99 protein-coding genes, 2 tRNA genes, 11 pseudogenes and 1 riboswitch (2 of these 113 only partly in view) are annotated in these 115,343 nt (G+C 57.1%); of the genes and pseudogenes, 65 read left to right on the top strand and 47 right to left on the bottom strand.

Annotated elements, in window-relative coordinates; translation table 11 throughout:
- The 7 genes from QPJ95_RS14940 to QPJ95_RS14910 all read left to right on the top strand — a co-directional run.
- On the top strand, positions 1–247 hold the 3' portion of the coding sequence (locus tag QPJ95_RS14940) for a LysR family transcriptional regulator (protein ID WP_270920764.1). It extends 656 nt beyond the left edge of the window; only the last 247 of its 903 coding nucleotides appear in the window; its start codon lies beyond the left edge, outside the window; its stop codon occupies positions 245–247.
- Positions 248–869: 622 nt separating this feature from the next.
- Positions 870–2,237: a CmpA/NrtA family ABC transporter substrate-binding protein gene (locus tag QPJ95_RS14935; RefSeq protein WP_270920763.1), complete on the top strand. Its 1,368-nt coding sequence runs from the start codon at positions 870–872 to the stop codon at positions 2,235–2,237.
- Between the two features lie 20 nt (positions 2,238–2,257).
- Entirely contained in the window at positions 2,258–3,331 is a 1,074-nt protein-coding gene (locus tag QPJ95_RS14930; RefSeq protein ID WP_270920762.1) for an ABC transporter permease, read from the top strand.
- 5 nt (positions 3,332–3,336) lie between these two features.
- Entirely contained in the window at positions 3,337–5,031 is a 1,695-nt protein-coding gene (locus QPJ95_RS14925; protein WP_270920761.1) for an ABC transporter ATP-binding protein, read from the top strand.
- Positions 5,032–5,035: 4 nt separating this feature from the next.
- On the top strand, positions 5,036–7,480 hold the full coding sequence (gene nirB, locus QPJ95_RS14920) for a nitrite reductase large subunit NirB (RefSeq protein ID WP_270920760.1): 2,445 nt from the start codon (positions 5,036–5,038) through the stop codon (positions 7,478–7,480).
- Complete coding sequence (nirD, locus tag QPJ95_RS14915; RefSeq protein WP_270920759.1) at positions 7,477–7,812, top strand: nitrite reductase small subunit NirD; 336 nt, start codon at positions 7,477–7,479, stop codon at positions 7,810–7,812. Before nirB ends, nirD begins: the two co-directional genes overlap by 4 nt.
- Positions 7,812–10,445, top strand: coding sequence for a nitrate reductase (locus tag QPJ95_RS14910; protein ID WP_270920769.1), 2,634 nt, complete (start codon positions 7,812–7,814; stop codon positions 10,443–10,445). The genes nirD and QPJ95_RS14910 overlap by 1 nt, the downstream gene beginning before the upstream one ends.
- A 37-nt stretch (positions 10,446–10,482) precedes the next feature.
- On the opposite strand, the pseudogene QPJ95_RS24245 reads toward QPJ95_RS14910, so the two are convergent.
- Together QPJ95_RS24245 and QPJ95_RS14905 are read right to left on the bottom strand one after the other, a co-directional pair.
- Positions 10,483–10,602: pseudogene (locus QPJ95_RS24245) on the bottom strand (IS6 family transposase); the annotation flags it as partial.
- 34 nt (positions 10,603–10,636) lie between these two features.
- Complete coding sequence (locus QPJ95_RS14905) at positions 10,637–10,777, bottom strand: transposase domain-containing protein (protein WP_270920758.1); 141 nt, start codon at positions 10,775–10,777, stop codon at positions 10,637–10,639.
- Positions 10,778–11,159: 382 nt separating this feature from the next.
- On the opposite strand from QPJ95_RS14905, the pseudogene QPJ95_RS14900 reads away from it, so the two are divergent.
- Positions 11,160–11,470 (top strand): annotated as a pseudogene (locus tag QPJ95_RS14900) (tyrosine-type recombinase/integrase); the annotation flags it as partial.
- A gap of 609 nt (positions 11,471–12,079) precedes the next feature.
- On the opposite strand, the gene QPJ95_RS14895 reads toward QPJ95_RS14900, so the two are convergent.
- Both QPJ95_RS14895 and QPJ95_RS14890 read right to left on the bottom strand, forming a co-directional pair.
- Positions 12,080–12,886, bottom strand: coding sequence for a DUF2092 domain-containing protein (locus QPJ95_RS14895; protein WP_270920757.1), 807 nt, complete (start codon positions 12,884–12,886; stop codon positions 12,080–12,082).
- Positions 12,887–13,217: 331 nt separating this feature from the next.
- A pseudogene (locus tag QPJ95_RS14890) lies at positions 13,218–13,423 on the bottom strand (hypothetical protein); the annotation flags it as partial.
- An 89-nt stretch (positions 13,424–13,512) separates the two neighbouring features.
- Here QPJ95_RS14890 and QPJ95_RS14885 point away from each other — a divergent pair.
- The 9 genes and pseudogenes from QPJ95_RS14885 (at position 13,513) to QPJ95_RS14845 (ending at position 22,623) form a co-directional block, all read left to right on the top strand.
- Positions 13,513–14,271 (top strand): FadR/GntR family transcriptional regulator, encoded by a 759-nt coding sequence (locus tag QPJ95_RS14885; protein WP_270920756.1) that lies wholly within the window; start codon positions 13,513–13,515, stop codon positions 14,269–14,271.
- Positions 14,264–15,424 carry an aminotransferase class I/II-fold pyridoxal phosphate-dependent enzyme gene (locus tag QPJ95_RS14880; protein WP_270920755.1) on the top strand — a complete coding sequence of 387 codons (1,161 nt, stop codon included), beginning with the start codon at positions 14,264–14,266 and terminating at the stop codon, positions 15,422–15,424. Before QPJ95_RS14885 ends, QPJ95_RS14880 begins: the two co-directional genes overlap by 8 nt.
- A 40-nt stretch (positions 15,425–15,464) precedes the next feature.
- A complete protein-coding gene (locus QPJ95_RS14875; protein WP_270920754.1) occupies positions 15,465–16,724 on the top strand; it encodes an ABC transporter substrate-binding protein in 1,260 nt (419 codons plus the stop codon).
- Positions 16,721–17,656, top strand: a complete 936-nt coding sequence (locus tag QPJ95_RS14870; protein ID WP_270920753.1) for a carbohydrate ABC transporter permease — start codon at positions 16,721–16,723, stop codon at positions 17,654–17,656. The genes QPJ95_RS14875 and QPJ95_RS14870 overlap by 4 nt, the downstream gene beginning before the upstream one ends.
- A gap of 7 nt (positions 17,657–17,663) precedes the next feature.
- Positions 17,664–18,506, top strand: coding sequence for a carbohydrate ABC transporter permease (locus tag QPJ95_RS14865; protein WP_270920752.1), 843 nt, complete (start codon positions 17,664–17,666; stop codon positions 18,504–18,506).
- 9 nt (positions 18,507–18,515) lie between these two features.
- On the top strand, positions 18,516–19,595 hold the full coding sequence (locus QPJ95_RS14860; protein ID WP_270920751.1) for an ABC transporter ATP-binding protein: 1,080 nt from the start codon (positions 18,516–18,518) through the stop codon (positions 19,593–19,595).
- A gap of 110 nt (positions 19,596–19,705) precedes the next feature.
- A pseudogene (locus tag QPJ95_RS14855) lies at positions 19,706–19,881 on the top strand (IS6 family transposase); the annotation flags it as partial.
- A 536-nt stretch (positions 19,882–20,417) separates the two neighbouring features.
- Entirely contained in the window at positions 20,418–20,789 is a 372-nt protein-coding gene (locus QPJ95_RS14850) for a DUF2237 family protein (protein WP_270920768.1), read from the top strand.
- Between the two features lie 622 nt (positions 20,790–21,411).
- A pseudogene (locus QPJ95_RS14845) lies at positions 21,412–22,623 on the top strand (IS110 family transposase).
- Between the two features lie 185 nt (positions 22,624–22,808).
- On the opposite strand, the pseudogene QPJ95_RS24240 reads toward QPJ95_RS14845, so the two are convergent.
- A pseudogene (locus QPJ95_RS24240) lies at positions 22,809–23,373 on the bottom strand (transposase).
- 123 nt (positions 23,374–23,496) lie between these two features.
- Entirely contained in the window at positions 23,497–24,444 is a 948-nt protein-coding gene (locus tag QPJ95_RS14830; protein WP_270920750.1) for an alpha/beta hydrolase, read from the bottom strand.
- A gap of 289 nt (positions 24,445–24,733) precedes the next feature.
- Here QPJ95_RS14830 and QPJ95_RS14825 point away from each other — a divergent pair, with 289 nt between their 5' ends.
- Entirely contained in the window at positions 24,734–26,263 is a 1,530-nt protein-coding gene (locus QPJ95_RS14825; RefSeq protein WP_270920749.1) for a flavin-containing monooxygenase, read from the top strand.
- A 70-nt stretch (positions 26,264–26,333) separates the two neighbouring features.
- On the opposite strand, the gene QPJ95_RS14820 is transcribed toward QPJ95_RS14825, so the two are convergent.
- A complete protein-coding gene (locus tag QPJ95_RS14820; protein ID WP_286018135.1) occupies positions 26,334–27,269 on the bottom strand; it encodes a pirin family protein in 936 nt (311 codons plus the stop codon).
- 194 nt (positions 27,270–27,463) lie between these two features.
- Positions 27,464–27,727 carry a hypothetical protein gene (locus QPJ95_RS14815; RefSeq protein WP_270921102.1) on the bottom strand — a complete coding sequence of 88 codons (264 nt, stop codon included), beginning with the start codon at positions 27,725–27,727 and terminating at the stop codon, positions 27,464–27,466.
- 692 nt (positions 27,728–28,419) lie between these two features.
- Between QPJ95_RS14815 and QPJ95_RS14810 the strand changes: the two genes are divergently transcribed.
- Complete coding sequence (locus tag QPJ95_RS14810; RefSeq protein WP_270921100.1) at positions 28,420–29,514, top strand: mechanosensitive ion channel family protein; 1,095 nt, start codon at positions 28,420–28,422, stop codon at positions 29,512–29,514.
- Between the two features lie 26 nt (positions 29,515–29,540).
- Here the strand turns inward: QPJ95_RS14810 and QPJ95_RS14805 are convergent, their stop codons facing one another.
- Positions 29,541–30,605 carry an alpha/beta hydrolase gene (locus QPJ95_RS14805; protein ID WP_270921099.1) on the bottom strand — a complete coding sequence of 355 codons (1,065 nt, stop codon included), beginning with the start codon at positions 30,603–30,605 and terminating at the stop codon, positions 29,541–29,543.
- A 613-nt stretch (positions 30,606–31,218) separates the two neighbouring features.
- Here QPJ95_RS14805 and QPJ95_RS14800 point away from each other — a divergent pair.
- From QPJ95_RS14800 to QPJ95_RS14775, 6 genes are all read left to right on the top strand, one after another.
- A complete protein-coding gene (locus tag QPJ95_RS14800; RefSeq protein WP_270921098.1) occupies positions 31,219–32,325 on the top strand; it encodes an HlyD family secretion protein in 1,107 nt (368 codons plus the stop codon).
- A 248-nt stretch (positions 32,326–32,573) separates the two neighbouring features.
- Positions 32,574–33,389, top strand: coding sequence for an outer membrane protein (locus tag QPJ95_RS14795; protein WP_270921097.1), 816 nt, complete (start codon positions 32,574–32,576; stop codon positions 33,387–33,389).
- 92 nt (positions 33,390–33,481) lie between these two features.
- On the top strand, positions 33,482–34,783 hold the full coding sequence (gene gntH / locus QPJ95_RS14790) for a guanitoxin biosynthesis MBL fold metallo-hydrolase GntH (protein WP_270921096.1): 1,302 nt from the start codon (positions 33,482–33,484) through the stop codon (positions 34,781–34,783).
- Between the two features lie 97 nt (positions 34,784–34,880).
- On the top strand, positions 34,881–36,674 hold the full coding sequence (locus tag QPJ95_RS14785) for a Rossmann-fold NAD(P)-binding domain-containing protein (protein WP_270921095.1): 1,794 nt from the start codon (positions 34,881–34,883) through the stop codon (positions 36,672–36,674).
- Between the two features lie 10 nt (positions 36,675–36,684).
- Complete coding sequence (locus QPJ95_RS14780; RefSeq protein WP_270921094.1) at positions 36,685–37,986, top strand: HupE/UreJ family protein; 1,302 nt, start codon at positions 36,685–36,687, stop codon at positions 37,984–37,986.
- A 264-nt stretch (positions 37,987–38,250) separates the two neighbouring features.
- Positions 38,251–39,338, top strand: a protein-coding gene (locus QPJ95_RS14775) for an IS3 family transposase (protein ID WP_286018134.1) whose coding sequence is annotated in 2 segments (ribosomal slippage) — positions 38,251–38,512 and positions 38,512–39,338 — 1,089 coding nt in all. Because the reading frame shifts where the segments join, the coding sequence is not laid out codon by codon here.
- A 33-nt stretch (positions 39,339–39,371) separates the two neighbouring features.
- Here QPJ95_RS14775 and QPJ95_RS14770 read toward each other — a convergent pair.
- Together QPJ95_RS14770 and QPJ95_RS14765 are read right to left on the bottom strand one after the other, a co-directional pair.
- The gene (locus QPJ95_RS14770; protein ID WP_286018133.1) at positions 39,372–39,842 is read right to left on the bottom strand and encodes an IS3 family transposase; all 471 of its coding nucleotides are present in this window, start codon (positions 39,840–39,842) and stop codon (positions 39,372–39,374) included.
- A 110-nt stretch (positions 39,843–39,952) separates the two neighbouring features.
- The gene (locus tag QPJ95_RS14765) at positions 39,953–40,123 is read right to left on the bottom strand and encodes a hypothetical protein (RefSeq protein WP_270921125.1); all 171 of its coding nucleotides are present in this window, start codon (positions 40,121–40,123) and stop codon (positions 39,953–39,955) included.
- Between the two features lie 491 nt (positions 40,124–40,614).
- Here QPJ95_RS14765 and QPJ95_RS14760 point away from each other — a divergent pair.
- Positions 40,615–41,690: pseudogene (locus QPJ95_RS14760) on the top strand (tyrosine-type recombinase/integrase).
- A 395-nt stretch (positions 41,691–42,085) separates the two neighbouring features.
- On the opposite strand, the gene QPJ95_RS14755 reads toward QPJ95_RS14760, so the two are convergent.
- On the bottom strand, positions 42,086–43,003 hold the full coding sequence (locus tag QPJ95_RS14755) for a transcriptional regulator GcvA (RefSeq protein ID WP_270921126.1): 918 nt from the start codon (positions 43,001–43,003) through the stop codon (positions 42,086–42,088).
- A gap of 885 nt (positions 43,004–43,888) precedes the next feature.
- Between QPJ95_RS14755 and QPJ95_RS14750 the strand changes: the two genes are divergently transcribed.
- A complete protein-coding gene (locus QPJ95_RS14750) occupies positions 43,889–45,109 on the top strand; it encodes a mandelate racemase/muconate lactonizing enzyme family protein (RefSeq protein WP_270921127.1) in 1,221 nt (406 codons plus the stop codon).
- Positions 45,106–46,134: an aldo/keto reductase gene (locus QPJ95_RS14745; protein WP_270921128.1), complete on the top strand. Its 1,029-nt coding sequence runs from the start codon at positions 45,106–45,108 to the stop codon at positions 46,132–46,134. Before QPJ95_RS14750 ends, QPJ95_RS14745 begins: the two co-directional genes overlap by 4 nt.
- A 505-nt stretch (positions 46,135–46,639) precedes the next feature.
- On the opposite strand, the gene QPJ95_RS14740 is transcribed toward QPJ95_RS14745, so the two are convergent.
- On the bottom strand, positions 46,640–47,308 hold the full coding sequence (locus tag QPJ95_RS14740) for a dienelactone hydrolase family protein (protein ID WP_286018132.1): 669 nt from the start codon (positions 47,306–47,308) through the stop codon (positions 46,640–46,642).
- On the opposite strand from QPJ95_RS14740, the gene QPJ95_RS14735 reads away from it, so the two are divergent.
- Together QPJ95_RS14735 and QPJ95_RS14730 are read left to right on the top strand one after the other, a co-directional pair.
- Positions 47,293–48,422 (top strand): IS3 family transposase gene (locus QPJ95_RS14735; protein WP_390922240.1). Its coding sequence is split into 2 segments (ribosomal slippage): positions 47,293–47,536 and positions 47,536–48,422, totalling 1,131 coding nucleotides; the frame shifts between segments, so codons are not numbered across the junction. The two genes, QPJ95_RS14740 and QPJ95_RS14735, sit on opposite strands and share 16 nt — an antisense overlap.
- 67 nt (positions 48,423–48,489) lie before the next feature.
- Positions 48,490–49,174, top strand: a pseudogene (locus tag QPJ95_RS14730) (IS30 family transposase); the annotation flags it as partial.
- A gap of 241 nt (positions 49,175–49,415) precedes the next feature.
- Here the strand turns inward: QPJ95_RS14730 and QPJ95_RS14725 are convergent.
- Together QPJ95_RS14725 and QPJ95_RS14720 are read right to left on the bottom strand one after the other, a co-directional pair.
- Entirely contained in the window at positions 49,416–49,655 is a 240-nt protein-coding gene (locus QPJ95_RS14725) for a YgaP family membrane protein (protein WP_270921149.1), read from the bottom strand.
- Between the two features lie 524 nt (positions 49,656–50,179).
- The gene (locus tag QPJ95_RS14720) at positions 50,180–51,550 is read right to left on the bottom strand and encodes a hypothetical protein (RefSeq protein ID WP_270921150.1); all 1,371 of its coding nucleotides are present in this window, start codon (positions 51,548–51,550) and stop codon (positions 50,180–50,182) included.
- Between the two features lie 1,025 nt (positions 51,551–52,575).
- Between QPJ95_RS14720 and QPJ95_RS14715 the strand changes: the two genes are divergently transcribed.
- Together QPJ95_RS14715 and QPJ95_RS24075 are read left to right on the top strand one after the other, a co-directional pair.
- Positions 52,576–53,376: a helix-turn-helix transcriptional regulator gene (locus QPJ95_RS14715; RefSeq protein WP_270921151.1), complete on the top strand. Its 801-nt coding sequence runs from the start codon at positions 52,576–52,578 to the stop codon at positions 53,374–53,376.
- Positions 53,373–54,650, top strand: a pseudogene (locus tag QPJ95_RS24075) (VapE domain-containing protein). Before QPJ95_RS14715 ends, QPJ95_RS24075 begins: the two are co-directional and overlap by 4 nt.
- A gap of 498 nt (positions 54,651–55,148) precedes the next feature.
- Here the strand turns inward: QPJ95_RS24075 and QPJ95_RS14705 are convergent.
- The 3 genes and pseudogenes from QPJ95_RS14705 to QPJ95_RS14695 form a co-directional block, all read right to left on the bottom strand.
- A protein-coding gene (locus QPJ95_RS14705) for an IS3 family transposase (protein WP_286018130.1) occupies positions 55,149–56,236 on the bottom strand; the annotation gives its coding sequence in 2 pieces (ribosomal slippage) (positions 55,149–55,975 and positions 55,975–56,236; 1,089 coding nt in all).
- A 453-nt stretch (positions 56,237–56,689) separates the two neighbouring features.
- The gene (locus tag QPJ95_RS14700; RefSeq protein WP_286018129.1) at positions 56,690–57,274 is read right to left on the bottom strand and encodes a 3'-5' exonuclease; all 585 of its coding nucleotides are present in this window, start codon (positions 57,272–57,274) and stop codon (positions 56,690–56,692) included.
- Between the two features lie 160 nt (positions 57,275–57,434).
- A pseudogene (locus QPJ95_RS14695) lies at positions 57,435–57,727 on the bottom strand (integrase core domain-containing protein); the annotation flags it as partial.
- A gap of 137 nt (positions 57,728–57,864) precedes the next feature.
- On the opposite strand from QPJ95_RS14695, the gene QPJ95_RS14690 reads away from it, so the two are divergent.
- Complete coding sequence (locus QPJ95_RS14690; RefSeq protein WP_270919849.1) at positions 57,865–58,164, top strand: hypothetical protein; 300 nt, start codon at positions 57,865–57,867, stop codon at positions 58,162–58,164.
- Between the two features lie 83 nt (positions 58,165–58,247).
- The gene (locus QPJ95_RS14685; RefSeq protein WP_270919848.1) at positions 58,248–59,183 is read left to right on the top strand and encodes a phytanoyl-CoA dioxygenase family protein; all 936 of its coding nucleotides are present in this window, start codon (positions 58,248–58,250) and stop codon (positions 59,181–59,183) included.
- 624 nt (positions 59,184–59,807) lie between these two features.
- On the opposite strand, the pseudogene QPJ95_RS14680 reads toward QPJ95_RS14685, so the two are convergent.
- The 6 genes and pseudogenes from QPJ95_RS14680 to QPJ95_RS14655 form a co-directional block, all read right to left on the bottom strand.
- Positions 59,808–59,933: pseudogene (locus tag QPJ95_RS14680) on the bottom strand (IS6 family transposase); the annotation flags it as partial.
- 58 nt (positions 59,934–59,991) lie between these two features.
- Complete coding sequence (locus QPJ95_RS14675) at positions 59,992–60,918, bottom strand: carbohydrate kinase family protein (RefSeq protein WP_270919847.1); 927 nt, start codon at positions 60,916–60,918, stop codon at positions 59,992–59,994.
- Positions 60,919–60,975: 57 nt separating this feature from the next.
- Positions 60,976–62,088, bottom strand: coding sequence for an ABC transporter ATP-binding protein (locus tag QPJ95_RS14670; RefSeq protein WP_270919846.1), 1,113 nt, complete (start codon positions 62,086–62,088; stop codon positions 60,976–60,978).
- Positions 62,089–62,092: 4 nt separating this feature from the next.
- Positions 62,093–62,971 (bottom strand): carbohydrate ABC transporter permease, encoded by an 879-nt coding sequence (locus tag QPJ95_RS14665; protein WP_270919845.1) that lies wholly within the window; start codon positions 62,969–62,971, stop codon positions 62,093–62,095.
- Positions 62,971–63,867: a carbohydrate ABC transporter permease gene (locus QPJ95_RS14660; protein WP_270919844.1), complete on the bottom strand. Its 897-nt coding sequence runs from the start codon at positions 63,865–63,867 to the stop codon at positions 62,971–62,973. The genes QPJ95_RS14665 and QPJ95_RS14660 overlap by 1 nt, the downstream gene beginning before the upstream one ends.
- A gap of 116 nt (positions 63,868–63,983) precedes the next feature.
- Complete coding sequence (locus tag QPJ95_RS14655; protein WP_270919843.1) at positions 63,984–65,222, bottom strand: ABC transporter substrate-binding protein; 1,239 nt, start codon at positions 65,220–65,222, stop codon at positions 63,984–63,986.
- Between the two features lie 209 nt (positions 65,223–65,431).
- On the opposite strand from QPJ95_RS14655, the gene QPJ95_RS14650 reads away from it, so the two are divergent.
- Both QPJ95_RS14650 and QPJ95_RS14645 read left to right on the top strand, forming a co-directional pair.
- Entirely contained in the window at positions 65,432–66,490 is a 1,059-nt protein-coding gene (locus QPJ95_RS14650; protein WP_270919842.1) for a LacI family DNA-binding transcriptional regulator, read from the top strand.
- 17 nt (positions 66,491–66,507) lie between these two features.
- Positions 66,508–67,752 (top strand): AGE family epimerase/isomerase, encoded by a 1,245-nt coding sequence (locus QPJ95_RS14645; protein WP_270919841.1) that lies wholly within the window; start codon positions 66,508–66,510, stop codon positions 67,750–67,752.
- Positions 67,753–67,845: 93 nt separating this feature from the next.
- Here QPJ95_RS14645 and QPJ95_RS14640 read toward each other — a convergent pair whose 3' ends face one another.
- Together QPJ95_RS14640 and QPJ95_RS14635 are read right to left on the bottom strand one after the other, a co-directional pair.
- A complete protein-coding gene (locus QPJ95_RS14640; protein ID WP_270919840.1) occupies positions 67,846–68,778 on the bottom strand; it encodes an IS5 family transposase in 933 nt (310 codons plus the stop codon).
- Between the two features lie 340 nt (positions 68,779–69,118).
- Positions 69,119–69,466 carry a DUF3768 domain-containing protein gene (locus tag QPJ95_RS14635; protein WP_270919839.1) on the bottom strand — a complete coding sequence of 116 codons (348 nt, stop codon included), beginning with the start codon at positions 69,464–69,466 and terminating at the stop codon, positions 69,119–69,121.
- Positions 69,467–69,762: 296 nt separating this feature from the next.
- Here QPJ95_RS14635 and QPJ95_RS14630 point away from each other — a divergent pair, with 296 nt between their 5' ends.
- A complete protein-coding gene (locus QPJ95_RS14630; RefSeq protein WP_270919838.1) occupies positions 69,763–70,695 on the top strand; it encodes a hypothetical protein in 933 nt (310 codons plus the stop codon).
- Positions 70,696–70,982: 287 nt separating this feature from the next.
- Positions 70,983–71,056 (top strand) — tRNA-Gly (locus tag QPJ95_RS14625).
- 383 nt (positions 71,057–71,439) lie between these two features.
- On the opposite strand, the gene tmpB is transcribed toward QPJ95_RS14625, so the two are convergent.
- Positions 71,440–72,039: a (R)-1-hydroxy-2-trimethylaminoethylphosphonate oxygenase gene (gene tmpB, locus QPJ95_RS14620; RefSeq protein ID WP_270919837.1), complete on the bottom strand. Its 600-nt coding sequence runs from the start codon at positions 72,037–72,039 to the stop codon at positions 71,440–71,442.
- Complete coding sequence (tmpA, locus tag QPJ95_RS14615; RefSeq protein ID WP_270919836.1) at positions 72,036–73,178, bottom strand: 2-trimethylaminoethylphosphonate dioxygenase; 1,143 nt, start codon at positions 73,176–73,178, stop codon at positions 72,036–72,038. Before tmpA ends, tmpB begins: the two co-directional genes overlap by 4 nt.
- A 100-nt stretch (positions 73,179–73,278) precedes the next feature.
- On the opposite strand from tmpA, the gene QPJ95_RS14610 reads away from it, so the two are divergent.
- The 5 genes from QPJ95_RS14610 (at position 73,279) to QPJ95_RS14590 (ending at position 79,834) form a co-directional block, all read left to right on the top strand.
- Complete coding sequence (locus QPJ95_RS14610; RefSeq protein WP_270919835.1) at positions 73,279–74,142, top strand: LysR family transcriptional regulator; 864 nt, start codon at positions 73,279–73,281, stop codon at positions 74,140–74,142.
- Between the two features lie 187 nt (positions 74,143–74,329).
- Positions 74,330–76,129 carry an ABC transporter transmembrane domain-containing protein gene (locus tag QPJ95_RS14605; RefSeq protein ID WP_270919834.1) on the top strand — a complete coding sequence of 600 codons (1,800 nt, stop codon included), beginning with the start codon at positions 74,330–74,332 and terminating at the stop codon, positions 76,127–76,129.
- Between the two features lie 168 nt (positions 76,130–76,297).
- Positions 76,298–76,759: a hypothetical protein gene (locus QPJ95_RS14600; protein ID WP_270919833.1), complete on the top strand. Its 462-nt coding sequence runs from the start codon at positions 76,298–76,300 to the stop codon at positions 76,757–76,759.
- 152 nt (positions 76,760–76,911) lie between these two features.
- The gene (locus tag QPJ95_RS14595; RefSeq protein ID WP_270919832.1) at positions 76,912–78,807 is read left to right on the top strand and encodes an acyl-CoA synthetase; all 1,896 of its coding nucleotides are present in this window, start codon (positions 76,912–76,914) and stop codon (positions 78,805–78,807) included.
- A 103-nt stretch (positions 78,808–78,910) separates the two neighbouring features.
- Positions 78,911–79,834 (top strand): alpha/beta hydrolase, encoded by a 924-nt coding sequence (locus tag QPJ95_RS14590; protein ID WP_270919831.1) that lies wholly within the window; start codon positions 78,911–78,913, stop codon positions 79,832–79,834.
- A gap of 194 nt (positions 79,835–80,028) precedes the next feature.
- On the opposite strand, the gene QPJ95_RS14585 is transcribed toward QPJ95_RS14590, so the two are convergent.
- Both QPJ95_RS14585 and QPJ95_RS14580 read right to left on the bottom strand, forming a co-directional pair.
- On the bottom strand, positions 80,029–80,865 hold the full coding sequence (locus QPJ95_RS14585) for an alkaline phosphatase family protein (protein ID WP_270919830.1): 837 nt from the start codon (positions 80,863–80,865) through the stop codon (positions 80,029–80,031).
- 237 nt (positions 80,866–81,102) lie between these two features.
- A complete protein-coding gene (locus QPJ95_RS14580) occupies positions 81,103–81,759 on the bottom strand; it encodes a GntR family transcriptional regulator (protein WP_270919829.1) in 657 nt (218 codons plus the stop codon).
- A gap of 140 nt (positions 81,760–81,899) precedes the next feature.
- Between QPJ95_RS14580 and dctP the strand changes: the two genes are divergently transcribed.
- The 15 genes from dctP (at position 81,900) to QPJ95_RS14505 (ending at position 95,349) form a co-directional block, all read left to right on the top strand.
- Complete coding sequence (gene dctP / locus QPJ95_RS14575; RefSeq protein ID WP_270919828.1) at positions 81,900–82,886, top strand: TRAP transporter substrate-binding protein DctP; 987 nt, start codon at positions 81,900–81,902, stop codon at positions 82,884–82,886.
- A 69-nt stretch (positions 82,887–82,955) separates the two neighbouring features.
- On the top strand, positions 82,956–83,504 hold the full coding sequence (locus tag QPJ95_RS14570; protein ID WP_270919827.1) for a TRAP transporter small permease: 549 nt from the start codon (positions 82,956–82,958) through the stop codon (positions 83,502–83,504).
- Positions 83,504–84,820, top strand: coding sequence for a TRAP transporter large permease (locus QPJ95_RS14565; RefSeq protein ID WP_270919826.1), 1,317 nt, complete (start codon positions 83,504–83,506; stop codon positions 84,818–84,820). Before QPJ95_RS14570 ends, QPJ95_RS14565 begins: the two co-directional genes overlap by 1 nt.
- Positions 84,817–86,064 (top strand): malonyl-CoA decarboxylase, encoded by a 1,248-nt coding sequence (locus tag QPJ95_RS14560; protein WP_270919825.1) that lies wholly within the window; start codon positions 84,817–84,819, stop codon positions 86,062–86,064. The genes QPJ95_RS14565 and QPJ95_RS14560 overlap by 4 nt, the downstream gene beginning before the upstream one ends.
- Positions 86,065–86,075: 11 nt before the next feature.
- Positions 86,076–87,593, top strand: coding sequence for a malonate--CoA ligase (locus QPJ95_RS14555; RefSeq protein ID WP_270919824.1), 1,518 nt, complete (start codon positions 86,076–86,078; stop codon positions 87,591–87,593).
- A 124-nt stretch (positions 87,594–87,717) separates the two neighbouring features.
- A riboswitch (TPP riboswitch) is annotated at positions 87,718–87,818 on the top strand.
- 61 nt (positions 87,819–87,879) lie between these two features.
- Positions 87,880–88,686, top strand: a complete 807-nt coding sequence (gene thiD, locus QPJ95_RS14550) for a bifunctional hydroxymethylpyrimidine kinase/phosphomethylpyrimidine kinase (protein WP_270919823.1) — start codon at positions 87,880–87,882, stop codon at positions 88,684–88,686.
- A gap of 2 nt (positions 88,687–88,688) precedes the next feature.
- Entirely contained in the window at positions 88,689–89,684 is a 996-nt protein-coding gene (locus QPJ95_RS14545; RefSeq protein WP_270919822.1) for an FAD-dependent oxidoreductase, read from the top strand.
- Positions 89,668–89,865, top strand: a complete 198-nt coding sequence (thiS, locus tag QPJ95_RS14540; RefSeq protein WP_270919821.1) for a sulfur carrier protein ThiS — start codon at positions 89,668–89,670, stop codon at positions 89,863–89,865. Before QPJ95_RS14545 ends, thiS begins: the two co-directional genes overlap by 17 nt.
- Before the next feature lie 3 nt (positions 89,866–89,868).
- Positions 89,869–90,642, top strand: coding sequence for a thiazole synthase (locus QPJ95_RS14535; protein ID WP_270919820.1), 774 nt, complete (start codon positions 89,869–89,871; stop codon positions 90,640–90,642).
- Positions 90,639–91,235 carry a thiamine phosphate synthase gene (locus QPJ95_RS14530; RefSeq protein ID WP_270919819.1) on the top strand — a complete coding sequence of 199 codons (597 nt, stop codon included), beginning with the start codon at positions 90,639–90,641 and terminating at the stop codon, positions 91,233–91,235. The genes QPJ95_RS14535 and QPJ95_RS14530 overlap by 4 nt, the downstream gene beginning before the upstream one ends.
- Complete coding sequence (locus QPJ95_RS14525) at positions 91,232–92,230, top strand: HesA/MoeB/ThiF family protein (protein ID WP_270919818.1); 999 nt, start codon at positions 91,232–91,234, stop codon at positions 92,228–92,230. The genes QPJ95_RS14530 and QPJ95_RS14525 overlap by 4 nt, the downstream gene beginning before the upstream one ends.
- A complete protein-coding gene (locus tag QPJ95_RS14520) occupies positions 92,227–93,177 on the top strand; it encodes an ABC transporter substrate-binding protein (RefSeq protein WP_270919817.1) in 951 nt (316 codons plus the stop codon). The genes QPJ95_RS14525 and QPJ95_RS14520 overlap by 4 nt, the downstream gene beginning before the upstream one ends.
- Entirely contained in the window at positions 93,174–93,860 is a 687-nt protein-coding gene (gene tenA, locus QPJ95_RS14515; protein WP_270919816.1) for a thiaminase II, read from the top strand. The genes QPJ95_RS14520 and tenA overlap by 4 nt, the downstream gene beginning before the upstream one ends.
- Entirely contained in the window at positions 93,857–94,585 is a 729-nt protein-coding gene (locus QPJ95_RS14510) for an ABC transporter ATP-binding protein (RefSeq protein WP_270919815.1), read from the top strand. Before tenA ends, QPJ95_RS14510 begins: the two co-directional genes overlap by 4 nt.
- Positions 94,582–95,349: an ABC transporter permease gene (locus QPJ95_RS14505; RefSeq protein ID WP_270919814.1), complete on the top strand. Its 768-nt coding sequence runs from the start codon at positions 94,582–94,584 to the stop codon at positions 95,347–95,349. Before QPJ95_RS14510 ends, QPJ95_RS14505 begins: the two co-directional genes overlap by 4 nt.
- Positions 95,350–95,496: 147 nt before the next feature.
- Here QPJ95_RS14505 and QPJ95_RS14500 read toward each other — a convergent pair.
- Both QPJ95_RS14500 and QPJ95_RS14495 read right to left on the bottom strand, forming a co-directional pair.
- Positions 95,497–95,573: transfer RNA gene (locus QPJ95_RS14500), tRNA-His, on the bottom strand.
- Positions 95,574–95,616: 43 nt separating this feature from the next.
- Complete coding sequence (locus QPJ95_RS14495; protein ID WP_270919813.1) at positions 95,617–96,099, bottom strand: GNAT family N-acetyltransferase; 483 nt, start codon at positions 96,097–96,099, stop codon at positions 95,617–95,619.
- An 88-nt stretch (positions 96,100–96,187) separates the two neighbouring features.
- Here QPJ95_RS14495 and QPJ95_RS14490 point away from each other — a divergent pair, with 88 nt between their 5' ends.
- Positions 96,188–96,376, top strand: a complete 189-nt coding sequence (locus tag QPJ95_RS14490) for a DUF6324 family protein (protein WP_270919812.1) — start codon at positions 96,188–96,190, stop codon at positions 96,374–96,376.
- 375 nt (positions 96,377–96,751) lie between these two features.
- On the opposite strand, the gene rpiB is transcribed toward QPJ95_RS14490, so the two are convergent.
- Positions 96,752–97,201, bottom strand: a complete 450-nt coding sequence (gene rpiB, locus QPJ95_RS14485) for a ribose 5-phosphate isomerase B (protein ID WP_270919811.1) — start codon at positions 97,199–97,201, stop codon at positions 96,752–96,754.
- A 279-nt stretch (positions 97,202–97,480) separates the two neighbouring features.
- Between rpiB and QPJ95_RS14480 the strand changes: the two genes are divergently transcribed.
- Both QPJ95_RS14480 and QPJ95_RS14475 read left to right on the top strand, forming a co-directional pair.
- Complete coding sequence (locus QPJ95_RS14480) at positions 97,481–97,801, top strand: ArsR/SmtB family transcription factor (protein ID WP_270919810.1); 321 nt, start codon at positions 97,481–97,483, stop codon at positions 97,799–97,801.
- Entirely contained in the window at positions 97,798–98,220 is a 423-nt protein-coding gene (locus QPJ95_RS14475; protein WP_270919809.1) for an SRPBCC family protein, read from the top strand. Before QPJ95_RS14480 ends, QPJ95_RS14475 begins: the two co-directional genes overlap by 4 nt.
- Before the next feature lie 394 nt (positions 98,221–98,614).
- Here QPJ95_RS14475 and QPJ95_RS14470 read toward each other — a convergent pair whose 3' ends face one another.
- The 4 genes from QPJ95_RS14470 to ribB all read right to left on the bottom strand — a co-directional run bounded on the left by QPJ95_RS14470 (position 98,615) and on the right by ribB (position 101,332).
- Positions 98,615–98,932, bottom strand: a complete 318-nt coding sequence (locus tag QPJ95_RS14470) for a hypothetical protein (RefSeq protein ID WP_270919808.1) — start codon at positions 98,930–98,932, stop codon at positions 98,615–98,617.
- Between the two features lie 234 nt (positions 98,933–99,166).
- On the bottom strand, positions 99,167–99,661 hold the full coding sequence (gene nusB / locus QPJ95_RS14465; protein ID WP_270919807.1) for a transcription antitermination factor NusB: 495 nt from the start codon (positions 99,659–99,661) through the stop codon (positions 99,167–99,169).
- A complete protein-coding gene (locus QPJ95_RS14460; RefSeq protein WP_270919806.1) occupies positions 99,658–100,209 on the bottom strand; it encodes a 6,7-dimethyl-8-ribityllumazine synthase in 552 nt (183 codons plus the stop codon). Before QPJ95_RS14460 ends, nusB begins: the two co-directional genes overlap by 4 nt.
- Position 100,210: 1 nt before the next feature.
- The gene (gene ribB / locus QPJ95_RS14455) at positions 100,211–101,332 is read right to left on the bottom strand and encodes a 3,4-dihydroxy-2-butanone-4-phosphate synthase (RefSeq protein ID WP_270919805.1); all 1,122 of its coding nucleotides are present in this window, start codon (positions 101,330–101,332) and stop codon (positions 100,211–100,213) included.
- A gap of 556 nt (positions 101,333–101,888) precedes the next feature.
- Between ribB and QPJ95_RS14450 the strand changes: the two genes are divergently transcribed.
- Positions 101,889–103,373: a BCCT family transporter gene (locus tag QPJ95_RS14450; protein ID WP_270919804.1), complete on the top strand. Its 1,485-nt coding sequence runs from the start codon at positions 101,889–101,891 to the stop codon at positions 103,371–103,373.
- A 201-nt stretch (positions 103,374–103,574) separates the two neighbouring features.
- Here QPJ95_RS14450 and QPJ95_RS14445 read toward each other — a convergent pair whose 3' ends face one another.
- Together QPJ95_RS14445 and QPJ95_RS14440 are read right to left on the bottom strand one after the other, a co-directional pair.
- Positions 103,575–103,793 (bottom strand): DUF6500 family protein, encoded by a 219-nt coding sequence (locus QPJ95_RS14445; protein WP_270919803.1) that lies wholly within the window; start codon positions 103,791–103,793, stop codon positions 103,575–103,577.
- The gene (locus QPJ95_RS14440; protein WP_270919802.1) at positions 103,790–104,383 is read right to left on the bottom strand and encodes a riboflavin synthase; all 594 of its coding nucleotides are present in this window, start codon (positions 104,381–104,383) and stop codon (positions 103,790–103,792) included. Before QPJ95_RS14440 ends, QPJ95_RS14445 begins: the two co-directional genes overlap by 4 nt.
- Before the next feature lie 169 nt (positions 104,384–104,552).
- On the opposite strand from QPJ95_RS14440, the gene QPJ95_RS14435 reads away from it, so the two are divergent.
- The 3 genes from QPJ95_RS14435 (at position 104,553) to QPJ95_RS14425 (ending at position 109,094) form a co-directional block, all read left to right on the top strand.
- On the top strand, positions 104,553–105,845 hold the full coding sequence (locus tag QPJ95_RS14435) for a capsule biosynthesis protein (RefSeq protein WP_270919801.1): 1,293 nt from the start codon (positions 104,553–104,555) through the stop codon (positions 105,843–105,845).
- A 97-nt stretch (positions 105,846–105,942) separates the two neighbouring features.
- Entirely contained in the window at positions 105,943–107,076 is a 1,134-nt protein-coding gene (locus QPJ95_RS14430; RefSeq protein ID WP_270919800.1) for a polysaccharide biosynthesis/export family protein, read from the top strand.
- Positions 107,077–107,081: 5 nt separating this feature from the next.
- Positions 107,082–109,094: a capsular polysaccharide biosynthesis protein gene (locus QPJ95_RS14425; RefSeq protein WP_270919799.1), complete on the top strand. Its 2,013-nt coding sequence runs from the start codon at positions 107,082–107,084 to the stop codon at positions 109,092–109,094.
- Positions 109,095–109,144: 50 nt separating this feature from the next.
- On the opposite strand, the gene ribD is transcribed toward QPJ95_RS14425, so the two are convergent.
- From ribD to dnaG, 8 genes are all read right to left on the bottom strand, one after another.
- Positions 109,145–110,221, bottom strand: a complete 1,077-nt coding sequence (gene ribD, locus QPJ95_RS14420) for a bifunctional diaminohydroxyphosphoribosylaminopyrimidine deaminase/5-amino-6-(5-phosphoribosylamino)uracil reductase RibD (protein ID WP_286018280.1) — start codon at positions 110,219–110,221, stop codon at positions 109,145–109,147.
- 20 nt (positions 110,222–110,241) lie between these two features.
- Positions 110,242–110,709 (bottom strand): transcriptional regulator NrdR, encoded by a 468-nt coding sequence (nrdR, locus tag QPJ95_RS14415; RefSeq protein WP_270919797.1) that lies wholly within the window; start codon positions 110,707–110,709, stop codon positions 110,242–110,244.
- Between the two features lie 200 nt (positions 110,710–110,909).
- Positions 110,910–111,341 carry a hypothetical protein gene (locus QPJ95_RS14410; RefSeq protein WP_270919796.1) on the bottom strand — a complete coding sequence of 144 codons (432 nt, stop codon included), beginning with the start codon at positions 111,339–111,341 and terminating at the stop codon, positions 110,910–110,912.
- Positions 111,342–111,437: 96 nt separating this feature from the next.
- On the bottom strand, positions 111,438–111,863 hold the full coding sequence (locus tag QPJ95_RS14405) for a hypothetical protein (protein WP_270919795.1): 426 nt from the start codon (positions 111,861–111,863) through the stop codon (positions 111,438–111,440).
- Between the two features lie 182 nt (positions 111,864–112,045).
- Positions 112,046–112,333 (bottom strand): hypothetical protein, encoded by a 288-nt coding sequence (locus QPJ95_RS14400; RefSeq protein WP_270919794.1) that lies wholly within the window; start codon positions 112,331–112,333, stop codon positions 112,046–112,048.
- 108 nt (positions 112,334–112,441) lie between these two features.
- Entirely contained in the window at positions 112,442–112,720 is a 279-nt protein-coding gene (locus QPJ95_RS14395; RefSeq protein ID WP_270919793.1) for an HlyU family transcriptional regulator, read from the bottom strand.
- Between the two features lie 375 nt (positions 112,721–113,095).
- On the bottom strand, positions 113,096–115,090 hold the full coding sequence (gene rpoD / locus QPJ95_RS14390) for an RNA polymerase sigma factor RpoD (RefSeq protein ID WP_270919792.1): 1,995 nt from the start codon (positions 115,088–115,090) through the stop codon (positions 113,096–113,098).
- A gap of 113 nt (positions 115,091–115,203) precedes the next feature.
- A protein-coding gene (gene dnaG / locus QPJ95_RS14385) for a DNA primase (protein ID WP_270919791.1) crosses the window boundary here: on the bottom strand, positions 115,204–115,343 show its end. 1,879 nt of this gene lie beyond the right edge of the window; only the last 140 of its 2,019 coding nucleotides appear in the window; the start codon falls outside the window, past its right edge; its stop codon occupies positions 115,204–115,206.

The following is a 115,343-nucleotide window of genomic DNA, read 5'->3' as shown; positions in this document are numbered from 1 at the left end:
CAAATCCGATTCCGGGGATGTCCTGTGTTTTTCCGCTGTCGAAGGGGTCGGCATTGCGATTCTGCCGGTGTTCTATGTTGCCGAACATTTGAAAAACCGTCGCTTACAGCAACTTCTTCCCAATTATCTTACTTGGCCTGAGCGAGACATCCATGCAGTGTTCCAACCGAACCGCTTCCAGTCAACTCGGCTGCGCCTGTTTGTTGATCACCTTGCTGCAGCATGCAAGCGCCTGCCGTGGGAATGATACGTCGGACTATGTGAACGTTGGAATTTCAGTCTCAATGAAAACAATCCGTTAGGTTTTGCATTTCCGAGACTGGAGCAGGACTTGCAATGACCTGATCCACGTCCACAATCACCGACAGAAATTTTCAGCCCCCCCAGAGCCCGCCATTCCTCAAACCAACCAAAAGACCTATTTCGAGCAGGCCACGTGAAGCGATGAGGCAAACCAATTTGCAAACACTTCGGCGTGGCTGGTCTTGTCTCGCTTACCGTCCGGTCTTCAGGCGGCAGGTACGCGCTATGCTCGATGCTCCGGACAGCCAACTGCTGTCCTGAGCCATCGGTCCAGCTCTCCTGATTCTGTCCAAATCGTTCTCCGAGCGCCACCATTCAGCCCCCAGATCGGCAACTTTGCCAAAAAATAAGGCACCTGCCTGCATCACATGCTGCGGCGCGGCAAATCTAATTGCCGTCTCCGTCAACAGCCACAATTCTGGACCCATCGCAGGCAACGGAGACTGCCTCGGTCTCTCTCCCTAAGCTTGGGGATTTGGCGCACAGCGGCTCGGCCGCGCGCCAGCAGACGAGCCATGTTAGTGGCTTTTTTTGTTGTTTCCCAAATACATGGAAGGGTTTCCCCCTTGAAGAGAACTCTTTGCACCCTTGCCATAGCCACAGCACTGGCAACTCCCGCCTTATCCGCGCCGCTTGAGTTGGAGCAGGATGTACTGACCCTTGGCTTTATCAAGCTAACGGACATGGCACCGCTGGCGGTGGCCTATGAACAGGGGTTCTTTGACGACGAAGGCCTGTTTGTGACGCTGGAATCGCAAGCCAACTGGAAGGTGCTGCTGGACCGGGTCATCGACGGTCAACTGGCTGGCGCCCACATGCTGGCGGGCCAACCGCTGGCCGCAACCATGGGCTATGGCACTCAGGCGCATATCGTCACACCGATCTCAATGGATCTGAACGGCAACGGCATCACGGTTTCGCAATCTGTCTGGGACAGCATGCGGCCGCATATCCCGTCGCAAGCGGACGGCCGTCCGCAGCATCCGATTTCAGCCCGCGCGCTGGCGCCGGTGATCGAGCAATTCAACGCCGAGGGCCGGGCTTTTAACATGGGCATGGTGTTCCCCGTCTCGACCCATAATTACGAGCTGCGCTATTGGCTGGCGGCGGGTGGCATCAACCCGGGTTATTACAGTGCGCAGGACATCACCGGCCAGATCGACGCCGATGTCTTTTTGTCGGTCACCCCGCCGCCGCAAATGCCCGCAACGCTCGAGGCTGGCACCATCAATGGCTACAGTGTTGGTGAGCCATGGAACCAGCAGGCGGTCATCAAGGGCATCGGCGTACCGGTGATTACAGATTACGAACTGTGGAAGAACAATCCGGAAAAAGTGCTGGGGTTCAGCGCCAAATTTGTTGAAGAAAATCCCAATACCACCCTCGCAGTGGTCAAAGCACTGATCCGCGCCGCCATCTGGCTGGATGAAGACAACAATGCCAACCGCGAGGCGGCCGTCGATACCCTGTCGCGCCGGGAATATGTAGGTGCCGACCGCGAGGTGATCGCCGCTTCGATGACAGGTAGTTTTGAATACGAAAGCGGTGACATCCGCCCGATTCCCGATTTCAACGTCTTCTTCCGCTACAACGCCACCTACCCGTTCTACTCGGATGCGGTCTGGACCCTGACCCAGATGCGCCGCTGGGGACAGATCGCCGATGCCAAACCCGACAGCTGGTATGATGAGCTGGCCCGGTCGGTCTACAAACCGGACATCTATCTGCAAGCCGCACAAATGCTGGTCGACGAAGGCCACGCCGAAGCGGCTGATTTCCCCTGGACCAGCGACGGCTACAAATCTCCAACGCCCGCTGCTGATGTCATCGACGGCATCCCCTTCGATGGCCGCACCCCCAACGCCTATCTCGACAGCCTGCCGATCGGCCTAAAAGGCACCCAAACCGTCAATGACGGCGCGGTGCACGGCTAAGCCAGCAAAAGGATACTCCCATGACCATCGCTGATTCCGATTTTGCCACAACTGAGGCACGCCGCGCCCGCCTGTTCACCCGCATCAATGCGGCTGACAAATGGCTCCAGATGCTGGGGCTGGCCTGGATCACGCCAGTGCTGAAAGCTGCCGTCGGTGATAATCCACGCGCCCAGTTGGTCGAAATCTGGCGTCTGCTGCTGGTCCCGTTGCTGGCGGTCATTGGCTTTGTCGCCTTGTGGGGCGTGATGGCCCCCAAGGTTCAGACCTCACTGGGAGTGATCCCTGGTCCGGGTCAGGTCTGGGCTGAAATGGTCAACCTGCACCATGATGCCAAAGCCAAGTCCGAAAAAAAGGCCGCATTCCAAATTCGGGTCGATGCCCGCAATGAAAAACTGATTGCTCAGGGCAGGCCCGAGCAGGTCAGAGACATCGCCTATACCGGAGCGCCTAGCTACTACGACCAGATCTGGACCTCGATCAAAACCGTGGGTTTTGGCTTTCTGATTGCCTCGGCTATTGCGATCCCGCTGGGCATTCTGGGCGGGCTGTCGCCAACCGCTAGCGCCGCAATGAACCCCTTGGTGCAGATTTTCAAACCGGTGTCACCGCTGGCCTGGCTGCCCATTGTCACCATGGTGGTCTCGGCGCTCTACGTCACCAATGACGGCATGTTCACCAAATCATTCATGGTCTCGGCGGTTACCGTCACCCTGTGTTCCATGTGGCCGACACTGATCAACACTTCGCTGGGCGTCGCCTCGATCGACAAAGATCTGATCAACGTGTCCAAGGTGCTGAAGATGTCGCTGTGGAGCAAGATCACCAAATTGGTGCTGCCCTCGGCGCTGCCGCTGATCTTTACCGGACTGCGGCTGAGCCTTGGGGTTGGCTGGATGGTTCTGATCGCCGCCGAGATGCTGGCGCAGAACCCCGGATTGGGCAAATTCGTCTGGGACGAGTTTCAGAACGGCTCCAGCCAATCGCTGGCCCGGATCATCCTGGCGGTGCTGACCATCGGCCTGATTGGCATGATGCTGGACCGGGTGATGTGCGCGCTGCAGTCCCTTTTCACCTTCTCAAACAACCGGTGAATGACATGGCAATACTGACATTTGACAACGTTCACAAAGGTTTTGGCCAGGGTGCCAACCGCATTGAGGTGCTCAAGGGTATCAGCCTTGAAGTTCAACAAGGCGAATTCTTGGCCATTCTGGGCTTCTCGGGCACCGGCAAATCCACGCTGATGAACCTGATGGCTGGGCTGGAAAACCCGGACAGGGGCAGTGTAAATTTCAAAAACAAACCGATCAACGGCCCCAGCCCCGAGCGCGGGTTGGTGTTTCAGAACTACTCGTTGATGCCCTGGCTGACGGTTACCGGCAACGTGCGACTGGCAATTGATGCGGTGTTTCCGCGCATGGCTGCCGCCGAGAAAGCCACCAAGGTTGAACATTACATCCAGATGGTGGGCCTTACCCCGGCCGCGCACCGGCGTCCTGCGGAACTGTCGGGTGGCATGCGGCAGCGGGTGTCCATCGCACGGGCACTGGCGATGGACCCCGGGATGCTGCTGCTGGACGAACCCCTGTCGGCGCTGGATGCAATGACCCGCGCCAATCTGGCCGATGAGATCCTGGAGATCTGCCAGAAAGGTGCCAAGACCTGTATCCTGATCACCAATGATGTGGACGAGGCGATCCAACTGGCCGACCGCATTGTGCCACTGAACCCAGGTGGTACTCTGGGCACCCCCTTCATCGTGGATATCCCCCGCCCTCGCAATCGCGACCAGATGAACCACCACGAGGGGTTCAAAGCCCTGCGCGCCGAGGTTACCCGTTTTTTGATGGATGGAGGCATTGAGGCGCGCGTTGAAGGCACCCGTCAACTGCCTGCGATCACTCCGATCCACAGCCTGCCCGCAGCCGTCAAAACGGCCAGCAAAGCGAGGGTTGAAAAGCGGTTTCTCGACTTCAGCCAGTTGCACAAGATCTATCCCACTCCCAAGGGCCCGTTGACCGTGGTCGAGGACTTTAATCTCAAGGTGAGCCGGGGTGAATTCATCTCGCTGATCGGCCACTCCGGCTGCGGCAAATCCACCGTTCTGTCCATGGCTGCCGGGCTGACCTCGATTTCCAAAGGCGCGATCAAGCTGGACGGCAAACACGTCGAAGGTGCCGGTCCGGAACGCGCCGTGGTGTTTCAATCGCCCAACCTGTTCCCTTGGTTGACCGCCAAGGAAAACGTCGCCGTTGGGGTCGAAAAGGTCTACCCACGCGCCTCGCGCCAGGAATTGCGCGATGTGGTCGAATACTACCTTGAGCGCGTTGGTCTGGCCGACAGTATGGATATGCCGACCCACAGCCTGTCCAACGGCACCCAGCAGCGTGTCGGTATCGCCCGCGCCTTTGCCCTGTCCCCCAAATTGCTGCTGTTGGATGAACCCTTTGGCATGCTCGACAGCCTGACCCGCTGGGAGCTGCAAGAGGTGCTGATGGAGGTCTGGTCCCGCACCAAAGTCACCGCGATCTGCGTCACTCATGACGTGGACGAGGCGATCCTGCTGGCTGACCGGGTGGTGATGATGACCAACGGTCCGCAAGCCACCATCGGTAAAATCACGTCGGTCAAGCTGCCACGCCCCCGCAGCCGCAAGGCCTTGCTCGAACACCCCGATTATTACGCCTACCGGCAAGAGGTTCTCGACTTCCTCGAAGACTATGCGCACGGCACTAACCCCGCCCCGAAACCGGCCCCCAAACCAGCCACAGCCCCCATTGCAGCGGAGTGAACCTATGAGCCAGAAACTAATCATTATCGGGGCGGGTATGGCCTCAGGCAGGGTGATCGAACACCTGCGCGAGACAAGCCCTGATACCTATGACATCACCCTGTTCAACGGTGAGCCGCGCGGCAACTACAACCGCATCATGCTGTCGCCTGTTCTGTCCGGCGACAAGACCTACGATGAAATCATCATCCACGACGACGCATTCTACGCCGAGCACAATGTCACCTGCCGGTTCGGTGAGAAGATTGCCTCGGTCAATACCGCCGCCAAAACCGTCACCGCTGAAAACGGTGATGTGCTGGCTTATGACAAACTGCTGTTTGGCACCGGTTCCAACCCCTTTATCATCCCCCTGCCCGGCCATGATCTGGACGGCGTAATTGCTTACCGCGATCTGGAAGACACCGAACAGATGATGGGCCTCGGCGACGGTCATAAGGCCGTGGTCATCGGTGGTGGTCTGCTGGGACTGGAAGCGGCTGCTGGAATGGCCGCACGTGGCGTTGATGTCACCGTGATCCATATCATGGGCCACTTGATGGAGCGTCAGTTGGACGAAGCGGCGGGCTACCTGCTGCGCCGCGCGCTGGTTGATAAAGGCATCACTGTTAAATGCTCGGCCAACTCCAAAGAGATCCTGGGCCAGAACGGCAAACTCCGCGCGCTGCTGCTGGATGATGGCACCGAACTGCCCTGTGACCTGCTGGTCATGGCCGTGGGTATCCGCCCTAACACTGGACTGGCCAAAGACTCAGGCATCATGGTTGGGCGCGGCATCCACGTTGACGATCAAATGCTGACCTCAAACAAAGACGTGTTGGCGGTTGGCGAATGTGTCGAACACGATGGCGCGCTATTTGGGCTGGTTGCTCCGCTGTACGAGCAAGCCAAAATTGTGGCCAAGACGCTGCTGGGTGAAGAGGCCAGTTTTGTTCAGAAAGAGGTTTCAACCAAGCTGAAAGTCACCGGTTGTGATCTGTTCAGCGCTGGCGACTTTGCCGAGGGCGAAAACCGCGAGGACATCATCTTTCGTGATCCTGCACGCGGCGTTTACAAACGTCTGGTCATTGAAAACAACTCGCTGGTCGGCGCTGTCATGTATGGCGACACCGATGATGGCAGCTGGTTCTATGGCCTGATCAAAGACGCCCGCGACATCTCAGACATGCGCGATACGCTCATTTTTGGACCGGCCTACCAGGGAGGGTCCGCCATGGACCCGTTGGCAGCCGTTGCAGCCTTGCCGGATGATGCAGAAATCTGCGGCTGCAACGGCATTTCCAAAGCACAGGTTGTTGCGGCGATCAACACCGGCGCTCATACGCTGGACGCGGTAAAGGCAAGTTCCAAGGCGGCGTCGTCCTGCGGCAGCTGCGCTGGTCTGGTGGCTGATCTGCTGGGGATCACTCTTGGTGACGATTTCAAGATGCCGGAAAAAGAAGTCATCTGTAAATGCAGCGATCTCTCGCATGACGATCTGCGCAAGCTGATCATTGCCAAAGAGCTGAAGTCGGTCCCGCAGGCGATGCAGGAGCTGGACTGGAAAACCACTTGTGGCTGCCACGTCTGCCGCCCAGCGCTGAATTACTACATGGTTTGCGCCTGGCCCGGTACGTATGAGGATGATGGCAAAAGCCGTTTCATCAACGAACGTGTTCACGCCAACATCCAGAAAGACGGCACCTATTCGGTGGTGCCGCGGATGCTGGGCGGCATCACCACCCCGAACGAGCTGCGCGCCATCGCCGATGCGGCCGACAAATACAATGTACCAACCGTCAAAGTCACCGGCGGCCAGCGGATCGACCTATTGGGCGTCAAGAAAGAAGACCTGCCAGCGATCTGGTATGATCTGGGCGAGGCCGGGATGATCTCCGGTCAGGCCTATGCCAAGGGTCTGCGCACCGTGAAGACCTGTGTTGGCACCGATCATTGCCGCTTTGGTACTCAGGACTCAACCGGTCTGGGCATCAAGATCGAACAGGCCATGTGGGGCGCCTGGTCGCCGCATAAGTTCAAGCTGGCGGTCTCGGGCTGCCCGCGCAACTGCGCCGAGGCCACCTGTAAGGATCTCGGCATCATCTGTGTAGACAGTGGCTATCAGATCCTGGTTGGCGGCGCGGCGGGTCTGGACCTGCGTCAAACTGAACTGCTGGTTCAGGTCGCAAGTGAAGAAGACGCCATCGAAGTTTCCTGCGCGTTCTACCAGCTGTACCGCGAAGGTGCGCAGTATCTGCACCGCCCCTACAAATGGATCGCCAAGGTTGGTCTGGACTGGATCAAAGAGCAGATTGTAGACGATCTGGCAAACCGCAAAGAGAAGGCGGAGAAGTTCCATTACGCGCAGCAGTTCTACCAAATCGACCCCTGGGCTGAGCGGGCAAAACAGGGCGTAGACGCCCATGAGTTCACCCCATTGGCAGACTTCACAAAGGTGGCAGCAGAATGAGCGATTTTATCGATATCGGTAGCCTTGATGACATCCCACCGCGTGGCGCACGGGTGGTGCGCACCCACCGGGGCGATATAGCGGTGTTTCGCACCGCCTCGGGCCAGATCTTTGCTCTCGACGAGTATCTTCCAGGCAAGGCCGGCCCATTGTCGAACGGCATCCAGCATGACAACAAGGTCACGGACCCAATGCGCAACTGGGTCTTTGATCTGACCACAGGCGAAGCGCAGGGCGCCGACGAAGGCGCGGTTGCGACTTATCCGATCAAGCTGGAAGACGGCCGCATCCTGATCACGGCCTCTGCAGTTACTACAGTAGCGGCTGAATGATGGACGGCAGCGGTTTCCCCGAAGTGCGTTCAACCTGCGCCTATTGCGGAGTGGGGTGCGGGGTGCTGTTGCGTACTGACGGCCAAGGTGGTCTGAAGGTGCGCGGTGACCCCGATCACCCGGCAAATCAGGGTCGTCTGTGCTCCAAAGGCAATGCATTGGGCGAAACAATTGGGCTGGACGGTCGACTACTGGCCCCGCGCGTCAATGGTACTGACACCGATTGGGACACCGCGCTGGATTTGGTGGCCTCCAAGTTCTCGCAGACTATTGCGGAACATGGGGCCGATAGCGTTGCCCTTTATGTCTCGGGGCAATTGCTGACCGAAGACTACTATGTGGCCAACAAGCTGATGAAAGGTTTCATCGGGTCGGCCAATATCGACACCAATTCCCGCCTTTGCATGGCCTCAACCGTGGCCGGACAGCGGCGTGCCTTTGGCAGTGACACTGTTCCCGGCACCTATGAGGATCTGGAACAGGCCGATCTGATTGTTCTGGTCGGCTCAAATCTGGCTTGGTGCCACCCGGTGCTGAACCAGCGCATTCAGGCCGCCCGCAAGGCCCGTCCCGAGATGAAGCTGGTGGTGGTCGACCCCCGCCGCACCGCATCCTGTGATGGCGCGGACATGCATCTGCAACTGCGCAACGGCGCTGATGTGGCGCTGTTCAATGCGCTGCTGAGTGCAATCGAAGAAAACGACGCCACCGACCGGGACTTCCTGCGCCACGTCGAAGGCGCGCAAGCCGCCTTTGACGCAGCCCGCAACAGCGATGCATCGGTCACCGGGCTGGACGCCGAACAGATCCGCGCCTTCACCGATCTGTGGATCAACAATAAACGCGTGGTCACCGTGTTCAGCCAGGGAGTCAACCAGTCCTCCAGCGGCAGCGACAAAGTCAACGCCATTATCAATTGCCACCTTGCCACCGGTCGTATCGGTTTGCCCGGCATGGGCCCGTTCAGCGTCACCGGCCAGCCCAACGCCATGGGTGGTCGCGAGGTGGGCGGTCTGGCCAATATGCTGGCCTGCCATCTGGAGTTGGAGACCCCCGAGCATCGCCAAGTGGTGCAGGGTTTCTGGCAGGCTCCGACGATCCCCACGGCACCGGGGCTAAAGGCCGTTGATATGTTCAAGGCGGTGGGCGATGGCCGGATCAAGGCGCTGTGGATCATCCACACCAACCCTGCCGTTTCAATGCCCGACGCCGATGCAGTCAGTGCCGCGATCAAATCCTGCGACTTTACCGTGGTCAGCGATATCACTGGCGCCACCGATACCGCCCGGTTGTGCGACGTGCTGCTGCCCGCCACCGGATGGGCTGAGAAATCCGGCACCGTGACCAATTCGGACCGCACCATCAGCCGCCAGCGCGCCGTGCTGGCTGCGCCCGGTGTGGCGAAACCCGACTGGGAAATCCTGGCCGAGGTGGGCCGCCGCATGGGCTGGAACGCAGCATTCAATTACGCATCGCCCGCTGAGATTTTTGACGAATACGCCAAACTATCTGGTCAGGCGGCGGCCCTGGGTCGTGACTTTGACATCTCCGGCTTGGCTGATCTGGGAGAAGCCGGATATGATGCGCTGGAGCCAACCCGCTGGCCGGTCACCAAGACCCGCCAGGGAGGCCGCTTCTTTGGTGATGGTCAGTTCTTTACCCCATCCGGCAAGGCGCAGATGCTGGCGCTGCAACACCGTGCCCCAGCCGCCAAAACCGGGCCTCGGTTCCCCTTCCGTCTGAACACCGGCCGGGTGCGCGATCAGTGGCACAGCATGACCCGCACCGGTAAATCGCCGCGTCTGTCGGCGCATCTGGCTGAGCCGTTTCTGGAAATTCACCCCCGCGACGCCGCCGAACAAGGGTTCAAACCTGCCGATCTGGTGACCCTGCGCAGTCCTTTGGGCAGCGCGATCCTGCGTGTGCTGATCACCGACTCCGTATTGCCGGGTGAGGTGTTCGCCCCGATCCACTGGACCAATGAGACCGCGCCCTCGGCCCGGATCGACAATCTGGTGCCGTCGGTTGTTGATGCTGTGTCTGGCCAGCCAGAGAGCAAGGCCGCCGTGGTGGCGCTGTCCAAGTTCAAACCGGGCTGGCATGGCTTTGCCGTCTCGATGAACCAGATGCAGCCGACAACCGACTATTGGGCCATGTCGCGCACCAACAACGGCTGGCGGGCTGAGCTGGCCAGCACCGACGCCCCCAACGACTGGGCCGCCTATGCCCGTGATCTGGTGGGTGACGCGAATGCCACCGAGCAAACCCTTTGTGATCCGGCGCGCGGCATCTATCGCTTTGCCTTTTACAAAGGTGGTCAACTGGTTGGCGCACTGTTTGCTGCACCAAACACCATCGCACTGTCGCGCGATCATTTGGCACAACTGCCCGGCACCGATGGCGATGCCGTTCTGTCCGGTCGCCCAGCCGCCGGAATGCCCGATCCCGGCCCAATTGTCTGCGCCTGCTACAATGTTGGCCGCAACACCATCCTGGCGGCGATCGAAGAACAGCGCCTGACCAGCGTCGAGGCCATTGGCGGGACTTTGTCGGCCGGAACCAATTGTGGCTCATGCCGGTCCGAACTGGCCGGCTTGCTGCCAGATCTGATCCTGCCCGTGGCGGCAGAATGAACGGACCCAAAAAGAAACAGTCGTTTCTCTGACACAACGGACGGAACAGGTTCGCGGTTTCATCATGGGCTGTCAGAAATCTCTGCGCATGACGGATTGCTTTGAAACGGCACTGTATTTGTTTTTGTCTGCGCGTTGGCCTGTGGCAAGCACCAACGCTGCGGCTATTCATGCACCGATTTTGCTTCGGCCTAAGCTTTTTGGGTCTCGATTACAGCCTGATACTCCCATGGCTTCAGCTCGTTGATACGGCTGACGGGATGGTCTTGGATGCGTTCCAGCACCCAAGCAAACCAGGCCTCTGGGTTTACGCGGTTAAGCTTGCAGGCCATCTCTGTCACCCGCCCTGTGCGATAGAGGTCGTTGTAGCCTGCATAGGCATCCGCATGGGCAAAGCCCTCATATGTTTGCAGATGTTGGCTGGGGTGCTCCGCACCCCGACTGGTGGAGAACGAATACCAAGCGGCGGGTGGCGCTGTACCGCCTCAAGGGCGTTCATCTCTGGCATTGACCCACAGGCGTCTTGTTGCGCCCTTTGCCATTGCCCTTTTGTAATAGCCCGACGGTGGTGTCGTCTGTCGCCCGGCAGGCGATTGCGCAGCAATCTGCCGAGAGGGCATGAAGATGGTTTGACCCGCCAGCACATGATCGCAGGCCAAACGCGGGCGGATGATTTGGTTCACGATGTCGTGGCCCGGCACAGTCAGCGCAAGTATCCTCCAGGTACAACATGAGATCCTGACACCGCTGCGCCCTCTCAGCCATCAATGGGTGTTTCCGTCTCCAAAATCAGTGGCAGGGCACATCACCAAGCCGGAAAGGCTCAAATTCAACCCGCACATGCATCGCAGGACATTTGCGACAGTCCGATGGAAGCTGGAGTTCTGGAAGAGATCGTTGGTCGGTTGCTGAACCATACGCCGCTGTCGATAACCGGGCAGAGATATACCCGGCCATCTTTGGATGCGCTTCGGCCTGCTATGGAAATCGCATGTAAGGAAATCTCGGATCGGATCGAAAACTAATGCCGCCATTCGAACAGACCTCCGGAGCCAGACTGCGGTTATTGCGCTTAGTTTTGGGGTCGACCCGAGCTTACTTTGCGCCGCCCTCCCCGGCCCGTGATAGACAGCGGTGTCAACGTCGAGTTGTCGATGCGGAAGGGCTCGCCTGTTGGTGAAGTGACCTCGTTGTTCACGGTGCCTGCGGCGGCTTAGCGGGCCTTCCAGACCGGCACAGGGATCAGTGAAACTGGAGCGAACGGCCCACACCTGCCGTTCATGACCATTGCGGCGAAGGGCGGGTTCGAACCCATTCTACAAAGTGCTGCACTGAGCATGAACAATGCACCGAGAGCAGCCATTACAACCCAAGTGAACGGCCCTGACCCGGCGTTCGTTCAAACCGCAGCGATTTACTGGTCCAAACCCGGCCCTTAGCCTATTTTCGCCGGTTGTTCCTTCGGGCCACGCCCGCGACACTGACCGGTGTCAGGGGCCGACCAACTGTTGCCTCAGCAGTCGAAACATAACTGTGAATACCAGAAACGGACAATCGTTCACCAAGTTCCAGACCGCCAAATGCCAACACATATGTAAGCACAATCAGTCCCAGTTTTCTCGATACACTCATTGTTATTCTCCCGTCTTAAAATGGCCTGGAAGTTCGCTCATCTTACTGCGCAGATCTGCAACGTCGATCTGAGTAGCATCTGTTGTGTTCTCAAAAGTGAATTCTTCCGTTATTACATCGCTGCCAGTTGCCCAATTGTTGATCTGGATGCTGTATTGCGGCGCACCGGCAATTTTCTTGGACGTTACCACATAGCGGCATGGGTATGGTTTATCGCCATGAGCGATCCAAATCTGCCAGTCAACTTCATCTGCGCGGAATGCAAGGAAATCGCATTCTACTCCGCCGATCACACCGCTGCCCAAGTCTTTCACATTCGTCACCCCCTGCATCAATTGATCATAAGAGTTTGACAATATCAGGTGGGCGGCCGGTGGAGATCGGTCAAGCTTGGTCTCCATCATTTCTACCAGGTCATCGACCGAACCGGGGGCATCAACCTGCACATATACGTTCGCCGTTTTCCCAAGTAACGTCAGAGTTTTGCCGTCGAAAAACGTCTCTATATCCGCAAAGCCGCCTGCACGAGCCGTATGAAAATTCTCAGGGCGATTCAATGAAACTGTTCCTGAACTGGCTAGGGCAAGGCGCTGGCCGTCTTTTGTCACGACTTCAAGATTTGCGTCAAACCCAAATGAAATCGCGTCCTGAGAGGCAACGTAGTCCGACATGGATTTCAAAATGGACCTAGCATCTGCTTCGTCCGCTAAAGTCTCGGCAGGTGCAATCAACCCGAGCACCAATATTGCCGCCGGGCCTGACAATTTTCCCGTGACAGATGTAAGTAAGTTTTTGGACATCCAAAACATTCGCAGTCACCTTTCTACTTGAATTTGGGGGCAACGTCCCGATCGACAAACTAAGCTGGCTCTACCCCCGGAGAATATTAAGAGTAATGTCGCAAAATTAGTCTGAATCCTCAGGTTGTCGAGTTATCCGGCTTCGGAAAGCCAGATGCCACAGGTTCGGAATGGTGTTCGTGATTGCCTATATCATCCAACGCGCACCCAGGGCTCAACGCCTAGCTTCGAGGTGCTGATTAATCCTGCTATCGGGACCGGCATGACTAGGATTGCGCCCTACAGGATGCCCGCACAGTAACTTTGTTGCGCGAATAGGGCAAAGCGCGCGGCTTCCCGGTTCGTTTATCGGGACAGAGAGATCGGTTCCGCGCGGTAGATATTGCCTCAGCAGCCTGTTGGTGTTTCCATTTGATCCGCGCTGCCACGCATTGCCTGACAGGCGATTGCAGAGCAATCTGCCGTGAGGGGAGACTGGGGGCCGCAAAAATAGACGTCGACATCTGTTGCCAGCGTCAGTCTTTGATGGTCAGCCAACTCTTTGCCGTGCCTCTGGTGTGGCAATGTCAGACAATGTTGACATAATGTCTGACAAAGACAATGGTACACCGACTCGCCAACCAAGGGGCCACTACGTGTCGGACAACCACCCTAGGACTAAACAGACGAAAGCGGCCGCCGCTGAGGATCTGCTGCGGCATCTTCAGCCGCTGGAATCCGGACGCGGTGTGCTGGACGCATTGGTTGAAATGATCGAGGCTGCGAACCTTCAGGTTGGCGACAGGTTGCCGCCCGAGGTTGAACTGGCCCGCCGTCTGAATGTGGGACGTTCCACCATTCGCGAGGCGCTAAAGGCCTGGCAGGGCATGGGTATCGTGGTGCGCAATAAAGGTGCGGGCACGACCCTAGCCGCCGAGATTTCAACAACGTCCATCCGAATTCCATTGACCCTAAAGGTCGAGGCCGAAAGCCTGCTGCGAACCCATGCCGTTCGTCGCCCGCTGGAGATCGAGGCGGTAAAGATTGCCACCCGGCTGGCAACCGATCAGCAACGCAAGGTGATCATCGCGAGAATGGCCGAGCTGTTGGCGGTGTACGAGGCCAACGAAGACTGGCGTCCAGCCGATGCACGGTTTCATGGCGCGATCTATGAGGCGTCCGGAAATCCACTGTTTCAACAGTTGATTTCGCAGATCCACGGCGCGTTTCACGACATCTACAAAACACCGTTTGGCACGCCACATCTGGGTCAGGCCAGCATCCCCCTGCATCGTCCATTGGCCGAGGCGATTGCCGCCGGCGATGTCGATGCCGCTGCTAAATTGTCTGCCGAAATTTGCGACATGGTAGAGCAGGAAGTTCTCAAAGTGATGAAGGGTCAGAAAAGTGACTAGCGAATTTGAAAGCCAGGAAATTTCGACACTATTGGCGGCTGCCTTTGGCGGCGCACATGGCTCTGTCACGCCACCGATCGTGCAAAGCTCGCTGTTCACTTTTGACAGTTATCAGGCGTTTGAGGACCGGATGGCGGGCCGCAGCGACACTGCCATCTACACCCGTGTGCAAAACCCGACCGTTGCCGCATTTGAGGCGCTGATGGCAACAGCCGAACGCGGCGAGGCCGCCGTTGGTTTTGCCTCGGGTATGGCTGCAATTTCTTCGACCATTTTCGCTTTGGTCAAACCCGGCGACCATATTGCCTGTGTCGAGCATACCTATCCTGATGCGTATCGTCTGTTTGAACGGCTGCTGAAACCTTTCGGCGTTGAGGTCTCGTATCATCCGATCGCTGCCTTTGAGAACGATCCCGATCTGCTAAAAGGTGTCACGCTAGCCTATCTGGAAAGCCCCAATTCGGTGGTGTTCCAGCCGATGAACCTGCCCAAGGTGGCAGAGCACGCGCGGCGCCATGGTGCGCTGACTGTGATCGACAATTCCTGGGCCACACCCATTTTTCAGAACCCGCTAACACTGGGGATTGATATCGTCGTTCACTCGGCCTCAAAATTCATATCGGGACATTCGGATACCGTGGCCGGTGTTGTTGTGTCGTCGCATGAACTGATCGACCAGATCCGTGATCTGACCTTGCCCCTGCTGGGTGCAAAATTGGCTCCGTTTGAGGCCTTCCTGCTCACGCGTGGCCTGCGTACGCTGGACGCGCGAATGCAGCAGCATCAGGCCACGGCGAATACCTTTGTTGACCGGTTGTCGAATTTGCCCTGCGTGACGCGGGTGCATTCACCCGGTGCAAATTCGGTACCGGGTCTACGCGGGCGCTCTGGCCTGATGTCATTCGAACTGGACGATAGCATAGACATTCCGCGCCTGTCCGATGCGCTAAGCCTGTTCCGGCTGGGGGTCAGTTGGGGCGGTTTTGAGAGCCTGATACTGCCCGCGCGGGTGGCACTTGCACAGGCTGGCGAAGAAAATTCGATGCAGCGGTTCGGCGTTTCGCCGTCGCTGATGCGGATCAGCCTTGGGCTGGAGAATGTTGACGACCTTTGGGCCGATTTTGAGTCGGCCCTGAGCAAGAGTGCCGCGTAACGCGACACCAAAAAAAACCACATTACCAACCGGAGGAAACATGAGACATCTCTTCAAAAGTATAGGGCTTGCCGCGACACTGATGGCGTCATCGGCATATGCGGACACAACACTGAAACTGGTCGAGGTCATCACCAGCCCGTCGCGCACGGAAACGTTGCAGGCACTGGTGAACGACTATGAAGCCGCGAATGACGGCGTCACCGTAGAAATCATTAGCCTGCCTTGGGGGCAGGCATTTGAAAAGCTGGCCACGATGGTGGCGGGGGGCGATGTTCCCGATGTTGTCGAAATGCCCGACTCTTGGCTGGCGCTTTATGCGGGTTCTGACCAGTTGGCCAGTCTTGAGGAGCACATTGCGGGCTGGGACCACGGCGACACCCTGACGCAGAAAACGCTGGATATGGCACGCCAGTCTGGTGATGCCTATATGATCCCTTACGGGTTCTATCTGCGCGCCATGTTCTACAACAAAAAATTGCTCGCTGAAGCCGGCGTCGAGGGCCCTCCCGCGACGATGGCTGAATTCATGGAGGCCTCAAAGATGGTTTCCGCGCTGCCAGGTAAATCGGGATATTGTCTGCGTGGCGGCCCCGGTGGCACCAATGGCTGGATCATGATGGCGGCCGTGATGAATGGCACCAATGAATTTTTCACCGAAGACGGCAAAAGCCGGTTGAATGAACCCGGCTCGGTCGAAGGCATCCAGTTCCTGCTTGATATGTACCAGAACGGCTATGCGCCCAGGGACAGTGTCAACTGGGGCTTCAATGAAATCGTCGCCGGTTTCTATTCGGGCACCTGCGCCTTCCTGGATCAGGACCCGGATGCACTGATCGCAATTTCCGAGCGTATGCCAGCCGAAGATTTTGCAGTTATCCCGATGCCAACGGGCCCGTCGGGCAAGGCATTTCCGACTATTGGATTTGCTGGCTGGTCCGTGTTCAAGTCGACCGAACATGAAAACGACGCCTGGAACCTGGTCGCGGCATTGTCCACTCCGGATGCAAACGCAACATGGTCAAAGCACGTTGGAGTGATCCCGATCCACGAAGGTGCAGATCAAGATCCGCATTTCCAGACCGAGCAGTTCAAGGGCTGGTTCGACGAGCTGAACGGTGCCCAGTATGAGCCAACGATCATGCCGACCTATCTGGAGCAATGGGGCTACTTTGGCAGCACGATGGTGATTGAAACTGCACAAGAGGCCCTGTTGGGTCAGCGCAGTGCACAGGATCTTGCCGATGAATGGGCAGGCTTCCTGACGAAAGAACATGCCAAGTGGAAAGCCGCGCAGTGATCACGCGCAAACATATTGTGACCGAGCCCGGTGGACACCGGGCTCGGCGCTCGCTCTACTGGCAGTATGCGGTCGAGCCGTTCTTTTATCTGTCCCCAGCGATCATCCTGATCGGGGCCGTGATGCTGATGCCGCTGGTGATCGGTATTTCGTATTCATTCCAGTCCATCGATCTACTGCGCCCGTTCAACACTGGTTGGGTCGGGTTTGAGAACTACACAAAGCTTTGGTCGGATCGCAAATTCTGGCTGGCACTGGAAAACACGTTTTGGTGGACTTTCTGGTCGATCACGCTTCAGTTTTTTCTGGGGCTCGGGTTGGCTCTGCTTTTGAATACGCAGTTTTACGGCAAAAAGCTGTTTCAGGCGCTGGTGTTCTTGCCCTGGGCGGTGCCCACTTTTCTGTCGGCGCTGACCTGGGCCTGGTTGTTCAACCCGGTGATCGGCCCAATCCCCCATTGGCTGGCGGCATTGGGAGTACTGTCAGAGCCCTACAACATTCTGGGTGACCCCGACCTGGCACTTTGGGGCCCGATTACGGCCAATGTCTGGTTTGGCGTTCCGTTCTTTGCCATCACCTTACTGGCGGCTTTGCAGTCAATCCCAGGGGACATGTATGAGGCCGCTGAAATCGACGGCGCCAGCGCATGGCAGACATTCACCAAAATCACCCTGCCGTTTCTGGCTCCGATGATCGCGATCACTGTGATGCTGCGGACGATCTGGATCGCCAACTTCGCTGATCTGATCTTTGTCATGACTGGCGGCGGCCCGGCAAGTTCAACCCAGATCGTGTCATCCTACATCTTCACAACTGCGTTTAGAAAACTGGATTTTGGCTATGCGTCGGCCATAGCGGTCGCGTTGCTGGGCATCCTGATGGTCTATGCCGTGCTTCTTCTGGTGCTTCGTAAAAAGCTGGTAAAGGTCTAATTCTCTGATGGTATTTGCACAGCTACAGCGCCCCGCGATGGTCATTGGAAAATACGCAGCCATTCTGTTCTACCTGACGTTTGCGCTGTTCCCCTTGTATTGGTTGCTGAAAATCGCAGTGACGCCAGACAGGCTGATCTATTCCGATGGAACCCGCTTGTGGCCCAGCGAATTCACGCTTTCCAATTTCACGGCAGTTCTGTTTCAAACAGACTTTCTGTCGTATTTCACCAATTCGCTGGTTGTGTCCCTGGGCACCGCTGGATTGACAACGGTTTTTGCCGCAGGTGCCGGCTACGCCTTCTCTCGGTTCAACTTTGGCGGCAAAAAGATCATTATTGCAGTGATGCTGATTACTCAGATGTTTCCGCTGCTGATGATCATCGCCCCGATCTACAAGGTTGTCGCAAGTCTGGGCCTGCTCAATTCGCTGACCAGTCTGATTATCGTCTACACTGCCTTCAACATTCCTTTTGCGACCTTCCTGATGCAGTCGTTCTTTGACGGCATCCCCAAGGATCTGGAAGAGGCGGCGATGATGGACGGCTGTTCGCGGTTTCAGGCGCTGCGCAAAGTGATCCTGCCGCTGACATTGCCGGGGCTAGGGGCCACGCTGGGCTTTGTGTTCACCGCCGCATGGTCCGAGCTTTTGTTTGCGCTGATGCTGATCAGCAAGAATGACACCATGACATTCCCAGTCGGGCTTTTGACGTTCGTGTCAAAGTTCTCGGTCGATTGGGGGCAGATGATGGCCGCTGGGGTGCTGGCACTGGTGCCTAGCTGTCTCTTCTTCATCTTCATTCAACGCTATCTTGTGCAGGGCCTGACGTCCGGCGCGGTCAAAGGGTAAAGGGCGAAAATGGCACGTATCCAGCTAAAGAACGTCGCAAAAAGCTATGGCTCTGTCGAAGTCTTGCGCAACATCAACCTCGACATTCAGGATGGAGAGTTCGTTGTCCTTGTCGGGCCATCTGGCTGCGGTAAGTCGACGTTACTGCGGATGATCGCCGGGCTAGAGCCCATCACCGCTGGTGACTTCGAGATTGACGGCAACCGCATGAACGATGTGCGGCCCCGCGACCGTGACATTGCAATGGTGTTCCAATCCTACGCGCTTTATCCGCATATGGATGTGGCGCGGAATATGGGATTTTCGATGGAAATTCGCCGTGATGCTGCTGACCTACGCAATAGCCGCGTCGCCAGGGCGGGAAAAACCCTTGGGCTGAGCAGCCTGCTAAAGCGACTGCCAAAAGAACTGTCAGGCGGTCAGCGTCAGCGGGTTGCCATGGGCCGCGCAATCATCCGCGATCCACGTGCGTTCTTGTTCGACGAGCCGCTTTCAAATTTGGACGCTGCACTACGTGTCGAAATGCGTCTGGAAATCGCGCGCCTGCACCAGAAATTGAGCGCCACTATGATCTATGTGACCCATGATCAGGTCGAGGCGTTGACGCTGGCTGACCGTATCGTCGTACTAGACAGCGGCAATATTCAGCAGGTCGGAAGCCCCTTGGATCTATACGAGCGGCCCGCCAATAAATTTGTGGCCCAATTCATCGGATCTCCCACGATGAATGTCGTGCCAGTGTCCCCGGCCAAGGGTGGGGTGACGCTGGCTGATGGATCGTTTTTGCCCATACCGCATCTGGTCGACACCAGCGACGCCTTTGAGCTGGGCATTCGCCCGGAGCATATCGATGTTGTTGCCGCCGATGAAGGACATCTGACCGCTGTGGCCGACGTGGTCGAACATCTTGGCTCTGACACAAATATTTACGTTTTGGTTGACGGTCTTGGACCGATGATGGTGCGTGTGCACGGAAATATTGCGACCAAACCCGGCGACCGGTTTGGTCTAAGGATCAGGGACCTCAACACTCATGTTTTTGGGTCTGACGGCAGAGCCCTTGCACGCGCCTTATCGCGGGCGGTCTGACACGGGAAACAAACCAGAGATCTGCCGCACGCTGGAGGTAAAGACGCTCTGGCGGCACCGTCAGAAGAAACTTGGTTGAGCCGACCAGGGTGGCGATCTCGTTTCGCGGGATGGCAGAAAGCCCCTTCCGTTACTTCAAGACGTCGCCTGAAATCATCCGCTTGGCAGTGATGCTCTACGTTCGTTTTCCGCTTTCATTTCAATTTGTCGAAGATCGTCTGCACGAACACGGTGTCGCGTGAGCCACGATACGGTTCGGTTTTGGTGGAATAGGTTCGGCCCGTTGGGGTCCAAGAACAGATGTGAACTGCGTCATGAGGTTCTGATCACTGCCATCACAATTTCTCGCTCTAAGTATGAACTCTTCGGTTTGTTCCAAGACATGATCCCTACCCTTCAGGCTTTGTGTCTGGCAAAGGTTCAAGTATGTGAGATGAGTCTCGATCGCCAACAAATAAGAATTTTTTTGCTAGAATTTTACGCACGAGGCAACTGAAGGGAGTATCCGAAGCTCTGTGTATGACCATCAGCCCATACCGCTGAAACGGGTCATCTGTTGAACTGTTCCGGGTAAAGAATAGCGGACTGATTGCGGGCAGCACCCCACTCCCTGACGCATCGTCCCGTCTTTTCGAAATTGCGGATGGCCACCTGCCACCTGCCCCATCCAGCATCCCGACGCCTACGAGGCAATACACTGGATCAATGGACGTGGCGAACCTGTTGACCGTCACTAACACCCTCTCCTGCTTCGCTGTCGAATGTGCTAATCAGAGGAATATATAATCGAGGACACGATTGATGAGCGATAAACCGTTGACGATGGATCCAAGCCTAAATGTCTTGGGCGAAGAACTTAAACCCTGCTCTACATCTCCGGTAACAGGTTTTTTTCGCGATGGCTGCTGTAATACTGGGGGTGCCGATCTGGGGAAGCACACTGTTTGCTGCATAATGACCAAAGAGTTCTTGGCCTTTTCAAAGTATATAGGAAACGACCTTTCAACGCCTCGACCAGAATTCGAATTTGCCGGATTGAAAGAGGGAGATCGATGGTGCCTGTGCGTGGATCGCTGGCTGCAAGCACATCAAGAAGATGCAGCGCCGCATATAGTTCTTGAAAGCACCCATAAGAGCGCCCTTGAGACTGTTCCACTGGGGGTCCTCAAGAGGAAAGCCGTGGATATCAACTGAGGTTGGCGGCTTACCTCTGGCCCATATTCAAAAAACTATCCACCCCGCGCAACCCGCCGTTCTTGCCGCTTGCATGAGGAACACCAATCACGCTCTGCGCGGTCATCATACATCTGCATATATCCATCACACTCAGGGTCAGAGCAGGCGTTGCGGAAGTTCACACGAAACCAGTGACGAAACCGATGCCAAAGGCTGAGAGCTGTTTTTCCATATCTACGATCCCCCTAATCCGAGACTACTCCCCTGCAATCCGAGACTACTCCCCTGCCCGGCTCTGGCAATCCCTGCAAATAGAATGATTGCAGCAGAGACAAGCCCACAGGAGATATTTCAGATACCCCTCACCATCATTTGGGAGGGTATCGAAATGACTCTGTCCCATTCTTCAAACGTTAGGGCCGTTCGCGCCAGTTGGGCCGACAACGGCGAATGGCCACGGCGGCAACTTTGGTCAACCAGATCACGAGCTCAGTAACCACCCTGAACCAGAGGACCCCGCACGGCATGCGGAAAGGGAGAGCTGACAACAGTGACGGCTACCGGCTTTGATGATGTAACCGCCCCCAACGGCATCGATGTGCCAAGGTGGGTCTGCAATGATCCACAAGGGAGAGCGGTCATGTCGGAGATTATCACAGTCGGGCTCGATCTGACGAAGAATGTGTTTCAGGTTCACGGAGCTGACGGCGCAGGCCGAGCGGTGCTGCGCAAGACATTGCGGCGGACGCAGGTTCTGGTGTTTTTTAGCCAACTTCCACGATGCATCGTTGCGATGGAAGCCTGCGGCGGCGCTCATTTCTGGGGCCGCGAGATCGCCAAGTTGGGCCACGAGGTACGTTTGATCCCGCCAGCCTACGTCAAGCCCTTCGTCAAACGCCAGAAGAACGACATGGCTGAGGCTGAAGCGATTAGTGAAGCAGCTGCGCGCCCGTCGATGCGTTTCGTGTCGGTTAAAAACGAAGATGTGCAGGGCGCGGCCATGCCTTGCCCGGCAGTGGTTTGCTTGCAAACCATGAGAGGTGTGTTCCGGGTCCGTGAGTTGCTGATCCGGCAACGCACCCAGGTGATCAATGCGCGTCGTGTTGTAAACACGCTCTTGGCATGATGCGGCCACCCACTGCCCGGCAGGCGATTGCAACGCAATCAGCCGAGAGGAGGACGGAGTTCGGAGAGGTGATTCCAAAGGGGGCAGCGAATGCCGCACGCCTGATTGCGATCGTAGAGGACGCAGCAAGTGGCTTGCCCGACGAAGCTCGCCCAACATTGCTGGTCCTGATCGAGACAGAGACCCGTCTCGATGACCAGATCGGCAAACTGGATGCCGAGATCCGTCGACGCGCCAAGGAGAATGAGGTGGCGCGTCGGCTGATGACAATTCCCCCTCTCGGGCATGGAAACATACCCTGCCAGACAATGGGCATTAGACCGTTGATCGCCACGGCTTTGGTTGCCCTCGCTCCGCCCCACACTGCCGCGACAGCATTCGACAGGTGGAAAGCAGCGTCTTGGGGCGGGGCGACGACGAAGATGCCCTATCGGTGATGCCAGCATCACCTGCCGTGGGACAGGAGAGCGATCACTGAGGCGATTGCTGATCATTGGAGCCAACAGCGTTATCATAAAGCGGCATGTCCATCCATTGGCGCGGCCGGGCACATGGATGGACGGAATGTTGTTGCGCAAGCCACCGATGCTTGTGCGCGTGGCACTTGCTAACATCCCTCTCACACATGCTGCACATGTGTTGCCGGGCGATGGATGGCGCAACGGTCGTGAGACGGGATCGGGAGAACCAGTGTGCAACAGAGTGCCTACGAGCACGCGGCTTTGATCTGGACCCGACTTTCGAACACCATACGGGCCCGCGGCATGTATGACGCCGCACGAGAGGCCGGACATATGTCAGCACCTGACGACGCGTCAAAGTCAGCTCTGAAAAGACCTCTTGCGCATGGGGCGGTTACAGATGTTGCACAAACCGGCCTGAGGTTGGCCTCCCCCTTACCCCAGACGGATTTATCCTACGATAACAGTTTCGGGTATGCCAAGCGCAGTGAAGCCGTTGAGGATCGCGGCGCGAATTTGGATCTCGGCAACCTGGCGCTCGAAGTCCCGCGCAGAGAGGCGCTGACCGAGCAGTTTCACACAGTGCATTTTTGTCTCAATGCGCCAGAGCCGCAGAACCAGAAGCTGAAATCCAACCCGGAAAAAGAGAGGTGCTGGCCTGCGGCCAGCGCGCCATGGCACGCGTCAGCTATATGAAAAGCACACGCGCCAAGGCGCCGCCAACTCCCAAACAAACTGTCCCATATCACTCCGGGAAGCTGACCCATTTTGCACTGGGATTGACAAACGTCCGCTGGCGCCGGCACAGTGTGCTGAAGTCCGGCACCGTCCAATCCAGCCCGGCCAATTCCAGCAGGCGTTCCACAAACCCGGTCGCCTGCCGCAAAGGCAAACCGAACAGCACTTTGATGGTCAAGCATGCTTGTATGGCCGCATCGCTGTAGGCCTGCTTCAGGGCACGATGGTAATCCGACCAGTTCTTGGTCTTGTAAGTCGTTGGTGTCCAGCTGCTCATCACCGCCAGTTATCACACTGGATTCACAACATGAATCCATTCGACAGATTTGTGCAACAAAGCCGCGGCTACCAAGTCAGCCTGATGTAGAGGTTCCCAAGATGCCGAAGCCGCGGGAGTCGGTTATCTCCATACAGATTCCAGGAATCGCGCCGAAATCTCGTGCGCGCGCTCGGCGTCATCAACCAATCCCAGATAGCCGAAAAACCCGTGGATCATACCCCTGAACTCGACATGCTCGACCGACACATCTGCAGCCTTCAACTGCGCTGCATAGTCGCGGCCCTCCTCGCGCAGTACATCACATTCGGCGGTCAGGATCAGCGCGGGCGGCAGGTCGGCGTGCGAAGCTGCATTGTGCGGAGTTGCACGCCAATCGCCCCGTAGTTCAGGGTCCGGAAGATATCGTTCCATGAACCAGCTCACTGTGTCGGCTTCGAGAATCCCGTATCCTTTTCCATAGCGCGCGTAGGTCGGCGTGCCGCCACGATAGTCGATAACCGGATAGATCAGGACCTGCGCGGAAATAGCAAAGGCCGCATTATCGCGCGCCATCAAAGCGACCACAGCGGCCAGATTGCCACCGGCACTGTCACCGCAGACTGCCAGCCGGGCAGGATCAATGCGCAGGGCGTCCGCGTGATCAGCAACCCAGTGCGCCGCATCATACGCATCCTCAACAGCGGCGGGAAACGGATGCTCAGGCCCCATCCTGTAATCGACCGAAACCAGAGTGCAGCCGGTAGTGCGGGCCAAAAACCGGGCTGCAGTATCGTGCGTTTCGAGGCTGCCGAAGACATGACCCCCACCATGATAGAAGACTATGACTGGTGCCCGTTCCTCGGCGGTTGTTCTGTAAATGCGAACGGGGACATGGCCGTAACCAGGCCCGGTCGAGGTATTTTCGACCTTGAGAACATCAGGGGGCGGATAGTCTTCGCGCCTGGCAGCGGCCATTTTTTCGACCAAGGTTCTGGCAGCCTGAGTCGAAATACTCTGTACTTTTGGAATGCCCAGTTCGACGGTTCGGTCGATTATGGCCTGTATCTGCGGGTGAACGTCATCAGGCATATTCTTTTCGCTCTCTGTTTTCAGTTTGGGAAATCTAATTGCACGGCGGTGCCTTAAGCAAGTTGGTTATCTGCGCCAGTCAGGACGGGCAAGCGATGGCCGGGCTGGTGGCATTGCGCAAGTACAAGCAGTATGAGCCCAGAAATCCGCGTACAGGCTCTCATCCCCAAAATCCTCTTCGGGTGGCTTTGAAACCTGCTATTGTCGACACATGCGCATTCAAAATTGCAGAGTGTCGTTCACATGAATTGGTCGGCGCGACAGGCCCACTGCATTTTGGAGTTCAAAAATGAATGCAAACCTGCCCGCTGCACAGACACACGAGACAGAGACAAAGATTGAGCATTTCGACGTTTTGATTGTCGGGGCGGGCATTTCAGGGATCGATGCAGCCTATCATCTAGGCAAAAACCGGCCCGGATCAAGTTTTGTCATTCTGGATGCAAAGCCACAAATAGGCGGAACGTGGCACACACACACATTTCCTGGCATCAGGTCGGACAGCGATCTTTTCACGTTTGGCTTTAGTTGGAAGCCGTGGACCGGCGTTCCCATCGCATCCGCCGCAGAAATCCTTAACTACCTGGAAGAAGCCATCGAAGAAAACGACATTGGTCACAAAATCAGGTTCAACCACCAAATTGAAAAGGCAGAGTGGTCCAGCGATACTCAAAGCTGGACGCTATCAGTTCGGCGGGACGCGAATGCGCCCCCGGTGACACTGACCTGTGGTTTTTTGTGGATGTGTGCCGGGTATTTCCGCCACTCAGAAGGCTACACTCCGGACTGGCCAGGTACGGATACCTTTCGGGGCCAGATCGTCCATCCGCAGAATTGGCCGCAAGACCTCGACCATACAGGAAAAAACGTGGTTGTGATCGGCTCGGGTGCCACTGCGGCGACCATCGTGCCTGCAATGGCGGCAAAGGCCGCGCATGTCACAATGGTTCAACGATCACCTACTTACTATTATCCCCGGCCCATGATGGATGAGTTTAACGTGACGCTGAGTGCGTTGGATTTGCCGGACGTGTGGTATCATGAGATAATGCGCCGCAAGTTTCTGCACGAAAGCCAGATCACAGTGCAGCGTTCCAAAACTGAACCAGAGGTCCTCGCCGCCGAACTGATTGGTGCCGCGCGTAAATATCTGGGTGAGGATTTTGACGTAGACACTCATTTCACGCCAAGCTACCGCCCATGGCGGCAACGCATTGCGATGCTTCCGGACGGAGATATGTTTGTCGCGATCCGAGCAGGCAAGGCTGAGATCGTAACCGACCACATCGACAGCTTTACTGAAGTCGGCCTGCGCCTTGCTTCCGGCAAGCTTGTTGTGGCCGATATTATCGTGACAGCGACAGGTCTGAACTTAAACATGTTCGGTGATATTGAACTGGTGGTGGATGGCGAAACAATCAATCCGGCGCGGTGTTTTACACATCGAGGGATCATGTTCACCGGCCTTCCAAATTTTGCGACGGTTTTTGGGTACTTAAGGGCTAGCTGGACGCTACGTGCCGATCTGGTCTCGAATTACATATGCAGGCTGCTCGATCACATGGATACCGACGGAGCAAGCTCCGTCACACCAATGTTGCGCGATGAGGACCGCGACATGCAGGAAAGACCCTGGATTGATCCGGAGAACTTCAATGCGGGCTACATTATGCGCAGCCTGGACATTCTGCCCAGGCAGGGGGATCGCCAGCCTTGGGTGATGACCCAGGATTACTTCCAAGACCGGAACGATCTTCCATCAGCTGATCTTGACGACGGCTCTTTGGTATTTGGGCGGTCCAAAGTGCAGTACACGTAGACCGCACACCAGAATTGCCGCGTCTGATAATGGCTCTTCCAGACGACCCCTCCATCGTTTTCGTGTTAATCTAGTCCGGCAAGGGAATGAATTCGCCCTTATCGCTGGGAGGCAGCTTGAAGCGGCCGTGTTCCCAGTCGCCGGCCGCCCAAGCGTCCTTGGCAGCCTCGATTTTTTCTTTCGATGAAGCTACAAAATTCCACCAGATATGGCGCGGGCCGTTCAGAGTTTCGCCGCCCAGCAACATCAGCCGCGCACCGGCGGGGCCTGCTTTGACTGTAATGGCGTCACCAGGGCGGAATACCATCATCTGGCCCGATTGGAAGACATCGCCCGCCACCTCGATGCTGCCGTCTGTGACGTAGATCCCGCGGTCCTCGTGGTTGTCAGGCATGGGCAGCCTCGCACCCGCTTCGAGCACGGCGTCGGCATAGAACATTTCGCTGAACGTCTTGGTGGGCGCGCGTTCACCCCAGGCATCGCCGAGGATCAGGCGCACTTGCTTGCCTTCGCCTTCGATGAATGGCAGCGCGGTTTCCTTGTGATGCTCGAAATCCGCGTCGATGTCTTCGGCATGCTCTGGCAGGGCAACCCATGTCTGGATGCCGAACAGGCTGCTGGGGCCCTTGCGGGTCTGCGCACTGGTGCGTTCGGAGTGGGTCACCCCGTGGCCCGCTATCATCCAGTTCACTTCGCCGGGATAGATCATCTGATTGGTGCCCAGCGAGTCCTGATGCTGGAATTCACCTTCATAGAGATATGTCACTGTCGCGAGGCCGATATGCGGGTGCGGGCGCACGTCGATACCCTGTTGGGTGATAAATTCCGCCGGTCCCATCTGGTCGAAGAACACAAAAGGGCCGACCATTTGCCGTCTGGGCGATGGCAGCGCACGGCGCACTTCGAAGTTTCCAATGTCGCGGGCGCGAGGGACGATCAGCGTCTCGATCGCATCCATGTTATCCACGCTCGGGCAGGTCGGTTCAATTGCGGGGTTCCAGCTCATCTCATGTCCTTTCTGGTTGCGAGCAAAGATGTCGCCAGGGCGTTTGTCGTGGCGGTCAATTGGTCGATTGTCGCGGCCAGCATCTGCGCCTGTCGAGCGTCGGTTAGCCTTCCTGTGCAGAGCGGCAAGTCGAAGCGGCCCATAGTTATTTGCGCAGCATTTCGATGTGAGGCGTCAGGACGTCCCGATATTCCTCACCCCTTTTCGACCGACGTTAGAATAATTTGCCACTCTTCTTTGATTGATCCTGAATGCCGGATCTTGCCAGCGCGCCGATACCAGTACCCAGCATTCGCGTCATCGCCTTCGATCCGGTGAACTAGGGCATGCACCCAATCGAAAAGTGGCACACCCTCGTGCTCTTGACTGATCTGATGCGCCTTCTCCATTTCAGGACCTGGCCGAAAATTGCCTGCTCTGATCAAATCGAGTGATTCACAAAGTAACTCGTGGAACATGTGCTTTGCCTTAATCGTTTGTGGGCGCCGCATTCGATGGCGACCACGAGTAGCATAGCATTCATAGGCATGACTACCACACCCCGCGGCTCTACACCCACCAGCGCTTGCTAGAAACGGCCCGAAGTCGCCGTTCAACCTCTGATCTGTCTTCGACAATTTCCATCAGATCGCGCCGCTGACTGGCATTGAGACGATCAGGCCCCCAGTCGTCCGCTGCCCGGCAGGCGATTGCAAAGCAATCACCGAGAAGGGCCATGGGCCAGTTCCAACTCATCAAAGAAACGCGGCATACGCTTGTACAGCACGGTGATGCCGTCTCGGCAGGCTGCTTGCGCCAGAGTGATCCTCGTCCCTAAAACCGGGCAGTTTCACTATTGACCCTATGCGGCCATTTTCAAAGTTGTATCTTCAGCTCTGCAACAACGCCCATCAGATCGCTGGCGTTTGTCACGGCGTCGAGTGACCCGGGATATCATAACATTTCATGTGGCAACGAGGCTCATATTTCCAGAGTTTTCCCTCAATTCGGCCCCTTCCAGAGTTTAGTCGTAGCAAACTCCGTGCCATGATCCAGTTGCCCGAGCTAATATCCCTTCAAGCAGAACGAGACGCTTCGGGTATTGCTGAGCAAATAAATTGACTAATGTAAGTCTCAATGCGGGGCACGAAATCACAGACAGGGCAAGTATATGGAAGAGCAATTACATCAGCTGATTGAATGGTGGCAGGCAATTCACTCATTAGATTTAGTTCTGGCGGTTGCACTGCCGACAGCCATTTTGTTACTGCGCAGATGGCTCTCTGATCTCCTTATCTTGGGCATCATTGGCATAGTTCGGCGTTTTGGACTGTTAATCGAGCCGACAGCGCGTTCTAGCCTTCGCCCAGCTATGACTGGCCTGCTCGGAATGCTTGCGGCATTCCTCGGGATAAGCGTTCTTGATCTGCCGGGTGCCGCCGCTCTTATTGTTCTCAGTGTCCTTCAATCATTGTTGGTATTTGGAGTATTTTGGCTGATCAATGCGCTCATTCTTGTTCTATTGGAGCAAGCCAAGGTTATTGGCGTTCACCAAGGTCGCCTTCGGGGGTCTTGGATCTCCCAGATTGTCCGTTTCCTCCTTGTTGCTATAGCAGTTGTTGTGGTTCTGAATGTGTGGGGAATTGACCTTGGCCCGGCCTTGACTGGCCTCGGTATCGCGGGAGCCGCCGTGGCATTGGCTGCACAAGACCAGATCCGAAACTTACTCGCTGGATTCAATATTGCCGCTGAGAGGCGCTTTCGTGAGGGCGATTGGATCCGCATCTCGCAGGATGTTGAAGGAATTGTCGAAAAAATAGATCTTCGCTCCACTGTCATTCGCCGTTTCGACAATGGAACGGAACACATCCCCAACTCTGAACTGGCCAACAACTCTCTGTCCAATTTCTCCCGCAGAACAGCACGTCGTCTTCGGTGGACTATTGCGCTTACATATGGGACTGAAACTGAAACGCTGAACAGCATTTGCGAAGAGATCGCTAGCTACATTAATACGAGCGACCGGTTTGTTGGTCTCACCGAGGCAAACCTCTTCGTGCGCCTCTACGCCTTAGAAGAGTCATCCATTGATATTTTGGTTGATTGCTTTGTCGCTGCAAATGAGTACTCGGCTGAACTGGATGCACGGCACGAATTGATCCTTGCGATAAAGAAGATCGTTGAAGGCGCGGGCGCAGAGTTTGCGTTTCCGTCTCGCTCTGTTTACACGGAGAACAAAGCAACCGGGCTCGCGGGCAGCATCTAACAGACTGTTTTTAAGAACTTGAAGGCTTAGTTTGAGGTGCCAATTGCCGCTCCGAGACCAAAGACGATGGTCTGACTTGTATTCGGGCGCGGATCTCCAAAACTGCCATCGTTGTTCAAGTACTCTCCCACCCGCCGGACAACGTCCGGGGCATCGCTGAACTTACTGTGGCTGTACGAGCCGGTATCTTCGACCTGGCTCAAATCAATGACTGTTATCCCGGCCTGAATGAGTTCTTCTGCGTCTGTTTGTCCTACGCGTTGTATCCCCCCGGCGATCCGCTGGCTGAGCTTGAGTGCTTTGTCGTCGCTAGAGGTCAAAATCACTATTCGGCGTCTGTGCTCGGGCACCGCAGAAACCTGTGCTCGAAAGAGATCGAGATCAATGTCCGGCGAGGCGAGAACAATGTGTTCTAGTCGCCGAAGCTGACCAGGGTCACCTTCCCGCGAAATTAGACGCATCGCCTCCATTGCAACCACTGTTCCCATTGAATGAGCCACAACATCGTATCCTTCAATTGCGGTTAGATTGAGTGAGGAAACAAGTTCAACTAATGAATCGCGCGCGATGACAGCACTGTTGATGTCATAGAGATAATTCACGGCATGACCGCTAGACGCCCAGGAGAAAAGAAGCGGGACCCCCTTATAATCTGTATCTTCAACAAATTGAGCGAGCTGAAGCACTGCGTCGGACAACGTAGTGTTGTATCCGTGGACAAAGACAAGCAGGTCCTTGTTGCCAATAGAGCGTTTGCTTAGTTCCGCCGAAACTTGGGATCTGAACTCCGACTTTCCGGCCAAACGGATTGGATTTTCAACAACAAACTCTCTTCTCGGGTCCGGCGGAAATCTTCGCGCCCGCTCAAGTTTTCCGGTTTGATGTACTGGCGGAATGGTCACATCTACTTTGGCAAAGCCGAGTTTGCTGCGACTGGAATCATAAAAAACCCCGGAAGCGTCGGAAGGGGCACGTGTTGTTGCAATGAGGATTTGGTGCCGTCTTATACCGGGAACATCCTCTGACCTAACATTAGGGTTCTCTATGCCAATCAGAGGCGGCTCGGGCGCGCAGGCGACCAACAAAAGCATTGATAAGCAAACGACCATGCAAACAGTCGTTTCACTCTTCCAATTCTTTTTCCCGTCACACCCCAATGGACATCCCCAAATTTTCGTCGCCGGGAGTGTTGAACCGACAAGCACTTGATGCTTTCTGAAGGTCGTAACAGTCCAGACTGTTCGGATTTCTTCTCTTGGACTTCTTAGGTCTTGGTCAGACAGCCTGAGGTATGTTTGCCCAATCGAATTCTCAGGGTTGTTTACTCAGCCACGGTGAGCGAGGCCATCGGAAAACTTACGGTAGCTTTTGGACTAGCAAAGTCCAGAAACGGAGGTTTTTTAGGCGTCCGCTTTGTCAAAGTGCCGGTCAACACAGACACATCTACCCCCCATCATCGATCAGCTTGATCCAATCTGAGAAGGCGCCAAAAGTAAGTTCTGCACCCTCTAATAATTCTGCGCATTCAACCACCCGTCCTCCTGTAGAAGGCACGTTAGTCGATAAATTCCGTTGAAATATCAGAATAGCTTTTAAGTCATAGAGAAGGGAAACGTAGACGAAGTGATGCAGGTTACGTCAATGCAGCCTTTGCAGAATACTCGGACTTCGGCCTTCCCGACACCTGGAGGAGGTGACTGGACTATGTTGATCGTCCTTTCGATTTACGGAGTGCTTGTCTATTTGATTTTCGGCCGCTTCAAGCTTTTGCCTTGGAGCACGTCATGGAAGTCTGCTGTGGCAACCTTGGGGCTAATTATAGCCTTGGTCGTGTTAGGTGCTCTCAATTACCTCACTCCGTCTGGAACTGTGACCATCCACGGCGCTGCTATATCCGTAACTCCCAATGTGTCCGGAACGGTTGTTGAACTAAACGTGGCCCCCAACCTGCCGGTTAAGAAGGGCGACCTGCTCTTCAAAATTGACCAGGTTCCATTTGAGGCTGAGGTCCGACGGCTAGAGGCATCACTGGTTGAGGCAAAATCTGGAGAGGCAGGGCTGCAGGCTGAGCTTGAAAGTGCACTTTCTGAAATCCAAAGGCTGGAGGCGCAACTTGAATTTGGTTTCCAGCGCAGGGACGATGTTGTCGAACTTGCCGAGCGTGGAGCGGCAACCGGGTTTCGCATGCAAGAGTCGATTTCAACTATAGAACAGACAGAGGCCAGTTTGCGATCTGCTCAAGCCGTAAAACGCGGCGTTGAAATCCGCATTGGGTCCAGGATTGGCGGGGTCAATTCCGCAGTGGCTCAAGTGGAGCAGGCTCTCGTTTCCGCTCGTTGGAAATTGGAGCAGACTATAGTTCGCGCGCCTTCCGATGGTGTCGTCACCGCTCTTACTCTGCGCGCCGGTGATCGCGCGAACCAATTTTCATCTTCCCTTTCTTTTGTCCCAGATGAAGACCTTGCCATGACCGGCGTATTTTCCCAGAGTGGGGCACACGCGTTCCAACCCGGATCTGTTGTATTGGTCGCGCTAAGGACCCTTCCCGGCACTTCTTTTACTACGAAAGTCGAGGCGGTAATTCCGGCAACATCGGAGGGTACCTTGTCACCAGGTTCGCTACCAAGCATCGGACAGCTTCTTGGAACCAAGCATTTTGCGGTCCGGCTTGTTTTGCCACAGGACCTCCCTGACTACACAAAACGTTTGGGCACATCGGGAGCGGCAACACTCATCACTGACGAAGCCGGGCCGGTCGAAGCTTTGGCGCGAATTTTGTTCTGGCTGCGAGTGCAGTTCAACTACCTGTAAGAAGCGATTTTGACTCGAAAAGTTCCAAGAGCCTCCGGCATTGGAACTTTTGACAGCGGTTAGCAGTGAGCAATAACATCTCCCTGTCGACCAAACCATCCTAAGTCGTGGACAGTCGGTTTCCCCAAATTCTCACTAGTGTGCTGACTTTTGACCGGGTTGCCCTAATTCAAGTTGATGGTTTTTCCTCCTGGGGGCCATAGCTCAGGGAGGTCAAATACAACCATGGATGGTGAAGGGTTTGAAGCATGAATGCAATTTGGACAAGAATAATTGCTCTGGGAGCTGGAACCATCTTGGGCTTTGCACCGCTTTCGTCCATCGCGGAACCCTTGCCAATGCCCGGCCAAAGCGAGAGCGAATGGCGGTATACCCTGACACCCTATGCCTTTTTACCTGCCAGAACGTCGGGCACATCGACAATTGCAGGAACATCAGTGCCGTTGGACCTGGATTTCAAGGATGCCCTCGATCTATTGGATTTTGCGCTAGCCGCTACATTCGAGATGTGGCGCGGAGATTTTGGCATCATTGTTGATGCGAATTATGTCCAATTAGAAGCGGACGGATCATTACCCTCTCCACCTGGCGCGACCTTTGCAGTGGACATCCGGCAAAAGTGGTTGGGTGTGCTGGCCGCTTACCGGGTGGTAGACAGTACTTATGGGGTTCAAAACCAGCGCTATAGCATCGATCTGCAGGGTGGAGTCCGTTACAACTCCCTTAGGCAAACAGTCGACATAACAGTAGGGGCTGGTCCGTTGCCGCAATTGGGCGGTGATGAAGGCTGGTTCGAGCCGGTCATTGGTGCACGTGCCATGTGGCGGCTGAGCGAGAAATGGGCAGCGGCCGTTGCACTCGATCTGGGTGGATTTGGGGCTGGCGGCAACGATCTTCAGGTCGGGCTGAACGCTGGGTTTGACTATCAACTGTGGAAGAAAAATTCGCTCCGGTTCGGCTACCGCTACTACAGCATGGACTACAGCACCACTCTTGCCACAGGGCCGTTTGCTTATGATGTGAGCCAGCATGGTCCCTATCTTGGGGTGACCTTCAGGTTCTAGGTGTCAGCTTACCGTTCATTTCCCGGGCAGCAGCAACGTTGTTCAGTCATGATAGGCCGACTTGTGCCAAATAAATTCTTTAGGAGACTAAAATGAAAAAGAGGCATCTCAAGATCATTTCGTTAGTCGCCGGAGCAAGTTTCGCTTTTATTGCTAGCGGACTTCCAATTAATTTACTTGGGTTTTCCCACGGGTCCGAATTCGGAGCCGCTCAGGCCGCTGGCGGCGTGGTGGATGATCCAAACGGTACAGCACCCGATCGTTATGTCTATTACCCGGGAACCGAGGCACTGGCCGAGGGTGAGGTTCGCGTTGTCGCCTGCGGGACCGGAATGCCGGATCAACGGCGCGGCCAGGCGTCGGCTTGTTTCCTGTTTGAATTTGGCAATGGCGAAAAAATCATTTTTGACATTGGCTCAGGGTCGATGCGCAACCTGAATGCGCTGATGATCCCATCCGAATACCTGACCAAGGTATTTATAAGCCATTTGCATACAGATCACTGGGGCGATCTTGACGCTCTGTGGGCGGGGGGCTGGACATCCGGCCGTCCGGTGCCGCTGGAGGTTTGGGGGCCAAGCGGGCAGACTGAAGACATGGGCACCGCATGGGCAATTGACCATTTTCTCAAAGCATTCAACTGGGATTATCAGACCCGCGCTTTCAAAATTACGCCCGTGCCGGGGAATATTACCGTGCACGAATTTGATTATCGCAAAGAGAATGCGGTAGTCTACGATGAGGGCGGAATTGTGGTCCGTTCCATCCCGGCCATCCATGCTGGTGATGGGCCGGTGAGTTTTATTATCGAATATGCGGGGATGAAATTGGTGTTCGGTGGGGACACATCCCCCAACCGCTGGTTCGTTGAATTTGCCAAGGACGCCGATTTCGTGATCCACGAGTCCTTTGCAAGCCCCACTTTCTTTGCTGAGGATTATGGGCAACCCGCGCAACTTGCCTGGCGGGCGTGCTGCTCATTTCACACCTCGGGACCGTCATTCGGCAAGATCATGAGTGAAATCGAACCAGGACATGCGGTGGCGTATCATACCATGGAGGAGGCCCATGCGGAAATGGAAGGCTTGATCCGCACCACATATGACGGGCCTTTGTCAATCGCGATGGACATGATGGTCTGGAACATCACCAAAGACGGTGTGCGTGAACGTATGGCCGTGTCACCAGATCGTGCCAGCGCGGTCCCCGGACCAACGCGGCAACCACCGCCCGACCCCAACTGGCCAGATCCGACCAGCGAATTCATTGCTGCAGGCGAATGGGGCCCGGGGTTCAATGCCCAGAACGAGATGTTGGATGCGTTCAGCGAAGAGTATGGTCTTGAGGATCAAGACTGGCGCAAACAACGACCTTGGTACGAGCCGAATGAATGAGATTGGCTCAATTGCAGACAAGTGGGTAGCCATCTATGTAGAGGCGGGTTTGAATATTGAACACGCTTTGTGAAGCAGCCCTTTGGAGCGCCCAAGAGTGAAATTCAAACTGTTCTTGCCCTGTCTGGTCTGGGCCTTCTCGCTTGCGGCGGTTCTGCCTCCCTCTTGGGCGCTGGCTGACTACGTCGCATTTAATGGGTCTGAAGTGGCTCCCAATATCGCCGAATTCCGGATCGACGAGGACGGCGTGCACGTCCAACTTGAGGTGTATGTGGGTGACCTCAAAACCTTTGACGCACTGGTTCCCAATAGCTGGTTCAAGGATGATGCACCTCTGCGGGCAACGTCCGATGACCGGATAGTCGATTTTACCGAAAACGGCCTGAGTATTCGCCGGTCTGATGGCACTGCATTGCCGATTGCCGTCCAATTGATTGAACGCCGGATGCGGGTTGACCGGGCCTCACCACTCACTGGGCAACGCGATCCAGCCACCGGAAAGGTTTTTCCCGCCCCCCCGGATGACCCACGTGTTCTTTATGCAGAGCTGTTTTATCCGTTCAATGGCACCCGCCCGGACAGGCTTGTTTTTACCCCACCGCTCGACGCGGATGGCAATGCACAGGTTTCAATAGGCATGGTCGTGTTTGACCGCGATGTTCCTGTGATAGATTTCCGTTACCTGGCAAAGAGGGTAACGCTGAACATCGAATGGCTGGACCCGTGGTATACCAGTTTTGAAAACCCAAATTTGGCGCGCCATTATCGTTTTCCTATGATGAGCTTTCTGTACGCCAGCCCGTTTGAAATTCGTCACGAAGCCCTTATTCGGGTGCACAATGCCGCCGAGTTGGTTGGTGTGGAGATTGCCGGTCGGACCATGACAAAGGCAGAGCGTAGAGAAATTGAATCGCGCCTGCCGTCGGTATTGAATGACCGCTCGCCGATGGCAATAGATGGCAAAAAAATCATACCGACATTTGATCGGCTTAGTTTTATGCGCATCGGAACGAGGGGCTTGAATTTCATCCAGGAAGAAGACGAAGTTCGGGCAGATGCAGATTATGTTGGCCTGATCTATTCCACACCTACGGCCGGTTATGCGCAAGAAGCAACGGTGGAATGGACTGTATTTCCCGATCCGGTCACCAAAGTGCCAGGCAACGCCATTGACGCCGCAGGTCCATTCCTAGCGGGCCTTACTTCAGAAAATCCAATATTGAAGTGGACCAATTATTTCAAAACCTACGAGCCGCCGGTTATCTCGCCTGTGGTCTTTGGCAAAGAGCGTACTCTTAATGTGCCGATGTTGACGATCTTGTTGATTGTGTCCACACTTTGTGGGGCGGTTTTCCTGTTTAGACGGCAGAGCATTCCCAGAATTGTCAGGATCACTGCACTGGGAACGCTACTTGTGGCGACTGCTGTCTCGACACAAATTGGGTGGATTAACATGGAGAACCCGATTGCAAGTACACCTGATCGTCCTGCAGCCGCACGTATCGCCAGCCAGTTGATTGAGAACTTTCACAATGCACTTCAGGAGAAGATCCCAGAACGGTTGAACGAGGCCCTGCGCACGAGCGTATCAGCAGATGCATTTGAGGATGTGAAGCTGGAACTGGGACGCGCTCTTATTGTCGAAATGCAAGGTGGTGGGGCTGGGAGCATCAAAAACATCAGGGATTTCGGTGTTGCAAATATCCGGCCAACACCTAGTGCAAGCGGGTTTCAGGCATCGGTGAGCTGGAGCGTGACAGCAACCGGCGAGCATTGGGGGCATCCGCATCAGAAGAACATTCGTTTCAGCGCAGTGATGGACATCGCCCCGATTGAGGGCGCGTGGAAACTGACTGGCATGACGGTCACAAGTGCGCAGCCGGAAATCTAGAGGAATTCAAATGAAGGTCGCAGGATTTGGTATTTGGCCCGGAAAATATTCGACCGCCATATTTGCCACATGTTTGAGCGCCCTGTTGCTGCTGTCCGGACCGGCCATCGCGCATTTCCTACTGAACTTGAACACGCGCATCATTCATGTCGAACATCTGAGCAATGGCTTGCGGGTCTATCTTCGCCTGCCAATGCCCTATCTCGTTGCCAATCTGGTTGGCCCAGAACAGGCAGACGGCCTGCCGGATCCCGCGCCTTACACGACCAACACCCGTGAAGATGGCAATGTTGTCTACTACCTTGATGTCGAGGCATTGCGTGCTGACTCTGGTGGACTTGGTAAACTGGTGGCAAACGGCCATCAGTTTGTCAGCAACGGCGTGGTTTTGCAGGCAACTGTGGAAACCGTCAGGGTGTACCCGGGTTCCAGGCAACCACCGTTTTCTACTCTGGGCGAGGCCCGAGCCTCGTTTCAGGATACTCTCTATCCGCAGGATTTTCCTGTGACATATGTTGGTGATACAGTTGTTGACGTGGTTTTTTTGTTCGCGGAACAGGGAGAGGCGACGTCCTACCTGCTGTCCAGCTCGCTCAATCCAGGTCTGCCGGGACAAGAAAAGACAGCAAACCTGATCCTTGATTATTATCCTGGCAGCGTCGAGGTTTTCCGGGCGCGGGGCCTGCTGCAAGATCCGATTTCCATCTCACGTTCTCCTTGGGCCGCAGCCGCCACTTTCGTCAAGGAGGGAATGCTGCACATTCTGGACGGTCTGGATCACGTCTTGTTTGTCATCTGCCTGGCTCTGGGTGCAGCAAGCTTCAAAAGTCTGTTTGCACGCACCACAGGATTTACAATTGGTCACAGTGTGACGCTAAGCCTTGGGTTCTTCGGGTTTGTGCCTTCGGGTGCATGGTTCATCCCCACAATCGAGTTGGGCATTGCCTTGTCCATCATTTTTGCGGCCCTTGTGGCCATGAAACAGAAGCAGGGGAACCAGCCTCCTGAGCGAACAATGTTTGCGGTCACCGTCGGAATTGGCATCCTACACGGGTTGGGGTTTTCGTTTGTGTTGCACAAAATTTTGCAGGTCGATTCACCCAACATTTGGCAAAGTCTTTTGTCATTCAATGTCGGCGTCGAGCTTGGCCAGTTTTTAATTATTCTTGCTTGTTGGCCGCTGTTCCGGCTGTTGTCGCGGTTGGGTGACAGTCGCTGGCTGGTTGCGCGCTGGGGCATAGCCGCGCCTTGCATCGCAGTGGCCGGTTTCTGGACTATCCAACGCGCATTGCTGGTTGTGCAAAGCGGTTGATTGGGCAAGGCCGAACACGGACCGGGCCGGATACTGCCCGAAAGAAAACTCAAATATTTGGGTGAACGGCCCCCATGAGAAATCCGCCCTTTAATCTCGTATGGCAGCGAACGTCATATTCCCACTCTTGAACTACGTCCCTGATCCCGGACAGTTTCGTTATTGACCCTATGCGGCCATTTTCAAGGTTGTATGGTAATCCCCCCCGAAACTAAGGGGATGTGGAAGTAGAATTTTCTCGGCAGAATGCATGAGGAGATTTTGATGAAGATGACGAGATATAGCGAACCCCAAATTCTTGCGATCCTACGCCAAGCCGAAGGCGGTGTGCCTGTAACGGAGCTGTGCCGCGAGCACGGGATGAGCAACGCGTCGTTCTACAAATGGCGATCAAAATACGGTGGTATGGACGCGTCGATGATCAGCCAAATGAAGGCGCTTGAAGACGAGAACCGGCGGCTGAAAAAGATGTATGCCGAGATGAGCATGCAAGCAGAATTACTGAAGGAAGCCCTGGGAAAAAAGTGATCCGGCCAGCCTTACGACGGGGTCTGGCCGAGAAAGCGGTGGCGCGCCACGGTATCAGCATTGCGCTGGCCTGCCGCACGTTTGATGTCAGTGAGACGTGCTATCGTTACAGCCCGCTCTTGAGCGATGAGAACGAAGAGATTGCCGATCTGCTGGTTGGGCTGACGGCCGCACGGAAGACTTGGGGGTTTGGGCTATGTTTCCTGCATCTACGTAACGTGCAAGGTCATTCGTGGAACCACAAAAGGGTTTACCGGATTTACTGCGAACTGGAACTGAACTTGCGGATCAAACCTCGGAAACGGTTAAAGCGGGACAAACCCGATGCGCTGGCAGTGCCGGACGCCCCGAACATGACCTGGTCGATGGACTTCATGGCGGATCGCCTCGGGGATGGTCGGGCGTTTCGGCTCTTGAACGTGCTGGATGATTTTAACCGCGAGGGTTTGGGCATCGAGGTCGATTTTTCTTTGCCAGCCGAACGGGTTATTCGCAGCCTTAATCGGATCATTGAATGGCGTGGGAAACCAGGAACCATTCGGGTCGATAATGGGCCGGAGTACATCAGTGGTAAGCTGCTGGAATGGGCTGAGAAACAAGGTATTATCATCCAGTACATTCAACCCGGAAAGCCGCAGCAGAACGCTTACGTCGAGCGCTATAATCGCACCGTCAGGCATGAATGGTTGGACCAACATATCATCGAAAACATAGAGGAGGCACAGGACTTTGCCACACAATGGCTATGGACTTACAATAATGACCGCCCGAATATGGGCCTCGGCGGCATCACACCCGCAATGAAACTGAAAATGGCCGCGTAAATTCTACGACCGCCCCCTGTTAAAAATGGGGGATTACCGAGTGTCGATATAGGTAATATCCGCCAGCCAAACGGTGTTGGGCGTCTGGCAGTTGAACTTCTGCTCCAGTAGATTTGGTGAAGGCTTCATGTCGTGTTTGCTGTCAGTGGTTTTGGGCTTTCGGCGCTTACGCAGAAGCGGAGACACCTTGTTTTCTTTCATTATTATCGCCACACGCCGCTCAGAAGCGATCTCACCATCAGCCATTAGATCCTGATGAATGCGCTTGGACCCATAGCATTTCCCGCTGGCTTTGAAAAACGCCTTTATCTTTGGCAGCAACTCCAGATCCCGCGCTTCACGGATGACAAGCCGCTGATCGCGGGTGTCCTGACTGGTCAGAAAGCCATAGAACCAACTTCGGGATATCTTGAGGTGTCGGCATAATGTGGAAACCGCATATTGCGCTTTGTGGGCCGTGACGAAGCTGTGCTTGTTCGTCCGCTGCCCGGCAGGGCATTGCAAGGCGATGTCCCGAGAGGGATGGTTTCACCGCCCTCGTTGCGAAAAAAGCGGATGCTTTCACCGGGATAACGATCCCCCGGATCGGTCCCCGGATCGGTCCCCGTTCCGGCTCAATCCAAAATCGCCACTTTCTCAGCAAGACGCTTGTTCTCTTTGCGAAGGCGGACCAGTTCAATCGCATCCGCCTTCTGACGGCGTTTGGCTTCTGTTGAACCAAACGTCTCTACCTCAAGCCGCCACGTCTTCAGCTGTGTGCCGGTGATCCCAAGCTCGCTCGACACGCTACCCTGCGTCGCACTAGGCTCATAAAGTCATTCAACTGCCGCAGCCTTATAATCGTCCGTATATTTCCGTCGCTGTCGTCCCATTTGGTGCCCCTTTCATGGACAGGGGTAAAGTACCGCAATGTCCTGGATCAGGGACGAACTCCATTCGCATTCGACAACTACCTTGAAGACAAAGGTAGCCAAATTTTGATATCCAAGCCATTTGCGCAATACCCGGCAGATGTCATGCTTTGGCAGTGGTTCAACGCTGCAACCATTTTGCGGTGAAAGGCCTCTTGACCTCCTAAAGTCTATGAAATTGATCCTGAAACTGTAGAGCGGGCGTTGTGTAATCGTAAGACCTCAGCCTTCCAAACAAAGATCCTGAGTTTCGCGGCGTATCACTGAACTACTTAGTCTTTCTTTTTGTTGACTTTTGTATCGCATCTGATTGCATGGGGTAGCACCCAGTTGCGTACCATTACCTACAAAAACCCGACAAAGATATGCCGAAGCTCACAGAGACATTTGCCAAGAAATTACCTCATGCAAAAGCCGGTACCGACAAATACTGGGATGCCGAAATCAAAGGCCTCGTGCTCTTCGTGGGGAAGCGGTCCAAGACCTGGTATTTCCAGAAAGATATTGGCGGCCAGACCAAGCGCATTTTGATCGGCCGGTTCCCGATCATCTCGGCGCAAGCTGCGCGGCAGACCGCCCTTGGTTTCGCTCTGGAGATGGGCAGAGGCGCTGGGAAAGTGGCGCAAATCGGAGCACCCACTCTTGAGGCTGCGATGGACCTGTATCTTGCGCGCCCAAAACTTCGGTCAGAGACCCACAAGAGCGGAACACGTACCCAACTGGAGCGACACCTCAAGGATTGGATGCGGTTGCCCCTGGACGAGATCAGCAAGGCGATGCTGGTGCGTCGCCACCAGGACATGGCCAAGACGCCATCTGGTGCAAATCATGTTCTGCGCAGTTTCCGGACAATCTACAACCATGCGCGCCGGACCTACGATCTGGCTGAGTGCCCTACGATGGCTATTGAGTGGTTTGAAGAAACACCGGATGGCCGGATCATTGGCGACTTGAAGGAATGGCGGCAAACAATCGACGATCTGAACAACCCAATTCATCGCGTTTTCTTTGAACTTCTACTGTTTACCGGTCTTAGAAAAACCGAGGCACTTACTCTTCAATGGAAGCAAATCCAGGAAGATCGGATCCACCTTCCCATGACGAAGAACGGCCGGAGTTTTGATCTACCTATCCTGCAGGTACACCATGAGATCCTGGCGCCGCTGCGCCCTCTCAGCCGTCAATGGGTGTTTCCGTCTCCAAAATCGGTGGCAGGGCACATCACCAAGCCGGAAAGGCTCAAATTCAACCCACACATGCATCGCAGGACATTTGCGACAGTCCGATGGAAGCTGGAGTTCTGGAAGAGATCGTTGGTCGGTTGCTGAACCATACGCCGCTGTCGATAACCGGGCAGAGATATACTCGGCCATCGTTGGATGCGCTTCGGCCCGCCATGGAAATCGCATGCAAGGAAATCTCGGATCGTATCGAAAACTAGCGCCGTCAGCTGAACAGGCTTTCGGGGCCAGACCGCGGTCATTGAGATTAGTTTGGGGTCGACCCGAGCTTACTCCGCACCGCCCTCCCCGGCCCGTGATAGACAGTTATGTCAACGTCGAGTTGTCGATGCGGATGGGCTTGCCTATAGGTGAAGTGACCTTCGTTGTTCACGGAGTCTGCGGCAGTTTAGCGGGCCTTCCAGACCGTCACAGGGTTCAGTGATACTGGTACTTCGACCCTGACCGGACTCGACCAGATTGCGTCCAACGGCATGTGTGGATGGCCCCTGCATAGCACCTACTTTGATGTAAAGCGCCGACTCCGGACCTTGTTCGATCCTTGCAATTTCGACAACTCTGATCGCTTCCATCTGGGTTTGCTCAGAATTTGTCCCTAAGCAATTCCCGTCCTGTCGCTTTCAGCTTCAGCCAGCAGCCATTCGCAGAATGCATTAACTTTCATTTGGCGCCTGCGTCCCAGGGGGCAGACTAACCAATAGCCCATATCCGTCCGCAAGGTGAGATCAAAGGGCCTGACCAACCGGCCCGCCTTCAACTCTCCAGCAATCGCAGAATGGCTAATCAGGGCAACACCATCCCCGTTTATTGCTGCTTCGATCGCCATGCTTTCGATCGTAAAACGGGGGCCGTGGTTCACTTTGACACCTTCGACACCGGCTGCCTTGGTCCACATGTGCCAATCCGGTATTTGTATCGTCATCTTGCCCCAATCTACGTGAATCAGGCGATGATGCTTCAAGTCGTCCGGGGTGCGCAAGGGTTTATTATCAGTCAGAATTTTCGGACTACAAGCCGGGCTGACTTCCTCGCCAAGAATACGCGTCACCTCCAGTCCGGGGTAATCCCCCATCCCGAGGCGAATACCAACGTCGATACCGTCACGATCAAAATCCCGGGTTTCCAGGGATGCATCCAACCGCACATCGATATCGGGATAAAGACTGGAGAAATGAGGCAATCTCGGGAGCAACCATTTGACTGCGAAGGTGGGGACACAACTGACTGTCAAAAGGCCCGACGCCTCGTTCTGAGCCAGCCGGTCAACCGCTTCTGCTAGCTTGTCAAACCCTTCTGTGACCAATGGCAAGACCGCCCTGGCCTCTTCAGTCAATTGAACCGCCCGTGTCATACGACGAAAGAGGACGACGCCGAGATAGCTCTCCAATTGCTTGATTTGCAGGCTGACCGCGGCAGGTGTTACGAACAGCTCCTCCGCTGCCTTAGAAAAACTCAACCATCTTGCAGCTACCTCGAAGGCTTGCAAAGACTTTAGGGGCGGTAGGCGACGCATATAAATCTCCGAGAATGCGACGGTTAAGAAAAACTAATCCTTAGACGTAAAAAACATCGTTTGTGGAAAATGTCCAGAAGAGGCTAACAGAAATTATCAACCACATATCATCCCCCAGCCAGGAGACAAAAAAATGAACCACCCGATCAACCAATACCCCGAGCGGTCGACTGCCCTGTCGATGATGATTTCCGAATTGTCCTATCGCGTTGTTGTCGCCGTTGCGCGCCGTCTCCAGCGACCTCAAGGCTAGCCCATATCTAACACACCAAAGATGCCTGAGGTTCCGTTTTAACGACCTTTATCAAGCGTGTAGACCGTCTTGGGACGAGTGTGCTTTTGGTTCCATTTGGGAACTCGCTGAATGCAGGATTGTCCGCTCAGCAGACGTCGGTGCAGATCGCAGCGAATATCGGCTCACCGCCCTTCTATTCGATATATGCATGGGCAGAAATTGGGGCACTTCACGCGCCCATAAATGTAGCGAACGGCCCTGACCTGCCGTTCGTGACAAACTCGTCTAACGGCGGCTCTCAGCCCTTCTACGACATTCGTACTGGGTGCAGCATGACGCGGCATATGGAGCACAAAGGGCGGATTGCCGACCTTCGCTGCGCTTGGCACCGATGTCTCAAAAGCGCATATTGCTGCCGTTGGGTCGTATAGCGGACTATGGCGTTCACGGCCCATATTTGCCCTTCCTTCATAGCCAAACCAAATTCTGCAATTGTGCTTCTCGCCCAAGAATTCCAATGTCCCTTTGTTGCGTTGAAAGGTCTACCGGCCACCGGTTTCAGAAAACATTAACCGCTTGGGACAAAAGGCAGTTATGAATCTACAGTCAATTTTGACCAATCAGACCGGCTGCTGACAGGAAACCAAACCATGAAGATCACCGAGGTAGAAACCGTTAGCCTTGAAGAGCATCCCAACCTTCTCTGGGTGCATATCAAAACTGACCAGGGCTTGATCGGATTGGGCGAAACCTTTTTTGGCGTGGATGCGGTCGAAGCGCATGTCCACGAATTCATTGCGCCCTACTTGCTGGGTAAAAATGCCCTCGACATCGAGCGCCATTCGCATCGGATGACCGGATATACCGGTCGTGGCGGCTCTGGGGCCGAGATGCGCGCGACATCCGCCGTCGATATCGCGCTGTGGGATCTTTGGGGGCATTATAGCAACCAACCGATTTACCAACTGCTCGGCGGCGCCTCGCGCGACAAAGTTCGCGTCTATAATACCTGTGCGGGCTATCAATACGTCCGCAAGGCTGCGGCCCAGGTTTCGGCCAATTTCGGGATCAATGCGGCGGCAGTTGAACGACCCTATGAAGATCTTGAAGGCTTTCTCAACCGGGCTGATGAGGTCGCGGAAAGCCTCTTGGAAATGGGCATTACCGGTATGAAGATCTGGCCGTTCGATTTCGCGGCCGAAGCCCACGGCGGCACCCATATCTCAACTCAAGACCTGAAAACAGCCCTTGTCCCGTTCGAGAAAATCCGGGCCGCTGTCGGGGACAAGATAGACATCATGTGCGAGCTTCATTCTCTCTGGAATGTGCCAACGGCGAAGAAAATCTGCCATGCCCTCAGGGATTTTGATCTGGCATGGATCGAGGACCCGGTTCGCATGGATCACCTTGGAAATGTGGGGAAAATCACAGAAGTTTCGGAAACACCGATCGCGGTTGGTGAACTTCTCGGCGGGCGGGCGCAGTATCGCGATCTGATCGAAAAGAGTGATCTCGGCCTTGTCATCATGGATATTGTCTGGGGTGGCGGATTGACCGAAGCGCGCAAGGTTGCTTCGTATTGCGACACGCACGGCCTGCCGTTTACCGGGCACGACTGTACAGGTCCGGTCGCGCTGTGTGTCTCAACCCATATGGCCCTGCATGCGCCCAATACCTATATCCAGGAAATGGTCCGGGCTTTCTACTATGATTGGTATCAAGATCTGGTGACGGCTCTGCCGCCGGTGAAGAACGGCCATATCAGCGCGCCTGACGGGCCGGGATTGGGCATGGCGCTCAATCCCGATGTGCTCAAGCGCAGCGATGCCCGCGTAAGGGTGTCCAAACTGAATGAAGGACCCAAGCAGTGAACCCTTTTGAAAAACGGCACCTCGGAACCACCTCGGTATCCCTGACCCAGTTGGGCTTTGGCGGCGCTGGGGTTGGCGAGCTTCGGGGACCTCTGCCGGAAGACCAAGCTCAGGACACAGTCAAAGAGGCTTGGGAATCCGGTATCAGATATTTTGACACGTCGCCGTGGTACGGACGTGGCCTGAGTGAACTGCGCCTCGGTCACGCGCTGCGTAGCCGCCCGCGCGACCAGTTTGTGTTGTCGAGCAAGGTCGGACGCTTGTTGTCGCTCCCCAAAGATCCGGACACTTGGGACCGGTCTCCCTGGATCGGTGGTTTGTCCTTTGAACACCGTCGCGACTATACCTATGACGGGATTATGCGGTCTTATGAGGACAGTATTCAACGCCTTGGGACCACTTATATTGATCTTCTTCTGATCCATGATCTCGACCATTGGCATCTCGAGTCCGATGCCAAGGTCAACGCCTATATGGCGCAACTCTATACATCGGGATATCGCGCCTTGCGCGACCTGAAGGATCAGAAACTCATCGGAGGTATCGGCGCAGGTATCAACCAAAAGGGCACCATGCAACAATTCATGGACTGCGTTGATTTGGATTTTTTCCTGCTGGCTCTGGTCTATACATTGCTGGACCACGATGTTCTGGATACCGAAATGGCCGCCGCAGCCGAGCGTGGCATGGGATTTGTCATCGGAGGCGTATATAACTCCGGAATCCTGGCAACTGGCGCCGTTGACGGCGCGATGTACAACTACCAACCGGCAACAGACGGGCCAATAAAGCGCGTCCGGCGTATCGAAGAGGTTTGCAAGCGCCACGAAATTCCCCTGGCGGCTGCCGCGCTGCAATTTCCGCTTGGACACCCCAACGTGGCTTCGGTTATTCCCGGCGCCATCTCTCCGGAACAGCAGGCACAAAACATCAATGCGATGGCGCATGACATCCCCCAGGATTTTTGGGCCGAGCTGAAGGCTGAGAACATTCTCGCCGAGCACGTTCCAACACCGAATCCCTGACTTTCCAGAACGCCGTGTCAGAGGAATCCTGCTGGCACCGTCACAGCCGCACTGGCGGCTCATCGTCAATGTAGACGCTGGGCTGGATAGGTCGATTGAATTGATTTGACCAAGGTCAGGAATGTGGGCTGTGTTGACATCAGTTGTCAGTGCAGCGAAGGATCGAAAACCCTCCGTCTTTGCAGAATTACTGCGTTGCTGTATTCGACACCAAGGGCTCGAACCAGCCGTTCGCCGCGTACAGCACGAAGGTCCGATTAGGGCCGTTCGCGTCATGTCGGCGCGCCCTGGGGGCTAACTTTGCAAAGGTCGCAATCTGCGCATTGCTGCCGTTGGAGTTGACCGCAGCGAAGGTCCGGAACCCGCTCTTAGTGACGAAATGTGCATGGTGCAGCAATTGGGCCCTTTCACTCGTCCATCACGGTTGTTTTCGGCCCTTTGCGGCCATTCGTGACTACTGCGGCGAAGGGCAGGTTCGAGCCCAAACCTACAAACTATCTTACTGTCAATTTCCGAGTTTCTCGTGGAAAAAGTCAGTCAGCGCATTCCATGATCGGCGGGTTGCGCGTTGACTATATGCCATACCCTCGTCGGGCTCTTGAGCATTTGGATTGGTAAACGCATGGCCTGTATGTCCGAAAGATAGCATCTGCCAATCTTGGCACTTCGATGTAAGTTCTGAAGCGAGCGATACGAAGTTATCCGGAGTTGCAAGTGGGTCCTCCCAGCCGTGGAGGATAAGTAAGGACGGAACGATAGATGATACAGAGTTGGGCGGAGCGTCATAGACCCCATGTAAAGACACGCAAGCCTCAAATTTCTCGCCAGTTCTGGCGAGATCAAGAACGGCTTTGCCACCAAGGCAATAGCCCATCGCGCCAATGCGTTCGGAATCAACGGATTTTTGGCGCTTGAGTTCATTAAGAGCTGAGATCATGCGTCGAGCCAGAAGACTTCGATCAGAATTCAACTCCCCCATCATGGCAAATGCGTTCTCCTTACTGGTTGCTCGTTTGCCATCGCCGTAATAATCGACCGCAAGCACAACATAGCCAGCCTCGGCCAGCTCCTGCGCACGCTCTTCTTCAAACGGGCTGGACCTGTCACGGTATTGTTCCGCCCCTTTGAGAGCATATTCTGCCCCAAAGGAGATACACCATGGCACCACGATCATCCGAAGAATTCAAACGCGACGCAGTGCGGATCGCACTGACCAGCGGGCTGACCCGCCGACAGGTGTCCTCCGATCTTGGGGTTGGTATGTCCACCCTGTGCAAGTGGATCAGAACCTATCGTGACGCGGACGTTGTTTCGAAAGAGGATCAGGAACTGGCCAATGAGAACGAGCGCCTTCGCCGGGAAAACCGCCTTCTACGTGAGGAGAGGGAGCTGCTAAAAAAAGCAACAATCTTCTTTGCGGACCAAAGCAAATGAGGTTTTCATTTGTTGAAAAGCACCGCAATAGCATTCCCACAGAGCGACTTTGCCGGATTGTGGATGTCACCCCACGTGGCTACCGAGCCTGGCGCAAACGCCCTGCCTGCCAGCGTCAACGTGGGGATATGGTTCTGTTGGCCCACATCCGGGAGCAGCACCGCCTGAGTTTGCAGAGCTACGGCCGACCGAGAATGGTCGAAGAACTGAAAGAGCTTGGTCTGGATATTGGTCACCGCCGTGTCGGCCGATTGATGCGCCAGAACGGCATATCTGTTGTCAGAACCCGTAAGTACAAGGCCACAACGGACAGCAATCACAAGTTCAACATCACGCCAAACCTGCTGAACCGGAACTTCTCAGCAGATCGACCCAATCAAAAATGGGTTGTTGATATCAGCTACATCTGGACCCGCGAGGGCTGGCTCTATCTGGCCGTGGTTCTGGACCTGTACTCCAGGCGCGTGGTCGGTTGGGCTGTCAGCAACCGGATGAAGCGCGATCTGGCCATACGGGCGCTGAACATGGCCATAACCCTGCGCAGGCCGCCCAAAGGATGCATCCATCATTCTGATAGGGGCAGCCAATATTGCTCGCAGGATTACCAGAAAATCCTGCGCCGGTATGGCTTCAAGGTATCCATGAGCGGCAAGGGTAATTGCTATGATAACGCCGCAATGGAAACCTTCTTCAAAACCATCAAAGCGGAATTGATCTGGCGGCACTCTTGGCAAACCCGCAGGGCTGCTGAGATCGCCATCTTCGAGTACATTAATGGGTTCTATAATCCCCGCCGGAGACACTCGGCATTAGGCTGGAAAAGTCCCTTGGCTTTTGAAAAGATCGCCGCCTAAATGAGCACAAGGGGCGGAACGAAAGCGGGACAGGTCCAGTATTGCGCAGCAATGTCCCGAGAGGAGAACGATATATCGCAGCCTCTATGTCCAAACCCGAGGGGTTTTAAAGAAGGAATTACAGGAATGTCTGCGCAGCCCACGTGCGATCCGACGCTCCAGACACACCACTCAAAAGGGCCTTGAGTTGCGCAAAATCAAAAATGCTGTTTCGATTAGCGACCGCCCGGCTGAGGTCGAAGATCGTGCCGTTCCCGGCCACTGGCCTCTCGGTGATGCAAGCATCACCTGTCAGCTAATAGGATGCCGATTTGATCGCAGGATCGAACAACAGCTACATCGCGACGCTGGTTGAACGCCATTCCCGTTTCGTGATGCTGGCCAAGGTCGCGAACAAGGACACCCAGAGCGTGACGACAGCCCTGATAAAACAAGCACGAAAGCTTCCCAAGGAGCTCTATAAATCTCTGACTTGGGATCGCGGATCAGAGATGGCGGGGCATCGAAAACTCACCATCGCCACGAATATCGATGTCTATTTTTGCGATCCTCAGTCTCCGTGGTAACGCGGGAGCAACGAAAATACCAACCGCCTTCTCAGACAGTACTTCCCCAAAGGCACTGATATATCTGGCTTCAGCCAAGCCAAACTCAGCGCTGTCGCACGCCAACTCAACGAGCGGCCTAGAAAGACCTTGCAATATCAGACACCAGCAGAGAAATTTGAGGCCTGTGTTGCGTCCGCCGGTTGAAACCGCACCGCACAGCAGGCATTGGTGCGAAGCGCAGCGAATGGCGGCTGTGCGCCCTTTGTGCCGAAATGTGCTTGGTGCAGCAATCAGGCCACTTCCCTCTCCCCTCACGGTCACTAACGGCCCTTTGCGGACCTTCGTGGCCACTGCGGCGAATGGCCGGTCAGAGCCCTTGTAAGCCATTTGTGCGTAGTGCAGCATGTAAGTGAGAACCCACCCGGTGGACAGGAAAAGCCCAAAATTACGAAGTAGAGTCTTTGTCGGGTGTAATTGGGTATATCTTGCAAAGCACATAGTGGACTGGGCAAAAACCGGTAAAGGCACTACTGAACATGACGGCTGCGGTTAATCCCGCCAACCAGAACCAGATGGGGTTGACCATCATGCCGAGAACGACGCTAAGCAATATGATGGCACCTACAATCCCGTCGTGGATCCTGATTTCGATATCGGTGCCTGGGCGAAATGATTTAGTGTTCATAATATTTCTCCTTGATTGCACAATTCAAATAGTCTTCGTCGCCAATAGACAAGACTAGCTGTGCCGAAATCAAGCTTTTGATCCCCAGAGAGGCGGCCAGAGCGACCTTAGGTTCATGCACGCCACTTGTAGGGGTGTTCTCAAGGACCATCTCAGCGCCCTTATGTGGGTCAATATATCAGTTGAGAGCCTTGCAAGCTGGCAGGCAATTAGTATCTCTGCGCACCCTACCGGCTGTGAAACCGCGCCGCACTGCAGACATTGACGCGAAACGCAGCGAACGGCAGTTCTCCGCCCTTAATGCCGAAATGTGCGTGGTGCAGCAATCGGAACACTCACCTCTTCCATCACCGTCAAGAAAGGCCATGACCGGACTTTCGCATGTCGATCTGGTGCTGCGGTGCAGTTTCCGCAGACCGGCCATTCGTGCTCAGTGCAGCATTCTCACGGCTGTCGTCGTCGGCCAGCAGACGAGGCCGATCCGTGCCCCGCCAAATCTTGAACGGGGTTCCTGAGAATGCCCCTCATTTTCGGTGGTCCTGCAGCCCGAGTTCAGCCCACATCCAGCCGAAGTCATACTCGCCGATAGCTGCATCATCATGTTTGGCGCTCCGGTTCTCGAGCAGCTTCAGCCACTGCAACACTTCCTCGCGGCCACTCTCACTGCGCACGGCTTGGCGGGGCGACTTCCCACCCAATGCAGGCACCGGCGCGTCCAAGGTCTCGCGATAGTGCTTGTCCAAATAGTCGTGAGTGATTTGCCGGGCAATCTGCGGTGGAACCTCGTCGTCGCCTTCCCGTGGCTGTTCGGGGCCTTCCTCAGCCATCATCTGTTCGACAGTGCGGATGGTGGTCATTGGTCGCTTCAGGCGTTCCCCCGCCGCTTTTGTCATCAACGCTTCGACCTTCGCTGCGCGCGCAACCGAATTTACCGTGACCAGCAGCGACTTGCCTTTCAGCTCAAGAGACCCCAGCACTGTACCGTCCGCCATCTGCGAATCCAGCATTATGCCGCTCGCCTTTTTGCGCGGCCGGGTTCGAGGTGGAACAAGCCAGGTCCAGAAGCGCGGTCCCTCGGGAAGGAAATTTCTGACTCCGTCCAGACAAGCGGCAACGTCCTTTTGTGTCACACCTGCTGCAAACGGAAATCGTAAGTCGTGAAACATTATGTCATCACCATCCGAGTTGCAGAACGTTGGCTGCGGCGGGAACATAGCGCGCGGCAGCGCGGTAAACAGCCAGGCGCTGGTGAACACCGGAGTGCAGCCCTGTAGTTGATCCGTGGTAAGCCGCATTGCATCGCGCTTTTTCAATTTCAGCGCACCACGCAATCCATCAAACAGCAGCTCCACGGCGTCTTCCGAGAACGCCAGTAATGCGCCCGAAAGGACATGGAGATCGCGTCCGGCCAGAATGCGGACCGCAATCCGGTCCCATTTTTTTAGCGAACGCGTGGCAGATTGTTCGAGAACACTCACGGGCTCTGCTCCACCGAGTAGGTCTTGCAGCACCATTGACACGCCCGGCTTCACATTACTGACTTCATAAAGGCTGACGGGCGTATCACGCAGCGCCGCAAAGTACTCTCGGTTTAGCGCCGTTTCCTTCCAGCCACGCCGTTTGAGATATAGATCGACGATGTTTTCCTCGCCATAGCGACGGCCAAGAAAATCCTCGAACCCGCATCCCCACAACACGCCAGGCCACGGCTCCCCCAGAAGTTCAGAAAGTTCATCGTCATCGAGGTCAAATTCCTCGAGTGCAGGCATCAGGTGTTCGGCAACCACGTCCTGCAGCCGATCGCGCCAGACATCTTCTCGGCCAATGAAGCCAAGTAAATCCGATATGTCGTTCCGCACGCCCATCCTCCATAGCGGTGTCGCTGCAACAACCATGTATCAGTGATGCGCCGACAGACGCCAGCGCTGTGGCCCGTCAGCTCAACGAAGAACCGCACAAGGCCTTGCAATATCAAGCCCCAACAGGGAGTTTTGCAACATGTGTTGCGACCATCGGTTGAACCCACCGCCCTTCTTGTCGAATTGCGCGTGCTGCAGCATTAGTTACTATTGGGATGTACCGGTGCTTCAATGATCCTGGCGGTAGACGGTTTCACGAAGCCCAGCAGCTCTGTGCGCCTATAGCAGCGTGCCACTCTCACATCATTTGATTGCTTTCAGTTCGTGACAGACGAGAACCTGTACCGTCGTCGCTAGCCTGTCGCATACCCAGTCCCAGCGAAGGCTTTGAAATTCCACCGGTTTTGGCGACTGGGACACTTGGGACTGGAATTTGGCATATCAATATCCCTAAATTTTAGTTTTCTCTCAATCTACAAGTCCCATAATTAGGTAACATTAAGTGTTCTTCCGAAATATTGTTTGCTTTCAATCGGATGCCTGGGACATGCTGATGTCCCGCATGTGTCCCAGTGTCCCATGCATTGAACAAGTAGTCGGCTAAGAAAAGGCTGGGCACAAGAGCCGTGTTAGCCTCTGTTCATCCTTTCTCTGCTTTCGGCCCCGTTACTATTCCATGCCTTCTGATCCGCCGTAAGAGCCGAATGTGCATACCTTTTTCTACCAGATTCAGAGCGTTTTCTGGGGGCGCTTGTTTAGCGGGGTATACCCCACTGTACAAATGTCTCTCGGGGTGATTCGAAACCACAAGGTGAGCTGTGAAGTTCATCTCAGCCCTCCAACAGTGGTATCAATATGGGAGTAATGCATGACTACAATAGAAGGCCTTCGACTGCTGCGGCGGAAAGATGTGCAAGAGCAATTTGGTGTCCCTGTTCGGTTTCTGGAGTTGGCGGTAACGAGAGGCGATGGCCCGCCGATCGTTCGGCTCGGTCGTTCTGTACGCTATAGAGTTTGCGACATTCAGCTTTGGATCGAGCAACGTGTGGAGGGTCAGAAAAATGCATAATCTGAATATTCTAGGGACACCCGCCTCCATCAGTTTTGCAGGAAACAGCCGTGATCTGGAAGACAATTCGATCCAGAGAGCTTTCAAAAACGCGAAACGTGTTGTCACAAGTAACAATGGGCCTCCGGAAACTGCTAGGGCAGCAGCGGGCCTTGTATTCGATCCAATATCTGAACAAGGCGCGAACTCCACAGGACCGGATAGCGTGCCCACGAGTCCGATCGTCCCTTTGGGACACAATGCCAATGTCTATTATTTCATTTCGCCGAGACGCCAACTTCGGAACATGAGAGCCGAGGCGCTTGAGCCAGGGCGAGGTATTCAAGCCTTGTTCCTGGGAAGGGGCAAGGACACCGTAAAATGGTGCCGGTCATTGTTTCCGGCAAGGGACAATGGAAGGTCGCCAAAAGTCGCTGGTCTTTGGATTATCGAGCAACGCAACGTGAAGGGCGTTTTCGATCCGAGTAGAGCTGACTTGAGATCGATTGGGGTTTGGCATGACGGTAAAGGTCATGCGATTGCGCATTGTGGCGATCGCCTAGTTTACCCGAGCGGTCAAGTCGAGCTTCTGGCATCCAGCCCCAAGAATTTCATCTTGATTGAGGCACCAAGGATCGACGCTCCAATTTTGCCGTTTTTCATTAACCTTTCGCAGACTACCCTCTGGCGCAGGACCCGTAGTGGAGCTTTGCATGCCCGGCTTCGTGTGGCAGGCCTCACGCGCTGGCGGCGCTCTGAGCTTCTGGCGTTTCTGGGCGAAGCCGATGCAGCGCGTGATAGGTGCGCCCAATGACTAAAGATACGATAGTGGAAGCATTCGCCGCAAAGAACCGCATCAAAGCGCCGGTGGTTCAGAAGCCGTCAACAATGCGCCATCACGACACTATCCCGGTTGTCCGGGACAGCAAGGACCGGCCCGTCTGGTGCCCAGCGACAGCCATTGCACTCTTCGAACATCACACTGATTGGCGCGGGTGCCTGCGCCATGACAGCTTCCTGCGCCGTGACATGCTTTATCGGCCAATTCCCGGGACTGATACCGGCCAACGGTTCGAGACCCGTGAGATCACCGAGACAGATATTGTTCATGCTCAAGTCTGGTGCAACCACAACGGCTTTCCGGACGCCGCCCGGGCCACCATAACGGACGCGTTTCACGCCGTGGCGGCCGACAACTCGGTCGACCCTTTGAATTATTGGTTGGGAAATCTGAAATGGGATCGTCAAGCGCGACTATCCTCCTGGTTGATGCGCTATCTCGGCGTTGAGGAAAGCGATTATGCTCTCGAGGTCGGGCGGCGCTGGATGATCTCTGCAGTAGCGCGTGCGCTTTCGCCTGGTTGCAAAGCCGATGGCTTCTTGATCCTCGAAGGGGTGCAGGGAAGTGGCAAGAGCTCGGTGTTGCGGATACTTGCCGGTTCGGAGTTCTTCGGAGATGCCTTGCCGGACCTTTCCAGCAAAGATGCAGCTCAGTTCTTGCGTGGAAAATGGCTCATCGAACTGGCGGAACTGGCCTCGCTGAGTCGGTCAAGTTTTGAGGCAACTAAAGCCTTCATTTCACGGTAGGAGGAACGCTACCGCCCGCCTTATGGGCGTACGGAGGTGTTAGAGCTGCGGCGTTGCGTCTTCGTGGGCACCACGAACCGCGACGATTACCTGCGCGATCCCACCGGAAACCGGCGGTTTTGGCCGGTCATGACTGGAGAGATCGATCTCGAAGCCATCCGTCGCGACCGTGACCAGCTCTGGGCCGAGGCGGTGCATGCCTACAATTCCAAAGAAGTCTGGTGGCTGACGGGAGAAGTGGCCGAGGTTGCAGCACAGGAACAGGCAGAGCGCGGAGAAGATGACCCTTGGGTGGCAGCAATCCAAAGCTATTGTGAAGAGCGGGAGGCCGTTGCCTGCAAATCTATCCTTGCAGAGGCGCTTGAAATTCCTGCGGAACGGATGACCCAAAGGGAATCCAGGCGGGTGTCAGGCATTCTCAGAACTTTAGGATATCAGCGCGACGGCCAGTTTACATCCGGCGAGGGAAAAGGCCTGGCCCGTTATGTTCGCACCGGTTGAAACATGACATAAGTCCGGTAGATGAGAGCTATTCATCTACCGGAAAAATTCCAGCGGTAGACGAAGTAGACGAGTTTTTCATAGAGAGCGCCGGACTCGCTACCATACTGTAATTAAATCATTTAAAAGAGTTTCACCTGATTAGAATGGCCGTCGCTATTCGGCCCCACGAAGTCAAGGAAATCTCGTCTACTTCGTCTACCGCGCTTTATGAACAGAAGTGCATGCGGCAGATGATCCTGGCGAAGGGAGGGGTGGGGTAAATCTCTAAAATCTTTTCGACCACATACCCGCTCGCCTCTCACGCGCAGGTTTTTTTTCCCGGAAGTCAGAGAAAACCAGCGATGATACTGGAAGAAACTGGGGGAGCGGTCTGTTGTTGTTGGGAATTAGTGTTTCAGCTGTCATGCTTGGAAAATATCAGCAAAAACAGTGCATTAACTTCGGTCGACCTGGGGTGGTAATCCCCCCATTTTTAACAGGGGGCGGTCGTAGAATTTACGCGGCCATTTTCAGTTTCATTGCGGGTGTGATGCCGCCGAGGCCCATATTCGGGCGGTCATTATTGTAAGTCCATAGCCATTGTGTGGCAAAGTCCTGTGCCTCCTCTATGTTTTCGATGATATGTTGGTCCAACCATTCATGCCTGACGGTGCGATTATAGCGCTCGATGTAAGCGTTCTGCTGCGGCTTTCCGGGTTGAATGTACTGGATGATAATACCTTGTTTCTCAGCCCATTCCAGCAGCTTACCACTGATGTACTCCGGCCCATTATCGACCCGAATGGTTCCTGGTTTCCCACGCCATTCAATGATCCGATTAAGGCTGCGAATAACCCGTTCGGCTGGCAAAGAAAAATCGACCTCGATGCCCAAACCCTCGCGGTTAAAATCATCCAGCACGTTCAAGAGCCGAAACGCCCGACCATCCCCGAGGCGATCCGCCATGAAGTCCATCGACCAGGTCATGTTCGGGGCGTCCGGCACTGCCAGCGCATCGGGTTTGTCCCGCTTTAACCGTTTCCGAGGTTTGATCCGCAAGTTCAGTTCCAGTTCGCAGTAAATCCGGTAAACCCTTTTGTGGTTCCACGAATGACCTTGCACGTTACGTAGATGCAGGAAACATAGCCCAAACCCCCAAGTCTTCCGTGCGGCCGTCAGCCCAACCAGCAGATCGGCAATCTCTTCGTTCTCATCGCTCAAGAGCGGGCTGTAACGATAGCACGTCTCACTGACATCAAACGTGCGGCAGGCCAGCGCAATGCTGATACCGTGGCGCGCCACCGCTTTCTCGGCCAGACCCCGTCGTAAGGCTGGCCGGATCACTTTTTTCCCAGGGCTTCCTTCAGTAATTCTGCTTGCATGCTCATCTCGGAATACATCTTTTTCAGCCGCCGGTTCTCGTCTTCAAGCGCCTTCATTTGGCTGATCATCGACGCGTCCATACCACCGTATTTTGATCGCCATTTGTAGAACGACGCGTTGCTCATCCCGTGCTCGCGGCACAGCTCCGTTACAGGCACACCGCCTTCGGCTTGGCGTAGGATCGCAAGAATTTGGGGTTCGCTATATCTCGTCATCTTCATCAAAATCTCCTCATGCATTCTGCCGAGAAAATTCTACTTCCACATCCCCTTAGTTTCGGGGGGGATTACCGCGTCATCTCATTCATGCGGGCCGTTGCCAGACACAGAACCTGAAAGGTAGGGAGATCAAATCATTTTTCCCTATTACAGGTTTTCAGCAAACCTGTGCCTTAGACTGCATGACGCTTGGATCAGATACGGGAGCAGCAGTTTGGGTCCTTCCCAGGCCCCACCGACATGCGGGTAATTCGCACCCCGTGACCGCTAAGTATTTAAGAATCGATGAGGGGTGAGGTTAGGGTTGTTGTTGTTACATCTCTGCGAGCCAGCGGGGATTGTCCGTGCAAAATCGCCCGCCTGCCCACCCTTCAAGTCGATTTGTGCATGGTGCAGCAATTGGGCCTTATCCTTCTCCGCTAACTTTTCAACGAACAGTGCAGCAAGCCCGCAAGTCTAGAACGAAAATGAGAGTTGGAACGCGGTGTTGTTTGAGGTGATCTGTTCAAACGGCTTGCTCAACTCGACTTCTGCTCGCAGCACAACTAAGGCCGCTGCACGAGCGTCTTCGCCTGCATCGTGGTGCTGAAATTCCAGGCTTAGGTGTTGTTTAAGATTGGCCAGTCCATGGCCTCCATTCCCTTTCAGCCCAGGCCAAGCAGTTCTGGCGATGGTCACACTATTGCTCCAACTCAATCGAGGTTGGTACAGACCATGTGCTTTGCATGCCGCGTTGATGGCGTGTTCGTCAAAACGGCTGTGTTGAACGATTGCGTGCCTAGTCAGCAGCACCTGAAGTTTGGGCCATATCTCCGCGAAAGTCGGCGCGTTTTCAACAGTCTTGGCGCTGATCCCATGCAGCTCGACGTTAAAAGGCGCAAAAGGCATCAAAGGGTCAACGAATGCCGACCAAGTTTGAATGCTACGATCTAATCCAACGCAAGCCAGACCGATTTGGCAAATACTGGCGCTGTCACCGCAGGACGTTTCTACATCCAAAGCTATGAAGCGGAAATCACCATGGGGAAGAGCGTCTGTCAAATTATCATGGCCTTTGCAGGTGGAGTTCGCGGTATTTTTTCGTAAGCTAATGGGGGCATTTGATCAGGAATGGTATCATGAACATCATACATTTCATCCAAGCCGGTGGAACCATCGACAAGGATTTGAGCAGCCCCACTTGGGTGGTCCAATTTGAAAGTTAGTGCATGGTTGGCCTTTGGTCCATCGGTACGATGACCTCAGGCGCCGGTGGGCGGTAGCTCAGGGCATTTTGGGTCGTTTGGTGTTGTAGTGTTTCCTCCAGCTTTCGATGATGATTTGGGCTTCGCGTAGGGAATAGAATATCTCGCCGTTGAGCAACTCGTCTCGCATTTGCCCGTTGAAACTTTCGCAGTATCCGTTCTCCCAAGGAGACCCTGGCTCGATGTAGGCGGTCTTGGCCCCGACAGCTTTGATCCAATCTCTGACCGCCTCCGCTATGAACTCAGGGCCATAGCACCTTCGGAACGGCGCTGATTTTGAGGCTCTGACCGCCTGCGCAGCCCTCAAATTGCGCAGCAGGCGATCATAGCCGGGTCTCAGGTCCCTACAGTGGTTTTGCACAAACCACATCGCAAGGGAGACCAACTATGACCGATAAGAATATTGCACAAAATGTACCTGTGGGAAGAGTTCTCCAAAGCGTGCAGCTGGCACTGTCAGAGGAAAAAATATTACTTGCCCAAACGCAAATTTGGCATTTTACCACCATTGATTTCTCTCGTTTTTTTTCGAGTCTGACCACGCGAATCCACACCGCTCCAAGTATTCATAATTTTCCTCTGACAGTGTCCCAGAATGCCGCGCGGCGCATGATTGTCAGCAAAGCGAAAGCTGCACTGCGGCAACTCACTGAACCGCCGATGGCCGCATTGGGCTGTGAAAGCTAGTTCAAAAATACCTGATGACTTGCAAACCGCTGAGACTTGCAGCCAAACTGTGTGGGACTTTCAGATCTACGGAGGATCAAGGAATGCTGCCTTCTGCAGACGAAATAAGTCATCCAGTCAGCACCAACCTGACTACGCAGTTAAAGGATGTTCAAAAGACGCTGCCACTGCGGGTTCTGTCGAAAGAGGATTGGCAGCACTGGATCACCAAAGGATACGTCGTTGTGAGACGAGCGGTTCCGCCGACGCAAACTAAAGCACTGGTAGATGTTCTTTGGGAGTTTGACGAAAAAGACCCGAAAGATCCTAGCACATGGTACGAGCCTGAACGGCGGTCCCACGTCCGCAAAGAGCTGAACAATGCAGGCATGGTTGAAATATATCACCATCAAGCCCTCTGGGATAACCGGCAGACCCCCCGCCTCTATGATGCATTCGTCGACATCTGGGACCGAGAAGACCTATGGGTGACCATTGATCGCGCGAACCTGAACCCGCCAAAGAAAGGCGCGACTTCGAAGGACGGCTTCATTCATTGGGACGTCAATACTTCAATTTACCCCCTCCCGATCGGAGTGCAAGGCGTTCTCAGCCTCGATGTGCAGGACGAAGAGACCGGCGGGTTTCAGTGCGCTCCTTATCTTTTTGAACATTTTGACGAATGGATCGCAACGCAGCCATCAGATCGAAATCCTCTTTTGCCGGATATGACAGGGATTGAACGCGAGAACATCACACTGGCCCCTGGAGATTTGATGATTTTCAACTCGCTGCTGGCCCATGGCGTACGCCCAAATATCTCGAAGGACCGTGTGCGGCTGGCACAATACATCTCGATGCATCCAGCGGAGCCGTCGAATTCAGAGGAAAAAGCTGAGCGCATCCGGCTCTGGACTGAAATCGAGCCTCCAAAGCGCCCTGATTTCCCGGGAGATCCTAGAGATTGGGAAAAGAAATTCGTCTCACCAGCGGTACTGACGGACTTAGGCCAATTACTGCTTGGACTGAAGGACTGGTGAGCTGTTATCGTTTTCTATCACTTCGAATACAGGCTTGCAGGCATGAAAGCGGCGATTGGCCGAAGCTCAATCAAAAGCGGGATTGCCCGCGCTGAAGTCATTCCTTTTTGAAAAATGCTGAATCCTCCACGAATGACTGGAATGTGAAAGCTGCACTGCGGCGATTGTTGGGTAGGCGAATGCCTGGAATGGGCCATTCACGTCGATTTGAGTGACCGTTTCAGGGAACGCGGTCAACCATTTCGCACCTGCAGCAGACCACCACCTTCCGCCCTCCTTGCCATCCAAATGGTATGCGGGTGAACGGCCGCCTCTGCGTTGCCACTGAACTCCGTTTCGAAGCCGGTGACGTTCGCCTGCCATCTGATTTGACAAACTGCAGCTCGAGAGTCTCATGAAAATCCCCGCAATATCTGTGACTTAAAGCTGTGAACCAAAACATCCTTAGTCAACAGCTTTGGAGAATACCGGGGGAGGGAGAACCATTTCAGGCCCTGCCACCGAAGTGGCAGTCAACAGCCCAGCCGCTACAACCTTTGAAAACAACAAGAAAATCCGGCGGTGGCCCAAAACGGAGAATGGGTTTTCTTTGGCAAGTGGCGGAGGGAACGAACCTGCCAGCGAACCTTCTCTGAGCAACAATTCCTCCACATTCCGGAGCGACAGGGGGAACCGGACGTACAAAATCACCGCAAGGCGAATGATGTCGGGACTGGTTTCAAAATACCGAAATGGACTGTGTTTTGTCATGCCGAGAAGCTAAATCGCCACCCTGCCCTTCACAACCGAGTATCCTCGGACAAGACCCTCACAACTCCCCCACCCATGGAGAATTGGCCCCGGCGCGTGACACAGTGATCGCTGCTGCCCTTGTGCCATAGGTAAGCGCAGCCCGGACATCGTCGATGCCAATCTGTCTCAAAGCGACTTTCGTCACCACCTCAAGATCGAATAGTTTAGCCAGGAATCCCGCATTAAATGTATCTCCGGCACCCACGGTATCGACAACTTTGACCCGCTCGCCGGTTACAGAAACCTCGTGTCCTGCCGCAGTAAATGCAGAGGCACCTTTTGCACCCTTAGTTAAGACAACAATTGAAGGACCTGCTTTGAGCAGTAACGTCATCTTGGCAGCCAGCGTATCGGGCGCCGGATAAATCCAATCAAGATCCTCGTCAGAAATCTTTAAAATATCTGCCATTGAGATCAATCGTTCCAAGCGCCATCGAAACTGTGGGATGTTCTTGATAAAGCCGGGTCGGATATTGGGGTCCAGCATCACCACTTTGTCGCAAGCGGTGCGGGCAGCCAGATCGACATAGGCGTGCGCGCATGGTTCGCAGATGAGGCTGATGCCGCCAAAAAACAGAGCGGTCACATTCTTCGAAAGCGGCTGAATATCACTCGGCGCAAGCATTCGCCCCGCTGAGTTTTCATCGAAAAAGGAATATGTGGCCTGCCCGTCATCCAGCGTGACAAAGGCCAGCGTGGTAGGCCGATCTGACCAGATCACAAGAGACGTATCCACCCGACTTGCAGTAAGCGATGCTTCAAGCTGGGCTCCGAACATGTCGGTCGAAAGCCCGGTCAGCATTCCGGTTTTCACCCCAAGCCGACCCAGCGCGATTGCGGTGTTGAAAACCGCACCACCCGAGTGGGGCACAAACCCATCTAATCCAGATTGGGTTGGAGTGGGGATCATATCGATCAACGCTTCTCCGCAACATAGGATCATAGGCTTCCTTTTTCAGGGTTTAATGTGAAATTGCCAGTGCTGACAGGCGTGAAGAGATTAAGGCGCGATACGCTTCTCAGTTTTTGGGTTAAACACCACGGCCTTTTCCATATTCACGGCAAAATTGAACATTTGACCCGTAGCAACATCAGCATCGGCCCGCATCCGCGCGATGATGTTCACACCACCAAGAGTGGTCGTGACAAAGGTATCGGCCCCTGCAGGCTCGATCACCTCCACGGTGTTTGGCAGCATCGCAATATTGCGGGACTTGCGGTCTGCGCCTTCCGGATCTGTCAGCGCTTCTGGGCGAATGCCCAAAAGAAGCTCTTTGCCCTGCCAATCAGCCATATTGGCCTGGCTGAATCTAAGACTTGTCGTTTGACCTGTGCTGTTCATGATCTCGGCGTGCGGTACGCCCTCGATCATCGACACCTTTGCAGGCAGGATATTCATTGCAGGTGATCCCATGAAAGTCGCAACAAACAGATTGGCTGGTGTGTCGTAGATTTCCTTGGGCGTGCCCAGTTGCTGGACATAACCATCATTCATCACCGCAATCCGGGTCGACAGCGTCAGGGCCTCAATCTGGTCATGGGTGACATAGACAATTGTGGTCTTCAGCTTTTCGTGCAGCTTCTTGATCTCAGTGCGCATATCGACACGCAACTTTGCGTCGAGGTTGGACAGGGGCTCGTCAAACAGGAACACATCCGGTTCGCGGACCAAAGCCCGGCCCATGGCCACGCGCTGGCGTTGCCCGCCGGACAGCTGCCCGGGTTTGCGATCCAGAAGCTGTTCAATCTGAAGGAGCTTGGCAACCTTTGCCAGCGCCATGTCACGCTTGGGCTTTTCAACACCGTGCATTTCCAGCCCAAATGTCATGTTCTGCCCGACGGTCATATTCGGGTAGAGAGCATAGCTTTGGAATACCATTGCGATGTTGCGCTGAGAGGGGTGGACGCCGTTCATGACACGGCCCTTGATGGAAATATCCCCGTTTGTGATTTCCTCCAGCCCGGCGATCATGTTCAGCAATGTGGACTTGCCGCAACCCGATGGGCCGACCAGCACCAGGAATTCGCCCTCCTCGACGGCGATGTCGACATGATGCAGGACTTCGACGTTGCCGTAAGATTTGGTGACGCTTGAGATGTCGAGAAAACCCATGAGATTAGCCTTTTACAGATCCGGCCATCAGACCGCGGACAAAGTACCGGCCCGCGACGATGTAGACGAGAAGAGTGGGGAGGGCGGCGAGGATCGCGCCCGCAAAGTGGACGTTGTATTCTTTCACACCCGTTGAGGATTGAACGAGGTTGTTCAGGGCGACCGTCATGGGCTGGGTTTGACCGCCAAATGAGGCGCCAAACAGGAAGTCGTTCCAGACGTTGGTGAATTGCCAGATCACCGATACCACGGTGATTGGTCCGGAAACCGGCAGCATGATGCGCCAGAAGATGCGAAAGAAACCAGCGCCGTCGATCATCGCGGCGCGGACTAGCTCGGTTGGAAAAGAGGCATAATAGTTGCGGTAATACAGCGTGGTAAAGCCAACGCCATAGACCACATGGACCAGCACCAATCCGGGAATTGACCCGGCGAGCCCGATTTTGCCGAGGATCGTCGCCATCGGGATCAGCACGATCTGAAACGGGATAAAACAGGAAAACAGCAGCAGGCCAAACAGGATTGTATCGCCGCGAAACCGCCATTTGGTCAGCACATAGCCATTCAGCGCGCCAAGCCCGGTGGAAATAACCACAGCAGGCACCACCATCAGGATGGAGTTCAGGAAATACGGCTTTAGCCCGGTTGCTTCGACGCCGATCTGGGCTGTGGACCAGGCTTTGAGCCAGGGCTCGATCGTCCATGTCTCAGGCAGGGCCATCATGTTGCCACCGGTGATTTCGTCCAGTGGCTTCAGCGAGTTCACCATCATGACAAAGAACGGTAACAGGTAGAACAAGGCGGAGAGCAACAGCACGAGGTAGATAAATACGCGGGTGATCTTGCCAGAGCTGACGGCGGTGTCTTGTGTTGTGGCAGGCATCACTTCTTCTCCTTCAGCTCGGCATAGAGGTAGGGCATCATGATGGCCGCAATGGTCATCAGCATGATAACGGCGCTGGCGGCCCCCGTTCCCATCTGATTTCGTGTGAATGTGTAGGAATACATGAAGGTCGCGGGCAATTCGGTGGCTCGGCCCGGGCCGCCCCCGGTCAGGGCAATGACAAGGTCATAGGATTTGACCGCGAGATGAGCAAGGATCACGAAAGCCGACAGGAACGCAGGCCGAAGCATCGGGATGACGATGCGACGATAGAGGCTCCAGTTAGAGGCACCGTCGATCTGTGCTGCCTTGAGGATTTCATTGTCTATGCCGCGCAGACCTGCCAGGAACATCGCCATGACAAAGCCGCTGGTTTGCCAGACCGCTGCAATGACAATCGTATAGATCGCCATGTTCCTGTCTTTGATCCAGCCAAACTCGAAGCTGTCCCAGCCCCACAGGTGCATGGTGTTTTCCAGCCCAATCCCCGGATCCAGAAACCACTTCCAGGCGGTGCCGGTGACGATGAAAGACAGCGCCATCGGATAGAGGTAGATCGGACGCAACATGCCTTCTCCGCGGATTTTCTGATCCAGCAGAATGGCGAGGGTCAATCCGATCACCGTGCAGATGATGATGTAGAGCGACGCAAAAATGGCCAGGTTGGTGACGGCGGTCCACCAGGTTGAAAGACCCCAAAGGCGGACATAGTTGTCGATGCCGATCAAGTCATATTTGGGTAGCATCTTCGAGCCGGTGAAGCTGAGATAGACCGTGTACAGAATGAACCCATACACAAAAACCAGCATCATCGCGATTGACGGCGACAGCACCAGCTTCGGAATCCATCCCTGCAGTTTCGTGCGGAAATCCGCGTCAGAGGCGTAATTTGCCATCTTTCCCCCATTTGTCGGTGCAGTCGCACTAGACAGTCTTCTTATTTAAGCTGGGCCGGGGATCGCCCCCCGGCCCGGAGTGTGTGACGCCAAGTTCACCGACGTCACAAGGGAGATTACATCGCTGATTCTACAGCGTTGACCAGCTCCTGCGCAGCGGTCTCGGCGTCGTATTCGCCGTTGAAGTGGGCGGTGACGACGTCATAAATGGCGTTCTTCACCGAGGCAGGCACTGAGTGACCATGCGCCATCGATCCAAACAGACGTCCGTTGTCACCGGCGTCGGCCAAATCCACCATGCCTTTTTTGCCGCAGTCGTCAAAGTCGGTGTTGGGCACATCAGTACGCGCCGGGACCGAGCCTTTGACTACGTTGAACGCGGATTGGAACACAGGATCCATCACTGCCGACGCCATTGCCAGCTGTGCATCGTTGCCTTCGTCGACTTCGAACATGACGAACTGGTCAGAGTTGAAGGTGACGGCGCCCTGGGTGCCAGGGAAGCGGATGCAGACAAAATCTTCGCCGGGTTTTTGATCCGCGCGCAGGAATTCACCCTTTGCCCAGTCACCCATCATCTGCATGCCGGCTTCGCCATTGATCACCATCGCCGAAGCAAGGTTCCAATCGCGGCCCGAGAAGTTGTCGTCGACATAACCGCGCAGCGTATCCATACGCTGGAAAGCTTCGACCATCGTCGCGCCGCCCAATGCATCTGTGTCTAGGTCAATCAGCGCCGATTTGTAGAAGTCGTCGCCCATACTAAGCACAACTGCATCAAAGATTGTGGCGTCCTGCCAAGCCTGACCACCATGCGCCAGCGGCGTGATGCCATTGGCCTTCATTGCGTCCAGAACAGCGGTCAATTCGTCCCAGCTGGTTGGAGCGCCAAGACCGGTCGCATCCAGCGCGGACTTGCTGATCCAGACCCAGTTGGTCGAGTGCACGTTCACAGGCGCAGCGATCCAGTTGCCGTCATGCTTGGAAAAGGCCTGTAGGGCCTCAGGAACAACCTTGCCCCAACCTTCGGCTGCGGCCACTTCGTTGAGGTTGCCCAAAACATCTTCGTTGGCCCAGTCGATGATGTCAAAGCCAAGCATCTGCACAGCAGTTGGGGCGTCGCCTGCGGTGACACGGGCACGCAGGGTAGTCATGGCGGCCTCACCGCCGCCGCCCGCAACCGGCATGTCAACCCATCCGATATCCTGGCCCGCCAGATTGTCCTTCAATACATTCAAGGCCGCCGCTTCGCCGCCCGAAGTCCACCAATGCAGGACTTCTACGTCTTCAGCGTAGGCAGATCCCGAAGTTAAAGCGACAAGCGCAGCGCTGGCCATCAGTTGCTTGAGTTTCATAATTTCCTCCCAGAAAAATCCATGGTTATTTATAACGTTATAATGGATGGGTCTGTCAAGGCTCATGAATCGCTCAGCCAATGCCAAAAAACTCGATGAAAATATGACTATTTTGCTAATGTTGGCGGGTCCTGATATTTTTCTTTCGCTGGCATTGCGTGTTTAATCGTATTAATTTACGATGCCAGATACCTTTAGAGCAGTGAGTTATGTCAGACCCATCAAAGATCAAACGCCCAACACAGCGCACAATCGCTGCAAAAATGGGGATTTCCGTGGGGGCCGTTTCGCGCGCTCTGGCGAATGATCCGCAGATGGCAGAAGAGACTCGTGCTCTGGTCCAAAAGATGGCGAAAGAGCTTGGCTATTCACCGGATCGCGCGGCCCAACGCCTGCGGACCGGGCGCACGCAAGTGATCAATCTGATCCTGCCACCACATGAGGAAATCCTTGGTTTTGGTACGCTTTTGATCCGGGGCATCAGCGCACGGTTGGAAAATACGGGCTATCATCTTGTTGTGCTGCCTGATTTTGGGCCGGACAAGTCGGCTGAACAGATCCGGCGTGTGGTCCGCGATAAATTGGCCGACGGAATCATATTTTCGCGCACCACGCCCGACGACAGCCGCATCAAATTTCTGCTCGAAGCGGATTTCCCTTTTATCTCGCATGGACGATCCGAGCTGGCGACGCCACATCCTTTTGTGGATTGCGACAACTACGCCTTTGCGCTTCAGGCAGCGGAAACCCTGATTGGCCGAGGCGCCAAACGGCTGGGCATTTTGCTCCCGCCCGAACGCTTCACTTTTCGTCAGCACTTGCAGCACGGGTTCATGACCGCAGTCCGGGCGGCGGGTGTCGGTTATGAAATCCTCGATGGCATCTCGCTGGATAGCAATGCGAATGCCATTTCGGCCAACATTCAGAAACGCTTTGCTGCGCCGGAGGCTCCGGACGGGCTGGTTCTTCCCGGCGATGTCTCCGGTCTAGCCGCGCTTGCTGCTATCCAAGATCTGGGGCTGGTTCCGGGTCAGGACGTTCAGCTTGTGGTCAAGCAGACTTCAGGGGTCTTTGATCTGGTGCGGCCCAAGGTGGCCAGCCTGTATGAGGATCTGTCGGAAGCGGGTGAAAAGCTGGCGGACCTTCTGCTGAAACGCATCGCGGGCGCACCGGTGGCAGAGCTGCAATACATTCAACCGGTTTTGGGCAGGCTTCCTGCAAACGATACCCTTTCAGACACACAATTGCGCGCACCTGGCGTTAGCTGACATAGACGAGGCCTCCTGTGGCAAGCACATCCAAAACACACCATCACGACGCGGAAGTTTTCCGTTTCGGCACCTCTGCCCATCGGGAATTTCTGCGCAAAGACGCCAAGCGACAGTTTGATTTTTTCCACGCCAGTCTGCGCCCCGACCAGGGGTTCTTCGTGCTTGATTACGACGGGAACCCGCTGGCTGACAGCGTCCAGGAACTTCACACTACCGCCCGCCTGACTCATTCCTATGCTCTGGGAAAGCTGGCCGGGGTTGAGGGATGCGAGGCGGTGATCGACAAAGGGATGGAGTATCTGTGGAACTACCATCGAGACCGCGACCATGGTGGATTTCTTTGGGCCCTGGAGGGTGATAAAATCCATGACGATCGGAAACTTGCCTACGGACACGTTTTTGTTCTGCTGGCGGGGGCCAGTGCAAAAATGGCCGGACATCCAGATGCCAACCGCCTGATTGACGACGTAACTGCCATTATTGAGACGCGCTATTGGGAAGAGCACGTCGGTTTGTTTGCCGATGAGTGGAACCGCAACTGGGGCCCATTTTCCAGCTATCGCGGGTTGAACGCCAACATGCACGGCGTCGAGGCGCTATTGACTGCCTTTGAAGCAACCGGTCGCGAAACCTACCTGAGCATGGCGGGCCGGATCCTTGATTTCTTTGTCTATCGAATTGCGGCCACCGAAAACTGGCGGCTGCCAGAGCACTATACTTTGGGCTGGGAAATCGACCGGAGCTATTCGGGGAACCCAATGTTCCGCCCTCGTGGCACGACTCCTGGGCATTCCTTTGAGATGGCACGGCTATTGTTGCAATACTGGGATCTTATCGGCCGCCCGGATGACAGCTCACGCGATACCGCATGGTCTCTGACCGAAAGAGCGCTAACAGATGCTTGGGACAGCGAAAAGGGTGGGTTCGTCTATACACTCGACTTCGATGGAGCCCCTTTGATTTCCGATCGATATTGGTGGCCGATCACCGAAGCGATAGGGGTACTGGCGAGTTTTCTCAAGCTTGGCGGCAGTGACACACAAAAAGCCTGGTATAGCCGGATGTGGCAATTCGCCGATGAGTATTACATAGACCACGATCATGGCGGTTGGTTCCCGGAAATCGACGCGCAGGGTGTGCCGACAGGGACCCAATTCAAAGGCAAACCGGACATATACCATTCTATCCAGGCGGCGCTCATTCCGCTGGCTCCCAAATTGTCCGGGTTAGGTAAGGCGCTTGGTCGGGTGTTTGAGTAATGAGTTTGTTTCGGGGGCGCCAAATTGATAACTCCAACCGGCTTTGTTGCACAAATCGCGTGAGGGTCGTGCTTCCCCTTACCCCAGGCGGATTTAGGCTACAGCCTTTGTTTGCGGAATGCCGAGCGCGGTGAACCCGTTGAGGATCGCAGCACGGATTTGGATCTCCGCGACCTGTCGATCAAAGTCTCGAGCCATGAGCGATTGCCCCAGCAGTTTCAAACAATGCATCTTTGTTTCGACGCGGCTTCTGCGGTGGTATCCGCTCAGATTTCTCCAGAGCGCACGACCTAAGTATTTCGAAGAACGAACGGCTTCGTTTCGAGCCCTGGCACCGGGGGTGTCAGGCTTCCATAACTTGGCGTTCTTTCGCGGTGGGATAACAGCATGGGCATTTCGAGATGCAATCGCTGCGTGGCAATTTCGCGTATCATAGGCCCCATCAGCGGTCACACTTCCGATCTCTTCTTCGAGCGGGATCTGATTGAGTAGATCTGGCAGAATAGGAGCATCTCCGATGCTGCTACTTGTCACCTCAATTGTCCGCACTTCCAGCGTTTCCTCATCAATACCGATATGTATCTTGCGCCAGAGCCGACGTTTGGGACCACCATGCTTGCGGGCGCTCCACTCGCCTTCGCCCTCAGCTTTAATACCAGTGCTATCTAAAAGCAGATGCAACGGGCCGGGTGAGCCGCGGTAGGGAATGGCTACGTGCAATGTCTTCTGACGGCGACACAAGGTACTAAAGTCTGGAACCGCCCAGTCCAGCCCGACCAGTTCCAACAGGCTTTCAACAAATCCGGTCGTTTGTCTCAAGGGCAAACCAAACAGCACCTTGATCGTCAGGCAGGCCTGAATGGCAGCGTCGCTGTAGGCCTGCTGCCGCCCCCGTTTGCCTGAAGGCTTAGCCTCCCAAAGCATATCTGCGTCAAACCAAATCGACAGTGATCCGCGTTGCTTCAAGGCACGATTGTAGATCGGCCAGTTCTTGGTCTTATAAGTCTCCGGTGCCCAACTACTCATGATAGGTTGCTATCACGCTGGATTCACGCCGTGAATCCCCTCAGACGATTTGTGCAACAAAGCCGTTGCTAGGGGGTATTTTAAAATTCGCCAACTCAGCATTCTTTCCTCTAAATGAATTTTTGCGCAGAGCGTCAAAGCAACTTCATCACGATTTCAAAGTGCTAGAGCTTTGGCTTCCCGGTATAGAATCTACCTGAGCGATACTATTGATCACATCTTGCTACGACAAGTATAAAGAACGTCCACCCTCTAAAGTGCGCACTTTTCAGTAGGTTTCATTCTCAGGCCAACTCGTTGGCCCAAACCAAAACCGGCACCTTTTAGGTGCCGGGCACTTTTAGTATTCCTCGGTGAGCATGATGGTTAACACACGACATGTTATTGAAAGAACGGTCGGATCTTCTGATCCGCCGTCGTAAGTTGTGTTGTACTGATCAATTTTCCAGAAGAGATCAGTCAATAGAAAACTGATTTTTCCAAAGTCGTGCTCTCCATGCGGATCATTGCCCTCGGTAAAGTCATCGTAGCTTCCAACCACTGACATCAAGGCTTCCATGCTGCCCCCCGCTTCTGCGAGTAGTGACTGCACGCCGCTAGTAACAACGACAGTTCCGGGAACGATCACATCCCCCATCCGAAAGCGATCGTTCAATTTCTGGATGACCTTTGTTCTACTGGCTGCCATGGTGAGCTCCTCTCAAGCTTGACGACCCCAAACAATTTCAGAGGCGTCAAAAAAGAGACGAATGCTGGCATGGACTGATCCCAGCTTCGCAAAGTGGTGGAACTTTTAGTTCAGCCGGTTTTGCTTGCGGGAGATGGGCACTGCGAAGCCATGCCAAACCATTTAGAGGGTCAATTCATCTTCCCAATCTATAGGGAACGTCCGCTCCCATGTTACCACAAACCTATGCAGGTTGCCTTTGGCCTAGCGCTCGCGCACACAATAAAACACAAGCCTTGATGTGATAGAATTTGTGTATGAATTCCATCCACTTTTCGCAGCAAGTGCCAGTCCCGACATTTGGAAGGACAACACCAGATGACGCCGCCAAGCCGCTTGTCGACGCCGAAGAATACGGCTCAACAGAGCCAGCCGTCACCGCACCGCCAAGTGCGCCTGACACCGCCAGCATCTCGCCAGAGCGCGCCTACACACCCCTGCTGCCCGATTTATCTAAATACGATCTGACGGTGGGCGAAGCCCTGGAAGTGTTCCCTGCCGAGCACCGTAAACGTCCCTCAGTTCGTTCCCTTCAACGTTACTGTCAAGAAGGTCAGTTCGATTGCTTCAAGCTGAAAACCACCCGCAATGGAAATCCTGTACATGAATGGTTTATTAACGGCACTTCCCTACGCAAGTTCATCCAGACAAAACCCGAAGAGCCCGCCGTCGCACCCGAGGCAACGCCATTCGGTATTGGCGACGCCGACTCCATAGGCGAGACTACGATATCCAGTGAGGATGTTGCTATCGCCATAGCGCCGCCAGAGGCTGTTGACGACGCCACAGATAATCCCGGCTTGCCGAGATCGCCTGATGCTCAGCCCAACGTCATGGCGACGCCGGGTATCGCTGACGACGCCCGCGAAGCGCAAACTAGCCGGGTCGAGTTGATGGTTGAAAATGCCAAGCTGACCGCGCGACTAGAATCGCAAGAAGACTTGATTGGAGATTTGCGCGAAGACAAGACATTCATGTGCGAGCAAATAATTCATCAGCGCGGCAACGATACACTGATGGCCGACATGCATCGTGAAACTCTGCAAACACTTAAAGCAGTCTCAGTAGCTGGGCGACACACAAAGATCGAAATGCCTGATGTATCGCAGGTGGGGGAGCCGAAACCGAATTTTCACGGTGCACGCGCCAGTGAACACCACCCCCATAGTGGTAGGATGGATGGTGTATAATATTTCTATATGAAACCATTCAGAGAATTGCTTCAGGAGAAGAACATCAAGCTTGTCGGAGCCGATGCGCTTTCGACGAATGGGTTCACGCAAGTGCCGAACTACATGCTGAAATCACCACGCATTTCACCTGGTGCCAAACTCACCTAGCCCAATTTTGATATCCAAGCCGTTTGCGCAAACCCGACAGATGTCATGCTTTCTCAGCTGCACGACACCGCAACCATTTTGCGGCGAAAGGCCTCTTGACCTCCTAAAGTCTATGAAATAGATCCTGAAACTGTAGAGCGGGCGTTGTGTAATGGTAAGACCTCAGCCTTCCAAGCTGATGACACGGGTTCGATTCCCGTCGCCCGCTCCAAAAAATCACTTCCGACATATTGCCTGCAAAATCCGATCACCACTTCCGGTATCCGGTTGAATTTATGGCGTAATTCAAGTTTTGGACACTAGACTTCCAAGCTGATGACGCGGGTTCGATTCCCGCCGCCCGCTCCACTGAGCTCTCCCAATATATCGTGACCAAATCAGGTCACCACAGAGGCGCGCAATATCCGTGTTTTCAACTTGTTTTCAGTGGCTAGCCAAAAACCCCAAGCACCGCTCCGGTGGTCTGTGGACGGCGGCACGCCTCAAAAAAAAAACGGTCTCCACTGGGGAAACCGTTTCTGTGTGTAGTGCAGTGGCCAAAGCCACTGGCCGGTTCAGCGCGCGGCTGGGAGCTGCGGTCAAACCGGGCTGGACCTAGGCGGTTTTGACGCCGCAATGCTGGTCCACCAGACGTTGGACCATAGGCGCAAAATGCCAATAATCCGGGGTATCCATATCGTCGCGTTTACCCGCCTCATCCAGGTATCTGACCTGAATGATTTTCTTCAAGTTCGGGTTTTTTTCGAACTCAACCACCTCCTCGGGCGACATCGCCCCGCCTTGCAGGTTAAGCGAGTGAATCGACGCCGGTGACAGGCGTTTGTAATATTCCGGCTTGGTCGCACATAGATACCGCTTGGCCGCCACATGATAGCGCACGCAATCAATGATCACCGACGGGAAGAATTCTGCCAGCACCTGGGCGCCCGCCTCTTCGTGAAACCGGTCCTCGATATCGTCCATCGAGAAGGTGCCGAATTCTGAGGTGAAATGCCCGATATCATGCAGCAAAGCGCCGACAATGATCTCTTCGTCCTGACCATTCTGCTCGGCAATGGTCGCGCCTTGCAGCATGTGCTCGCCCATGGTGACCGCTTCGCCCAGGTATTCTTCGCTACCGCAGCGCTCAAAGATATCACCGATAAAGGCGACGATGGTGCTGGGTGTCAGCTCGGAGTTCTTTTCCTGGCTCATTCTGCGGCTTCCAGTGTGCGGGCCTGCAGGCCGGCCAATTTGGAGAGCAAGCCGTCTTTGTCGGCGTAACAGCCCTGAAACCAGCGGGTGCCGGCGCCGGAATAGGCCTTGCGGGCGTGCAACACGCGGGTGTTGTCCACCACAAAGCTTTCGCCGGGATTAAGCCGGAAGGTGACTTCCATGTCCGGGTCGTCGATGATTTCGCCCAAGCGCCGATAGGCGGCGTAATAGCTGTCCATCTTGTCAAACGGCACATCGGTGACTGCCGCCAGCGACCGGTTGTTGAAGCGGATGCCCACCAGCTCTCCGTCCGGGGACAGTTCAATCATCGGGCGGCGGGAGCGCAAGATAACATCGTCTTCACCGGCATATTCAAAACGGGCGCAATACTGGCTCAGAACATCAAACCAGTCCTGGTTTTCCTCGCGCAAACGCTCGGCAGCGCGGAAGCCATCAACCACCATGTTCTCGCCACCTGCGGCAGAGCTTTCAAGGCAGTAGAGCACCTGCAGCGACGGCACTGGATCCCGGTAGGGGTTGTCGGTATGCGCCTGCAGGCCCAGCCCGGTAAAGGCCAGATTGGTTGGGTTCACCTCGGTGCGGACCTCAAAGTGGCGGCCATAATTGGTTTCGCGCACATAGCCAAACAGATCCACCACTTTCATCAGCGCCATATCGGTGACCGGGCCATTTTCCAATTTGGCAAAGCCGTAGCGGGCGACGTTCGCCAGCCAGCCAGACAAGGCATGATCATCGGTGCTGACCTTGGCGAAATCACCAACAGGAACGTCGGCCATCAGGCCACTGTCCCAGGTTTTGACAGCCGATCCGGTCCAGCCGGTGCCGGTGCTGGCTGCGGTGTCATAGGCATTGTCCATCAGCCAGGCCAATGGGTAGTCAACAGTTTTGGCTTCGGGGGCAAAGGTCAGGGTGACGATGTCGCCCTCGATCACCGCCGAGGCAATTGACGTATCCGCCGGGATATCACGCAGCGCCAGCAGGCGCTGACCGTTGCCAACCGCGCGGGTTGCCGAATCCCAGGCGTTGTCGCGCAGCCAGATTGCGTGAAACCGGGTGGACTTACCCTGCGTTTGAATGGCGATATACTTGCCGTTGTCGTGCACTGTGAGCGTAGTCATTGGTATAAACCTTAGTCCCGAGTCATGTTTAGACTATGTTTGGTCGCTTTTTTGCATTATATCAAATTAGCTAATTAGCCCCTGAGACCCGGAATTGCTAATGTCGAACCTACAACTTGATAACCTGCCCCTCGAATGGATCCGCGCCTTTGAAGCGGCCGGCCGGACCGGTAGCTTCACGGCGGCGGCGGCAGAAACCGGATTGACCCAATCTGCAATCAGTCAGCGCATCGGCAATCTAGAGCGTCAGATCGGCACCGCGCTGTTTCTGCGCCAGGCCCGCGGCGTGATCCTGACTGTGGATGGCGAGACCTGGCTGCCCTATGTCAGCTCGGCGCTGATCAGCCTGCGCCGCAGTTCCGAGGCGCTATTCGGAGTGCAACGAAAGCACCTGACGATTTCCGCAACCGCCAGCGTCATTGAGTTGTGGATCGCCGAGCGGCTGCAACAAATCCCCGCGCAAGAGCATATCCAGATCTCGTTCAAATCAATGGTGCTGGCTTCTGATGTCACCCAACAAGATGACATTATCAAGGTCAGATACGGCGGCGGCGACTGGCCGCAACACTATAAGGTGCCGCTGTATAAAGAGGAAATCAGCCCGGTGGCGGCGCCCGGTCTTTTGCAGACGCCAAAGCCCTGGCAAACGCTGCCACGGTTGAACCTGTCCGGGCCGCGACCCGGCTGGAAGGACTGGGCGGATCAGACCGGTGACCCGGTGACCCCAGTGCCGATGTTCCGCTTTGATGCGTTTTCATCTGCACTGGCAGCGGCGCGGGCGGGGCTTGGGGTGGTGCTGGCCTCATTGCCATTGTGCCAAGAGGATTTGCAGTCCGGGCGGTTGGTCCGATTGTCCCAGGACAGTCTGACAACGCGCGATACCAACTGGCTACTGGCCTCCAAGGAGAGCCTGTCCCAACGGCAGTGGTCAATGCTTTCAAAGACCCTGACCAGACCCGGTTGACGCCGGGTTCCTGTGCCGTCGCCCGCTCTCGCATCTCCCCGCCATCACGGGCAGCAGCATAACTTGGCAAACTCGCCGCCAAGCGCGGCACTTGGCCGCTTGACGCGACGCCGTTGCGGGGCCATGAACCTTGGCCATATGCAGCGCATTATACGCCTGCCGGGATAGACAGATCAAAGGATCCGAAATGGCGCGATCAAAAGCAGCACCTCACGCAAATGAAGAGCGCGAGAGCTCTAAGAAAATCAGCGTGCTTGGGGCACTCTGGCCATTCATGAAACCCTACTGGGTGCAGATGATACTGGCGCTTTTTGCCTTGGTGTTAACTGCCAGCCTGTCGCTGACACTGCCTTTGGCGGTGCGCCGGGTGGTGGATAACTTCCGGGTCAGTGACAGCGAGCTGCTCAGCCAGTATTTCCTGGCCGCACTGGGGATTGCCGCCCTGTTGGCCGTCGGCACCGGGCTGCGCTATGCGCTGGTGACCCGGCTGGGCGAACGGGTGGTGGCTGATATCCGCATGGCGGTGTTCAACCGGGTTCTCAGCATGAGCCCCGAGTTCTTCGAGAAGATCATGACCGGTGAAGTGCTCAGCCGGATCACCACCGATACCACCCTGATCCAGTCGGTGTTGGGATCGTCGGTTTCCATTGCCCTGCGCAATATCCTGCTGTTCATCGGTGGCCTGGTGCTGATGCTGCTGACTTCGGCCAAGCTGGCAGGTCTGGTGCTGTTGATCGTGCCCTCGGTGATCGTGCCTATTCTGGTGCTGGGTCGCAAACTGCGGGTGATCAGCCGCGAGAACCAGGACTGGATCGCGGCCTCCTCTGGCAATGCCAGCGAGGCCCTGTCTGCGGTGCAGACGGTGCAGGCCTTCACCCATGAGACCGCCAGCCGGGCGCAGTTCGCGGAAATGACCGAAACCTCGTATGATGTCTCGCAGCGGCGGATCAGAACCCGCGCCTATTTGACCGTCATCGTGATCTTCCTGGTGTTCTCCGGCATCGTCGGAGTGCTGTGGATGGGCGCCATCGACGTGCGCGCCGGCGTGATGACCGAAGGCACCCTGATCCAGTTCGTGATCTATTCGGTTCTGGTCGCAGGCTCGGTTGCCGCATTGTCCGAAATCTGGAGCGAGCTGCAACGTGCAGCAGGCGCCACCGATCGGCTGATCGAGCTGTTGAACGCAAAGGACAACGTCACCGATCCAGCCGCGCCCAAAACACTGGCCAGCCCGGTGCGCGGCGAGATCACCTTTGACAATGTGTCGTTCCGTTACCCGGCCCGCCCCGAAACCTCGGCGCTGCTGAATGTGACGCTGACCGTATCACCGGGCGAAACCGTGGCCTTTGTTGGTCCCTCGGGGGCCGGCAAGACCACCATTATCCAGCTGATCCAGCGCTTCTATGACCCCACTACAGGGGTGGTGAAACTGGACGGGATCGCCCTGCCCGACCTGCAGCGGGACCAGTTCCGTCAGGCGATCTCGCTGGTGCCACAGGATCCGGTGATCTTTGCCACCTCGGCCCGCGACAACATCCGCTTTGGCCGCCTTGATGCGACAGACGCCGAGGTCGAAGCCGCCGCCAAGGCCGCCGCCGCCCATGATTTCATCTCAGCCCTGCCCGACGGCTACGACAGTTTTGTCGGCGAACGCGGTGTGATGCTGTCCGGCGGCCAAAAGCAGCGCATCGCCATTGCCCGCGCCATCCTGCGCGACGCCCCGGTGTTGTTGCTGGACGAAGCAACCTCGGCCTTGGATGCCGAAAGCGAACGTCTGGTGCAGGCCGCCGTGGATGAACTCTGCGAGGGGCGCACCACGCTGATTGTGGCGCATCGTCTGGCAACAGTGAAAAAGGCGGACCGGATTGTGGTGCTTGAGGACGGCGGCATTGTTGCCACCGGCACCCACGATCAATTGGTTGCCCAAGGCGGGCTATATGCCCGTCTGGCCCGGTTGCAGTTCACCGCAGGAATGGCCGCTGAATAGACCTGCCAGCGATATCCTCCAGAACCAAAGCCCCGGATTAACCTCCGGGGCTTTTGCTTTTGAAACGAATGACAGGGATAATTCCGACCTGAGCCACCAACCCGGACTGGATTTAAACCCATTCCCCGGATAGTTACGAAGAGCATTCTACCAAATAGGATTCATTTTATGACTTTGCACCACGCGCGAATTTTTACGGTCCGCTCCCTGCTGCGGTCAACCGCACTGGCCGGATTGGCGGTTTTGGCAGGATGCGCAGGCACCCCCGGACCCTCGGTCCCCTTTCAGCAGGGGCACAGTCTTGACGCTGCCAAGGCCGCGGTCATAACCTGCTCTCCAAATGCAAAAAGAGGCGGCAACACCGCAGTGGTCAGTAGCTATGTGGGCGGGATTATATTCGCCGGCATTCTTGGACCGCTTATTGTCTATCCAGTCCAGGAGGATATTCGCGACAGCGGCGAGGCCTCGGCTGTGGACCGCTGCCTAGCTGATCTTGGCTATGAACGGCGTAAACTGACAGCCGAAGAGGTCCGGGTGCTGAACCTGACCTACGGAGAGCAACGCCGGGTGCTTCTGGACCATCTGGTTGCCGGCGGCTCGCTTGATACCTATGGCAGCGCGGGCGTCTAGGCGACCATCGCCAATCCCAGAATGGCGCAGCGTCATAACATGGTTGCCTTGGGGTGACCCTGCGCCTGCGCTTGCGTCAATCTGGTTTTCCCCGCATCTTGGGCCAAAGCACAAAACAGGCCCGCAGCAGATGGGCCCAGCGGAGGGATGACATGGCATTTGCCGGGATTGATGATCGCAATGCGATAGAAAATGAAATGCCGTATGACCAGCGGGATTTACCCGCGACACTATACGGCCTTCTGTCGCGCACCGCAGCTAAATTTCCAAATAACAATGCGGTCAGCTATCAAATCCAGTCCGGTGCCACCGACAAGGCCGAGACCCTCAGCTGGGCCCAGGTCAAGGACAAGACAACTCAGGCCGCCAACCTGTTTCGCGCGCTGGGTATCGGCGAAAAAGATGTGGTGGCCTATGTGCTGCCCAATTGCCACGAGACCATATTCGCGCTCCTGGGCGGTGCAGTTGCCGGCATCGTCAATCCGATCAATCCCTTGCTGGAACCGGAACAGATCGCCTCGATCCTGCGCGAGACCAATGCCAAGGTTGTGGTCACGCTACGCCCCTTCCCCAAGACCGACGTCGCCCAGAAAGTGGCCGAGGCGGTGCGCCATGCGCCCAATGTGAACACCGTGCTCGAGGTGGATCTCAACCGCTATCTGTCGCCACCCAAATCATGGATCGTGCCACTGATCCGGCCCAAGCTAGAGGGCAAGGAAAAAATCGCGCACGCGGATTACAAAAACTTCAACAAAGAGCTCGACAAACAGCCCACCACGCTCAACTTTGCCGACAGTGACGGCGACCGGGTGGCCTGTTATTTCCACACCGGCGGCACCACCGGCATGCCCAAGGTGGCACAACATAAATACTCGGGCATGATCTATAACGGCTGGCTGGGCAGCAGGCTGCTGTTCACCGAAGAAGACAACATCATGTGCCCGCTGCCGCTGTTCCACGTCTTTGCCTGCCACGTCATTTTAATGCCGACCATCGCCTCGGGGGCGCATGTGGTGTTTCCGACACCGCAGGGCTATCGCGGCGAAGGGGTTTTCGACAATTTCTGGAAGCTGATCGAACGCTGGAAGATCACCTTTATCATCACCGTGCCGACAGCCATTTCGGCCAAGATGCAGCGGCCGATTGATGCCGATGTCTCAACCGTGAAAACCGCCTTTTCCGGCTCGGCCCCGTTGCCCATCGAACTGTTCCGCCGCTTTGAAAAGGCCACCGGCATCTCTATCGTCGAAGGCTACGGCCTGACCGAGGCCACCTGTCTGGTCTCCTGCAACCCGCCAAGCGGCGAGAAAAAGATCGGATCAACCGGCATCCCGTTCCCCTACACAGATGTGAAGATCGTCAAGGGCACCGCAGATGGCCCGGTGGAAAGTGCCGAGGATGAGATCGGCGAGATCTGCGTCTCCAACCCCGGCGTTTATGCGGGCCATACCTATACCGAGGCGGCCAAGAATACCGACCTGTATTATTTCGACAAATACCTGCGCACTGGCGATCTGGGCCGGATAGACGGGGACGGCTATCTGTGGATCACTGGCCGTGCCAAGGATCTGATCATCCGCGGCGGTCACAACATCGACCCGGCCGAGATCGAAGAGGCGCTGCTGGGCCACGAGGCAGTGGCCTTTGCCGGTGCCATCGGGCAGCCTGATGCCCATGCGGGAGAGCTGCCCTGCGCCTTTGTCGAATTGGTCGACGGCGCCTCGGTCACACCTGAAGAGCTAATGGCGTTCTGCAAACTGCACGTCCACGAACGCGCCGCCATTCCAAAACATATGACCATTCTGGACGAGCTGCCCAAGACGGCTGTTGGCAAGGTGTTCAAACCGGATCTGCGCCGCAATGCAATTACCCGGGTCTACAACGACGCCCTGCTCAAATCGGGGCTGGCTGCGCGGGTTGAAAACGTGATCGACGACAAAAAGCGCGGTCTGGTCGCCCAGGTCGAAGCCAATGGCATTTCAGACGATAAAATCGCCAGGGTGCTAGGCGGTTTTACCCGCCCCTGGGAGCTGATGCCAAGCGCATAGAGCAACCCCATAAACGACAGGAAAGCGCCCCCGTGGCGCTTTCTTTGTTTGGGAGATTGGCCACTCCTGGTCTAGTCTCGGGTAAACTCAGCGGAGATCCGGGATGGACTATGAAAAACTGATTGACGCCGAGACCTGGGGTTTCATCCGCAAAACCGGCGAAAGCTACGGCGACACTGCCGTCGAGCTGAGCCTGGATGAACAACGCGACAACTATGATGCCATGTGCCGCGATTTCCACGTCGCCCACCCCCCCATGGTCCAGACCGAAGAGCTCTCGGCAGATGGGGTGCCGCTGCGCCACTACTGGGCCGGTGATCCATCGCGCACAGTGATGTTTTTCCACGGCGGCGGCTTTGTCGTCGGCGGGCTGGACAGCCATGATGACATCTGCGCCGAGATCTGCGCCCAGACCGGCTACCGCGTAATCTCGGTTGATTATCGGCTGGCCCCCGAGCACAAACACCCGGCCAGTTTTGACGACGCCTGGACCGCCACCCAATGGGCGGCAAAACACTATGGCAACAGCCTGATTTTGCTCGGTGACAGCGCCGGCGGCACCCTGGCAGCGGCAGTGGCGCATCACGCGCGCGGAAAACTTCAGGGGGTGCTGGGACAGGTGTTGATCTACCCCGGACTGGGCGGCGATATGACCAAAGGATCTTATATCGAGCACGCCCAGGCGCCAATGCTGACCCGCGATGAATGTCTGTATTACCAGCAATTCCGCTGCGACGGGCCGCTGCCAGTGGGAGACCCGAGCTTTGCCCCCTTGCAGGACAGCGATTTCTCAAACCTGCCGCCGACGGTTTTGATCACAGCCGACTGTGATCCGCTGCGCGACGATTCGCGCCACTACCGCGATCACGTGCAGGCGGTGGGCGGTCAGGTGCATTGGATCAACGAACCCGGATTGGTGCACGGCTATTTGCGCGCCCGCCACTCGGTCGGTCGGGCCCGCAACAGTTTCGAACGCATTTCAGTCGCCGTCGAAGCCCTGGGCCAGGAAATCTGGCCGTTCGAGTGACCCCGCACCCACACAACAGATGGTGCGTGCAAGCACACACCCTACACATCACCCGGACAGGGATCAGGTGTCATGCCGCCCTCTGCCGCCTTCTTCTTGTTAAAAATACCTCGGGGTCCGGGGCAGCGCCCCGCCTGTCTCGCCGCCTGTCCCACTCCTGACGGATATGCAGGCCCCTGCCGGGGCCTGCGATCTCACCACAAAAACGGCTCGGCCAGCATGGTGTCTGCAATCGGCGCGCCCATCCGTGACAGGATGGTGGGGGCGATTTGCAGCTGATCAATAACCATGTCGCTGCTGGGTCCCTGCGCCTCGCCGAAATAGTAAAGCGCCGTTTCCTGTTGCAACGGATCTCGGCCGCCGTGATGACCACGCGCATCCTGACCATGGTCAGCCGTAACCATCACCTCATAGCCCATCTTCCGCCAGCGGGTGATAAACGGAGCCAGCATTTCGTCCATCGCAAAACAGGCGTGATCCATTTCCTGACAGTCGTGAAAATAGCGGTGCCCCATACTGTCAAGCGTGCAGGTATGCAGCATGCCGTAATCCAGGTCCTTGCGCAGGCAGAGGTTGGTCAATGAGCCAAACAGATCAACATCTGACGGCGTCATCTGGTTGTGGTGGCCATAGCCGGTCATCGAATGAAACCGACCGTGGTTGATGGTCTGGCTGTCCGGCTCATCATATTCAACGTCCATCACAGGATCAAAAGGGTGCCGGTTGAAAAACTGCGACCAGAAACTGTGCGCCACGCCACCGGTCACGCCGCCGCCCTTGCGCACCTGGCTAAACACATCGTCATGGCTGAGCCGAAACACATTTGCATTGCCGGTGCAGCCATGCTGTTGCGGCGACACTCCGGTGTGGATCGACGCATAGCAACTGGCGGAAATGGAGGGCAGCACAGCGCGCTGTTTCCAGACCCGGGCCTCGCCACTGTCGACCCAGCCCTCCAGGTTTCCAAACAGGCGGCGAAAGTTTCGCCAGGGCACCCCGTCAAGGATGATCAAAAGCAATTTGGTGTTCATCGGGGGCTCCTCGCGCCTGAAACCGATTGTCGGTCCATTTCGCATATCAGCAATTTTTTGAGCCGCTTGCCTTGCACGTTTGAGACCAACAGGGCCTGAAAACGACACCCATCCACCTCTCCCGCAGACATGTGATGACACCGCCCCACAAATTGTTGGAAATCATGAGACACACCAGAAAGAGATGCCCTCAGAGCTCCAGTTTTTCGTGACTGGGCGGCGGTTACTGGGCGGCAGTTACTGGGCGGCGGTTTTCAAGCTCGACATCAGCATATGGAATTTCTCGCCCTGAATGGCGACATGGCCGCGCAGGGCCTCCGCGGCCCGGTCCGGATCACCCTGTTTCAGTGCCGCGACAATCGCAACATGTTCAGACATCGACTGCGCCATCCGGCCGCGAAATTTCAACTGATGCCTGCGGAACGGTTTCAGGCGTCGGTGCAGCCGCAGCGCCTCCTGCTCCAGAAACGAATTGCCGGACTGCTGATAGATGAAGTGGTGAAACACCTCGTTCTCGCGATAATAGCCATCAATATCGCTGGCCTCGATCGCCTGCTGGCACCGGGTATTGGCCTTGGCCAACACCTCGATCGCAGCATCCGACATGCGCATCGCCGCCAGACGACCGCAAACACCCTCAATCTCGGCCATGGTTTCAAACATTTCCATCAGCTCCACCGGTCCCGGCTGGCGCACAAACACCCCGCGACGGGGGATCTGTTCCGCCAGCCCCGAGGCCACCAAGCGCTGAAACGCCTCGCGCAGCGGTGTGCGCGACACCCCGAAATGGGCCGCCAGCTTGACCTCGTCCAGCCGATCTCCATCGCCATATTCCCCAGCAAAAACCAGCTCTTCCAGCTCATCTGCAATCATGTCAGCGCGTCGAATTTCCATACCAATCGATACCAGACTCGGACACTGTGCGCAATGTGGATATTCTTGTATACAAGAATCTTGACTTTGAATTCAATTCGGCAAACACTCGCCAAATTCGCTCAGCTGAAAAAACCACTGGGCACCTAAGGGAGGAATAAATGAAAACGAATTTGCTTATGGCAGTTGCAACTGCCGCCGTACTGGCACTGACCGGCGCTGCCGGTGCAACCGAACTGCGCCTGTCTCATCAGTGGTCCAACAAAGACATCCGTCATCAGGTCGCACAGATCGTCGCCGACGAGGTTGCCGCCGCGAATGTGGATCTGGACATCAAGATCTTTGGCTCCAAATCCCTGTTCAAGCCGCGCGAGCAGTATAAACCACTGAGCCGCGGCCAGCTGGACATGTCCGTTCTGCCGCTCAGCTATGCCGGCGGCCAGCAGCCCGCCTATAATCTGACCCTGATGCCGGGTCTGGTGAAAAACCACGACCACGCCGCCCGCCTGTCGAACTCACCCTTCATGGAGGCGCTTGAGGCCAAGATGGCCGAAGATGACGTGATGGTGCTGGTGCATGGTTATCTGGCTGGTGGCTTTGTCGGCAAAGACAAATGCATCACCGGCCCCGAGGATGTGAAGGGCCTGCAGACCCGTGCCGCGGGCAAGTCGTTTGAACAGATGCTGGCCGGCGCCGGCGCCTCGATTGCCTCGATGGCCTCGTCCGAGATCTACAACGCCATGCAGACCGGCGTGCTCAGCGCTGCCAATACCTCGTCCTCGTCGTTTGTGTCCTATCGCATCTACGAGCAGGTCAAATGTTACACCCCGGCCGGCGACATCGCCCTGTGGTTCATGTATCAACCACTGCTGATGAACAAATCCACCTTTGACGGTCTGACCGCCGATCAACAGGCCGCGCTGCTGGCCGGGTCCGCCAAGGCCGAGGCGTTTTATCTGGCAGAAGCCAAGAAACAGGATGCTGCATCGGTCACTGCCTACGAAGAGGCTGGTGTTGAGATCGCCGAAATGACCGCCGAGGATTTTGCCGCATGGCGCGCGATTGCGCAGGAAACCTCGTATAAGAAATTCGTCGAGGACGTTCCCGGCGGACAGGCACTGCTGGATCTGGCGCTTGCTGTCGAGTGATGAAAACCGGGCGTTGCATGTCATGCAGCGCCCACCCCAAACGACCCCCGAATATCAAAGGAAGACGTAATGGCTGGCCATAGCTCAGCCGCTGCGGCGCAGGCAGGGAACAATCCATTCCTGCGTGCCGTAGCTGCTATCTCAACACTTGCCGGATGGATCTCGGCGGCAATGATTGTCGCCGCCGTGGCGATCACCTGCCAAATGATCTTTGTGCGCTTCGTGCTGAACGGATCCACCATCTGGCAGACCGAAGCGGTGATCTATCTGGTGATCTCAGCCACCCTGATCGGGCTGCCCTATGTGCAGCGCCTGCGGGGTCACGTGAACGTCGATCTGATCCCGCTGATGCTGCCGAAACCGGCGCGCATGGTGCTGGCCATCGTCACCCTGTCAGCGTCGATTGTGATTGTCGCCATCATGCTGTGGTACGGCTATGAGTACTGGCATTTTGCCTGGGCCCGCAACTGGCACTCGGACACCATCTGGGGGGTGCGCCTGTGGATCCCCTATCTGTCGCTGCCGGTTGGCTTTGCCCTATTTCTGCTGCAACTGATTGCCGATCTGGTCGCCCTCATTGTCAAAGTTGATCAACCCTTTGGTCTGGAGGATCGCTGATGGATCCGCTGTATTTAGGCGCCATTGTCGCCATTGCCACCATTCTGGTGCTGTTTTCCGGCGTCTCGGTCGGCCTTGGCCTGCTGATCGTATCCGGCGGGTTTCTGGTGATTTTCGACGGTATGCGCTCGCTGGAGCTGATGCCGGAAATCCTGTTCGGCAAGCTGGACAACTTTGCCCTGCTGTCGATCCCGATGTTCATCATCATGGGCTCCAGCATCTCGTCAACCCGCGCCGGTGCTGATCTGTACGAGGCGCTGGAGCGCTGGCTCACCCGTATTCCCGGCGGGCTGGTGATATCCAACCTTGGTGCCTGTGCACTGTTTGCCGCCATGTCCGGCTCTAGCCCGGCCACCTGCGCCGCCATTGGCAAGATGGGCATCCCCGAGATGCGCAAGCGCGGCTACCCGGACGGCGTTGCCGCCGGGTCGATTGCCGCCGGCGGCACCCTGGGTATCCTGATCCCGCCCTCGGTCACCATGATTGTCTATGGCATTGCCACCGAGACCTCGATTGGCCGCCTGTTTCTGGCAGGCGTCATCCCCGGCTTGCTGTTGGTGGGCCTGTTCATGGCCTGGTCGCTCTATGCCACCTGGAAATCCGGCGATCCCAACCTGCTGAACGGCCGCAGCTATACGTGGCGCGAACGCTTTGAAGTGCTGCCCCGGGTGCTGCCCTTTCTGGCGATCATTCTCGGCGTGCTCTATGCCATGTATGGCGGCATCGCCACCCCGTCGGAAACCGCTGCTGTGGGCGCCCTGCTCTGCCTGATCATCGCCGTGGTGATCTACAAGCTGTGGCATCCGCGCGATCTCTGGGTGGTGCTGCGCGACAGCACCAGGGAAAGCGTGATGATCCTGTTCATCATCGCCGCTGCGGGGGTGTTTTCCTACATGCTGTCCAGCCTCTATATCACCCAGTCGATTGCCGAATGGATCGGTACGCTGGAGGTGAACCGCTGGGTGCTGATGGGCGCGGTGAACGTATTCCTGCTGATCGCCGGCTTCTTCCTGCCGCCGGTTGCGGTGATCCTGATGGCGGCGCCGATCCTGCTGCCGATCATCATCACAGCGGGCTTTGACCCGATCTGGTTTGCGGTGATTTTGACCATCAATATGGAGATCGGGTTGATCTCGCCGCCGGTCGGTCTGAACCTCTATGTGATCAGCGGCATTGCCCCTGACATCTCGCTCAAAACTATACTTTTGGGCTCACTGCCCTATGTGGCCTGTATGGTGCTGGCGATTGTGCTGCTCTGCCTGTTCCCCGGTCTTGCGACCTGGTTGCCAGACGCAGTCATGGGGGCCCGGTTATGAGCTTTCTTGCGGATCTTCTGAACACGGTGTTTGAGCGCCGCTATCGCGGTGCCTCGGAACCCGACCATCAGGGCCGCTCTATCGACGAGCTGTGCAGCGATCTGTTAAGCAGCTCGGGCGAGGTCTCCGGCATGGTCCTCGCCCGGCATATCCTCGACAGTTACGCGGCTATGGACGGGGACGGAAGGCACGCGTTCTTTACCTACCTGACGGATCATCTGGGCATTATCCCCGATGAAGTATCAAGCGCCTTAGAGGCCTATTCGGCTGAGCCCAGCAAATCCACCTACCAACATTTCATGGCGGCCTCTGAACCGCGGCGCCAGGAACTGGCGCGCCGGTTGAACCAGGTGCCAGGCGCCACCAAGCAGCTGGTCGAGATGCGCAAGGACCTGCTGAAACTGACCCGAGACCACCCGCAACTGGCGGTGGTCGATCTGGATCTGCGGCACCTGTTCGCCTCCTGGTTCAATCTCGGCTTTCTGGTGCTGCGGCCGATCAGCTGGCAAAGCCCGGCGGACATTCTCGACAAGATCATCGCCTATGAGGCGGTGCATGCCATTCACAGCTGGGACGATCTGCGCCGCCGCCTGCAACCTGCCGACCGGCGCTGTTTTGGCTTTTTTCACCCGGCAATGCCGGATGAGCCGCTGATTTTTGTCGAGGTCGCCCTGACCAAAGGCATACCCGCATCGGTGCAGGGGCTGCTGGCGGATGAGCGCGACAATATCGCGGCACAGGCCGCCGACACCGCGGTGTTCTACTCGATCTCCAACTGTCAGGCCGGACTGGCCGGGATCTCGTTCGGAAACTCGCTGATCAAACAGGTGGTTGCCGATCTGTCGCGCGAATTGCCCAACCTGAAAACCTTTGTCACCCTGTCGCCGATTCCCGGCCTGAACCGCTGGCTGGAGCAGGCCGGAGCGCCGACCGACGCGAGGGATGCCGAGCAGCAGCGCAAGATCGCCGCCCATTACCTGTTGACCGCCAAACGTCCCAACGGCGCGCCCTATGATCCGGTGGCGCGTTTCCATCTGGGCAATGGCGCCCTGATCCACGCGGTCCACGCCGGCGCCGACCTGTCGGAAAACGGTCTGGCACAATCCGGTGGCGCAATGGTGAATTATCTCTATGACCTGCCGCTGATATCGCAGAACCACGAACAATTTGCCTCGGCCCATACCGTAGTCGCATCCGCCGAAGTTACCGCCCTGAGCGCCGCCGCCCAACTGCAAGACACATGAGGACACTTTCGATGACCAACCCTCTCTATGACACTCTCTTTGGTCGCTACGCCGGCAAAACCACGCCGTTTCTGCATCTGACGGATGGCAGCTCGGTGACCCATGACGATTTCCTGTGCATGGCGGCGCGCTATGCGCATGTGTTGCGCGACGCCGGGGTCGCGCCGGGTGAGCGGCTGGCGGTTCAGGTTGAGAAATCACCGCAGGCGCTGGCGATCTATGCCGCCTGCGTGCAGGCAGGCATCGTGTTTCTGCCGCTCAACACCGCCTATACCGCAGCCGAGGTCTCGTATTTTGTGGAGAACAGCGGCGCCAAACTGCTGGTCTGCGACAGCGTCAATCGGGCGGCTCTTGCGCCCGTCGCCCAAGCCGCCGGGGCGCTGCTGGAAACGCTGGATGCCGATGGCACTGGTTCGCTCACCACCCTGGCCGCAACCAAACCTGACGGCTTTCCCACCGTTGCCAGACAGCTGGATGACCTGGCCGCCTTTCTCTATACCTCGGGCACCACGGGGCGCTCCAAGGGCGCCATGCTGAGCCAGCAAAACCTGCTGTCCAATGCCGAAACCCTGGTCGATTACTGGCAGTTCACCGATCGCGACGTGCTGCTGCACGCCTTGCCGATCTTTCACACCCACGGGCTGTTTGTCGCCACAAACGTCACCCTGCTGGCCGGTGGTTCAATGATCTTTCTGCCCCGGTTCAATTGCGATCAGGTGATCGAAAACCTAGGCCCTGCCACGGTCATGATGGGGGTGCCGACCTTTTATACCCGGTTGCTGGATGACGCCCGCTTTACCAAGCAGCTGACCCGCCACATGCGGCTGTTCATCTCGGGCAGTGCGCCGCTATTGGCCGATACCCATATCCAGTTCGAGAGCCGCACCACCCATCGCATTCTGGAACGCTATGGCATGACCGAAACCAATATGAACACCTCGAACCCCTACGATGGCGAACGCCGCGCCGGCACGGTTGGCAGACCCTTGCCGGGGGTGGAGCTGAAAATCACCGATACCGCCACCGGCGACACTCTGCCAGATGGCGAGATCGGCCAGATCGAGGTGCGCGGGCCCAACGTCTTTCAAGGCTACTGGCAGATGCCGGAAAAAACCGCCGAAGAGCTGCGCGCGAATGGGTTTTTCATCACCGGCGATCTGGGGGTGATTGATGCGCAGGGCTATGTGCAGATTGTCGGACGCAACAAAGACCTAATCATCTCAGGCGGCTACAACATTTATCCCAAAGAGGTCGAACTGGTTCTGGACGACCAACCCGGCGTATTGGAAAGCGCGGTGATCGGCGTGCCGCACCCCGACTTTGGCGAAACCGTTGTCGGTTTTCTTGTCGCCAGCGATGAAACCGGGCCGGATTTGCAGGCGATCAGCGCCACCGTGGGCGACTCACTGGCCCGCTTCAAGCACCCCAAAAAGTTGATCGTGCTGCCGGAACTGCCGCGAAACACCATGGGAAAGGTGCAAAAAAACCTCCTGCGTGAGGAATATAGCCGGTTGTTCGCCGCGCAATAACGGGTCATAAAAACAACAGTGTTTCGACCGTATTTCGAACCGAGCCCTCGGGCGGAATCGGTCGTCATCCAGAGCATGCAGGCGTGAACCGCTTGCATGCTCTCCTTGTATTCACTAAACCACAGCCAATCCGTCGGGGGGCCCTTAAGGGCTGAGAGATGCTTGCATCGACCCGTCGAACCTGATCCGGGCAATACCGGCGTAGGGAACGGATCGATGCGTTTATGTGGCGCCCTGACTCTCGTTTCCTGTGCTGCCTTGCCCTTGTTTTTACGAAGGGCGCAGAATGAAAACGACACCCATTGCATTGACAATCGCTGGCTCGGACAGCGGTGGCGGGGCCGGTATACAGGCCGATCTCAAGGCGTTTTCAGCCAATCATGTCTATGGCGCCAGCGTCATCACAGCTGTCACCGCGCAGAACACCTGCAAAGTCACCGCCGTGCACGCGATCCCCGCGGATGTGGTGCGGGCGCAAATCGACGCGGTGCTGTCGGACCTGAAACCGCAGGTGATCAAGCTCGGCATGTTGTTTTCGCCGGCGATCATCCGAACCGTCGCCAATGCGCTGTCTGGTTACGACGGTATGGTCATTCTGGACCCGGTGATGATTGCCAAATCCGGCGACGCGCTGCTGCAAGAGGACGCCGTTGAGGCCCTGAAATCCGAGCTGCTGCCACGCGCTGATCTGCTAACCCCCAACCTGCCCGAGGCCGCCTGCCTGCTGGGCCGTGATGTCGCGCAGGATCTGACCAGCCAGGAGGATCAGGCCCGCGCGCTGCTGGCGCTCGGCCCCAAAGCAGTGCTGATGAAGGGCGGTCACAGCACCGGGGTCACCTGTACCGATCTATTGCTGGCCGGACCCACAGCGCCACTGCTTCTGTCAGCGCCCCGCGTCAACACCCGCAACACCCATGGCACCGGCTGCACCTATTCCGCAGCCATAGCGGCGCAGCTGGCACAGGGCTTGCCACTACCGGCGGCAGTGACGGCGGCGCATGGCTATTTGCAACAGGCGATCATCGCTGCGGATCAGCTGACCATCGGCAGCGGCCATGGGCCGGTGCATCACTTCTACGCGGTCTGGAGCTAATCATGGTTGAGATCACCATCATCGGCGCCGGCGTTGTCGGGCTCTGTGTCGCCCGCGAATTGCGCGACCGAGGCGCCCATGTTCAGCTTTACGACCGGGGTGGCGCCCCCGGCGCGCATAGCTGCTCGTGGTGGGCCGGCGGTATGCTTGCCCCCTATTGCGAGGCCGAAAGCGCCGCGCCAGAGGTGCTGCGCCTTGGCGGCGATGCGGCCAGCTGGTGGCAGCAGAAGACCGGGTTGGTGCAGCAAAAGGGATCTCTGGTTCTGTCGCAGCACCGCGATCAGGGCCAGCTGCGCCAGTTTGCCCGCCGCACCAGCCATTTTGATCATGTGGACCGCGACCAGATAGCCGCGCTGGAACCCGATCTGGGGGATCGCTTTTCTGCCGGGCTGTTGTTTGCCAGCGAAGCCCATATCTGCCCGCGCTCTGCGCTCACCTGCCTGCATCAGTCGCTCTTGGCCGATGGGGTGGACTTCATCCAGGCCGAACGCGACCCGGCCGACAGTGCTAGGCTTGGGCTGACCATCGACTGCCGCGGCTATGGCGCGCGGGATGTGCTGAGTGATTTGCGCGGTGTCAAAGGTGAGATGCTGATGCTGTCCTGCCCGGATGTCAGCCTGTCGCGCACCCTGCGCCTGCTGCATCCGCGCATCCCGCTGTATGTGGTGCCACGCGGCAACGGCATTTTCATGGTCGGCGCCACCATGATTGAGAGCAGCGCCAGCAGCCATGTGACGGCGCGCTCGCTGCTGGAAATGCTCAGCGCCGCCTACGCCCTGTCCCCCGCCTTTGGCGAGGCTGAGGTGCTGGAAACCGGCGTCGATACCCGCCCCGCCTTTGCCGACAATCTGCCGCGCGTGCAGCGCGACGGAAATCTGATCCGGGTCAATGGATTTTACCGGCACGGCTATCTATTGGCCCCGGGTTTTGGCCGCCGGGTTGGCGACATGATCTTTGGCACAAACCAAGAAGAGAACATCCATGAACATTCAGCTTAACGGGAAACCACGCAGCACCCTGGCCACCACCCTGGCGCAACTGCTGGCCGAGGCAGGCTTTGGCAGCGCGACTGTCGCGACAGCGGTAAATGGCGCCTTTGTGCCGCTGGCCCTGCGCACGAGGCAGGACCTGAAAGACGGCGATCAGATTGAAGTGCTGGCGCCGATGCAGGGAGGTTGAGAGATGCGAGATTTCTACGGAACAAAGCTGGCCAATGGCCTGATGCTGGGCACTGCTCAGTTCCCCTCGCCCGCCATTCTGGCCGAGGCCTTTCAACGCAGTGGCGCCAGCGTCGCCACCGTGTCTCTGCGCCGGGAAAGCGGTGCGGGTCGTGCGGGGCAGGATTTCTGGGCCCTGATCCGGGATCTTGGAGTGCGGGTGCTGCCCAATACCGCCGGCTGCCACAGCGTCAAAGAGGCCGTCACCACCGCCCATATGGCGCGCGAGGTGTTTGGCACCAAATGGATCAAGCTTGAGGTCATCGGCGAGGCAGACACCCTGCAGCCGGATGTCTTTGGTCTGGTCGAGGCGGCGCGCATTCTGGTTGAGGACGGGTTTCAGGTGTTCCCCTACACCACCGAGGATCTGGTGGTCGCCGACAGGCTGCTGAATGCTGGCTGTCAGGTGCTGATGCCCTGGGGGGCGCCGATTGGCTCTGGCATGGGGTTGAACAACCTGTTTGGCCTGCGCGCCCTGCGGGCTCATTTCCCCGATACCCCACTGGTGATTGATGCCGGGCTGGGCCTGCCGTCGCAGGCAGCGCAGGCGATGGAGCTGGGCTTTGATGCGGTGCTGTTGAACACTGCGGTGGCCAGGGCCGGCGACCCGGCGCAAATGGCCGAGGGTTTTGCTGCTGCGATCCATGCCGGCCAGCTTGCCGCGCGGGCCGACCCGATGGAGCCCCGCGACATGGCGGCGCCCTCGACCCCGGTTATCGGCAAGGCGTTTCTGTCATGAGGCTGGATCGTTTCTACCCGATTTTCGACGATACCAAGTGGCTGCGACGGCTGTTGCCGCTGGGGATCAAGCTGGTGCAGCTGCGCATCAAGGATGCCGCCCCAGAGGAGCTGCGGGCCGAGATCATCGCCGCGCGGGATCTGTGCCGGGCGGCGGGCTGCACCCTGGTGATCAATGATCACTGGCAAATCGCCCTCGACGAGGGCTGCGACTTTATTCACTTGGGACAGGAGGATCTGGACTGTGCCGACATCGCCGCCATCCGCAAGGCCGGGATGCGGCTGGGGCTCAGCACCCATGACCGCGCCGAGCTGGACCGGGCTATGGCGCTGGCTCCGGATTACATCGCCCTTGGCCCGGTCTACCCCACCATCCTGAAGAAAATGAAATGGCAACCGCAGGGGCTGGCAAAGCTGACCGAGTGGAAATCGCTGATCGGCGACACCCCTCTGATCGCCATTGGCGGTATGGGTGTCGACCGCGCGCCGGGGGCTTTTGCGGCTGGCGCCGATGTGGTGGCAGCGGTCACCGACATCACCCTGAACGCAGATCCCGACGCACGGGTCAAAACCTGGATCGAGGTGACCAGATGAGCCGCTACGGACGCCAGATACTGCTGCCCGAAGTCGGCGTGAGCGGACAGAACACCCTTGGCGCCGCCCATGCGCTGGTGATTGGCGCCGGTGGGCTGGGCAGTCCGGTGCTGCCCTATCTGGCCGCGGCCGGACTGGGCCAGATCACCCTTGTGGACCCCGATGTGGTGTCGCTGAGCAATCTGCACCGACAGGTGCTGTTCCGCCAGGATGATATTGGGCAAAGCAAGGCACAGGTGGCAGCGCAGGCCCTGCGCGGGCTGAACCCGGACTGTCGGGTCACTCCGATTGCAAATCCCCTGACCCCGGCCAATGCCATGGATCTGGTGCAAGCCGCTGACATCGTGCTGGATTGTGCCGACAGTTTTGCTGTCAGCTATATCCTGTCCGATGCCTGCTTGGCGCTGGACAAGCCGCTGATCTCGGCCTCAGTGCTGGGGTTTCAGGGCTATGTGGGCGGCTTTTGCGGCCAGGCCCCGTCGCTGCGGGCGCTGTTTCCCGAGCTGCCCGACCGGGCGGCATCCTGCGACAGCGCCGGGGTGATGGGGCCTGTGGTGGGCACCATAGGCGCGATGCAGGCGCAGATGGCGCTGAACACATTGCTGGGCCTGTCGCCCTCGCCACTGGGGCAACTGGTTCGCTTTGACCTGCACAGCCTGCGCATCGCTGATTTTCGCTTTGACGGCGCAGCGGAACCCGAGGCGGCACTGAGTTTCATCGCCCCCGAGGCCCTCACCGCAAGCGATTTTGTGGTCGATCTGCGCAGCCCCGAGGAGGCCGCCACCCCGATCACCGCTTTGGCCCTTCGCCTGACAGTCGATGAGCTGAAGTTCAGCCGTCCCAGCCCGGCCACTGGCCAGCGGGCGGTGCTGGTCTGCCGGTCGGGCCTGCGTGCCTGGCAGGCGGCGCGGGCGATGCAAAGCTACTGGACCGGCGACATCACCCTCATTGCACTGGGCGACCCTGCCCCCCATCCGAAAGGCCCCCTCTCATGAAACTCCTCTCTCTGACCACCGCGCTGGCATTGGCCGCGTCACCGCTGATGGCGCAGGACAAGATGACCCTGCTGCTGGACTGGTTCGTCAACCCCGACCACGGGCCGATCATTGTGGCGCAGGAAAAGGGATATTTCGCTGAACAGGATCTGCAGGTCGAGATCATCGCCCCGGCGGATCCCTCGGACCCGCCCAAGATGGTCGCCGCCGGTCAGGCTGATCTGGCGATCTCATACCAGCCGCAGCTGCACCTGCAGATCCACCAGGGCCTGCCGCTGCAACGGGTTGGCACCCTGGTGGCGACGCCGCTGAACTGCCTGCTGGCGCTGAAAGACGGGCCCATCTCCTCACCCGCGGATCTGCAGGGCAAAAAGGTCGGGTTCTCGGTTGGCGGTGTCGAAGAGGCGGTGCTGGGGACGATCCTGACAACCTATGGCCTGACACTGGACGATGTGGAACTGGTCAATGTGAACTGGTCGCTGTCGCCGTCGCTGATGTCGGGTCAGGTTGACGCGGTGATCGGCGCCTTTCGCAATTTTGAGCTGAACCAGATGGAGATAGAAGGCATCGAAGGCCGCTGTTTCTACGTCGAAGAACACGGATTACCGGCCTATGACGAGCTGATCTATGTGGCCAACAAAGACAGCATGGACCGCGACATGATCGCCCGTTTTCTGGCCGCCACCGAAAAGGCCACCCAGTATATGGTCAACCACCCGGATGACAGCTGGGAGATCTTCGCAGCCACCTCAACCGAGCTGCAGGACGAGCTGAACAAGCGCGCATGGGCCGACACCCTGCCCCGTTTCGCGCTGCGCCCCACCGCCATGGACGCCGGCCGCTATGCCAAGTTCGAGGCGTTTTTGCACAAGGCCGGTCTGGTGCCCACGGTCAACGACGTAGCGGTGATCACCGTTGATGTGACTGTGGATATGGCCTCAAAATGAGCGGCCCGAATTATGGTCAGACCTTCGCGCATATGCGCGAGGGTTGCCCGGCACAGTGGCAAGCCTATAGTCGCCACGCCTTTGTTCAGGGGCTGGGTGACGGCACCCTGCCGCGCGCCGCGTTTCTGCATTATCTGGTGCAGGATTATCTGTTCCTGGTGCATTTCGCGCGGGCCTGGTCGCTGGCGGTGGTCAAGTCGGAAACTCTTGAGGAGATGAAAATCTGCGCCGCCACGGTAGAGGCGCTGGTCAACCACGAGATGGCACATCATGTGCAGGTCTGCGCTGCCGAGGGCATTTCCGAGCAGCAACTGTTTGACGCCCGCGAGGAGCTCGAGAACATCGCCTATACCCGCTATGTGCTGGACGCCGGCTTGCAGGGGGATTTTCTGGATCTGATGGCGGCCCTGGCCCCCTGCGTCTTTGGCTATGGTGAAATCGGACTGCGGCTGGCGCAGAACAGCGGCGCCGATGCGCCCTATGGCGGTTGGATCAACACCTACGCTGCCCCTGACTATCAGACGGTCTGTGCCACCATTGGCGCCATGCTGGAGGGCGCTGTCGCCCGGCGGTTGGGCGATGAACCGACAGGCTCCGCCCGCTGGGCCGCCCTGCAGGATCGGTTCACCACCGCAACCGAGCTGGAAGTGCGGTTCTGGGACATGGGGTTGCGCGGCGCATGACAGTTCCACCGGCGATCACCCTGCAGGGCCGCTATTCATTGGGCGATGTCGACTTGTTCGGCCCGCTTTCAATGCAGCTGCCTGCGGGCCAGTGGAGCTGCCTGCTGGGGCCCTCGGGGGTGGGGAAATCCACCATCCTGCGGCTGATCCTTGGCCTGTCCACCAGCGGCCAGTTTGAGGGCTCGGTGCAGGCGGAGGATGGCCTGCCGCTGCGCGATCGCATCAGTTACATGGCGCAGTCGGATCTGCTGCTGCCCTGGCTGACGGTGCTGGAAAACACCGTTCTTGGCGCCCGTTTGCGCGGCGAGACCCCGGATCTGCCCCGCGCCCGGCAATTGCTGACCCGGGTCGGGCTGGAGGCCTATCAGAGCCAGACTCCGGCGGCGCTGTCTGGTGGCATGCGGCAGCGGGCGGCGCTGGCGCGCGCCCTGATAGAGGACCGCCCGGTGGTGCTGCTGGACGAACCCTTCTCGGCGCTGGATGCCGGCACCCGTGCCGATATGCAGGAACTGGCCGCCGAGGTGCTGCAGGGCAAGACCGTGTTGCTGGTCACCCATGATCCGGCCGAGGCCAGCCGTCTGGGCCATCAGATCCTGCTGCTGTCACCCAAAGCCGCAACCCGCTGGACACCGCCGCCGACCCCGCCGATCCGCGCGCTGCAGGATCCTGCTACTCTGGCCTGTCAGGCTGCGCTGCTGGCGCATCTGAGAGGGCAAGCCAGATGAGAGCTCTTTACGGATTGGCCGCCTTGCTGCTGGGGCTGCTGGGCTGGCAGATGCTGGTCTGGCTGACCGGGGCGCCGCATTTCATCCTGCCATCACCGCTGCGCGTCGCAAAGGCGGGCTTTGCCAGCCGGGCCCTGATACTGGAGCATAGTCTCGTCACCGCCACCGAGGTGATCCTGGGGCTGTTGCTGGGCACCGCTCTGGGGGCTTTGACCGCCATTCATCTGGCCAGTTCGCAATGGGCGCAGCGATTGTTGCTGCCGATTCTTGTGGTCACCCAGGCGGTGCCGGTGTTTGCGCTGGCGCCAATCCTGACGCTGTGGTTCGGCTATGGCATGGCCTCAAAAATCGTTATGGCGGTGCTGATCATCTATTTCCCGGTCACCTCGGCGTTTCACGACGGGCTGACGCGGGTGGACAGCGGGCTGCTGGATCTGGCCCGCACCATGGGCGCCAGCCGCTGGCAGGTCATGCGCCGTATCCGCATCCCCCATGCGCTGCCCTCGCTGGCCACCGGGCTGCGACTGGCGGCAGTCTATGCCCCTATCGGCGCGGTTATCGGCGAATGGGTCGGCGCCTCCAGGGGGCTGGGATATCTGATGCTGCTGGCCAATGGCCGGGTCAAGATCGACCTGATGTTTGCCAGCCTGATCGCGCTGGCGCTGCTGACTGTGGCGCTGCACAAACTGGTTGCGATTCTGGCGGATCAGCTGACCTCATATGCCAGCGGTCAGGGCACGCATCAGGCGCCGCAACACCGGTGATCTACAAGCGCAGGCCCAGGCTCTGGCCTGAACCGTGGCCTGAACTCTGGCCTGAGCTGATGCCAACAGTCCTGGCCCCTCACCCGGCGTGTAAATTGTACCCGTGGTCACAGGGTCGCGCAGGGATCGGTGATTTATTGGGGAGAATGGTACCACCACCCCGTCTCGAACGGGGGACCTCCTGATCCACAATCAGGCGCTCTAACCAACTGAGCTATGGCGGCACTAAGGGCGATTTAGCTAACCCCCGGGACAATTGCAAGGGGCTTAAAGCATAACATGCCAGGTTTGTTCGATCAAATTCGCGCCGAATGAAAACACCGGCCGGGAATCGACCAATTGCCAGCCAAAAGCGCGGTATAATGACCCACTTGTGCGGTGGCTTTGATAGCTGTGCAGCGCCATCTGACGATATCCCGCCTGACGGGCGAATCCCATGCAATCGCGTATCAATCGCTTGCCCAGCCCCTGCCCCCGCGCCTGCGGCGTCAGCAGGAACAGTCGCAGGCGGGCAATCTCGTCGCTCTCGCGGATGCAAAATATGCTGCCAAGTCGCCGCGCCCGCTGCGCGGCGATCCAGCCTTTTTCGCGCAGGGGATCATGGGCGCTGCAAAAATCATGCAGCAGCGCGGTTATCATCGCCCCATAGGTGGCATCCACCCCCTCATCTCGCGCATAGAGATCCTGGTGGCGTGCTGCCAACCAGTGGAGGTCACCCGCAACGAATCGGCGCACAGTCACATCAGCCATGTGCTATCAAACCCCAAACCACGGTTGTCTTTCAATGGTGCGCGCGGTAGCACCAGAAATCAGCCACCAGTGTCCTCAGGAGTGCAAAATGGGTATCAATAGCGAACGTGACATCGAGGCAAATATGCAAATCGGTCCCACCGATGCCGGCATGGTACGCCTGTTCATCGAGGCCGGCGGGGTAGAAGTTCCGATGGATTTCGAGCCGGAAGAGGCCGAAGAGATCGCCGAAGAGATCCGCGCCGCCGCCCAGGCCGCCCGCATGGTCAAGGGCTGAGCCAGACTGTTCGACCAAATTCTGGTCAGCGGACAGGTTCCAAAAAACTCAGGTGAAGGGCTGCCCTTTGCCTGCACGCCCACCATCAGCTCAGCCAACAGAGTCGCCTGCCAACAGAGTCTCCCGCCTGCCGGGAACCTCCTGCCGGAGGCCCCCCTCTCGTTGGGCCCAGCGCCGCTGTGCGGCGCCACGCCCAAGGCCACCGTGGCGATCAACGCAGTTGATGGGCTGGGTGGCTGCGGGAGCCCGCCGCCAACCCACTCCATACTTCAACCCCTCACCGCCTCAAACGCGTCAGCCACCGCCTATCGGAGGGGCCGGGGCGGTATTTAACGGCAGCTATTTCTTTCGCCGGGGAAGAGGAAACGGCCGGCGCTAGCCCTCCGTCGTCTCAATCATCTGCACCCGGGTCGCATGGCGGCCGCCTTCGAATTGGGCGCTCAGAAAAGCATCCACGATATCAAGCGCCAGTCCTTCGCCCACCACCCGCACGCCCAATGACAGCATGTTGGCATCATTGTGCTGACGGATCATACGGGCGGAGAATGCGTCGGTGCAAACGCCGCAACGGATACCCTTTTCCTTGTTCGCCGCCATCATGATGCCCTGGCCAGTGCCGCAAAGAATGATGCCAAACCGGCAATCACCAGAGGCGACAAGCTGCGCCGCCGCTTTGCCGTGCTTGGGATAATGGGTGCTCTCGGGGGATGTCGGTCCGATATCGACCGCCTCCCAGCCAAGGTCTGCGATATGAGTGGCAATGGCCTGTCGCAGCTGAATGGCGGCGTGATCGCTGGAGAGGGCGATGCGGATATTGGCTGTCATGGAGAGGTCGTCCCGTTTTTGCGAGGCACATCGGCGGCTTGGCCGAGTTGCCTTGGTCTTCGTCGAATCGTCAGTTTTTCCGATGCTCAATAGCTAGCATAGGCCTCGTCATCGCCGAGCTCCAGTGTCATCGCCAACACCGGGACCAGACAGGCTGCAATTGGGGCGCGTTCGGGGCGCAGTCAGCGATCAAAAAAATGCAAGCGATGTGGCCCGCTTGACATGACACCAAATGGTGCCATAAGGTCATGAAACCATTTGGTGTCACAAGGAGGCCTCATGATTCCGCAACCGCAATCCGCCTTTCGCGCCCTGTCTGATCCAACCCGCCGCGATATTCTGCGCCTGCTGGCCCGGCAGGACATGACCATCGCCGAGGTCACCGATCGCTTCGACATCACCCGCCCGGCCGTCAAAAAGCACCTGACCATCCTGCAAGAGGGCAATCTGATCCGCGTTCAGGCAAAGGGCCGCGAGCGGGTCAATTCCCTCAACCCCGCAGGCATGGCGCCGGTGCTCGACTGGCTGCAAGTCTTCGACAGCTTCTGGGACGACCGACTTGGCGCCCTGAAAACAACTATTGAAAAGGACAACAGATGACCGAACTGACATTGAACAAATCGATTTACCTGAAGGCCGAACCGGCAGATGTCTGGGCCTATCTGACCGAACCCGCCAAGCTGGCGCTGTGGTTTCACGCCCCCAAAGAGCCGCTGCAACAGGGCGCGCCGCTGGCGATGTATGGCGTGGAGAGCGGCGACAAATTGATCTGGGGTGAGGTGCGGCTGGCGCAAAAGCCCAAATATCTGGAATATACCTTTACCATCAAACCAATGGGCGATGCGGTCAGTCTGGTGAAATGGACATTGACCCCGGTGGCCGGCGGTACCCGGCTGCAGCTGGAGCACAGCGGATTGCCGCAACATGTTGAGGCCTTTGACCTATTGCTGGCGCTTGACAAAGGCTGGGACGATCACATCGCCCGAATGCGCAGCTGTGCGCACGAAGTTACCGGCTGACCCCTTGCCCTACCCGCCATCAGCGCCTAAATAGGGGTGTGGCGGGTTCTGCCCCTCTCGTGCCGGACAAGCATTCCAGTGGCCTTAAGCATTTCCAAGGGAGCTGGCTCTGTTCGGATCCTGGTCCGATTACCTGGCGCCCACCTGTACATACAGGTCCTCGGGAATCAAATGTCTGACGGTTGAACTCTGGTGGTCCCGCCACGCCTTCACTTTTATAGGTACCGATTATTATTCACCGCCCACCGGCGGCCCACCCGGCTACCGGGGCGCGCTTGGGCTTGGGCTTGATCACCATATTGATCTGCCGTTCCATCCCACATGGTGCCCAAACAACAAAAAACCGCGCTCTCGAATTGAACAGCGCGGTTTCAAATCTCTGGATATCGCAGGATTAACGGCGGTGCGGTCGCTGGCCTGGCCGGTCCACCGGCACCGGGATCGCCAGAAACTCATGTGCAACCGGAGTGCCCCCACGCGGGCCACTGTCCGTATCGGAGAGCGCCATCACCGCCCAGCCAAACTGCACGCCGGCAAACACAATGCCGTTCATGAACCACAACAGAAACACTGCCAGCAGACCCGTTTCACTGGTGCTGACCAGATGCCACAGACCCATGATGTTGAACCACAGCAACATCGCCACAAAAGCCGCAGCAATCGCAAAACCAATGATCACGTTGCGGATATAGAGCTGTATCAATTTGGGCATCGACGGTGTCTCCTCTGTTACCAGCCGCAGGGTAGCACTCTGCGCGCACAGGTCCAGCGGCTTCGCTCAGGTCGGCGGAATTTGTCGCACCTGTCGCTATTGTCCTGACACCGGCAGGCGCAGCCACTGGTGCGTGCAAGCACACACCCTACAAAGGCATTTAACGGCCCTGGGCAACGGTCCTAGGGGCTGTAGGGTGCGTGCTTGCACGCACCGCTGACTGAGAGAGAGAGTTCAGAACCCTTCGGGTTTGGCCTCATGGGCCATGTGATCCAGCACCGCATTGACGAATTTTGGCTCTTTACCATCCGGAAAGAAGGCCCGGGCCACATCCACATATTCGGTGATCACCACCTTTGGCGGAGTGTCGGAATGGGTCAGCTCAGCGCCGGCCGCGCGAAACAGCCCGCGCAGGGTTGGGTCGATCCGCGAGATCGGCCATTTGGCCACCAGTGCCCGATCGGTCATCTGATCGATCTCCGCCTGATGGTTGACCGCATCCTCTAACAGCTTGCGAAACAGCGAGGCATTGCCCTCGGCCATTTCATCGCCGTCATAGATGGCGCCAAACCGGTGGTCGAGAAACTCGACGATCACCGCGTCAAAGGTCTGTCCGCTGTGCTCCATCTGGAACAGCGCCTGCACCGCGTATAGCCGCGCTGCAGATTTCTTCTGGCGTTTCTGAAGGCCCTTGTCGGGGGCGCCACCTTTGCTGTCCGTCGTGCTCATGCGTTTTTAGATCCGATGCTGGATTCGGCCAGTATAATGGCCTCCGAGCGGGCCTTGAAGCCGACGCCCTTGGTTTGGGCGCTCCACTTACGCCCGAGAGCGACAAGATGCAAGGCCGCCGCCGCAGCACCGCCGCCCTTATTCATCTCAGCCGGATCAGCGCGCACCTGAGCCTGGCCGTAGTTTTCGACCGTCAAGATACCATTGCCAATGCACAGCCCCTGCAGCCCCATCAGCTGCAGCGCCCGGCTGCTGTCGTTGCACACGGTGTCATAATGGGTGGTCTCACCCCGGATGACACAGCCCAGCGCCACGTAACCGTCGAAATTTGAGGTGTTTTCAGCGATTGCAATGGCGGTTGGCACTTCCAGTGCGCCCGGCACCTCGACCAGATCATAGCTGCCACCTGCGGCTTCGATCTCGGCCACCGCACCGGCAATCTGATGGTCGGCGATGTCCTTGTAGTACGGCGCCACCACGATCAGCAGCTTTACCGGTTTGGAAAACTCAGCCCGTGGCAAGGAGTAATGTGTTTCAGTCGCAGCCATATCAAACCTCGGACAAAATTGGGCGGGTGCCGGTTATGGTCAGCCCATAGGCATCCAACCCCACATAACGTGTTTCGGGAGAATCGGTCAGCAGCACCAGCTCATTCACCCCCAGCTTGGACAGGATCTGCGCCCCCAGGCCGGTTTGCTTGATGGTGCGCGGGCCTTCATCTTCGGCCGCATAGAGCGAATTGCGCGGCTGGCGGAACAGGCAGACCACTCCGCGACCCTCAGCTGCGATCAACTGCATCGCGCGCGGCAGCTCGCTGGGGGGCTTTGGCCCCAGCCCCAGAATATCCGAGGCCTCGTGTACCGCATGGGTGCGGCACAGCACCGGCTCAGGCGTGGTGATATCGCCCTTGATCAGCACCACATGTTCAATCCCGTGGGTCTGATCGGTGAACAGGCGCATGTCCCATTCGCCACCAAATTCCGAATTGACGGTCTCTTGCGAGGTTTGCGCCACCAGATTGTCATTGCGCGAGCGATAGGTGATCAGATCCGAAATGGTGCCGATCTTGAGCCCGTGTTTCTTGGCATAGATCAGCAGCTCGGGCAGATGCGCCATAGTGCCGTCGTCGTTCATGATCTCGCAGATCACCGAAGAGGGATAGCAGCCCGCCAGCCGGGCAATGTCACAGCCGGCCTCGGTATGGCCGGCCCGCACCAGCACGCCGCCATTGCGGGCGCGCAGCGGGAACAGGTGACCCGGAGTGGCAATATCGGCGGCGCCCAGATCAGGGTTGATGGCGGTGGCCACGGTCAGGGCGCGATCGGCGGCGGAAATACCGGTGGTGACGCCTTCGCGGGCCTCGATCGACACGGTAAACGCGGTCTCGTGGCGCGAGGAATTATGCATCGCCATCATCGGCAGCCCCAGCGCGTCAATCCGCTCGGACGGCAGGGTCAGGCAGATCAGGCCACGGCCGTGACTGGCCATAAAGTTGATCGCCTTGGCGTCGGCAAATTCCGCCGGAATGATCAGATCCCCTTCATTCTCGCGATCCTCGTGATCGACCAGAATGAACATGCGGCCCTGGCGGGCCTCTTCGATGATCTCTTCGATCGGGCTGATCGCGTCACGCAGGTCGGTTTCCACCGGTCCGGGGGTTTCATAGCTCATTTGGGGCGGCCTTTCGATGCGCAGGAGTCTTGGACACTCGGCTACAAGCCAAATAGACCACATGGCGCCTGATGGCCAGTGCTGCAAGCGGCAGGCCGTCGCTACAATGCGCCGCTGCTGACCCTGAGCCCAGCGCGCACAAATACCCAGCCAGGAGCCCTGCCCTGCCTGTTTATCCTGCACCCGATGCTATGGGTTCCGACGTTATGGATGGCGACGTCGCCACTGCGGAATCGGACAGGGGATTTACCCCCCGTGCGTGACCCGGTTCAGATGCGCCCCGGCGTAACCCAGAGCCCTGTTTCCTGTGCCGGGGGTGATAGTCCCGGCGGTAATCGCGATTGGTGGGGATTGTTGCGCAGTGGGGTTAAACTTGCCTCACTTAGGCGGTCGCTGAACGCGCAACACCTGACGGGGACGCATTGGCGGACTATTGGCGAGGTTTGGTTGAGTTTGAACACAAAACGTGTATTTCTGGATCTGTGGTTATGCACAAACGATTTCGGCAGAGGTCTCAGCGAAGATCAAACCAACAATAGCCCGGGATGTATTCAATATGAAACTCAATGCTCTATTGATTGTTGCACTTACCATCAGCGCAGCCATTGCAGTGTGGGGGATCATTGACCCGCAAGGGTTGGGGGCTTTATCATCTCGGATCGTTGACGCACAGTTCAGCAGCCGTGGCTGGTTTATCATGCTGGAGGCCAGTGGCCTTCTTCTGGTTGCCATCTATTTGGCGTTGTCGCCATTTGGGTCAATCCGGCTTGGACCTGACGGTTCCAGACCTGAGTTTTCAACACCGGCTTGGATTGCGATGCTGTTTGCGGCCGGTATGGGTGTAGGCCTGCTGTTTTATGGGGCCGCTGAACCTCTCACGCATTTTTCAGTTCTTCGGCAATTTTCAAACGACCCAAAAGCCGCCAGTCTGGCGTTGTTTGTGACCTATCTGAATTGGGGGTTCCATGCTTGGGCCATTTACGGAATTGTCGGGCTGGTCATTGGCTATTTCGCGTTTCGACGCAGCAGGTCACTGCTCCTGAGTGCGCCGCTTATTGACGTATACGGCAAACATCGTTGGACCCGGTCGCTGGGATGGTTCTTTGATTTGATGTCTATCGTTGCAATCGCAGTTGGGCTGGCAGGATCCTTGGCGATGGGTGTGTTCCAAATCCAGACCGGTGTGGCAGGCTTGATCGGCGTGGAAAATTCAAATGGCCTGACCGCATTTGTATTTGTCGCAATGTGTGCCGCATTCTTTGTGCCGCTGCGCCGAGATCTTGGTGATGGTATGGCCAAATTGTCCAATCTGGCGATGATCATTGCCCTTGGTCTTATGGTCTTTCTGCTGGTGTTCGGGCCGACCTCGTACATTATGAATTCGATCGTATCCGGCTTTGGCCGATACGTATTCAATGTCCTGCCTGCGGGTTTCTCAACCGCCGAGTTCTTTGATGGGCAGGTCGTTGATTGGTTTCAGGGATGGACGCTCAACTACATGATCTGGTGGTTGGCGTGGTCACCATTTGTGGGCATCTTCATTGCCCGAATTTCGCGTGGCCGGACAATCCGTGAGTTTCTTGTCGGAGTAATTGTCGCCCCTACCCTGTTTTCGGTGTTCTGGTTTGGGGTGTTTGGGACAATTGGTTTTTCTGATGCTTTGCGCGGCGACGCGACATTGTTGGCGGTTAATGCCGAAAGCCTTGACGCCACCACGTTCGCGCTGTTGCAACACTTTCCATTCAACGCAGTGACGCAGGGAGCGACCATTCTGGCGGCCTTCCTCTTTGTCGTCACCAGCGTAGTCAGCGCTGGCTTTACCCTTGCTATGATTGGCACCGGCGGAGACGAAAACCCATCGCCGCGCATTCGCACCGTTTGGGGCGCAGTTCTGGCGGCCTTGGGGCTGGCGATGATTTTTGTTGGTGACATCGGATTGATCCGATCAGTGATCGCCCTTTCTGCGATCGCCTTTGTGTTCATAGTCCCCATTCTTGTCGTTTGCTTGTTGCGATCGCTACACAAGGAGGCCGCGAAATGATCGTGCCAATAGTCGACACAGTCCTAAACGTGACCTTATTTGCCTACCTCGGCTTTCTGGTCTGGCTTGCTTTGCGCAAAACCTGACCTGCGATACGGCACCGTTGAGGTCTCCTGCACGGTTTCTGCACAGCGCCATGACCTCACCTCCATCGATATCGAGAAGTTGCAGGCAACGCCGACAAATACCAAATACAGCCGCCTACTGCCCGCCCGCAATCATCGCCCGAACCTTCACCGCCTTCTCAAAATGGTCCAGCGCATGGGTTTGGATCCACCATGTCGCGGCCTCCATCAGCAGTTCGGGGTCGTCGTTTTTGTTGGCAAAGAAGGCATAGAACGACAGGCCAACGCCGTCGCCCTTTTGGCTGATTTTCTTGTCGCAAACGGCAATGGCCTTGGCCCTCAGGCTTTCCCTCACTGAAAATCGCCCAGCCGCGCCACGTAGCGGGCCAGCGTGTCGATCTCGAGGTTGATCTGGGCGCCCAGTGTGACGTCGCCCCAGGTGGTCACCTCTTTGGTGTGGGGGATGAAGTTGATATCAAAATCGCAGCCGCGCACATCGTTCACCGTCAGCGAGGTGCCGTTCAGTGCCACCGAGCCCTTTTGCGCGATGAACCTGGCCAGTGCGATGGGCGCGCGCAGGGTGACGCGGGTGCTGTCGCCGGTCTCGACCATCTCCACCACTTCGGCGACCCCGTCCACATGGCCCGACACAATATGGCCGCCCAGTTCGTCGCCGACCTTTAGGGCGCGTTCCAGATTGACCCGTTTGCCATTGTGCCAGCCATTGCCACCGATATTGGTTTTCGACACGGTTTCCGCCGAGATTTGCACGTCGTACCAATCCTCCCCCAGCGCGATCACCGTCAGGCAGACTCCGTCGCTGGCGATCGAGGCGCCGATGTCGATGCCTGCGGTGTCATAGGAGGTCTGGATCCGGGCGCGCAGGTCGCCGTCCTGCTGCAGCTCGGTCACGGTGCCGACGTCGGTGATGATACCTGTGAACATAACGCGCCCCTTGCTGGCCTGAAACTGTTGCAAAACTGGTAGCCAGTGCGCCCAATATGCACAAGCCCAGAACGCCTGCACCTTGCCATTCGCCACCCGGTGGACTTAGTTTCGCCCCAGTACTGCATTAACCAAGACGATATCTTAATGGGCTAATATGAGCGCCGAAATGACCACCGTATCCGAGACAAAACGCGTATTTCTGTTCCTGCAGGGACCACATGGGCCGTTCTTCAACGCCCTTGGCAAAATGCTGCGCGCCGCCGGATGTGAGGTCTGGCGGGTTGGGTTTAATGCGGGCGACCGGGCGTTCTGGCATAACCCAGCCAGCTATATCCCCTATCAGGGCCGCCCCGAAGACTGGGCCAAAACCGTTGACGCCCTGTTCGACAGCCATCAGGTCACTGATATTGCGCTCTATGGCGACACCCGGCCGATCCATGCCCATGCTGTGGAGGAGGCCAAGGCGCGGGGCATAAGGGTGCATGTCTTTGAGGAAGGATATATGCGGCCCTATTGGGTGACCTATGAGCGCGGCGGCTCCAATGGCAACTCCAAGCTGATGGAGATGAGCCTGACAGATATGCAGGCAGCACTTGAGAGATCCGATATGGAAGCGCCGCTGCCGCCGTCCCATTGGGGCGACATGCGCCAGCATATCTTTTACGGCGCGCTGTATCATTGGTTTGTGATGTTTCGGAACGGCAAATACCGGGGCTTCAAACCGCACCGCTCTATTTCGGTCACCAAGGAATTCCAGCTCTATCTGAAACGATTGCTGCTGATGCCTGGCCTGGCGGTGCAGCGTCGTATCGCCACCCTGCGCATCCGCAACGGTGGCTTCCCCTATCATCTGGCGCTGCTGCAACTGGAACACGACAGCTCGTTCCAGCAACATTCGCCGTTTTCCACCATGAGCGACTTTCTGTCCGAGATCGTTGAGGGTTTTGCCAATGGCGCGCCGCAGCACCATCATCTGGTGGTCAAGGCCCACCCACTGGAGGACGGCCGGGTGCCGATCCGCCGTGAGGTCAGGCGGCTGGCCGCTGAACACGGCATAGCAGACCGGGTGCATTACGTGCGGGGCGGCAAGCTGGCGCAGCTGCTGAACGAGGCCCGCACCGCAGTGACCGTCAACTCCACGGCTGGCCAGCAGGTGCTGTGGCGGGGCATTCCGCTCAGGGTGTTTGGCCGCGCGGTTTATGCCAAACCCGAATTTGTCTCAACCCAACCACTGACCGAGTTCTTTTCGGCAGCCGCGCGACCGGACAACCGCGCCTACAAAGACTACCGGCGCTATCTGCTGGAGACCTCGCAACTGCCCGGCGGATATTATTCACGCAAGGGGCGTCGGCAATTGTTGCGCCAGGTGGTTGATATGATGCTGGCGGCGGATGACCCCTATGAGGCGCTGAAATCCGGTACAGCGGCGCCACGGCAACAGTTGCGCCTGGTGAATTGATCCTGCTTTGTCGCAGCACTGGATTTTAGTTCAACTTTCCGATAGCTTGGCAAAAAAAGACCGAGGCAGAACAATAATAGGTCGAGGAGACCGAGCAGTGAATTCCGTTCCCTTTCGGTGGGCACGCCCCATCGCTATGCTGGCTGCGCTGACGCTTGCGGCCTCCTGTGGCTTGCCCAAAGTTGGCCCAAACAAACGTCAGATCTTTGCTGGTTCCGTCCAAAAAGAGGGTGACGCCTTTATCGTATCGGTGAACGACCGGGTCACCCGGGCCACTGCCGTGGTGCCTGCCCTTGGCTTTTCCAACGCCTTTCAATCCGCAGGTCAGTTGACATCAGACACCATTCGCCCCGGCGATGTGCTGGGCCTGACCATCTGGGAAAACGTCGATGACGGGCTGCTGGCAGGCGAGGCCTCCAACTCGACCGTGCTGGAAGAGGTTCAGGTCGACAGCGCCGGGTTTATCTTTGTGCCCTATGCAGGCCGGGTGCGGGCCTCGGGCAATACCCCGGATCAACTGCGCGAGACCATCACCACAAAACTGGATGACCAGACCCCCGATCCGCAGGTGCAGGTGCGCCGACTGGCCGGTGACGGCTCCACTGTCAGCTTGATTGGCATGGTGAGCGCCCAGGGAGTCTACCCCATCCAGCGGCCAACCCGCACCCTGGCCACCATGCTGGCGCAGGCCGGTGGGGTTTCGATCTCGCCGGAGATTGCCCAGGTCACCGTGATCCGCGGCAATGACAAGGGCACCATCTGGTTCCAGGATCTGTATGATCACCCGGAACTGGACATCGCCCTGCGCGGCGGTGATCGTATTCTGGTGGAAGAAGACAGCCGCTCATACACCGCATTGGGTGCCACCAACGCGCAAGCGCGGGTGCGGTTTGAAAGCCAGGACCTGTCGGCGCTTGAGGCGATTGCCCAGGTCGGCGGCCTGATCTCCACCGCCTCGGACCCCACCGGCGTCTTTGTGTTCCGCAACGAACCGGCTGAGATTGCCGGTCAGGTGCTGGGCCGCGATGATCTGGTGGGGGCGCAGCGCATGGTCTATGTGCTGAACCTGACCCAACCCAACGGTCTGTTCATCGCCCGTGATTTTGTCATCCGCGATGATGATACGCTTTACGTCACCGAGGCCCCTTATGCCCAGTGGACCAAGACCATTTCGCTGCTGGCAAGCCCGCTGACACCGCTGGCGAATGTCAGCACTCTGGCTGGTGGCTGACACAGATGAACCGCTTTGATGACAGGCATCAGGCCGGGAGCAATCGCTCCCGGCTGTTTGTTTACAACGGTGGCTTTGTCACCCAGAAACGCCTGCGTCGCATTTTGCAGCTGGCCGGCTATGATATCCGGCTTGGCCTGCCCGGCCCCAAGGATCTGGTGGGCATCTGGGGCAACTCGCCCACCGCCCATCGTGGCCGCCGGGTGGCCGACAGGCAGCAGGTTGGCCTGCTGCGGGTCGAAGACGCCTTTTTGCGCTCGATCCACCCCGGCCGCGCCGGCGAGCCGCCGATTGGCTTGCAGCTGGACCGCGCAGGGGTGCATTTTGACCCGGCCCGCCCATCGGATCTGGAACAGATACTGGCGACAGAGCCGCTGGATGACAGCGCCCTGATGCGCCGAGCCCGCGATGCGGTGTCGCGGATCACCGAGGTTCAGTTGAGCAAATACAACGGCTTTGATCCCGCCACCCCGGTCCCTGAACCCGGCTATGTGCTGGTGGTGGATCAGGCGCGCGGCGATGCCTCGGTGGTGGCCAGCGGTGCCGATCGGGCGCGGTTCCTGGAGATGCTGGTGTTTGCGCAAGAGGAAAATCCCGGCGCCCGCATTGTCATCAAGGCCCACCCGGAAACATCGCAGGGCTTTCGCCCCGGCCATTACCGCGCCGAGGATGCCAATGACCGCATCACCCTGCTGACTGAGGCGGTATCCCCGTGGGAGCTGCTGGACGGCGCCGTCGGGGTCTATACGGTATCGTCGCAGATGGGCTTTGAGGCTATTCTGGCAGGTCACAAGCCGCGCATTTTTGGCCAGCCCTTCTATGCCGGCTGGGGGCTGACGCTGGATGAGTTCCCGCTGGCCAGACGCCAGCGCCAGTTGACGCGGCAGCAGCTCTGTGCGGCGGCGATGTTCCTGTATCCGGTCTGGTACGACCCGTTTCGCGATCAGCTCTGTGAGCTGGAAACCGTGTTGGATAATCTTGAGGTACAGGTGCAGGCCTGGCGCCAGGACCGCCACGGCTGGGCTGCCTCGGGGATGCGCCTGTGGAAACGCCAGCCGCTGCAAAGGATGTTTGGCAGCGAAAAGAAGCTGCTGTTCACCGAGGACGTTAACAAAGCTCAGGCCAGTGGCCGCAACTGGATGGTCTGGGCGGGCAAGGCCGGGACTGACCATCAGGGCGCCACCCGGGTTGAAGATGGCTTTTTGCGCTCGCGCGGGTTGGGGGCCGAACTGGTGCCGCCGCTGTCGCTGGTCACCGACCGGCAGGGCATTTATTACGATCCGACACAGCCCAGCGACCTTGAGGATCTGATCGCGCAACGGGTGCGCCTGACCGAGGCGCAGGAGCGGCGGGCCGAAAATCTGCTGCGCAGCCTCGTCCAGTCCAGCCTGTCGAAATACAATCTGGGCGGCGACAGCCCGGACCTGCCCGCAGGCCGTCGCATTCTGGTGCCGGGACAGGTCGAAGACGATGCCTCGATCCTGACCGGGGCCGGCAAGGTCAAGACCAACCTGGATCTGCTGCGCGCCACCCGCGCCGCCAACCCGAATGCGGTGATCATCTACAAGCCGCACCCGGATGTTGAAGCCGGGTTGCGCCGTGGCGCAATTGAGGCCGAGGGTCTGGCCGATGTGGTGGCGCTCAACAGCGATCCCATTGCCCTGTTTGACGAGATCGGAGAGCTGTGGACGATGACCTCGCTGATGGGGTTTGAGGCGCTGCTGCGCGGCGTCAAAGTCACCACCTTGGGGGCGCCATTCTATTCCGGCTGGGGGCTGACGCAGGACCTGTCGAGACAACCCAAGCGGCGCCAGGCGCGCCCCAGCCTGCTGGGGTTGGTGCATGCCGCACTGATCGACTATCCGCGCTACTGTGATCCGGTGACCGGCTTGCCCTGCCCGGTTGAAGTCGCGGTGCAGCGTCTGCAGAGCGGCGAGATCCCACATCCCGGCAGGGCCAACCGGGCGCTGTCCAAGCTGCAGGGGCTACTGGCCACCTATGCGCATCTGTGGCGCTAAGCGGCCGTCAGTTAGGCGGCGGTCACAGCTGGCCGGCCGCCATGTTCATGTCATTGCAGCGACCGGGTCCAACGATGCTCGACATCCGGTCCGACCTGACGGGTTTCAATCAGCTGGAATCGCGGCGCTTGTTCCAACCGGGTCAGGCCCAGGGCGCCAATCATCGGCAGCCCCTCGGCACCAATGCCCAGCCCGGCGGTAAAGCCGATCAGCTCGTCCACCAGATCGAGGGCCAGCAGTGACGCCGCCAGCGCGCCGCCGCCTTCGCAGAACACCCGGGTCAGCCCCGCCTTGCCCAATTGTTGCAGGATATCCCCAGCGTCCAGCTGCATGCCGCGAACAGCACAGGGTAGCAGCCTGGCGCCCAGACCCTCCCAGGCCTTTAGCCGCTCAACGTCAGCGCCGGCGCCGTGACACAGCCAGAGCGGCACATCTTTGGCGCTGCGGGCCAGCTGGCTGAGCAGCGGCAGATCCAGATGGCGCGAAATCACCACCCGCACCGGCTGCTGCGCGACCCCGAGATCACGCACGGTCAGCGACGGATCATCTGCGCGGGCGGTGCCTGCCCCGACCATCACCGCGTCATGACGGGCCCGCATCGCATGCACCGCCCGGCGCGCCTCGGGGCCGGTAATCCACTGGCTGTGGCCACTGCTGGTGGCAATGCGGCCATCAAAGCTGGCGGCCAGTTTCAGCGTCACCAGCGGGCGGCCCTGTTCTGTCTTCAGAAAAAATCCGGCATGGTCGCGGGCGGCCTGATCAGCAAGCACCCCTGCCTTGACCTCGACCTCAGCCCGACGCAGACGTTCAAACCCCTGCCCCGAGACCCTGGGATCGCTGTCTTCGATTGCCGCCACAACCCGGGCGATGCCCGCGTCGATCAAAGCCTGAGCGCAGGGCGGCGTCTGGCCCTGATGCGCACAGGGCTCCAGCGTCACATAGGCGGTGGCGCCGCTGGCCTGCGCCCCGGCCTGGGCCAGCGCCATGGTTTCGGCATGTGGCCGCCCCCCCGGTTGGGTCCAGCCACGCCCGACGATCCGATCCCCCTGCACCAGCACACAGCCCACCGCCGGGTTGGGCCAGCACAGCCCCTGGCCCCGCCGCCCCAGACTAAGCGCCAGCGCCATGAACCGGGTATCAGTGTCGCTCACTCTTCCGGCGGCGTCAGCGGCCGCAATTCATGGACAAAATCCTCAAAATCATCCGCCGCCTGGAAATTCTTGTAGACGCTGGCAAAGCGCACATAGGCCACGGTGTCGATCCGAGCCAGCGACTCCATCACAATCTCGCCAATCCGGCTGGACTGAATATCGGTGTCGCCCATGCTTTCCAGCCGCCGCACGATACCCGAGATCATCTGGTCGATCCGCTCCGGATCAACCGGGCGTTTCTGCATTGAAATCCGGATTGACCGCTCCAGTTTGTCACGGTCGAAATCTTCGCGTTTGCCCTTTGACTTGATCACCACCAGATCACGCAGCTGCACCCGCTCATAGGTGGTAAAGCGTCCACCGCAGGCCGGGCAAAACCGCCGTCGCCGGATCGCAACGTGATCCTCGGCGGGCCGGGAATCCTTTACCTGGGTATCAACATTCCCGCAAAACGGACAGCGCATTTACAGTTCCCCTCAATCAACTCGACCACAACTTGTGCGGAGTTCAATATAGTTATCCACAGTTATAGGGCAGACGCTAGGATTTGGGTAGGGGGATATTCACACCCCTAAATAGAGGCCATGATAGGCGCGGGCAGGCCATCCGGCGCCTATGTTTCGGTGTTTCGATGTTTCGATGTGAAACCGGGTCTGTGGCGCGGTTAATAATCCCACAGCATATTCATGAAAAACGGCCGCCTGTAGCACTGGTCAAACGCTGCGGTAACCGAGCGCGAATAGCCCACCGTCAGCACATTGAGAATCAAACTGGACTGATAGGGCTCGATGCCGATCGCATCGGGGGTCAAGGTAAATGTCACCGCATCCCTTGCCCCTGTCGTCACGCCCCGGCCAACGTCACTGACCACATAAATCCGGGTCTTCCAGGGCGCCCGCACGACACGGCGCACATAATCTCCGATGCCACACCAATAGTCTTCTTTTTGCACTCCGGGGCGGCCAATGACCTCAATCACGTTCTGGTCGACCCGGTTGACATAGAGCGAGTTGGTCGCCCGGAATTCCTGCGCGGTCAGCGGCAGCGCCAGCACCGAGGCGGCGACAATGGCAAGGGGTTTAAATATCGATTTCACCATCTACCTCCAGTCTGCCGCCGCCCGGTGATGCCGCTGCATTCGCGCATTTGCATCACTGTGCTGAGGCCAGACTCATATGTTAAAATACTGCATTCACAACAAGTCGAGCAGATACGGATCGCAGTGCGAATCTCCGCCTTGAACGGTTTTATAACTGCCCACATTAAACCCATCTGCGCGCAGTATGGCACTGGGCTGCACATGAGAGCCAACCGGGTCAAGTGTAAAGAGCACGGTGTCTTTGCGGCCTGATACCTCGCCTAGGCCAAGCCCCCGCACAACATAGATCGGCGTCTGCCAGCCGGCCCCCAGATAGCGGCGCGCATATTCCGAGCCGGCGCACCAATAGGCCGAGCGGGTGGCGCCAAATTGTGGGGCCACCTCAAAAACCACGCCCGCATGGGGATAGGCCCGGGCGCCATATTTTAAACTTTTGAAATTACTGGCTTCGACCGTGCAAGCGGTGATCGCGGTGATCGCAGCGCCGCAGAGAAGCAATGTAGAGAGAGATTTTTTCATTTTCAAACCAACACTTAAAACGCCGACATGGCCTAGCCATCTGCCCCCATCATAGCCAGCTTGCGCCGGTATGCCAGCCCAATCCCGGGGTGCCCCGGTCAGGCGGGCAAAACCCTGCGACAAATGGGGGGCTGATTATTGGCTGCCGACGGATTGCCGGGGCTTGGATCGCAGCGTCAGATTTATGCGGGCCGAGCCGGAAACGGGATGATTTTAGCCGATTGGCGCGGCGCAAGCAGCTGTTCCAGCACTGTCAGGATGTCACGGCTGGCGGCGTCATCGGCGAACTTGGCCCTGGCCGATTGGCGCAGAAAGGCCCGCGCGCCATCGGCGTCCAGCGCCTTGAGCGTCAGCGGGTGATCGCGCAGCGCGTCAATCATGAACTGATTGGCCCGCGTCATGGCGTTCAGCGACTGGAGCTTTTCATCCAACAGGCCGAGCGCCTCGTTCAGGTTTGAATTTGCAGACATCGTAATCCCCAGGCGAATGCGTCCCACCAATGGGCTCAGTCTAGAGAGGTGGCTGCCGTGGGGCAATGCAGAAGGTTACCAAATGGTTAACGGCATTGATGGGCAATGTTAGCGGAAAAGTTGATCGCCCATCTGGTCGATTGCGACCTTTGATTTCTGGATCGCCGCCTCGGCAGCGGCGTCGCTTGAGTTGAGCGTGTCGGCGCGGATGAGCCGGTGGATTTTCAATTCGCCCGCGATTTCCTTCTCGATCCGGGCAGCAAGACGGTAGTGTTTCCCTTCGGCAATGGGATCGGGGAAAATGGCGAACCCTTTATAGAGCACCGGCTCGGGGGCCGTGGGGGTAGCCGCGCCGGACCCACCGAAGAGTTTTTTCAAAAGCGACATGTCGGGCTCCTACTGGTTTTCGTGGAGGGTGACATATCGCGTGGGGGATTGCACGGGGGGAAGGTGCTTGACGATATTCACAAAGGGGCGCGCTTGACCTTGGAGAGGTGCAAAGCGCCTTCGTCGTGCTGAAAGCACGCCTTTGGCGTGACGGGAAGGTCAGGCGCGGCCCGGCGGTGCCGGGCTAATTCCCATACTTGGTCCAAGCTTTGTCATATAAACAATTATCGCCTACCCCGAGATCGATGAGTTTAAGATGCCCCACCCATCTCTTTTCTGGTTTTTCCAGGCTACAACGGCATTCCATTCCAAACTGATTTTAATCAAAAGAACCTCCAAAACGAAAAACGCCCCCTTGCGGGGGCGTCTTCTAAATCACTGATCCAAGAAACTCCGCAGTTTCCTGCTTCGGCTTGGATGCTTCAGTTTCCGCAGCGCCTTGGCCTCGATCTGACGAATCCGTTCGCGGGTTACCGAGAACTGCTGGCCGACTTCTTCCAGCGTGTGGTCGGTGTTCATGCCGATGCCAAAGCGCATCCGCAGCACACGTTCCTCACGCGGGGTGAGCGAGGCCAGCACGCGAGTAGTGGTTTCCTTGAGGTTTTCCTGAATGGCGCTGTCGAGCGGCAGCACGGCATTCTTGTCCTCGATGAAATCACCCAGCTGGCTGTCTTCTTCGTCACCAATCGGGGTTTCCAGTGAAATCGGCTCTTTGGCGATCTTCATCACCTTGCGAACCTTCTCCAGCGGCATTTGCAGCTTGGCGGCCAGTTCTTCCGGCGTCGGTTCGCGACCGATTTCGTGCAGCATCTGGCGACCGGTGCGGACCAGCTTGTTGATGGTCTCGATCATATGCACCGGAATACGGATGGTGCGGGCCTGATCGGCGATCGAGCGGGTGATCGCCTGGCGGATCCACCAGGTCGCATAGGTCGAGAACTTGTAGCCACGGCGGTATTCAAACTTGTCCACCGCCTTCATCAGGCCGATGTTACCTTCCTGGATCAGATCCAGGAACTGCAAGCCGCGGTTGGTGTATTTCTTGGCGATTGAGATCACCAGACGCAGGTTGGCCTCGACCATTTCCTTCTTGGCGGCCCGCGCTTCTTTTTCGCCTTTTTGCACCTGTTGCACAATGCGGCGGAATTCCGAGATATCCAGACCGACATACTGGCCGACCTGGGCGATTTCGGCGCGCAGCTCTTCGACTTTCTCGGTGGAGCGGTCGATGAACATCTTCCAGCCACGGCCCGGCTTTTGGCCCATTTCCGCCAGCCAGTTGGGGTCCAGCTCGCGGCCCCGATAAGCGTCAACAAATTCGCGACGGTTGATGCGGGCCTGGTCGGCCAGTTTCACCATCGAGCCGTCAATCTGCATGACCCGGCGGTTGATGCCGTACAGCTGGTCGATCAGCGCGTCGATCCGGTTGTTATGCAGGTGAAGCTCGTTCACCAGCTCAACGATTTCCGAGCGCAGCGCCTGATAGACCTCTTCGTCTTTGGCGCTAAAGGAGCCGTCTTCGTTCAGGGTTGCCGAAATCCGGCTGTCCTGCATTTCCGACAGTTGCGAATAATCCGAAGAGATCCGCTCCAACATGGTCAGAACCTGATCCTTGAGCGCGGCTTCCATCGCAGCCAGCGACAGGTTGGCCTGATCGTCCTCGTCATCGTCGTCGTCATCGTCCTGGCTGATCGGATTGCCGTCGGCATCCAGCACGGTGCCAGCCTCAGCCTCGGGCTTTTCGGTCTTGGCGGCATCCGTGGGGGCGGTCACCGAATCCTGAGGTGTTCCGTCCTCATTCATCGTGTTGCCAAAAGTGGTTTCCAGATCAATGACGTCGCGCAGCAGAATGTCTTCGGTCAGCAGTTCATCATGCCAGATGGTGATCGCCTGAAAGGTCAGCGGGCTTTCGCACAGCCCGGCGATCATCGTATTGCGGCCGGCCTCGATGCGCTTGGCGATGGCGATCTCGCCCTCGCGGCTGAGCAGCTCAACCGAGCCCATCTCGCGCAGGTACATGCGCACCGGATCATCGGTGCGGTCCAGCTTCTCAGACGCGGCGGTGGCGATGGTAACTTCACGGGCGCCGTCAGCGGTGACCAGATCGGTCGAGCCCTTTTGCTCTTCCTCTTCGGCTTCCTCGTCCTCGATGATATTGATGCCCATTTCCGAGAGCATCGACATCACGTCTTCGATCTGTTCCGAGCCCACCTGATCGGGTGGCAAAACCTTATTCAGCTGGTCATAGGTGATATAGCCCTTCTCGCGGGCCTCAGAGATCATCTTTTTGACGGCAGCCTGACTCATGTCCAGCGAGGTTTCAGGTTCCTGGTCGTCACGTTTGCGGTCGTCGGTGTCTTTGGCGGCCATTCAATGCTCCTACAGGGGCTAAGGGCGATTCGGTCTAGGCGAATCACTCATGCAGCAAGTGATTCGTCACCCCGTTTACCCGGTTTCTCTAGGTACTTCCTTATGAAAGCGACTCAGCGGCGTTTTCGTGAGAAGTTGATTCCATCTGTTAGCGCGCTCAACAGGTTGCGTTCATCCCGGTTCAGGCGCGCCCCGTTGTCGGCAATATCATACTGCGCGCGGTCTTCGTTTTCACTGCGCACCGCCTTATTGC

The organism is Parasedimentitalea psychrophila (assembly GCF_030285785.1).
GTDB lineage: Bacteria > Pseudomonadota > Alphaproteobacteria > Rhodobacterales > Rhodobacteraceae > Parasedimentitalea > Parasedimentitalea psychrophila.
This window is presented reverse-complemented; position numbering and strand designations above follow the sequence as displayed.

Bases quoted from the DNA above. Each gene is read 5' to 3' on its own strand.
- QPJ95_RS14930 (WP_270920762.1), top strand. From the start codon at position 2,258: ATGACCATCGCTGATTCCGATTTTGCCACAACTGAGGCACGCCGCGCC.
- QPJ95_RS14925 (WP_270920761.1), top strand. From the start codon at position 3,337: ATGGCAATACTGACATTTGACAACGTTCACAAAGGTTTTGGCCAGGGT.
- nirB (WP_270920760.1), top strand. From the start codon at position 5,036: ATGAGCCAGAAACTAATCATTATCGGGGCGGGTATGGCCTCAGGCAGG.
- nirD (WP_270920759.1), top strand. From the start codon at position 7,477: ATGAGCGATTTTATCGATATCGGTAGCCTTGATGACATCCCACCGCGT.
- QPJ95_RS14910 (WP_270920769.1), top strand. From the start codon at position 7,812: ATGGACGGCAGCGGTTTCCCCGAAGTGCGTTCAACCTGCGCCTATTGC.
- QPJ95_RS14905 (WP_270920758.1), bottom strand. From the start codon at position 10,777: ATGGCCTGCAAGCTTAACCGCGTAAACCCAGAGGCCTGGTTTGCTTGG.
- QPJ95_RS14895 (WP_270920757.1), bottom strand. From the start codon at position 12,886: ATGTTTTGGATGTCCAAAAACTTACTTACATCTGTCACGGGAAAATTG.
- QPJ95_RS14875 (WP_270920754.1), top strand. From the start codon at position 15,465: ATGAGACATCTCTTCAAAAGTATAGGGCTTGCCGCGACACTGATGGCG.
- QPJ95_RS14865 (WP_270920752.1), top strand. From the start codon at position 17,664: ATGGTATTTGCACAGCTACAGCGCCCCGCGATGGTCATTGGAAAATAC.
- QPJ95_RS14860 (WP_270920751.1), top strand. From the start codon at position 18,516: ATGGCACGTATCCAGCTAAAGAACGTCGCAAAAAGCTATGGCTCTGTC.
- QPJ95_RS14850 (WP_270920768.1), top strand. From the start codon at position 20,418: ATGGATCCAAGCCTAAATGTCTTGGGCGAAGAACTTAAACCCTGCTCT.
- QPJ95_RS14830 (WP_270920750.1), bottom strand. From the start codon at position 24,444: ATGCCTGATGACGTTCACCCGCAGATACAGGCCATAATCGACCGAACC.
- QPJ95_RS14825 (WP_270920749.1), top strand. From the start codon at position 24,734: ATGAATGCAAACCTGCCCGCTGCACAGACACACGAGACAGAGACAAAG.
- QPJ95_RS14820 (WP_286018135.1), bottom strand. From the start codon at position 27,269: ATGAGCTGGAACCCCGCAATTGAACCGACCTGCCCGAGCGTGGATAAC.
- QPJ95_RS14815 (WP_270921102.1), bottom strand. From the start codon at position 27,727: ATGTTCCACGAGTTACTTTGTGAATCACTCGATTTGATCAGAGCAGGC.
- QPJ95_RS14810 (WP_270921100.1), top strand. From the start codon at position 28,420: ATGGAAGAGCAATTACATCAGCTGATTGAATGGTGGCAGGCAATTCAC.
- QPJ95_RS14805 (WP_270921099.1), bottom strand. From the start codon at position 30,605: ATGCTTTTGTTGGTCGCCTGCGCGCCCGAGCCGCCTCTGATTGGCATA.
- QPJ95_RS14800 (WP_270921098.1), top strand. From the start codon at position 31,219: ATGTTGATCGTCCTTTCGATTTACGGAGTGCTTGTCTATTTGATTTTC.
- QPJ95_RS14795 (WP_270921097.1), top strand. From the start codon at position 32,574: ATGAATGCAATTTGGACAAGAATAATTGCTCTGGGAGCTGGAACCATC.
- gntH (WP_270921096.1), top strand. From the start codon at position 33,482: ATGAAAAAGAGGCATCTCAAGATCATTTCGTTAGTCGCCGGAGCAAGT.
- QPJ95_RS14780 (WP_270921094.1), top strand. From the start codon at position 36,685: ATGAAGGTCGCAGGATTTGGTATTTGGCCCGGAAAATATTCGACCGCC.
- QPJ95_RS14755 (WP_270921126.1), bottom strand. From the start codon at position 43,003: ATGCGTCGCCTACCGCCCCTAAAGTCTTTGCAAGCCTTCGAGGTAGCT.
- QPJ95_RS14750 (WP_270921127.1), top strand. From the start codon at position 43,889: ATGAAGATCACCGAGGTAGAAACCGTTAGCCTTGAAGAGCATCCCAAC.
- QPJ95_RS14740 (WP_286018132.1), bottom strand. From the start codon at position 47,308: ATGATCGTGGTGCCATGGTGTATCTCCTTTGGGGCAGAATATGCTCTC.
- QPJ95_RS14725 (WP_270921149.1), bottom strand. From the start codon at position 49,655: ATGAACACTAAATCATTTCGCCCAGGCACCGATATCGAAATCAGGATC.
- QPJ95_RS14720 (WP_270921150.1), bottom strand. From the start codon at position 51,550: ATGGTTGTTGCAGCGACACCGCTATGGAGGATGGGCGTGCGGAACGAC.
- QPJ95_RS14715 (WP_270921151.1), top strand. From the start codon at position 52,576: ATGCATAATCTGAATATTCTAGGGACACCCGCCTCCATCAGTTTTGCA.
- QPJ95_RS14690 (WP_270919849.1), top strand. From the start codon at position 57,865: ATGACCGATAAGAATATTGCACAAAATGTACCTGTGGGAAGAGTTCTC.
- QPJ95_RS14685 (WP_270919848.1), top strand. From the start codon at position 58,248: ATGCTGCCTTCTGCAGACGAAATAAGTCATCCAGTCAGCACCAACCTG.
- QPJ95_RS14675 (WP_270919847.1), bottom strand. From the start codon at position 60,918: ATGATCCTATGTTGCGGAGAAGCGTTGATCGATATGATCCCCACTCCA.
- QPJ95_RS14670 (WP_270919846.1), bottom strand. From the start codon at position 62,088: ATGGGTTTTCTCGACATCTCAAGCGTCACCAAATCTTACGGCAACGTC.
- QPJ95_RS14665 (WP_270919845.1), bottom strand. From the start codon at position 62,971: ATGCCTGCCACAACACAAGACACCGCCGTCAGCTCTGGCAAGATCACC.
- QPJ95_RS14660 (WP_270919844.1), bottom strand. From the start codon at position 63,867: ATGGCAAATTACGCCTCTGACGCGGATTTCCGCACGAAACTGCAGGGA.
- QPJ95_RS14655 (WP_270919843.1), bottom strand. From the start codon at position 65,222: ATGAAACTCAAGCAACTGATGGCCAGCGCTGCGCTTGTCGCTTTAACT.
- QPJ95_RS14650 (WP_270919842.1), top strand. From the start codon at position 65,432: ATGTCAGACCCATCAAAGATCAAACGCCCAACACAGCGCACAATCGCT.
- QPJ95_RS14640 (WP_270919840.1), bottom strand. From the start codon at position 68,778: ATGAGTAGTTGGGCACCGGAGACTTATAAGACCAAGAACTGGCCGATC.
- QPJ95_RS14635 (WP_270919839.1), bottom strand. From the start codon at position 69,466: ATGGCAGCCAGTAGAACAAAGGTCATCCAGAAATTGAACGATCGCTTT.
- QPJ95_RS14630 (WP_270919838.1), top strand. From the start codon at position 69,763: ATGAATTCCATCCACTTTTCGCAGCAAGTGCCAGTCCCGACATTTGGA.
- tmpB (WP_270919837.1), bottom strand. From the start codon at position 72,039: ATGAGCCAGGAAAAGAACTCCGAGCTGACACCCAGCACCATCGTCGCC.
- tmpA (WP_270919836.1), bottom strand. From the start codon at position 73,178: ATGACTACGCTCACAGTGCACGACAACGGCAAGTATATCGCCATTCAA.
- QPJ95_RS14610 (WP_270919835.1), top strand. From the start codon at position 73,279: ATGTCGAACCTACAACTTGATAACCTGCCCCTCGAATGGATCCGCGCC.
- QPJ95_RS14605 (WP_270919834.1), top strand. From the start codon at position 74,330: ATGGCGCGATCAAAAGCAGCACCTCACGCAAATGAAGAGCGCGAGAGC.
- QPJ95_RS14600 (WP_270919833.1), top strand. From the start codon at position 76,298: ATGACTTTGCACCACGCGCGAATTTTTACGGTCCGCTCCCTGCTGCGG.
- QPJ95_RS14595 (WP_270919832.1), top strand. From the start codon at position 76,912: ATGGCATTTGCCGGGATTGATGATCGCAATGCGATAGAAAATGAAATG.
- QPJ95_RS14590 (WP_270919831.1), top strand. From the start codon at position 78,911: ATGGACTATGAAAAACTGATTGACGCCGAGACCTGGGGTTTCATCCGC.
- QPJ95_RS14585 (WP_270919830.1), bottom strand. From the start codon at position 80,865: ATGAACACCAAATTGCTTTTGATCATCCTTGACGGGGTGCCCTGGCGA.
- QPJ95_RS14580 (WP_270919829.1), bottom strand. From the start codon at position 81,759: ATGGAAATTCGACGCGCTGACATGATTGCAGATGAGCTGGAAGAGCTG.
- dctP (WP_270919828.1), top strand. From the start codon at position 81,900: ATGAAAACGAATTTGCTTATGGCAGTTGCAACTGCCGCCGTACTGGCA.
- QPJ95_RS14570 (WP_270919827.1), top strand. From the start codon at position 82,956: ATGGCTGGCCATAGCTCAGCCGCTGCGGCGCAGGCAGGGAACAATCCA.
- QPJ95_RS14565 (WP_270919826.1), top strand. From the start codon at position 83,504: ATGGATCCGCTGTATTTAGGCGCCATTGTCGCCATTGCCACCATTCTG.
- QPJ95_RS14560 (WP_270919825.1), top strand. From the start codon at position 84,817: ATGAGCTTTCTTGCGGATCTTCTGAACACGGTGTTTGAGCGCCGCTAT.
- QPJ95_RS14555 (WP_270919824.1), top strand. From the start codon at position 86,076: ATGACCAACCCTCTCTATGACACTCTCTTTGGTCGCTACGCCGGCAAA.
- thiD (WP_270919823.1), top strand. From the start codon at position 87,880: ATGAAAACGACACCCATTGCATTGACAATCGCTGGCTCGGACAGCGGT.
- QPJ95_RS14545 (WP_270919822.1), top strand. From the start codon at position 88,689: ATGGTTGAGATCACCATCATCGGCGCCGGCGTTGTCGGGCTCTGTGTC.
- thiS (WP_270919821.1), top strand. From the start codon at position 89,668: ATGAACATTCAGCTTAACGGGAAACCACGCAGCACCCTGGCCACCACC.
- QPJ95_RS14535 (WP_270919820.1), top strand. From the start codon at position 89,869: ATGCGAGATTTCTACGGAACAAAGCTGGCCAATGGCCTGATGCTGGGC.
- QPJ95_RS14530 (WP_270919819.1), top strand. From the start codon at position 90,639: ATGAGGCTGGATCGTTTCTACCCGATTTTCGACGATACCAAGTGGCTG.
- QPJ95_RS14525 (WP_270919818.1), top strand. From the start codon at position 91,232: ATGAGCCGCTACGGACGCCAGATACTGCTGCCCGAAGTCGGCGTGAGC.
- QPJ95_RS14520 (WP_270919817.1), top strand. From the start codon at position 92,227: ATGAAACTCCTCTCTCTGACCACCGCGCTGGCATTGGCCGCGTCACCG.
- tenA (WP_270919816.1), top strand. From the start codon at position 93,174: ATGAGCGGCCCGAATTATGGTCAGACCTTCGCGCATATGCGCGAGGGT.
- QPJ95_RS14510 (WP_270919815.1), top strand. From the start codon at position 93,857: ATGACAGTTCCACCGGCGATCACCCTGCAGGGCCGCTATTCATTGGGC.
- QPJ95_RS14505 (WP_270919814.1), top strand. From the start codon at position 94,582: ATGAGAGCTCTTTACGGATTGGCCGCCTTGCTGCTGGGGCTGCTGGGC.
- QPJ95_RS14495 (WP_270919813.1), bottom strand. From the start codon at position 96,099: ATGGCTGATGTGACTGTGCGCCGATTCGTTGCGGGTGACCTCCACTGG.
- QPJ95_RS14490 (WP_270919812.1), top strand. From the start codon at position 96,188: ATGGGTATCAATAGCGAACGTGACATCGAGGCAAATATGCAAATCGGT.
- rpiB (WP_270919811.1), bottom strand. From the start codon at position 97,201: ATGACAGCCAATATCCGCATCGCCCTCTCCAGCGATCACGCCGCCATT.
- QPJ95_RS14480 (WP_270919810.1), top strand. From the start codon at position 97,481: ATGATTCCGCAACCGCAATCCGCCTTTCGCGCCCTGTCTGATCCAACC.
- QPJ95_RS14475 (WP_270919809.1), top strand. From the start codon at position 97,798: ATGACCGAACTGACATTGAACAAATCGATTTACCTGAAGGCCGAACCG.
- QPJ95_RS14470 (WP_270919808.1), bottom strand. From the start codon at position 98,932: ATGCCCAAATTGATACAGCTCTATATCCGCAACGTGATCATTGGTTTT.
- nusB (WP_270919807.1), bottom strand. From the start codon at position 99,661: ATGAGCACGACGGACAGCAAAGGTGGCGCCCCCGACAAGGGCCTTCAG.
- QPJ95_RS14460 (WP_270919806.1), bottom strand. From the start codon at position 100,209: ATGGCTGCGACTGAAACACATTACTCCTTGCCACGGGCTGAGTTTTCC.
- ribB (WP_270919805.1), bottom strand. From the start codon at position 101,332: ATGAGCTATGAAACCCCCGGACCGGTGGAAACCGACCTGCGTGACGCG.
- QPJ95_RS14450 (WP_270919804.1), top strand. From the start codon at position 101,889: ATGAAACTCAATGCTCTATTGATTGTTGCACTTACCATCAGCGCAGCC.
- QPJ95_RS14440 (WP_270919802.1), bottom strand. From the start codon at position 104,383: ATGTTCACAGGTATCATCACCGACGTCGGCACCGTGACCGAGCTGCAG.
- QPJ95_RS14435 (WP_270919801.1), top strand. From the start codon at position 104,553: ATGACCACCGTATCCGAGACAAAACGCGTATTTCTGTTCCTGCAGGGA.
- QPJ95_RS14425 (WP_270919799.1), top strand. From the start codon at position 107,082: ATGAACCGCTTTGATGACAGGCATCAGGCCGGGAGCAATCGCTCCCGG.
- ribD (WP_286018280.1), bottom strand. From the start codon at position 110,221: ATGGCGCTGGCGCTTAGTCTGGGGCGGCGGGGCCAGGGGCTGTGCTGG.
- nrdR (WP_270919797.1), bottom strand. From the start codon at position 110,709: ATGCGCTGTCCGTTTTGCGGGAATGTTGATACCCAGGTAAAGGATTCC.
- QPJ95_RS14405 (WP_270919795.1), bottom strand. From the start codon at position 111,863: ATGAAAAAATCTCTCTCTACATTGCTTCTCTGCGGCGCTGCGATCACC.
- QPJ95_RS14400 (WP_270919794.1), bottom strand. From the start codon at position 112,333: ATGTCTGCAAATTCAAACCTGAACGAGGCGCTCGGCCTGTTGGATGAA.
- QPJ95_RS14395 (WP_270919793.1), bottom strand. From the start codon at position 112,720: ATGTCGCTTTTGAAAAAACTCTTCGGTGGGTCCGGCGCGGCTACCCCC.
- rpoD (WP_270919792.1), bottom strand. From the start codon at position 115,090: ATGGCCGCCAAAGACACCGACGACCGCAAACGTGACGACCAGGAACCT.